The sequence below is a fragment of the Prochlorococcus marinus str. SB genome, assembly GCF_000760115.1.
Lineage (GTDB): Bacteria > Cyanobacteriota > Cyanobacteriia > PCC-6307 > Cyanobiaceae > Prochlorococcus_A > Prochlorococcus_A marinus_D.
The window spans coordinates 574,486-689,828 of the sequence record NZ_JNAS01000002.1 but is presented as its reverse complement, the minus strand read 5'-3'; the positions used below and the strand labels follow the sequence as shown (position 1 = coordinate 689,828).

Annotated in this window: 105 protein-coding genes and 1 tRNA gene (2 of these 106 only partly in view); 64 read left to right on the top strand and 42 right to left on the bottom strand. The window is 31.6% G+C overall.

What is annotated here, in order from left to right; genetic code table 11:
- On the top strand, positions 1 to 401 hold the end of the coding sequence (locus EV02_RS02700; RefSeq protein ID WP_025980084.1) for a glycosyltransferase family 4 protein. 733 nt of this gene lie to the left of the window's left edge; only the last 401 of its 1,134 coding nucleotides appear in the window; its start codon lies off the left edge, out of view; the stop codon is at positions 399 to 401.
- A 15-nt stretch (positions 402 to 416) separates the two neighbouring features.
- Here EV02_RS02700 and EV02_RS02705 read toward each other — a convergent pair whose 3' ends face one another.
- From EV02_RS02705 to EV02_RS02725, 5 genes are all read right to left on the bottom strand, one after another.
- A complete protein-coding gene (locus EV02_RS02705) occupies positions 417 to 665 on the bottom strand; it encodes a hypothetical protein (RefSeq protein WP_032519940.1) in 249 nt (82 codons plus the stop codon).
- A gap of 129 nt (positions 666 to 794) precedes the next feature.
- Complete coding sequence (gene gcvP / locus EV02_RS02710; protein ID WP_032519939.1) at positions 795 to 3,704, bottom strand: aminomethyl-transferring glycine dehydrogenase; 2,910 nt, start codon at positions 3,702 to 3,704, stop codon at positions 795 to 797.
- A 45-nt stretch (positions 3,705 to 3,749) separates the two neighbouring features.
- On the bottom strand, positions 3,750 to 4,139 hold the full coding sequence (gcvH, locus tag EV02_RS02715; RefSeq protein ID WP_032519938.1) for a glycine cleavage system protein GcvH: 390 nt from the start codon (positions 4,137 to 4,139) through the stop codon (positions 3,750 to 3,752).
- A gap of 2 nt (positions 4,140 to 4,141) precedes the next feature.
- On the bottom strand, positions 4,142 to 5,434 hold the full coding sequence (locus EV02_RS02720) for an aminotransferase class I/II-fold pyridoxal phosphate-dependent enzyme (RefSeq protein WP_032519937.1): 1,293 nt from the start codon (positions 5,432 to 5,434) through the stop codon (positions 4,142 to 4,144).
- An 18-nt stretch (positions 5,435 to 5,452) separates the two neighbouring features.
- A complete protein-coding gene (locus tag EV02_RS02725) occupies positions 5,453 to 6,151 on the bottom strand; it encodes a hypothetical protein (protein ID WP_032519935.1) in 699 nt (232 codons plus the stop codon).
- Between the two features lie 75 nt (positions 6,152 to 6,226).
- Here EV02_RS02725 and EV02_RS02730 point away from each other — a divergent pair, with 75 nt between their 5' ends.
- The 5 genes from EV02_RS02730 to EV02_RS02750 are packed head-to-tail and all read left to right on the top strand — an operon-like array spanning position 6,227 to position 11,686.
- Positions 6,227 to 7,165: an acyl-CoA desaturase gene (locus tag EV02_RS02730; protein ID WP_025974179.1), complete on the top strand. Its 939-nt coding sequence runs from the start codon at positions 6,227 to 6,229 to the stop codon at positions 7,163 to 7,165.
- A gap of 20 nt (positions 7,166 to 7,185) precedes the next feature.
- Complete coding sequence (gene rplI, locus EV02_RS02735) at positions 7,186 to 7,641, top strand: 50S ribosomal protein L9 (RefSeq protein WP_032519933.1); 456 nt, start codon at positions 7,186 to 7,188, stop codon at positions 7,639 to 7,641.
- Positions 7,642 to 7,699: 58 nt separating this feature from the next.
- Positions 7,700 to 9,082 (top strand): replicative DNA helicase, encoded by a 1,383-nt coding sequence (dnaB, locus tag EV02_RS02740; protein WP_032519932.1) that lies wholly within the window; start codon positions 7,700 to 7,702, stop codon positions 9,080 to 9,082.
- Between the two features lie 12 nt (positions 9,083 to 9,094).
- A complete protein-coding gene (mnmG, locus tag EV02_RS02745; protein ID WP_032519930.1) occupies positions 9,095 to 11,062 on the top strand; it encodes a tRNA uridine-5-carboxymethylaminomethyl(34) synthesis enzyme MnmG in 1,968 nt (655 codons plus the stop codon).
- A gap of 30 nt (positions 11,063 to 11,092) precedes the next feature.
- Positions 11,093 to 11,686, top strand: a complete 594-nt coding sequence (locus EV02_RS02750) for a chorismate lyase (protein ID WP_413677150.1) — start codon at positions 11,093 to 11,095, stop codon at positions 11,684 to 11,686.
- Here the strand turns inward: EV02_RS02750 and EV02_RS02755 are convergent.
- Together EV02_RS02755 and EV02_RS02760 are read right to left on the bottom strand one after the other, a co-directional pair.
- The gene (locus EV02_RS02755) at positions 11,666 to 12,229 is read right to left on the bottom strand and encodes a hypothetical protein (RefSeq protein ID WP_032519929.1); all 564 of its coding nucleotides are present in this window, start codon (positions 12,227 to 12,229) and stop codon (positions 11,666 to 11,668) included. The two genes, EV02_RS02750 and EV02_RS02755, sit on opposite strands and share 21 nt — an antisense overlap.
- Positions 12,230 to 12,312: 83 nt before the next feature.
- Positions 12,313 to 12,840, bottom strand: coding sequence for a SprT family zinc-dependent metalloprotease (locus EV02_RS02760; protein WP_032519927.1), 528 nt, complete (start codon positions 12,838 to 12,840; stop codon positions 12,313 to 12,315).
- Positions 12,841 to 12,925: 85 nt separating this feature from the next.
- Here EV02_RS02760 and EV02_RS02765 point away from each other — a divergent pair, with 85 nt between their 5' ends.
- The 3 genes from EV02_RS02765 (at position 12,926) to EV02_RS09550 (ending at position 14,953) form a co-directional block, all read left to right on the top strand.
- A complete protein-coding gene (locus EV02_RS02765; RefSeq protein ID WP_032518008.1) occupies positions 12,926 to 13,345 on the top strand; it encodes a hypothetical protein in 420 nt (139 codons plus the stop codon).
- A gap of 24 nt (positions 13,346 to 13,369) precedes the next feature.
- Positions 13,370 to 14,683 carry an RNA ligase family protein gene (locus tag EV02_RS02770; protein ID WP_032520492.1) on the top strand — a complete coding sequence of 438 codons (1,314 nt, stop codon included), beginning with the start codon at positions 13,370 to 13,372 and terminating at the stop codon, positions 14,681 to 14,683.
- 117 nt (positions 14,684 to 14,800) lie between these two features.
- Entirely contained in the window at positions 14,801 to 14,953 is a 153-nt protein-coding gene (locus tag EV02_RS09550; RefSeq protein WP_193742632.1) for a hypothetical protein, read from the top strand.
- Between the two features lie 4 nt (positions 14,954 to 14,957).
- Here EV02_RS09550 and EV02_RS02775 read toward each other — a convergent pair whose 3' ends face one another.
- The 4 genes from EV02_RS02775 to EV02_RS02790 all read right to left on the bottom strand — a co-directional run bounded on the left by EV02_RS02775 (position 14,958) and on the right by EV02_RS02790 (position 18,836).
- Positions 14,958 to 15,554: a TVP38/TMEM64 family protein gene (locus tag EV02_RS02775; protein ID WP_032519926.1), complete on the bottom strand. Its 597-nt coding sequence runs from the start codon at positions 15,552 to 15,554 to the stop codon at positions 14,958 to 14,960.
- 2 nt (positions 15,555 to 15,556) lie between these two features.
- Positions 15,557 to 18,310 (bottom strand): valine--tRNA ligase, encoded by a 2,754-nt coding sequence (locus EV02_RS02780; protein ID WP_032519924.1) that lies wholly within the window; start codon positions 18,308 to 18,310, stop codon positions 15,557 to 15,559.
- Between the two features lie 97 nt (positions 18,311 to 18,407).
- Positions 18,408 to 18,794: an AIR synthase gene (locus EV02_RS09220; RefSeq protein ID WP_072014635.1), complete on the bottom strand. Its 387-nt coding sequence runs from the start codon at positions 18,792 to 18,794 to the stop codon at positions 18,408 to 18,410.
- Positions 18,765 to 18,836, bottom strand: a tRNA-Val gene (locus EV02_RS02790). Before EV02_RS02790 ends, EV02_RS09220 begins: the two co-directional genes overlap by 30 nt.
- Before the next feature lie 98 nt (positions 18,837 to 18,934).
- On the opposite strand from EV02_RS02790, the gene mazG reads away from it, so the two are divergent.
- The 10 genes from mazG (at position 18,935) to EV02_RS02840 (ending at position 29,737) form a co-directional block, all read left to right on the top strand.
- Positions 18,935 to 19,780: a nucleoside triphosphate pyrophosphohydrolase gene (gene mazG / locus EV02_RS02795; protein ID WP_032519921.1), complete on the top strand. Its 846-nt coding sequence runs from the start codon at positions 18,935 to 18,937 to the stop codon at positions 19,778 to 19,780.
- Positions 19,781 to 19,787: 7 nt separating this feature from the next.
- Positions 19,788 to 20,639 carry a polyamine aminopropyltransferase gene (speE, locus tag EV02_RS02800; protein WP_032519920.1) on the top strand — a complete coding sequence of 284 codons (852 nt, stop codon included), beginning with the start codon at positions 19,788 to 19,790 and terminating at the stop codon, positions 20,637 to 20,639.
- A 1-nt stretch (position 20,640) separates the two neighbouring features.
- Positions 20,641 to 21,522 carry an agmatinase gene (gene speB, locus EV02_RS02805; protein WP_032519919.1) on the top strand — a complete coding sequence of 294 codons (882 nt, stop codon included), beginning with the start codon at positions 20,641 to 20,643 and terminating at the stop codon, positions 21,520 to 21,522.
- A gap of 50 nt (positions 21,523 to 21,572) precedes the next feature.
- Positions 21,573 to 22,685, top strand: coding sequence for a glycine cleavage system aminomethyltransferase GcvT (gene gcvT, locus EV02_RS02810; protein WP_032519917.1), 1,113 nt, complete (start codon positions 21,573 to 21,575; stop codon positions 22,683 to 22,685).
- Positions 22,686 to 22,740: 55 nt separating this feature from the next.
- A complete protein-coding gene (aspS, locus tag EV02_RS02815) occupies positions 22,741 to 24,537 on the top strand; it encodes an aspartate--tRNA ligase (RefSeq protein WP_032519915.1) in 1,797 nt (598 codons plus the stop codon).
- Between the two features lie 75 nt (positions 24,538 to 24,612).
- A complete protein-coding gene (locus tag EV02_RS02820; protein ID WP_032519914.1) occupies positions 24,613 to 26,223 on the top strand; it encodes a CTP synthase in 1,611 nt (536 codons plus the stop codon).
- A gap of 24 nt (positions 26,224 to 26,247) precedes the next feature.
- Complete coding sequence (locus EV02_RS02825) at positions 26,248 to 26,919, top strand: 7-carboxy-7-deazaguanine synthase QueE (RefSeq protein ID WP_032520491.1); 672 nt, start codon at positions 26,248 to 26,250, stop codon at positions 26,917 to 26,919.
- A 6-nt stretch (positions 26,920 to 26,925) separates the two neighbouring features.
- On the top strand, positions 26,926 to 27,600 hold the full coding sequence (gene queC / locus EV02_RS02830; protein WP_032519913.1) for a 7-cyano-7-deazaguanine synthase QueC: 675 nt from the start codon (positions 26,926 to 26,928) through the stop codon (positions 27,598 to 27,600).
- The gene (locus EV02_RS02835) at positions 27,597 to 28,913 is read left to right on the top strand and encodes an anthranilate synthase component I family protein (RefSeq protein ID WP_032519912.1); all 1,317 of its coding nucleotides are present in this window, start codon (positions 27,597 to 27,599) and stop codon (positions 28,911 to 28,913) included. Before queC ends, EV02_RS02835 begins: the two co-directional genes overlap by 4 nt.
- Positions 28,910 to 29,737 carry an aminotransferase class IV gene (locus tag EV02_RS02840; RefSeq protein ID WP_032519910.1) on the top strand — a complete coding sequence of 276 codons (828 nt, stop codon included), beginning with the start codon at positions 28,910 to 28,912 and terminating at the stop codon, positions 29,735 to 29,737. Before EV02_RS02835 ends, EV02_RS02840 begins: the two co-directional genes overlap by 4 nt.
- On the opposite strand, the gene cobA is transcribed toward EV02_RS02840, so the two are convergent.
- On the bottom strand, positions 29,710 to 30,513 hold the full coding sequence (cobA, locus tag EV02_RS02845) for a uroporphyrinogen-III C-methyltransferase (protein ID WP_032520489.1): 804 nt from the start codon (positions 30,511 to 30,513) through the stop codon (positions 29,710 to 29,712). The two genes, EV02_RS02840 and cobA, sit on opposite strands and share 28 nt — an antisense overlap.
- Before the next feature lie 57 nt (positions 30,514 to 30,570).
- Here cobA and EV02_RS02850 point away from each other — a divergent pair, with 57 nt between their 5' ends.
- From EV02_RS02850 to EV02_RS02865, 4 genes are all read left to right on the top strand, one after another.
- On the top strand, positions 30,571 to 31,839 hold the full coding sequence (locus EV02_RS02850) for an MFS transporter (RefSeq protein WP_032520488.1): 1,269 nt from the start codon (positions 30,571 to 30,573) through the stop codon (positions 31,837 to 31,839).
- On the top strand, positions 31,839 to 33,917 hold the full coding sequence (gene ppk1, locus EV02_RS02855; protein WP_032519909.1) for a polyphosphate kinase 1: 2,079 nt from the start codon (positions 31,839 to 31,841) through the stop codon (positions 33,915 to 33,917). Before EV02_RS02850 ends, ppk1 begins: the two co-directional genes overlap by 1 nt.
- A 209-nt stretch (positions 33,918 to 34,126) precedes the next feature.
- Entirely contained in the window at positions 34,127 to 35,146 is a 1,020-nt protein-coding gene (locus tag EV02_RS02860) for an RpoD/SigA family RNA polymerase sigma factor (RefSeq protein WP_011377332.1), read from the top strand.
- Between the two features lie 5 nt (positions 35,147 to 35,151).
- The gene (locus EV02_RS02865) at positions 35,152 to 35,793 is read left to right on the top strand and encodes a diacylglycerol/polyprenol kinase family protein (RefSeq protein ID WP_032519908.1); all 642 of its coding nucleotides are present in this window, start codon (positions 35,152 to 35,154) and stop codon (positions 35,791 to 35,793) included.
- On the opposite strand, the gene EV02_RS02870 is transcribed toward EV02_RS02865, so the two are convergent.
- The gene (locus EV02_RS02870; RefSeq protein ID WP_032519907.1) at positions 35,786 to 36,853 is read right to left on the bottom strand and encodes a 3-deoxy-7-phosphoheptulonate synthase; all 1,068 of its coding nucleotides are present in this window, start codon (positions 36,851 to 36,853) and stop codon (positions 35,786 to 35,788) included. The genes EV02_RS02865 and EV02_RS02870 overlap by 8 nt on opposite strands.
- A 97-nt stretch (positions 36,854 to 36,950) precedes the next feature.
- On the opposite strand from EV02_RS02870, the gene acnB reads away from it, so the two are divergent.
- Together acnB and EV02_RS02880 are read left to right on the top strand one after the other, a co-directional pair.
- Positions 36,951 to 39,524 (top strand): bifunctional aconitate hydratase 2/2-methylisocitrate dehydratase, encoded by a 2,574-nt coding sequence (acnB, locus tag EV02_RS02875; protein ID WP_080724854.1) that lies wholly within the window; start codon positions 36,951 to 36,953, stop codon positions 39,522 to 39,524.
- Positions 39,525 to 39,533: 9 nt separating this feature from the next.
- The gene (locus EV02_RS02880) at positions 39,534 to 40,889 is read left to right on the top strand and encodes a ClC family H(+)/Cl(-) exchange transporter (RefSeq protein ID WP_032519906.1); all 1,356 of its coding nucleotides are present in this window, start codon (positions 39,534 to 39,536) and stop codon (positions 40,887 to 40,889) included.
- A gap of 9 nt (positions 40,890 to 40,898) precedes the next feature.
- Here the strand turns inward: EV02_RS02880 and purU are convergent, their stop codons facing one another.
- Positions 40,899 to 41,753: a formyltetrahydrofolate deformylase gene (gene purU / locus EV02_RS02885; protein ID WP_032520486.1), complete on the bottom strand. Its 855-nt coding sequence runs from the start codon at positions 41,751 to 41,753 to the stop codon at positions 40,899 to 40,901.
- A 44-nt stretch (positions 41,754 to 41,797) separates the two neighbouring features.
- Here purU and EV02_RS02890 point away from each other — a divergent pair, with 44 nt between their 5' ends.
- Positions 41,798 to 42,880 (top strand): FAD-dependent oxidoreductase, encoded by a 1,083-nt coding sequence (locus tag EV02_RS02890; protein WP_032519905.1) that lies wholly within the window; start codon positions 41,798 to 41,800, stop codon positions 42,878 to 42,880.
- On the opposite strand, the gene dnaK is transcribed toward EV02_RS02890, so the two are convergent.
- On the bottom strand, positions 42,877 to 44,784 hold the full coding sequence (dnaK, locus tag EV02_RS02895; RefSeq protein WP_025921726.1) for a molecular chaperone DnaK: 1,908 nt from the start codon (positions 44,782 to 44,784) through the stop codon (positions 42,877 to 42,879). The genes EV02_RS02890 and dnaK overlap by 4 nt on opposite strands.
- A 117-nt stretch (positions 44,785 to 44,901) precedes the next feature.
- On the opposite strand from dnaK, the gene EV02_RS02900 reads away from it, so the two are divergent.
- Positions 44,902 to 45,762 carry a shikimate dehydrogenase gene (locus EV02_RS02900; RefSeq protein ID WP_032519904.1) on the top strand — a complete coding sequence of 287 codons (861 nt, stop codon included), beginning with the start codon at positions 44,902 to 44,904 and terminating at the stop codon, positions 45,760 to 45,762.
- A gap of 103 nt (positions 45,763 to 45,865) precedes the next feature.
- Positions 45,866 to 46,327 carry a 30S ribosomal protein S6 gene (gene rpsF, locus EV02_RS02905; RefSeq protein WP_032519903.1) on the top strand — a complete coding sequence of 154 codons (462 nt, stop codon included), beginning with the start codon at positions 45,866 to 45,868 and terminating at the stop codon, positions 46,325 to 46,327.
- A gap of 3 nt (positions 46,328 to 46,330) precedes the next feature.
- Here the strand turns inward: rpsF and EV02_RS02910 are convergent, their stop codons facing one another.
- Positions 46,331 to 47,545, bottom strand: coding sequence for an argininosuccinate synthase (locus tag EV02_RS02910; RefSeq protein ID WP_032519901.1), 1,215 nt, complete (start codon positions 47,543 to 47,545; stop codon positions 46,331 to 46,333).
- Positions 47,546 to 47,828: 283 nt separating this feature from the next.
- Between EV02_RS02910 and EV02_RS0108840 the strand changes: the two genes are divergently transcribed.
- The 3 genes from EV02_RS0108840 to EV02_RS0108835 are packed head-to-tail and all read left to right on the top strand — an operon-like array spanning position 47,829 to position 49,426.
- A complete protein-coding gene (locus EV02_RS0108840) occupies positions 47,829 to 48,110 on the top strand; it encodes a DUF3134 family protein (protein WP_032519900.1) in 282 nt (93 codons plus the stop codon).
- The gene (gene mraY / locus EV02_RS02915; protein WP_032519899.1) at positions 48,094 to 49,170 is read left to right on the top strand and encodes a phospho-N-acetylmuramoyl-pentapeptide-transferase; all 1,077 of its coding nucleotides are present in this window, start codon (positions 48,094 to 48,096) and stop codon (positions 49,168 to 49,170) included. Before EV02_RS0108840 ends, mraY begins: the two co-directional genes overlap by 17 nt.
- A 10-nt stretch (positions 49,171 to 49,180) precedes the next feature.
- A complete protein-coding gene (locus tag EV02_RS0108835) occupies positions 49,181 to 49,426 on the top strand; it encodes a hypothetical protein (RefSeq protein ID WP_025980726.1) in 246 nt (81 codons plus the stop codon).
- Here the strand turns inward: EV02_RS0108835 and EV02_RS02920 are convergent.
- The 3 genes from EV02_RS02920 to EV02_RS02930 all read right to left on the bottom strand — a co-directional run bounded on the left by EV02_RS02920 (position 49,360) and on the right by EV02_RS02930 (position 55,609).
- Positions 49,360 to 50,769 carry a glycosyltransferase gene (locus tag EV02_RS02920; RefSeq protein WP_032519897.1) on the bottom strand — a complete coding sequence of 470 codons (1,410 nt, stop codon included), beginning with the start codon at positions 50,767 to 50,769 and terminating at the stop codon, positions 49,360 to 49,362. The genes EV02_RS0108835 and EV02_RS02920 overlap by 67 nt on opposite strands.
- A gap of 202 nt (positions 50,770 to 50,971) precedes the next feature.
- The gene (uvrA, locus tag EV02_RS02925) at positions 50,972 to 53,875 is read right to left on the bottom strand and encodes an excinuclease ABC subunit UvrA (protein ID WP_032519896.1); all 2,904 of its coding nucleotides are present in this window, start codon (positions 53,873 to 53,875) and stop codon (positions 50,972 to 50,974) included.
- Positions 53,876 to 53,929: 54 nt separating this feature from the next.
- Positions 53,930 to 55,609 (bottom strand): AAA family ATPase, encoded by a 1,680-nt coding sequence (locus tag EV02_RS02930; RefSeq protein WP_032519895.1) that lies wholly within the window; start codon positions 55,607 to 55,609, stop codon positions 53,930 to 53,932.
- Between the two features lie 68 nt (positions 55,610 to 55,677).
- On the opposite strand from EV02_RS02930, the gene EV02_RS02935 reads away from it, so the two are divergent.
- From EV02_RS02935 to purF, 7 genes are all read left to right on the top strand, one after another.
- Entirely contained in the window at positions 55,678 to 57,534 is a 1,857-nt protein-coding gene (locus tag EV02_RS02935) for an ABC1 kinase family protein (protein ID WP_032519894.1), read from the top strand.
- Positions 57,535 to 58,107, top strand: a complete 573-nt coding sequence (locus tag EV02_RS02940) for an alpha/beta hydrolase (RefSeq protein WP_032519893.1) — start codon at positions 57,535 to 57,537, stop codon at positions 58,105 to 58,107. It begins immediately after the preceding gene.
- Between the two features lie 6 nt (positions 58,108 to 58,113).
- Complete coding sequence (gene thrC, locus EV02_RS02945) at positions 58,114 to 59,217, top strand: threonine synthase (RefSeq protein ID WP_032519892.1); 1,104 nt, start codon at positions 58,114 to 58,116, stop codon at positions 59,215 to 59,217.
- Positions 59,218 to 59,554: 337 nt separating this feature from the next.
- Positions 59,555 to 60,712, top strand: coding sequence for a DNA polymerase III subunit beta (gene dnaN / locus EV02_RS02950; protein WP_032519891.1), 1,158 nt, complete (start codon positions 59,555 to 59,557; stop codon positions 60,710 to 60,712).
- Position 60,713: 1 nt separating this feature from the next.
- Positions 60,714 to 61,421 (top strand): PRC-barrel domain-containing protein, encoded by a 708-nt coding sequence (locus EV02_RS02955; protein ID WP_032519890.1) that lies wholly within the window; start codon positions 60,714 to 60,716, stop codon positions 61,419 to 61,421.
- Between the two features lie 3 nt (positions 61,422 to 61,424).
- On the top strand, positions 61,425 to 63,764 hold the full coding sequence (gene purL, locus EV02_RS02960) for a phosphoribosylformylglycinamidine synthase subunit PurL (RefSeq protein WP_032519889.1): 2,340 nt from the start codon (positions 61,425 to 61,427) through the stop codon (positions 63,762 to 63,764).
- A gap of 49 nt (positions 63,765 to 63,813) precedes the next feature.
- A complete protein-coding gene (gene purF / locus EV02_RS02965; RefSeq protein ID WP_032519888.1) occupies positions 63,814 to 65,274 on the top strand; it encodes an amidophosphoribosyltransferase in 1,461 nt (486 codons plus the stop codon).
- Here purF and EV02_RS02970 read toward each other — a convergent pair.
- The 3 genes from EV02_RS02970 to queG all read right to left on the bottom strand — a co-directional run bounded on the left by EV02_RS02970 (position 65,271) and on the right by queG (position 69,606).
- Positions 65,271 to 67,712: a DNA gyrase/topoisomerase IV subunit A gene (locus EV02_RS02970; RefSeq protein ID WP_032519887.1), complete on the bottom strand. Its 2,442-nt coding sequence runs from the start codon at positions 67,710 to 67,712 to the stop codon at positions 65,271 to 65,273. The two genes, purF and EV02_RS02970, sit on opposite strands and share 4 nt — an antisense overlap.
- Before the next feature lie 83 nt (positions 67,713 to 67,795).
- Positions 67,796 to 68,653 (bottom strand): hypothetical protein, encoded by an 858-nt coding sequence (locus EV02_RS02975; protein ID WP_032519886.1) that lies wholly within the window; start codon positions 68,651 to 68,653, stop codon positions 67,796 to 67,798.
- A complete protein-coding gene (gene queG, locus EV02_RS02980) occupies positions 68,650 to 69,606 on the bottom strand; it encodes a tRNA epoxyqueuosine(34) reductase QueG (RefSeq protein WP_032519885.1) in 957 nt (318 codons plus the stop codon). Before queG ends, EV02_RS02975 begins: the two co-directional genes overlap by 4 nt.
- Before the next feature lie 144 nt (positions 69,607 to 69,750).
- Between queG and EV02_RS02985 the strand changes: the two genes are divergently transcribed.
- The 6 genes from EV02_RS02985 (at position 69,751) to EV02_RS03005 (ending at position 76,125) form a co-directional block, all read left to right on the top strand.
- The gene (locus EV02_RS02985) at positions 69,751 to 70,485 is read left to right on the top strand and encodes a DUF502 domain-containing protein (RefSeq protein ID WP_025879972.1); all 735 of its coding nucleotides are present in this window, start codon (positions 69,751 to 69,753) and stop codon (positions 70,483 to 70,485) included.
- 3 nt (positions 70,486 to 70,488) lie between these two features.
- Entirely contained in the window at positions 70,489 to 71,106 is a 618-nt protein-coding gene (gene nusB, locus EV02_RS02990) for a transcription antitermination factor NusB (protein ID WP_032520485.1), read from the top strand.
- A gap of 67 nt (positions 71,107 to 71,173) precedes the next feature.
- A complete protein-coding gene (ftsY, locus tag EV02_RS0108830; protein WP_032519882.1) occupies positions 71,174 to 72,472 on the top strand; it encodes a signal recognition particle-docking protein FtsY in 1,299 nt (432 codons plus the stop codon).
- A gap of 68 nt (positions 72,473 to 72,540) precedes the next feature.
- On the top strand, positions 72,541 to 73,884 hold the full coding sequence (locus EV02_RS02995) for a PP2C family protein-serine/threonine phosphatase (RefSeq protein WP_032519881.1): 1,344 nt from the start codon (positions 72,541 to 72,543) through the stop codon (positions 73,882 to 73,884).
- 61 nt (positions 73,885 to 73,945) lie between these two features.
- On the top strand, positions 73,946 to 75,325 hold the full coding sequence (gene argH, locus EV02_RS03000) for an argininosuccinate lyase (protein ID WP_032519880.1): 1,380 nt from the start codon (positions 73,946 to 73,948) through the stop codon (positions 75,323 to 75,325).
- A 113-nt stretch (positions 75,326 to 75,438) separates the two neighbouring features.
- On the top strand, positions 75,439 to 76,125 hold the full coding sequence (locus EV02_RS03005) for an RNA recognition motif domain-containing protein (RefSeq protein ID WP_032519878.1): 687 nt from the start codon (positions 75,439 to 75,441) through the stop codon (positions 76,123 to 76,125).
- Here EV02_RS03005 and dusA read toward each other — a convergent pair.
- On the bottom strand, positions 76,122 to 77,126 hold the full coding sequence (gene dusA / locus EV02_RS03010) for a tRNA dihydrouridine(20/20a) synthase DusA (protein ID WP_032519877.1): 1,005 nt from the start codon (positions 77,124 to 77,126) through the stop codon (positions 76,122 to 76,124). The two genes, EV02_RS03005 and dusA, sit on opposite strands and share 4 nt — an antisense overlap.
- A 22-nt stretch (positions 77,127 to 77,148) precedes the next feature.
- Between dusA and msrB the strand changes: the two genes are divergently transcribed.
- The 5 genes from msrB (at position 77,149) to rsgA (ending at position 80,725) form a co-directional block, all read left to right on the top strand.
- Positions 77,149 to 77,643: a peptide-methionine (R)-S-oxide reductase MsrB gene (msrB, locus tag EV02_RS03015; protein ID WP_032519875.1), complete on the top strand. Its 495-nt coding sequence runs from the start codon at positions 77,149 to 77,151 to the stop codon at positions 77,641 to 77,643.
- A 74-nt stretch (positions 77,644 to 77,717) separates the two neighbouring features.
- The gene (gene grpE, locus EV02_RS03020; protein WP_032519874.1) at positions 77,718 to 78,434 is read left to right on the top strand and encodes a nucleotide exchange factor GrpE; all 717 of its coding nucleotides are present in this window, start codon (positions 77,718 to 77,720) and stop codon (positions 78,432 to 78,434) included.
- 29 nt (positions 78,435 to 78,463) lie between these two features.
- On the top strand, positions 78,464 to 79,588 hold the full coding sequence (dnaJ, locus tag EV02_RS03025) for a molecular chaperone DnaJ (RefSeq protein WP_032519873.1): 1,125 nt from the start codon (positions 78,464 to 78,466) through the stop codon (positions 79,586 to 79,588).
- Positions 79,588 to 79,818, top strand: a complete 231-nt coding sequence (locus tag EV02_RS03030; RefSeq protein ID WP_032519871.1) for a sulfurtransferase TusA family protein — start codon at positions 79,588 to 79,590, stop codon at positions 79,816 to 79,818. The genes dnaJ and EV02_RS03030 overlap by 1 nt, the downstream gene beginning before the upstream one ends.
- Entirely contained in the window at positions 79,808 to 80,725 is a 918-nt protein-coding gene (gene rsgA / locus EV02_RS03035) for a ribosome small subunit-dependent GTPase A (protein WP_032519869.1), read from the top strand. The genes EV02_RS03030 and rsgA overlap by 11 nt, the downstream gene beginning before the upstream one ends.
- On the opposite strand, the gene EV02_RS03040 is transcribed toward rsgA, so the two are convergent.
- Genes EV02_RS03040 through murC form a run of 3 tightly spaced genes read right to left on the bottom strand, consistent with a single transcriptional unit; the run spans position 80,691 to position 83,378 of the window.
- Positions 80,691 to 81,041: a YbaB/EbfC family nucleoid-associated protein gene (locus EV02_RS03040; protein ID WP_032519868.1), complete on the bottom strand. Its 351-nt coding sequence runs from the start codon at positions 81,039 to 81,041 to the stop codon at positions 80,691 to 80,693. The genes rsgA and EV02_RS03040 overlap by 35 nt on opposite strands.
- Positions 81,042 to 81,058: 17 nt before the next feature.
- The gene (gene murB / locus EV02_RS03045; RefSeq protein WP_032519867.1) at positions 81,059 to 81,952 is read right to left on the bottom strand and encodes a UDP-N-acetylmuramate dehydrogenase; all 894 of its coding nucleotides are present in this window, start codon (positions 81,950 to 81,952) and stop codon (positions 81,059 to 81,061) included.
- Positions 81,953 to 81,968: 16 nt separating this feature from the next.
- Complete coding sequence (murC, locus tag EV02_RS03050) at positions 81,969 to 83,378, bottom strand: UDP-N-acetylmuramate--L-alanine ligase (protein WP_032519866.1); 1,410 nt, start codon at positions 83,376 to 83,378, stop codon at positions 81,969 to 81,971.
- A gap of 193 nt (positions 83,379 to 83,571) precedes the next feature.
- Between murC and gap the strand changes: the two genes are divergently transcribed.
- Positions 83,572 to 84,594 carry a type I glyceraldehyde-3-phosphate dehydrogenase gene (gap, locus tag EV02_RS03055; RefSeq protein WP_032519865.1) on the top strand — a complete coding sequence of 341 codons (1,023 nt, stop codon included), beginning with the start codon at positions 83,572 to 83,574 and terminating at the stop codon, positions 84,592 to 84,594.
- Here the strand turns inward: gap and thiL are convergent, their stop codons facing one another.
- Both thiL and EV02_RS03065 read right to left on the bottom strand, forming a co-directional pair.
- Positions 84,595 to 85,581 (bottom strand): thiamine-phosphate kinase, encoded by a 987-nt coding sequence (thiL, locus tag EV02_RS03060; RefSeq protein WP_032519864.1) that lies wholly within the window; start codon positions 85,579 to 85,581, stop codon positions 84,595 to 84,597.
- Entirely contained in the window at positions 85,574 to 86,665 is a 1,092-nt protein-coding gene (locus tag EV02_RS03065) for a peptidylprolyl isomerase (protein ID WP_032519863.1), read from the bottom strand. Before EV02_RS03065 ends, thiL begins: the two co-directional genes overlap by 8 nt.
- Positions 86,666 to 86,710: 45 nt before the next feature.
- On the opposite strand from EV02_RS03065, the gene efp reads away from it, so the two are divergent.
- A complete protein-coding gene (gene efp, locus EV02_RS03070) occupies positions 86,711 to 87,271 on the top strand; it encodes an elongation factor P (protein WP_025923778.1) in 561 nt (186 codons plus the stop codon).
- Positions 87,271 to 87,777, top strand: a complete 507-nt coding sequence (accB, locus tag EV02_RS03075; RefSeq protein ID WP_032519862.1) for an acetyl-CoA carboxylase biotin carboxyl carrier protein — start codon at positions 87,271 to 87,273, stop codon at positions 87,775 to 87,777. Before efp ends, accB begins: the two co-directional genes overlap by 1 nt.
- Here the strand turns inward: accB and pdxA are convergent.
- The 5 genes from pdxA to EV02_RS03105 form a co-directional block, all read right to left on the bottom strand.
- Positions 87,754 to 88,788: a 4-hydroxythreonine-4-phosphate dehydrogenase PdxA gene (gene pdxA, locus EV02_RS03080; RefSeq protein ID WP_032519861.1), complete on the bottom strand. Its 1,035-nt coding sequence runs from the start codon at positions 88,786 to 88,788 to the stop codon at positions 87,754 to 87,756. The two genes, accB and pdxA, sit on opposite strands and share 24 nt — an antisense overlap.
- A 21-nt stretch (positions 88,789 to 88,809) precedes the next feature.
- Positions 88,810 to 89,688 (bottom strand): oxidoreductase, encoded by an 879-nt coding sequence (locus EV02_RS03085; RefSeq protein WP_032519858.1) that lies wholly within the window; start codon positions 89,686 to 89,688, stop codon positions 88,810 to 88,812.
- 263 nt (positions 89,689 to 89,951) lie between these two features.
- The gene (locus tag EV02_RS03095; protein ID WP_032519857.1) at positions 89,952 to 90,353 is read right to left on the bottom strand and encodes an HNH endonuclease; all 402 of its coding nucleotides are present in this window, start codon (positions 90,351 to 90,353) and stop codon (positions 89,952 to 89,954) included.
- A gap of 165 nt (positions 90,354 to 90,518) precedes the next feature.
- On the bottom strand, positions 90,519 to 90,983 hold the full coding sequence (locus tag EV02_RS03100; protein ID WP_032519856.1) for a DUF6554 family protein: 465 nt from the start codon (positions 90,981 to 90,983) through the stop codon (positions 90,519 to 90,521).
- A gap of 56 nt (positions 90,984 to 91,039) precedes the next feature.
- Positions 91,040 to 91,552 (bottom strand): AbrB family transcriptional regulator, encoded by a 513-nt coding sequence (locus EV02_RS03105; protein ID WP_025923785.1) that lies wholly within the window; start codon positions 91,550 to 91,552, stop codon positions 91,040 to 91,042.
- 134 nt (positions 91,553 to 91,686) lie between these two features.
- Here EV02_RS03105 and EV02_RS03110 point away from each other — a divergent pair, with 134 nt between their 5' ends.
- A complete protein-coding gene (locus EV02_RS03110) occupies positions 91,687 to 91,884 on the top strand; it encodes a hypothetical protein (RefSeq protein ID WP_032519855.1) in 198 nt (65 codons plus the stop codon).
- Position 91,885: 1 nt separating this feature from the next.
- On the opposite strand, the gene EV02_RS03115 is transcribed toward EV02_RS03110, so the two are convergent.
- On the bottom strand, positions 91,886 to 93,022 hold the full coding sequence (locus tag EV02_RS03115; protein ID WP_032519854.1) for a pyridoxal-phosphate-dependent aminotransferase family protein: 1,137 nt from the start codon (positions 93,020 to 93,022) through the stop codon (positions 91,886 to 91,888).
- Between the two features lie 87 nt (positions 93,023 to 93,109).
- Here EV02_RS03115 and cbiD point away from each other — a divergent pair, with 87 nt between their 5' ends.
- The 6 genes from cbiD (at position 93,110) to mrdA (ending at position 99,395) form a co-directional block, all read left to right on the top strand.
- A complete protein-coding gene (gene cbiD, locus EV02_RS03120) occupies positions 93,110 to 94,222 on the top strand; it encodes a cobalt-precorrin-5B (C(1))-methyltransferase CbiD (RefSeq protein WP_032519853.1) in 1,113 nt (370 codons plus the stop codon).
- Positions 94,223 to 94,276: 54 nt separating this feature from the next.
- Positions 94,277 to 95,863: a glutamine-hydrolyzing GMP synthase gene (gene guaA, locus EV02_RS03125; RefSeq protein ID WP_032519852.1), complete on the top strand. Its 1,587-nt coding sequence runs from the start codon at positions 94,277 to 94,279 to the stop codon at positions 95,861 to 95,863.
- Between the two features lie 72 nt (positions 95,864 to 95,935).
- A complete protein-coding gene (locus EV02_RS03130; RefSeq protein ID WP_025923790.1) occupies positions 95,936 to 96,649 on the top strand; it encodes a PD-(D/E)XK nuclease family protein in 714 nt (237 codons plus the stop codon).
- Positions 96,650 to 96,729: 80 nt separating this feature from the next.
- Positions 96,730 to 97,338 carry a hypothetical protein gene (locus EV02_RS03135; RefSeq protein ID WP_032519851.1) on the top strand — a complete coding sequence of 203 codons (609 nt, stop codon included), beginning with the start codon at positions 96,730 to 96,732 and terminating at the stop codon, positions 97,336 to 97,338.
- Positions 97,339 to 97,449: 111 nt separating this feature from the next.
- Positions 97,450 to 97,593: a hypothetical protein gene (locus EV02_RS09545; protein WP_193742631.1), complete on the top strand. Its 144-nt coding sequence runs from the start codon at positions 97,450 to 97,452 to the stop codon at positions 97,591 to 97,593.
- Positions 97,594 to 97,607: 14 nt separating this feature from the next.
- Complete coding sequence (mrdA, locus tag EV02_RS03140; RefSeq protein WP_413677149.1) at positions 97,608 to 99,395, top strand: penicillin-binding protein 2; 1,788 nt, start codon at positions 97,608 to 97,610, stop codon at positions 99,393 to 99,395.
- Positions 99,396 to 99,419: 24 nt separating this feature from the next.
- Here the strand turns inward: mrdA and EV02_RS03145 are convergent, their stop codons facing one another.
- The 3 genes from EV02_RS03145 to EV02_RS09540 form a co-directional block, all read right to left on the bottom strand.
- A complete protein-coding gene (locus EV02_RS03145) occupies positions 99,420 to 99,944 on the bottom strand; it encodes an NAD(P)H-dependent oxidoreductase (RefSeq protein WP_025923793.1) in 525 nt (174 codons plus the stop codon).
- Between the two features lie 17 nt (positions 99,945 to 99,961).
- A complete protein-coding gene (locus tag EV02_RS03150) occupies positions 99,962 to 101,764 on the bottom strand; it encodes a diflavin flavoprotein (protein ID WP_032519850.1) in 1,803 nt (600 codons plus the stop codon).
- Positions 101,765 to 101,970: 206 nt separating this feature from the next.
- Positions 101,971 to 102,117, bottom strand: coding sequence for a hypothetical protein (locus EV02_RS09540; RefSeq protein WP_193742630.1), 147 nt, complete (start codon positions 102,115 to 102,117; stop codon positions 101,971 to 101,973).
- 377 nt (positions 102,118 to 102,494) lie between these two features.
- Between EV02_RS09540 and EV02_RS0108825 the strand changes: the two genes are divergently transcribed.
- Positions 102,495 to 102,938: a hypothetical protein gene (locus EV02_RS0108825; RefSeq protein WP_032520481.1), complete on the top strand. Its 444-nt coding sequence runs from the start codon at positions 102,495 to 102,497 to the stop codon at positions 102,936 to 102,938.
- A gap of 165 nt (positions 102,939 to 103,103) precedes the next feature.
- Here the strand turns inward: EV02_RS0108825 and EV02_RS03155 are convergent, their stop codons facing one another.
- Complete coding sequence (locus EV02_RS03155) at positions 103,104 to 104,879, bottom strand: diflavin flavoprotein (protein ID WP_032519849.1); 1,776 nt, start codon at positions 104,877 to 104,879, stop codon at positions 103,104 to 103,106.
- Between the two features lie 119 nt (positions 104,880 to 104,998).
- Between EV02_RS03155 and alaS the strand changes: the two genes are divergently transcribed.
- Positions 104,999 to 107,659 carry an alanine--tRNA ligase gene (gene alaS / locus EV02_RS03160; RefSeq protein WP_032519848.1) on the top strand — a complete coding sequence of 887 codons (2,661 nt, stop codon included), beginning with the start codon at positions 104,999 to 105,001 and terminating at the stop codon, positions 107,657 to 107,659.
- Here alaS and speA read toward each other — a convergent pair.
- Positions 107,644 to 109,590, bottom strand: a complete 1,947-nt coding sequence (speA, locus tag EV02_RS03165; protein ID WP_032519847.1) for a biosynthetic arginine decarboxylase — start codon at positions 109,588 to 109,590, stop codon at positions 107,644 to 107,646. The two genes, alaS and speA, sit on opposite strands and share 16 nt — an antisense overlap.
- 122 nt (positions 109,591 to 109,712) lie before the next feature.
- Here speA and ndk point away from each other — a divergent pair, with 122 nt between their 5' ends.
- Positions 109,713 to 110,171, top strand: a complete 459-nt coding sequence (gene ndk, locus EV02_RS03170) for a nucleoside-diphosphate kinase (protein ID WP_032519846.1) — start codon at positions 109,713 to 109,715, stop codon at positions 110,169 to 110,171.
- A gap of 3 nt (positions 110,172 to 110,174) precedes the next feature.
- Here the strand turns inward: ndk and thiO are convergent, their stop codons facing one another.
- On the bottom strand, positions 110,175 to 111,284 hold the full coding sequence (gene thiO / locus EV02_RS03175; protein ID WP_032519844.1) for a glycine oxidase ThiO: 1,110 nt from the start codon (positions 111,282 to 111,284) through the stop codon (positions 110,175 to 110,177).
- Positions 111,285 to 111,363: 79 nt separating this feature from the next.
- Between thiO and gatB the strand changes: the two genes are divergently transcribed.
- On the top strand, positions 111,364 to 112,836 hold the full coding sequence (gene gatB, locus EV02_RS03180; RefSeq protein ID WP_032520479.1) for an Asp-tRNA(Asn)/Glu-tRNA(Gln) amidotransferase subunit GatB: 1,473 nt from the start codon (positions 111,364 to 111,366) through the stop codon (positions 112,834 to 112,836).
- A 3-nt stretch (positions 112,837 to 112,839) separates the two neighbouring features.
- On the opposite strand, the gene coaE is transcribed toward gatB, so the two are convergent.
- The gene (gene coaE, locus EV02_RS03185; protein ID WP_032519843.1) at positions 112,840 to 113,457 is read right to left on the bottom strand and encodes a dephospho-CoA kinase; all 618 of its coding nucleotides are present in this window, start codon (positions 113,455 to 113,457) and stop codon (positions 112,840 to 112,842) included.
- 76 nt (positions 113,458 to 113,533) lie between these two features.
- Between coaE and argJ the strand changes: the two genes are divergently transcribed.
- Positions 113,534 to 114,775 carry a bifunctional glutamate N-acetyltransferase/amino-acid acetyltransferase ArgJ gene (argJ, locus tag EV02_RS03190; protein WP_032519841.1) on the top strand — a complete coding sequence of 414 codons (1,242 nt, stop codon included), beginning with the start codon at positions 113,534 to 113,536 and terminating at the stop codon, positions 114,773 to 114,775.
- Between the two features lie 84 nt (positions 114,776 to 114,859).
- Here argJ and EV02_RS03195 read toward each other — a convergent pair whose 3' ends face one another.
- Positions 114,860 to 115,343: the 3' portion of a YbhB/YbcL family Raf kinase inhibitor-like protein gene (locus EV02_RS03195; protein WP_052043490.1), read on the bottom strand. The gene runs 35 nt beyond the window's last position; 484 of the gene's 519 nt are visible here — the last part of the coding sequence; its start codon lies off the right edge, out of view; its stop codon occupies positions 114,860 to 114,862.

The window sequence follows — 115,343 nt, the reverse complement described above, 5'->3', positions numbered from 1 at the left end:
TCTTCGAAAATACCAAGACTAATTTCATAGGATATTTATCTGGTGATGAACTTGCTAGCGCCTATGCCTCTGGAGATATATTTTTATTTCCCTCTAGTACAGAAACACTTGGTTTAGTTCTACTCGAAGCAATGGCCGCAGGATGTCCAGTTATTGGAGCCAACAAGGGAGGGATTCCAGATATAATTAGCGATGGGATTAATGGTTGTTTATATGATCCAGATGAAAAAGATAATGGAGTACAAAGTTTGATTGAAGCAACAAAAAAAATTCTAGAAAACGAAGATAAAAGAGAAATTATGAGAAAAGAGGCGCGAAACGAAGCAGAAAAATGGGATTGGAATCAAGCAACATTACAACTGCAAAATTATTATTCAGATACGCTCAAAGAAATAGATTAAATTTGATCTAAATTATTATGCTACATGTGGGGGCGTAGGATTATTATATGAACTTAAAGGAAGTATTAGAGTAGCTATATTTTGATTCTTTTCAGGCCTTTTCTTCTTTGAGAATTTTTTACCAAAAGGTACTCTTATAACATTTGTTCCCTCAATGGAACAAATATTTGAGTTATCTCCAGAAAAATTATTTACAAAATTTGGTAAGTTGACGTTTTTAACTGGCAGTTGCATAACATTACCAGATTTAAAATCTTTGGTCATAGCTTCAAATACCCCAAAAAATTTGATGCTCGAATATTCTAAAAAAAAAATTTAAAAAACTTCTATAAGAAAATATTAAATTTTTATTCACATTGATAATAACTAAGTAAATACTGTGACGCTAGTCCTTTAAGCACATTTTTTTTCTTCTAAAGTCTCATCTTGATTTACATTGCAAGAACAAATTAAATTGCGATCCCCATATGCATTATTAATCCTAGAGACTGAAGACCAAAACTTAATAGTTGTAGGAGTTTTATAAGGGAAAGAAGCCTTTTCTTTTGAATAAGAATATTGCCAATTATCAGCAATTAACTCTTTCAGCGTATGGGGAGCATTGCTTATTACATTATTATTTTTTAATTCATGATTATTTTCTATTTCACTGATTTCTTCTCCAATCAATAGCATAGCCTCACAAAATCTATCTACTTCTGCCAAACTTTCACTTTCAGTAGGCTCTATCATTATGGTTTCTGGAACAGGCCAACTAATAGTTGGGGCATGAAAACTATAATCAATTAATCGTTTAGCTAAATCATTGACACTCAATCCAGTTTTGGATTTTAAATCTCTAAAATCTAAAATACATTCATGTGCGACAAAATTATTTTTTCCTTTATAGAGAATTTTGAATTTATGTTTTAAGGAATGCGCAATATAATTTGCAGATAAAATTGCGTGCGAAGTTGCTTTCCTTAACCCACCAAGACCTGCCATTTTAATATACATCCAACTTATTGGAAGAATACTTGCACTCCCATGCTTAGCAGAAGATACGAAATTAAAACTATTAGATAAATTATTATCCATTAAAGAATGAGTAGGAAGGTATGGGCTTAAAGTTTCTGATGCAGCAACTGGACCTACTCCTGGACCACCACCTCCATGTGGAATGCAGAATGTTTTATGTAAATTCAAATGACAAACATCAACGCCATAATTTCCAGGTTTGCATAATCCAACCTGAGCGTTCAAATTTGCTCCATCTAAATAGACAAATCCCCCCACAGAATGAATTAAATCACATATCTTTCTGATTTGTAATTCAAAAACTCCATGAGTAGAGGGATAAGTCAACATAAGAGCCCCTATTTGGTTATCAAATTTCTTGACCTTGATTGACAAATCTTGATAATCAATATTTCCTTCGTCATCACATTCGACAGTTAACACGTCAAAACCTGCCATAACTGCACTAGCAGGATTTGTTCCATGAGCACTTTTTGGAATTAAACATTTTTTTCTTAACAGTTCACCTTTTGATTCAAAATAAGAATTAATTGCCAATAAACCTGCAAACTCTCCTTGAGAGCCTGCATTTGGTTGAAAAGAAACTGATTTTAAACCAACAATCTCACTTATCCATTTTTCTAGGTCAGATATAATTTTTGAATAGCCTTTAGTTTGATCTGGTGGGGAAAAAGGATGCATGGAAGATAAATTAGCCCAAGAGACTGGATTTAACTCTGCTGCAGAATTTAACTTCATGGTACAGCTACCCAATGGCATCATCCCATCTACCAAAGAAAAATCTTTTTCTGCAAGTCGGAATATATATCTCATTAATTCAGTTTCACTTTGGTAATTTGTGAATATATCTTGCTGCATCCATGCACTGGATCTCAAAGCTAAACTTTCAAGATGAAATTCTTTATCAAATTTTATATGCTTTAAATCTTCTTCTTTTTCTATAAGGTTTGCTATGAAAGTCAAAATATCTTTTATTTCTTTTTCATTACTGAGCTCATCTAAAGAGATCCCAAAGCCAGTTGAATTTTCAATAGTTGATCCCAACGGCAAAATTCTTAAGTTATAGCCATTTTTTAAAGCTTCATTATGGATCCTCTGGGAGTGCTCAGAATAAACATCAACACTATCAAATCTAATCCCATCTGGAATATCAAAACCTAAAGCAGCTAAACTTGATTCTAAATTTATTCTCAACTCAACTAATCTCTTAGCAATTTGAGTTAATCCAGAGGGTCCATGATAAATAGCATAAAAAGAAGAAATTATGGCTAATAAAGATTGAGCAGTACAAATATTACTGGTGGCCTTTTCCCTTCTGATATGTTGCTCTCTTGTTTGCAATGCTAGTCTTAGAGACTTTTCTCCATTTTTAGAGAGAGTTTGCCCAACAATTCTTCCGGGTATCAGCCTTTTATATTTTTCGCTACAAGCAAAATATGCTGCATGGGGGCCACCAAAACCCATTGGTACACCAAATCTTTGCATACTACCCACTGCTACATCAACACCAAATTCAGAAATTGGTTTAATCAAAACTTGTGCTAGTGGATCAATACATGCCGTAACAATAATTTCTGATCTATGTGCTTTGGATATTAAGAATGTGGGATCATATAATTGTCCATTTTTACCAGGTAATTGCAACAACATTCCAAAAACATTATCATGGTTAGGAAGGTTGCTTTGAGTAAAGCGTTTTAATGATATTCCCAAAGGTTTTGCTCTGGTTTGTAGAACATTAAAAGTATGATCAAAAACATTTGACTCCACCAAGTACACTTTTGAAGATTTATTTTTTCTAGAGGAAAAACTCATAGCCATGGCTTCTGCTGCGGCAGTACCCTCATCCAACAAAGATGCATTAGCGACAGGGAATCCTGTTAGTTCACAAACAATAGTCTGAAAATTAAATAGAGCTTCTAATCTTCCTTGTGCAATTTCTGCTTGATATGGAGTATAAGACGTGTACCACCTTGGATTTTCAAGAACATGTCTTTGGATTACTTTAGGCATATGATTGTCATAATAACCAAGGCCTATAAGTGATCTCATTTTAGTATTTTTATTCGAAATCTCTTCCAATTCGTTTAAAGCTTCAATTTCTGAACAACCTTGGGGCAATATTTCTGAAGATTTATCTTTAAGTTGAATATCTTCAGGAACAACTTGATTTATAAATTGATCAATATTATTAAAACCAAGCTTGTTCAGCATAATTCTTTCATCATTATCTCCTAACCCAAGATGCCTATCTATAAACAAATCAGACCCAAATTTAGATGTCATATTAAAATATTTTTCTTTAAAATAGCTCTTTTTAAAAAGTTTGCCTTATTTTGGTACAACCTTTGATTGATATTCCTCAGAGGTCATCAAATCAGTAATTGATGCTTTTGATTCTGGTTTCAAAATGACTAACCAACCGTCTCCAATCGGATCATTCTGTAAAAGCTCAGGGTTCTCAATAACACTTTCATTTACAGATACTATTTCCCCTGAAAAAGGCAGATAGACTTCCTCAACTGCCTTAACTGATTCTATTGTTCCAAAAGTATCGCCTTTCTCTAAAGTCGCACCTTCATCAGCTAATTCAACAAAAACAATATCTCCTAATTGATCTATAGCGAATTCACTAACTCCAATTTTTAATAGTCCATTTTCTTCCAAGACATATTCATGAGTATCAGCATAGTTGAGGTTGTCTGGAAACTTGTAAGACATGATTAAGTAGATAAAGGAAGTAGAGAATCCTTTGAAATTAATTTTTCCTCTAATAGTTCAAATAATAATCGAATTAATGCAATTTTGATGTGAGCCATGTGAGAACCACCTTGAACAAAAATATTGTAAGGATCTCTTAGAGGGGCATCAGCAGAAAATTCACTTGTACTACCTTCAATAAAGGTACCTCCTGCCATTAATAATTTTGAATCATATCCATCCATTGAAGATGGAACAACATTCAGAAAAGAATCTACTGGTGAAGAATTTTGAAAAGATTGACAAATTTTTTGTACCAAAACAGGATTATTCAATCTTACTGACTGAATAAGATCAGATCTATAAGTTGCAGGCTCTGGTAAAACCTTAAATCCCAAATTTTTAAAGACTGCTGCAACCATATCAGCACCTTTTAATGATTCGTGAACAATTTGTGGTGCTAAAAACAAACCCTGCAAAATTAATCTTCCTAGTCCAAAATTTATTCCTGCAGAAGAACCAATGCCTGGTGAGGTTAATCTAGAACATGCCATCTCAACCAACTCTGTATCTCCTGCTACGTACCCACCAGTAGGAACTATTGTTCCTCCCAAATTTTTAATCAATGATCCAGCAATTATATTTGCCCCTTTAGAAATTGGTTCACTATCTTCAACAAGCTCCCCGTAACAGTTATCAACAAAACATATACAATTAGGATCAAGAGAATGAATAAGACTACAAATTTTCTCTATCTGATGATTCGTAAGAGACTTTCTCCAACTATATCCACAACTTTTTTGTATGAATACTAATTTGCATGAATTTTCTTTAAAAAAATGAACAATTTTTTCTTCAAAAGAATCAAAATTCTCGCAGATATTTACTTGCTTATATTTGATGTCAAAATCTTTAAGTGATCCTTTTCCTCCTCCCCTTATTCCTATGACTTCTTCTAACGTGTCATATGGTTGTCCTGTAAGAGATAACATTACATCTCCAGGTCGAAGAATTCCAAATAAGACAGAACTTATTGCATGGGTTCCACTTACAAATTGCATCCTCACAGCCGCCTTTTCAGCAAGAAAAAATCTTGCAAAAACCGCATCAATTTTTTCTCTAGATATATCATCATGACCACTACCTGAAGATTGATTGAAATGACTAGTAGAAACTTTTTCTTCCTTAAAAATTGTCAAAATATTTTCTAATTTCTGGAAAACCTGATTAGACCTTTCTTGGAAAACTTTACTTAAACTCTCTTCGACAGTAAGAACAGCGTTTTCAGCCAGTTTTAAGTTATTGTCAAGAGTCATTTATTATGAAAATTCATGTTATTTTTCAGAAGCTAAATTTCTTAATTCTGCTAGGAAAGCATTAGGTCCCCTACCCTGAAAATAAGAAAGTTTTTTTGAAGCTTCATATAAATCAAGAAGTTCTCCATCTAATTCTTCTGCCGTATAATCTCTAATTCCTGCAATTACCTCAGCAAAACGTTCTCTACGGGCAGATTTATTGACAGCATAGGCTTCCATTACCTGAATTTTACATGATCTCCAAGCCTTATTCTGACAAAAATGCACTGAAAGAGCATCACTTAAAGCAGAAGCTTCTTCATCTTCTATGTACCAGTCAAAAGATGAAGGTAGAGGTTTTAATCCTGAAAATATCTCAAATAACTCTCCGGCCGACAATGGATTACCAGAATCATTTTTTAGGGGTAATGCAGACTCCTCCAAAGATTTCCATAACTCTGGGTAATCACTTTCAAAACGATCCCTGATTTTTTCAATGCCTTGATCAAGAATCGTATTAACTTGAGCTAAAGCAAGAAAAACTTCAGGGCCCGGCGAAGATAACTTCCCATTCCTAAGATTAGAAATTTGCGAATTATGGACTTTACCTAAATCTAGAATTTCTGAAAGTAATGGCAATACTCTGTGAGACCAACCATTTCTTTCATGCCAGAGGTGTATCAAATGAGCCATAGCCCTTCGACCTCTAGATAATTTATCGCGATATCCGAGACTCACAGATAATTAAACTTATCAATAGTATAGTATGATAATATTACATATCGGTAATTTTGAAAATAGTATTTCAATATCATGAATTCAGTAATTTTCCAAGAAACAGCAAAATTAAAAAAACCTGTTCCAGCTGAAAAAGTTATAGAACTCTCAGAAAAATTACTGGAACCTTCCAGTCATTCAAAAAGATATCCTCCAAGACTACATAAAACGTGGGGAACAATAGTTTTTATGGTTGCAATACATATTCTTTCCCTTGTAGCTTTACAACCAAAATTTTGGAGCCTCCCTGCAGTCACTTCATTATTATTTTTTTATTGGGTAACTGCTTGTTTAGGAGTCACCCTTGGATATCACAGATTGTTATCACACAGATCGTTCATTGTACCAAGATGGTTAGAAAGATTTTTTGCTACCTGCGGAGCCATAAGTTGCCAACATGGGCCAATAGATTGGGTAGGTTTACATAGGCATCACCACTCTTTTTCAGATACTGAAGTAGATCATCACAATAGTAAAAAGGGGTTTTGGTGGAGTCATATGGGTTGGATGTTTAAAGACGTAGAAGCACTAAAAGCTGTTCCAAAACTAAGTGCAGATTTAATTAAGGATCCATACTATAGATTTTTAAATAAATATTTTTTATTCTTACAAATTCCTATTGGACTTACATTGTACGCAATAGGTCAAAAATTAGGAGTTGGAGGATGGGCTCTAGTCCTTTGGGGGATTCCATTGAGGCTTGTGGTTGTTTATCATGTAACTTGGCTAGTCAACTCCGCGACGCATTGTTGGGGTAAAGCACCATTTGAAAGTGGTGATTCATCTAAAAATAATGCATGGGTTGCTGCATTAACCTTTGGAGAAGGTTGGCATAATAACCATCATGCATTTCCCAATTCGGCAAAACAAGGATTATTTAAAGGTCAGATAGACATAACATGGGAACATATTAAGATTCTTGCGAAATTTGGTTTTGCAAAAAAAGTAAAGTTACCCTCTAGGTCTTATTATTAACTATATTGTTCAATATTTTCATGGCTAAAAGAATACAAGTCGCATTAACTGAATCAATCGCATCTCTAGGTAAAGAAGGAGATCTAGTTGATGTAGCACCAGGATACGCAAGAAATTTTCTAATACCCTATGGCAAGGCAACGAATGTAACACCAGCAGTCCTTAAACAAATCGAGAGGAAGAAAGAAAAAGAAAAAATCGCTGCTGATAAATTAAAGCAAGAAGCTTTAGATTTCCAAACTGCATTATCTACAATAGGAAGGTTCACTATCAAAAAACAGGTTGGAGAAGATGGTGTCCTTTTTGGAACGGTTACCAATGGTGATGTTGCCGAAGCGATAGAAGCGGCTACTAAAAAAGAAATTGATAGAAGAAACATTACCGTTCCTGATATTCATAATTTAGGTTCCTTTACTGCAAAAATAAAATTACATCCAGAAGTAAATGCAGAAGTAAATATTGAAGTAACAAGTTAATCAATTTGTTGCATTATTTTGAAAAGTAGCCAGAGTATATATCTAAGCAATTAAAGATATGGTTTCCGTACCTTTTCCAAATAATGGACAAAATAAAAATTTTAAAAAGGATTTTAATAGTGAAAATGCTGGATTAGTTCCTCCTCAAAACGTTCAAGCAGAGGAAGCTGTTCTTGGTGGCATACTTCTTGATCCAGACGCGATCGGAAGAATTGCAGACTTAATTAAACCTGAAGCTTTTTATATAAATGCCCATCAAGAGATTTATAGAACAGCATTAATGTTGCATACTCAGGGAAAACCAACTGATTTAACATCAATGAGTGCTTGGTTAGCAGATAATGGATCACTAGAAAAAATTGGAGGAAACAGCAAACTGGTAGAACTCGTTGAAAATGTTTCCTCTACAGCTTCCATAGAACAAGTTGCTAATTTAATTCACGACAAATTCATGAGAAGGCAACTTATTAGATCTGGAAATGAAGTGGTTCAACTAGGTTTTGATCAAACTCAAGATACTAATGAAGTTCTAGATAAAGCAGAGCAAAAAATATTTGAAATCAGTCAAGAAAAACCTTCAAAAGGTCTGACTCAAGCAGCTGAAATCCTTACAAGTACTTTCAATGAAATAGAGTCAAGATCATTAGGTACTTCAGTAGCTGGAATTCCAGTTAATTTCTACGATCTTGATGCGATGACTCAAGGTTTTCAAAGAAGTGATTTAATAATTGTTGCTGGAAGACCTTCAATGGGGAAAACTTCAATAGTTCTTAATCTGGCTAAAAATGTTGCACAATCTCAAGACTTACCTGTGTGTGTATTTAGCCTTGAAATGAGTAAAGAACAGTTGACATATAGACTACTTTCTATGGAAGTGGGAATCGAAAGTGGCAGGCTAAGAACAGGAAGATTACAGCAAGATGAATGGCCATTACTCGGAGAAGGTATCAATTCATTAGGTCAATTACCAATATTTATAGATGACAAGCCTAACTTAAGTGTTCTAGAGATGAGATCTCTGTGCAGAAGATTAATAGCTGAACAAAAAAAAGAACTTGGATTAATTGTGATTGATTATCTGCAATTAATGGAAGGATCAACCCCTGATAATAGAGTGCAAGAACTTTCACGAATAACAAGAGGTCTTAAAAGCATGGCCAGAGAATTAAAAGTACCAGTAGTAGCATTATCTCAGCTTAGTAGAGGGGTTGAGTCTAGAACGAATAAAAGACCAATGTTAAGCGATCTAAGAGAATCAGGATCTATTGAACAAGACGCAGATTTAGTATTAATGATATATAGAGATGAATACTATAATCCTGAGACTGAAGATAGAGGAATTACAGAAATCATTGTCACTAAACATAGAAATGGACCCGTAGGAACTGTTAAATTATTATTTGAACCTCAATTTACGAGATTTAGGAATTTAGCTAATTAAATCGCTCCTAAAATGCAAGATCATCACTCAACAAATGAATCTTTTGACGTCATCGTTATTGGAGGAGGACATGCAGGATGCGAAGCCGCTATAACAACAGCAAAATTAGGTTTTTCTACTGCCTTATTTACAATCAATCTAGATAGAATTGCCTGGCAACCGTGTAACCCTGCAGTTGGGGGACCAGCAAAAAGTCAGTTGGTTCATGAAGTTGATGCATTAGGTGGAATTATTGGTAAATTAGCGGATGAGACAGCTATTCAAAAAAGAATATTAAATGCAAGTAGAGGCCCAGCTGTATGGGCATTAAGAGCTCAAACAGATAAAAGAGAATACTCAAAAAGAATGATCGAAATACTACAAAATACAGACAATTTATCTTTAAAAGAAGCAATGATTACTGAACTGGATATTGCAAAAACTGAACAAATTGGATTGAACTCAAAAAAAATCTCAAAAAAAAGAATAAAGGGTGTAAAAACATTCTTTGGTAGTTATTATTCAGCAAGATCAGTTATCATCACAGCTGGTACGTTCTTAGAAGGAAGAATATGGATAGGAAATAAATCAATGTCAGCTGGTAGATCTGGCGAACAAGCAGCACAAGGTCTTACTCAGAATTTGCACGAAATTGGAATCAAAACAGAACGTTTAAAAACAGGTACTCCAGCAAGAGTTGATAAAAGAAGTATCATTTTTGATGAATTAGATATTCAACCAAGTACTGCAGCAGATAAATATTTTTCGTTTGACCCGGATATTAAAAATAATATGCCCCAAGTTAGTTGTCACATCACAAGAACAACTACCAAAACACATCAACTAATTAGAGACAATTTACATTTAACTCCAATTTACGGCGGTTTTATTGATAGTAAGGGGCCAAGATATTGTCCATCAATTGAAGATAAAATCGTCAAATTTGCTGATAAAGAATCACATCAAATTTTCTTAGAACCAGAGGGAATTAATACCCCTGAAATATATGTACAAGGATTTTCTACAGGTTTACCCGAAAATATTCAATTAGAACTTTTAAGGACCTTACCTGGATTAGTTGAATGTAAAATGCTGCGACCTGCATATGCTGTTGAGTATGACTATATACCTGCAACACAGCTCCAAACATCACTCGAAACGAAAGAAATTGAATATTTATTTAGCGCCGGACAAATTAATGGCACTACTGGTTATGAAGAAGCAGCAGCACAAGGATTAGTTGCAGGAGTCAATGCGACAAGAAAACTAAACAAAAAAGACCCAATAATCTTCACTAGAGAAAGCAGTTATATAGGAACAATGATCAATGATTTAATTACAAAAGATCTTAAAGAACCATATAGAGTTCTCACTAGTAGGAGTGAATATAGGTTAACTCTCAGAGGAGATAATGCAGATAGAAGATTAACGCCATTAGGCTATCAAATAGGGCTAATTAATGAGAAAAGATGGTCGACCTATCAAGAAAAAATGAACCTCCTCGAAGAAGAAAAATTTAGATTAAATAACACTCGTTTAAAAAATACCGATGAAATATCAAAAAAAATAGAATTAGAAACAGGATCAAAAATCAAAGGCTCAACAACTTTGAAAGAACTCTTAAAAAGACCAAACTTTCATTATTCAGATCTAATTAAGTATAATTTGAATGGAAAAAATCTAGGTTCTTCAATACAGCAAGGTGTTGAAATAGATATTAAATACGAGGGTTACCTTAAAAGACAAAAAAACAACATAGAACAAATAAATCGTCAAAGCTGTAAATCTCTGCCTCAAGAAATAAATTATGAAAAGATAGAGACATTATCTTTAGAAGCTAGAGAAAATTTGAATAAGATAAAGCCAAAAAATTTTGGTGATGCGTCAAAAATTCCCGGTGTAAGCAAAGCTGATTTAACTGCATTACTTGTTTGGCTAAAAATAAGAGAAATAAAAAAAGAAAAGGCAAATTTTTTTGTCGAAAAAAAGTTATCATCTTAAAAGGATTCCATCTGAGCACTGAATAATAAAATTCTTAAATCACCAAAAATTTTATGGGAAGAAAAAGCCTCCACTTTTTTAGTGAAAAATTCATTACCAAAAATATCTGGTCCATGGAAATTAATGCTGCTTGGGGATGGAAGTCCAACTAGACATTTACAGCTTTTAACTAATCAAGAGACGAAAATTAAATTAATTTCAATGCAAGCAGATCCTCTATTCATCGCAGAGGGCCCAAAAGAGTTAAATCAGTTAAATGGACCTTTAATTAGAAGACAAGTATGGATTAAAAACAATAATAAAAACCTAGCATGGGCTGAAAGTTGGTGGAATGCAGGACAAGTGAATGAAAATTTAAAAGCTAAAGAAGAACCAATTTGGAAGAATTTGACTCAAGACAGATCAGAGTTGTTTAGAGAAGTTGATCGAATATCACTTGTTAATTCAAATTGGTTAGAGGATCAATTTTGTTTTAAAGGTCCATTCTGGTCAAGAAATTATAGATTTTTTCGAGACAAAAAGCCCCTAACAATTATTAGAGAAGTATTCAATCCACATTTAGAAAGTTTATTAGGCTATTCAGGAATTAAAGAATTTACGAAACTATACTCTTCTTCTTCTTGATCTGGGAAGATTTCTTGATTTTGATTGAACTTGTTGGTTTGATTGATCTCTCGAAGTATTGATCTCTTTTTCTGAAGATCTTTGCCATCTTTCAACTTTTAAATCCATTTCATCTGGCCAATCTTCATCCTTACTCTCTTTCACGTAAGGTAATTTTTTTTGCTCAGTTGTCTGTAAATTTTTTGATTGCCTTAAAGATATTGCTTCTAAAGGTCTTTTTGAGTGCTGTTTAGCAGATTCATAAGAATTTGATTCTCTGGAAAATGTCTTAATATCCCTATTATCATCGTAAAAATTCTCATCATTCCAATCATCATTATCTTCATCAAAAAATAAATCCACTTTTTCAGATACCCATCTTCCTACTTTTTTAACACTCTTGCTAGTTATTCCTTGAAAATCTGAATTCTTTCTTTTTCCTGGCCTAGCCCCGGATACTCCATCAACAAATTGTCTTCCAGTTTCAAAAATTTTATCTACCTGTTTATCAACAATATTTTTATCAAAACTATTTCTTAGATTTCTAATTCTCCTTGAATCCATAAATTATTATGCTTTTTAAAATATAAATTACATTAAAAAAATAAATAATTCCAAATATAGAAACAAAAACACATCTTATATTTTTAATCAAACAAAATTAAACACTTTTTATTCCATGATCCATTAAAGAAATTTACACAACATTTTTTACAAGCAATATTCTTTATCCTTTTCCTGTAGAAAAATGTCTCACCACAATTTTGGCAAGTTCCTATGTATTTTAATTCTCTCCTTTCAATAGGAAATGAGTGCCTCACAGAAATTTGAAAATTTTTCTCTTTCTGATTAATTTCATTCATCTTTTCTAAGAAATTTGGACCATGTATCTCATTTTTTTTTAATATCCTATCTACCCATGCATGAATCATTTCATGACATAGAGTACTGTTTATTTCACTAGTAGATAATTTACTCAAAATAGGTTTAGATAAGATAATTTCAGAATCTACAAAACCATTAATTTGTTTTCTTTTATAAAAACCAGCAGTAGTTTTTAATCTATTGTCACTCCATCTAACTTTTACTAAAGGTTGATTATTAACCGCTAGAGAATTTTCAAAATATTGACTATTAAATTTATGAAATAAAGGTAAAAGAGGAATTACAGGCATTATGGATTAAAATTAGTATTATTTTGACAAAAAAAGCCATCAAAAACGATTTCTTTTCTTAAAGTAATAAAAAACTCAAATCAACATGGATGCAACACTAGTTAAAGATATCGGAATCAAAGCATTATTAGTTGGCGGAGCGGTACTAGTTTCTTTTTGGACTTTTAATGCAGTCAAATTAGTTATAAGCGCCAGAGGAATTAATCCATTAGTAAGAAAGTTTTTTGATCAAATAGCTGCAGGAAGAATTGATGCAGCGTATGGTTTGACTACAAAAACTTATAAAACTCATGTGAAGCGCCAAGACTTTCTTAAATTTTTAGCTAGTTTAAACCTCAATAAATACAGAAATTTAAAATCAGGAAGACCTAGAGTCCAAGAAGATCAAATCATAATAACTTTGAATTTAAAATCAGAAGATAAACAAGACGAGCTCCCATTAGACTTTACCTTCGCAAAAACTGAAAATGATTGGAAAATAGACAGAATAGCAAAAGTGAATTAATAGTTTCTTGTGAGGCAAAAACAATTGTTTAAAGAAGAGATAATACATCAATTAGAATTACACCCAAGTAGATTAGATAAAGAAAAAATCATCTCAGAAGCAATGGAACAAGGTCTAGATGATTTTTTCGAGGGAATCCGTATGGCACTTGATCCATTGGTAACTTTTGGTGTAAAAATTGTTCCTGAAAAAGAGAGTGAAAAAAGTCAAAATTTTTTTTGGAAAGATTTTAGGAAATTAGCAAATAAGCTTATTCAAAGAGAACTTACTGGTCACGCTGCTCGCGATGCAATTATTAAGGCTATGGAATCTGCCACAAAAGAAGAGTGGAATGGATTTTATAGACGAGTTTTAATTAAAGATCTTAGATGTGGTGTATCTGAAAAAACAATCAATAAGATAGCCAAGAAATTTCCCAAATATGCGATTCCTATTTTTTCTTGTCCCTTAGCCCATGACAGTGCAAATCATGAAAAAAAAATGATAGGAAAAAAGCAAATTGAAATCAAATTAGATGGTGTGCGCGTCTTAACTATTATTAGACAAAATAAAGTAGAAATGTTTTCTCGCAATGGGAAACAATTCCATAATTTTGGTCATATTATCTCGGAAATAGAAAACGTCTTAAAAGAGGATCCTCCACCTCATGACTTAGTCCTAGATGGTGAAGTAATGAGCGCTAACTTTCAGGATTTAATGAAACAAGTTCATAGAAAAGATGGCAAGCAAACAAAAGACGCAGTTCTACACCTATTTGACTTATGTCCCCTTGAAAACTTCCAAAACGGAAGATGGAACACTAGTCAAACAGCAAGAAGTTTATTAGTTAAAGAATGGGTTGCAAAACATTCTATGCTTCTAAGACATATAAAAACACTTGAATGGGAAAATGTAGATCTCGACACCATTGAGGGACAGAAAAGATTTGTAGAGCTTAATAAATCTGCAGTGGAAGGTGGATATGAAGGAGTAATGATTAAAGATCCTGATGCTATGTATGAATGTAAAAGAACACACAGTTGGTTAAAAGCAAAACCTTTCATTGAAGTCACTTTAAAGGTTGTATCGGTTGAGGAAGGTACAGGTCGCAATAAAGGTAGACTAGGAGCTATCATAGTTGAAGGAGAAGATGATGGGTATGATTACAGTCTTAGTTGTGGAAGCGGATTTAGTGATATCCAACGTGAAGAATATTGGACAAAACGGAATCAACTTATTGGTCAACTTGTAGAAATCAGAGCTGATGCTAAAACTAAATCCAAGGATGCAGTGGCTTTTAGTCTTAGGTTTCCTCGATTCAAATGCTTTAGAGGATTTAAAGCTGGAGAAAAAGTTTAAATTATAAAAAATAATATTCAACAAAGTAGTCAATGAAAAATATGGTTTTTAAGTAAATAAACTGAAAATCTTGACTATAAAATGTAAGAATAATTATCAGGACTTTTTGAGAGACTTATGACGAAGAAAACAGTTTTCAACTTCATAAAAACACCTTGTGGACAGGCAAAATATATCGAATTAGAAGCCAACAAAACTTTACTAGGTAAATTTAGACTTTTTTGGTTTATCTTAATTGCATCTATTAGAGATTGGAATATTAAAGAGTAAATTCTTAGGAGTTTTGAAAATATTCTCTGGAGTATTTAGCAGAGAAATATACAACTAAAAAAGTTGAAATAATTCCAACGATAGTGATATATAAATTATTTGGCGATTGCACATTTTTTAGCTCCTGAATACTTTTTGCCAAACTACCTATTGAGCAATAAAGAAAAGTTCCTGGAATTATTCCAAGAAGACCAAGAGCGAAATCTCTAAATTTAACATTATTCAAACCATAAAAATAATTAAGAATACTGAAGGGAAATATCGGCGATAATCTTGCTAAAAAAATTAATTTAAGTCCGCCTTTTTCTACTACTTTTTCCATAACACTTAATTTTGGATAACGGGTAAAAAAATTTTTTAGCTTTTTTGCAAAAAAACTTTTTGATACAAAAAAAGCAACTGATGCTCCTATTGAAGCAGAAATGAAAACGATAATTGAACCATAATATGAGCCATATAAAAACCCTGATAATAAAGATAGCCAAGAAGCTGGAAGTATTAATAAAACAATTAAAATATAAATACAAACAAATGAAAAGATCCCAATTCCAGTATTAAAAAAAAAAGACAGATTATAAATATTTTCAAGAAATATATTCATTCTCAATTCAAAAGTTCAAGTTTTTTAGTAATTCTCTCCATTTGTACCGAACCTTCGTTTAATTTAAATCTACATTCATCAACAATATCTTTTGGAGCCTTATCCACGAAATTTTTATTAGATAATCTCTTTTTTAAATTATCTAATTCAATAGTCACCTTTTTTAAATCCTTGTTTAACCTTTCCTTTAATGCATCTATATTTACAAAATCCTGAAAAGGTAAGTAAACCTCTAGATCACTAATTATCCCAGAAAAAGATTTAGCAAACTCTTTTTTATCAACAGCATTAGGTTTAAAAATAAATACTTCAGAAGATTTAGTTAAGGTTTGAATATCATCAACTAAAATTTTTAGAAAATCAATCAATTCATCATTATCTGAAATTAAGTAAACAGGAACTTTTTCTGATGGCTTGAGGCCTAATTCAGCTCGCAAATTTCTAATCAATCTAATAATTTCAAAGAGTTGCTGAAAAGAATTATCAAGCTTATTATCAACAAATTTATTTTCTTGGGTTGGCCATTTTTGAAGAGATAATAATTCTTTATCTGATTTAAGTTGAAGTACATGCCAAAGTTCTTCTGTAATGTGAGGCATAAAAGGATGAATCATCACCAAAATATCATTGAGCACTTTTATTAAAACCTTTTCAGATATTTGTTTATTATTAATCTCTTTATTATTAAACCTTTGTTTAGCAAATTCTACATACCAGTCACAAAAATCATTCCACGTAAATTCATATAGAAGTTTCGCAGATTCCCCCAATTTATATTCTTTCAACAAAGCAGCGACTTTTATATTTACCTGATTCAATTTCGATAAAATCCACTTATCACATAACTCTAAAGAAGTTTCATCACTCTCATTAAGCGAATTATTATTAGAAGTTTTATTGATTAACACAAATTTAGTTGCATTCCATAATTTATTCGCAAAATTTCTTGAAGCTTCAACAGTTGAAGATGTATCTTTTTTCCTATCAAAATCAAGCCGGATATCTTGTCCAGCGCCTGCAACTTCTCGAATTAAAGCAAATCTTAGAGCATCAGAACCATATTTATCAATTAATAGTATTGGATCAATACCATTACCTGAACTTTTACTCATTTTTTTATTGTTTTCATCTCGAACTAGACCATGAATATAAACATCCTTAAAAGGAATATTATTCGTAAAAGTATTGCCCATCATTGTCATTCTGGCCACCCAGAAGAAAATAATATCGAAACCAGTAACAAGAACGCTATTTGGATACCATTTTTTAAAATCTAGATCATTTGTATTTGGCCAACCAAGGGTTGAGAAAGGCCATAAACCACTTGAAAACCATGTATCCAAAACATCTTTATCACGCACCAATTTAATATTTAGTCCAAATTTTTTATTAGCTTCAATTAAGGCGTCCTCTTCATTTCTTGCAACGATATATGGAGTATTTTGTTCTATTGAGCCTTGAGATTCATCTAAAACATACCATGCTGGTATTTGGTGCCCCCACCACAATTGCCGACTGATACACCAGTCATTAATTTTCTCTAACCAATCCTTATAAACTTTCTCCCAACGTGGAGGAATAAACGATGGTTTTTTAGAATCAATTTCATTAAGACATCCTTTTGATATTTCATCCATTTTCAAAAACCATTGTGTTGACAATAAAGGTTCAATTGGAACCTTACCTCTATCAGAAAAAGGAACAGTATGTTTATAATCCTCTATCTTTGTCAAAAGGCCTAAGTTATCCAATTCTTTGATAATTTTCTTTCTAGCCTCATATCTATCTAAATTTTGAAAAATACCTGCATTAATATTTAAAGTTCCATCTTTATTCATTACATTAATCTGTTTTAAATTATGCCTTTTTCCTATTGCAAAATCATTTGGATCATGGGCTGGAGTAACCTTTACACAACCTGTACCAAAATCTTTATCAACATGTGAATCAGCGATAATAGGTATTTCTCTATCAACGAAAGGGACTTTTACTTTGACACCAATAAATTCTTTATATCTATCATCATCAGGATTAACTGCCACAGCAGTATCACCCAAAAGAGTTTCTGGTCTTGTTGTTGCAACTTCTAAGTACTTGTCTAACTGTTCACCACTTTTAGAAATTAAAGGGTATTTAAAATGCCATAAATGACCATTTACTTCTTGCATTTCAACTTCAAGATCACTTACGGCAGATTGAGATTCAGGACACCAATTAACCAAATATTCGCCTCTATAAATTAAATTCTTTTTATAGAGAATATTAAAAGCCTCAATAACTGCTTCATTTAATTTTTGATCAAGAGTAAATCTTTCTCTAGTCCAGTCAACTGAATATCCTATCCTTTTTAATTGAGAAACTATTCTTCCACCACTTTGTTCTTTCCAGTTCCATGCTCTTTTAAGAAATTCATCTCTTCCAATATCCTCGCTTGTTTTGCCTTCACTTTTTAATTGTTTTTCAAGAATAGTTTGAACAGCTATTGAAGCATGATCAGTACCTGGTAAGCACAAAACATTCTTACCTAAAAGTCTTTGAAAACGTACTACAACATCTATCAAAGCCGTATTAAATGCATGCCCCATATGTAAAGATCCAGTTACATTTGGTGGTGGAATAACAATACAAAAGGGCTCCCCATCATCCTCAGGGTTAGGACTAAACGCTTTTAGACTTTCCCATTTTTCTTGCCACTTTTTCTCTACTTCAAAAGGTGAATAATTCTCTAAAGATAATTGATCATTCATCTCTGTCATGTTCAAATTTTATTTCAATAAACTTTCTGTTTATTTTATCTTGAGAGCAGCCAATTAATGAAAATAATATTAGTTTGCAAAAAAAGACACATCCATTCTACAAAAGTTTGAAGCCAGAACCGCAGGAACAACGTTTTGCATTTTTTGGTGTTGAAATAAGAAATCCACCACCGCTCAAATCACCGTAATAATCTAATTTTAAATCTTTAAGTAAATTAAACTTTTTTTGATCCGCGTATAAAGTTACTCCTTCAGTTCTTGAAATAGGGGACCCATTACATGTACCTGGCCTTAATTTGATATGCATCCATCCTTCGGAACAATTTTTATCCTCTACCAAATCAATCGACATTTCTCCAGGAGAACCTCCAAAAGAAGCTTGCCTAGATAGTTCTGAAGCAGCGCTTTGACTGATTGAAAAATTGACGATCTCAGTCATTAGAAAAACAATAAATGGGCGATCCAGGGTTCGAACCAGGGACATCCTGCTTGTAAGGCAGGCGCTCTACCGCTGAGCTAATCGCCCTCATACTAAATCATTCTAATAGATGAAGTTGAAATATTTATACTAAGTATTTAAATATTTCATGATTGAGGCAAAATTAAATTAATAAAATATATCCTATGTCCTCAAACGATAGATATAACTTACAAAAAAATTCCAATTTAGAGACTTTAGAAAGCTTTAAAATTTTGATATCCAATATCAAATCATTAAAAGATAAAAATTGGGGATGCCCTTGGCAGAAAATACAGTCTCATAAATCATTGATCCCATTTTTACATGAAGAAAGTAATGAGTTTATAGATGCGGTATATGAAAAAAAGGCGGATAAAATATGTGAAGAGTTAGGAGATCTTTTATTACAAGTAATGCTTCATGCTGAAATCGGTTACGAAAAAAAAGAATTTGAACTAAATGATGTTATAAAAAATCTAAACAAAAAAATTATTAATAGACATCCATATATTTTTAAAAAAAAAGAGAAAGTATCTCTAGAAAAATCGCAAAAGATTTGGGAAAACATTAAAAATTCAGAAAAAGAAACACCTCATATGGAATCATCAATTAGTAAAAATTTAAATATGAAAATCAAAAATTTACCACCGATAGTTGGAACAGATAAAATCACAAATCTTGTTAAAGAATATGGTTTTAAATGGGAGAGTGCTGATCAGATTTTTAATAAGTTAGAAGAAGAAATTAATGAATTAAAGGAAGCAATTAAAAGTAATAATGATTCAGAAATAAAAAATGAATTTGGAGATATTTACTTTACCCTTCTGAATCTCTCGAACTTTTTAAAAATAAATCCTGAATCAGCTCTTCAAAAAACTAATAAAAAATTTTTAGACAGATTTTCAATCATTGAACATCATGCAGGCGATAATATTAAAAAACAAACTCCTAAAGACTTTCAACGGCTTTGGCAAATAGCCAAGCAAAAACTTAAAAGAAAAAATTCTTAAAAAGCAAATGACTAATATTTCAATATGGATAGATGAATATCATAAAGGCTCAAGATTCGGTCTAAATGGAGATGTTTTAATTAAACAAAAATCACAATATCAAGAAATTATTGTTATCGAAAATGAATACTATGGCAGAGCTTTAATGCTTGATGGTTGTTGGATGACATCACTAAAAGACGAGAAATATTATCATGAGTGTCTTGTACATCCAGCATTAAGTAGCATTGACGAAAAATCTAATGTACTAATTATTGGTGGAGGAGACGGCGGTACAGCGAGAGAATGCGTTAAGTATTCTCAAATATCAAAAATTGATCTAGTAGAAATTGATGAGGAGGTAATCAAAATATCTAAAAAATTTTTAAAAGAAATTGGAGGAGAAGCGTGGAATGACAAAAGATTAGAAATACATGTTGATGATGGTGTTAAATGGGTAAAAAAAACAAGAGATAATTTTTACGACGTTATTTTTATAGATTGTTCAGATCCCTCAGAATTTTCAAATTTATTATTTTCAGATTCTTTTTATAAAGAATGTAAAAGAATACTTACACCAAAGGGGATATTAGCAACGCAAAGCGAATCTCCTGAATCCTTCAAAAATATTCACATAAATATTTTGAAAACCCTAAAAAATATATTTAAAGTTTCTGAAACTATGTATTCCTTTGTGCCTATATATCCAAGCGGGATTTGGAGTTGGACATTCGCTTCTTCAGAAGATCTAAATTTATCAAAGCAAAATTTTGATGAAGTCCTAAAAATAGAAAAAGGATGTGAAATTTGGAATTTAAATTTTCAAAATGCAGCATTCAAAATGATGCCAAATAAAATTGTAAAAGAACTAGATTCATAAGATGACAAAAAATTTATTTGATAACGAAAATGCAATTTATATGGGAGCAAAAAGAAGTCCCGAGAATTGCTCAATTGGTATATTTGGAGTTAATTTTGACGGGACATGTTCGTTTAAATCAGGAGCAAGATTTGGTCCAGAAGCAATAAGACAAGTCAGTTCTTGTTTAGAAACATATTGTCCAAAAATAAAAAAAGACTTAGAGGATATTATGTATGTTGATTTTGGATCAATACTAATTGATAAAAATGACTCAAAGTCCGTTATTGAATCGGTTAAATCAGCAACAAATTATTTAATTAGTAAACGCCTTAGTCCTATTATGATTGGAGGAGAACACTCTATTACAAGAGGAGCTATTGAAGCATTAGTAAAAAAATATCCAGATTTGATATTGGTTCAACTTGATGCTCATGCAGATTTAAGAGAATCATATATAGGGAATGAACATAGTCATGCTTGTACTATGAAAAGATGCTTAGAAGTGCTACCTGAAAAAAAAATTTTGCAAGTAGGAATTAGAAGTGGGACTAAAGAAGAATTTGAAATTATGCATAACAACAACCAATTAGTTAACTTTTGTCCAGGCGGAAATGCATATGAGTTAAAACAAGCTCTTCTACCATACAAGAAGTCTCCAATCTACTTAACAATTGATTTAGATTGGTTTGATCCCAGTTTACTAGCAGGGACAGGCACTCCAGAACCGGGAGGATTTTTTTGGAATGATTTTGAAGAAATACTGAAAACTTTAAAAGACTTTAGAATTGTGGCTTCAGATATTGTGGAATTATCTCCAGAAATTGATAAAAGCGGAGTAAGTAGCATAGTTGCAGCCAAAGTACTTAGAAGCTTAATTTTGTCATTAGAAAATATGCAATAAAAAATTTCTAAACTACAGTGTAAAAATACTAAATACAAACTAAATATTTTATGGATTTGCTAAAAAGTCCTCTTTATTCAAAATATGCTGAATCCAATGCAAAATTAGTGGATTTTGCAGGTTGGGAAATGCCCATATCATTTTCAGGATTAATTAAAGAGCATAAATCAGTTAGATCTTCAGCAGGATTATTTGATATTTCTCACATGGGTGTGATTTCTATCAAGGGAATCAATCCAAAGGATTATATTCAAAAACTTTTTCCTACTAATTTATACTCCTTTTCTGAAGGACAGGGACTTTATACAGTAATGCTCAATGATAAAGGAGGAATAATAGATGACTTAATAATTTATGACCTTGGTATACAAGAAAATGACATATCAGAATTATTGTTAATAGTTAACGCAAGTAGATACAAAGAAGATTTTCAGTGGATAAAAAATAATTTAAATATGTCTGAAATTTCGATAACAAACTTTAAAAAAGACAAAGTACTTTTAGCACTACAGGGAAAAAACTCATTCAATTTATTTGAAGAATGGATTGAATCTTCGATCTCACATATCCCTAACTTTGGATGCGAATATAAAATTTTTGAACATATTTCGCCTAAAGAAAAAATTTTCTTTTCAAAGACAGGCTATACGGGGGAAAATGGTCTAGAAATACTTTTATCTAAAAAAGCAGCAATTAATTTATGGGATTTCTCAATTTCCAAAAATGTTGCACCTTGTGGTTTAGGAGCTAGAGATACTCTTAGACTTGAAGCAGGCATGCATCTTTATGGTCAAGACATAAATGAAGAGACTTCTCCATATGAAGCAGGGTTAGGCTGGCTAGTACATCTAGAAAATAATCACGAATTCTTTGGAAGAAGATTTCTTGAAGAGCAGTCAAAATTAGGTATTCAAAAAAAGTTAGTTGGACTCTCTATAGAAGGTAAAGCAATAGGAAGAAAAGGTTGCGCAGTTCTTAAAGGTGAAGAAAATATTGGGACTATCACAAGCGGCAGTTGGTCTCCAACTAAACAACAAGCTATAGCTTTTGCATACATCAATACTTCGCATGCCTTAATAAATAATGAAGTTCAAATATCAATAAGAGGCAAAAAATTCAAAGGGGTAATAACAAAGAGAGCGTTTTATAAAAAAAATTATTAACTAAATTTACCCTTAAAGAATTATTATAAGTTATTGATAAATAAATCATACTTAGATGAGAAACAAAATTTGCAAAGAACTCAATAATACAGATATTGGTAAATTAGTTAATTTATGCGGATGGGTAGATAGAAGAAGAGATCATGGTGGTGTAATTTTCATTGATTTAAGAGACCATAGTGGATTTCTACAAATAACAATTAACCCCGATGATGGTGCAGATCTATTTAAACAGGCAGAAACTCTTAAAAATGAAACAGTAATAATGGTCAGCGGAATTATTTACGAAAGGCCAAAAGATTCAATAAATAAAAATTTAAGTACTGGAGAGTTAGAGCTTAAAGTTAAAGATTTGCAAATTCTCAACCAAATTAAAAAAAACCTACCTTTTCCAGTATCTATACATGATTATGAAAATACAAAAGAGGAACTCAGATTAAAATATAGATACCTTGATTTAAGAAGAGGCAAATTACTAGAAAATTTAAAAACAAGACATAAAATTATTAAAGTTGCTAGAGAATTTCTTGATAATTTTGGATTTACAGAAGTAGAGACTCCATTACTTACAAAATCAACTCCAGAAGGCGCTCGCGATTTTCTTGTTCCTGCTCGTCTTTCTAATGGAGAATTTTTTGCTCTGCCTCAATCCCCACAACTATTTAAACAACTTTTAATGGTGGGAGGCTTAGATAAGTATTATCAAATCGCAAAATGTTTCCGTGATGAAGACTTAAGGGCAGATAGACAGCCAGAGTTTACGCAATTAGATATTGAAATGAGCTTTATTAGTGAAGAAGAAATAATCTCTTTTAATGAAAGTCTTATAAAAAAAATATGGAAAGAAGTATTAGATATTAATTTTGATAATGCTTTTCCAAGAATGTCATGGCAAGCAGCAATGGATAATTACGGCACTGATAGACCAGACACTAGATATCAAATGTTATTAAAAGATTTAGGAGAAGTATTAGGTGATATTGGCTTTAATATTTTCACCAAGGCAATTAAGTCTGGAGGTTCTATAAAATCCATAACAGTCAAAGGAGGTAATTTAAGTATTAGCAACGTAAGAATTAAACCCGGAGGTGATATCTTCCAAGTAGCTCAAGATGCAGGAGCTGGTGGCTTGGCCTTTATAAGGGTCAAAGGAGATGAGCTTGAGACTATTGGGGCAATTAAAAATAATCTAAATGAAGAGCATATAGCTGATATTTTAAGAATCACCGAAGCGCAAGATGGAGACTTAATCCTCCTGGGTGCTGGAGATAAACAAATTGTCAACCAGTCATTAGATAGAGTGAGACAATACATCGCAAAAGACTTAAATCTCATAGATAAAAGTAAATGGAATTTCTTATGGGTAACTGATTTCCCGATGTTTGAGAGAAATGAAGAGGAAAATAGATATGAAGCTTTACATCATCCTTTTTGTTCTCCAAAAAATATAGAATCTAAAGATTCTGAAAACTTACAAAAAGAAATCGAGGACTCTATAGCAAATGCTTATGACTTAGTTCTAAACGGCTTGGAATTAGGAGGTGGCTCTTTACGTATTCATGAAGCAAACTTGCAAAGAGAGGTTTTGAAAAAGGTAGGACTTACTGCTAAAGAGATTAATGAAAAATTTGGATTTTTAATAGAAGCCTTAGAAATGGGTGCTCCTCCTCATGGTGGAATAGCGTTTGGATTAGATCGTATTACGATGCTGATCATAGGTGCAGATTCAATCAGAGAAACAATAGCGTTTCCAAAAAATCAACAAGCAAAATGTCTTCTCACAAATGCGCCTTCAAATGTCTCAGAATCACAATTAAAAGAATTAGATATTGAAATAACAATTGATGAATAAGAATATATATGGATGTCCTAAAAGTTTTTTGTTTAAATAAAATATAAGGAGGCAGTGCTTAATTAAAAATATTTAATGTCAAAATTTGTTTTTGTCACCGGAGGAGTAGTTTCTAGCATTGGTAAAGGAATTGTAGCTGCAAGTTTAGGTAGATTATTAAAGTCTAGAGGATATAGTGTTTCAATATTAAAACTAGATCCATATCTAAATGTTGATCCAGGCACAATGAGCCCTTTTCAACATGGAGAAGTATTTGTAACTGAAGATGGGGCTGAAACCGATCTAGATTTAGGTCACTACGAAAGATTTACTGATACTGCAATGACTAGGTTAAATAGTGTAACGACGGGATCTATTTATCAAGCAGTTATTAATAAAGAAAGAAGAGGAAATTATAACGGTGGAACTGTGCAAGTAATACCTCACATAACGGGAGAAATTAGAGAAAGGATTCATAGAGTAGCCGCTAACAGCAATGCAGATATTATTATTACTGAAATTGGTGGAACAGTTGGTGATATTGAATCTCTACCTTTTTTAGAGGCAATAAGAGAATTCAAAAATGATGTCAATAGGAATGATGTTACATACATACACGTAACATTACTTCCTTACATCAAAACCTCTGGCGAAATAAAAACTAAACCAACACAACATTCAGTGAAAGAATTAAGATCAATTGGAATTCAGCCAGATTTACTTGTATGCCGAAGTGATAAATCTATCAATGAAGCTCTTAAAAAAAAGCTTAGTGGTTTTTGCGGTGTCAGTATCAACTCTGTAATTGAAGCTTTAGACGCAGACAGTATTTATTCTGTACCTCTTTCTCTAAAAAAAGAAGGATTATGCAAAGAAACCCTGAAGTATTTAGACCTTGAAGATAAAAAATGTGATTTGAAAAATTGGGAGCAACTAATACACAACCTAAGAAATCCTGGAGATCCAATAAAAGTTGCCCTTGTAGGCAAATATATTGAACTTGGAGATGCATATTTATCCGTTGTTGAAGCTTTAAGACATGCATGCATTGAACAAAAGGCTTTATTAGATTTACATTGGGTAAGTGCTGAAATGATAGAAAAAAATTCAGCAGAAACTTACTTAAATGATGTTGATGCAATTGTCGTACCAGGGGGATTTGGCAATAGAGGAGTCAATGGAAAAATTTCGGCTATAAAATTCGCAAGAGAAAATAAAATTCCCTTTTTAGGTTTGTGCCTTGGTATGCAATGTGCAGTTATAGAATGGGCCAGGAATGTAGCTAATCTTCCAGATGCATCTAGTTCAGAACTTGACCCAAACACTCCAAATCCAGTGATACACTTATTACCAGAACAGGAAGATGTAGTTGATTTAGGTGGGACAATGAGACTTGGAGTTTATCCATGTAGATTGACAAAAAATACAACTGGAAAAAACTTATATGATGAGGATGTCATTTATGAGAGACATCGACATAGATACGAATTTAATAATTACTACAAACAAAGTTTTTTAGATTCTGGATACAAAATTAGTGGTACATCACCAGATGGCAGATTAGTTGAGTTAATTGAGTTAGAAAATCATCCATACTTCTTAGCCTGTCAATATCATCCTGAGTTTTTATCACGACCTGGCAAACCTCATCCTTTATTTAAAGGATTAATAAAAGCCTCTCAAGATAAGTTAACTCAATCAAATTAATATTCTTTATTTTTTTGAATGAAAATGACAAATTTTTTACCCTTAGTCGAACAATTTCATTCATTACAAGGTGAAGGTTATCACGCTGGAAAAAGTGCTTTTTTTGTAAGATTAGCCGGATGTAAAGTTGGATGTTCATGGTGCGATACAAAGAATTCATGGGACGAGAAAAAACACCCTTTTATATCAATTGAAAAAATAATAGATCGCATAAAAATTGCCAGAAAAAAAGGAGCATCATTTTGCGTTATTACAGGTGGAGAACCTTTACAACATAACTTGGATAATTTTTGCAAAGCCATAAAAAAAATGACGATGGGAGAAGAACAAAAGCCAATGAAGATTCATATTGAGACAAGTGGAGTTAATTCGATATCAGGAAGCTATGACTGGATTACTTTATCTCCTAAAAGACACTCACCTCCAAAAAATTATTTTTTAAAAAACTGCAATGAAATCAAAATAATCATAAATGAAATAGAAGATATTGAATTTGCTATCCAAATAAAAAAAGAAACTTTAAAACAATATCAACTCTCTAAAAGCGAAAATGGCTTAAAAAAAGAAGATAAAATTTTTTATTTACAGCCAGCATGGAATAATGCTAATGGTTTTTCTCTTGCTATCGATTTCGTAAAAAATAACCCCGATTGGAAATTGAGCCTTCAAACTCACAAATACTTAAAAATTAATTGAAATCATATGACTCTTAAAAATAAATCGATAGTAGTTTTATTATCTGGAGGTTTAGATTCTTCTACAGTTACTGGTATCGCCAAAAAATCCGAAGCTAAAATTTTTGGCCTTTCATTTGACTACGGTCAACGTCATAAAAAAGAATTAAATTCTGCATCAATAATTGCAAAACACTTTGATATCGAAGAATTTAAAATCATTAAGCTTGACTTATCTTTATGGGGAGGCTCGTCATTAACTGATACTCAAAAGAATATTCCAATAGAAGGAGTACAAACTAATAAAATTCCTAATACTTATGTTCCTGGGAGAAATACTATATTTATTTCCGTTGCACTAAGTTATGCCGAAGCAATAGATGCTGATTTGATTGGATTAGGAGTTAATGCACTAGATTATTCTGGTTATCCAGATTGCAGACCTGACTACATCAAAAAATTTCAAGAATTAGCAGATTTAGCCAATAAAAGAGGAAGAGAAAATAATCCAATAAAACTTTGGACACCACTATTAGATTTAAATAAAGAGGAAATTATTCAATTAGCTTTTGCTAATCATGTCCCTTTAGATAAAACATGGAGTTGTTATTCGGGTAATTCAAAACCATGCGGTAAGTGTGATAGCTGCAGAATTAGAAATGCCGCTTATGAACAATGGCTTAAAAACAATAATAAAAAATGAAAATAAAAAAAATAATTCTAGAAAAATGGATAGATCCAGCACTGATTACACATGATCTAACAAAGAAATTCGGTGACAAAGGATTAGCTTGGCTAGACAGTGATGGCAAAGACAATGGAGAATGGTCAATAATAGGAATTAAACCTAAAAAAATAATCCAATCAAGAGATATCAATAACTTAGACAAAACTAATAATCCATTTAACAATTTAAAAAATATTGAAGAAGGATTTTGGATCGGATGGTTAAGTTATGAAGCTGGAGTTTATATAGAACCAAAAAACCCATGGCGAAAATCTAATATGGCAACTTTATGGATTGCATCATATGATCCAATCATTAAATGTAATCTAATAAAAAAAGAAATAATTATCGAAGGCACAAACTCATCTGAACTGATGAATTATAAAAACATAATCAACAATATAAAAAATATTGAAGAAGAAAATATTATTGAACCAAATTTAAATTTTGATTTTTCAAAAATAAATTTGGACGAAATGGCTGAAAAATTTCAGAAAAATATTTTAAAATTAAAAAAATTAATTTCCCTAGGGGATATATTTCAAGCAAACCTAACAACTAAATGTGAAATTGAATCTTCCAAAAACTATAATCCTCTAGATATTTATTTGAAAATAAGAAGGAAATTAAGAGCTCCCTTTGGAGGAATAATAATAAATAATGATAATTATAAAGAGGCTATTTTATCTACCTCACCAGAAAGATTTATAAAAATAGATAATAAAAATTTTGTAGAATCAAGACCTATCAAAGGAACTAGATCAAGAGATAAAGATTCAAATCAAGACGCACTTAATGCTATCGATTTAATAACAAACGAAAAAGATAGAGCCGAAAATATTATGATTGTTGACCTAATAAGAAATGATTTAAGTAAAGTTTGCGAAACAGGAAGCATTGTGGTGCCAGAAATATTAAAACTTGAAAGTTTCTTAAAAGTTCATCATCTAACTTCAGTAATCAGAGGCAAATTAAAAAAAGACAAGAACTGGATAGATTTACTTAAAGCTTGTTGGCCTGGAGGGTCTATAACTGGAGCACCTAAATTAAGATCATGCCAGAGACTTTTTGAATTAGAAGAATGCGAACGCGGACCATACTGTGGCTCAATTTTGAAACTTGACTGGAATGGAGAGTTTGACAGCAATATACTAATAAGATCATTTTTAATTAAAGACAAAAAAATCAATATATATGCAGGTTGCGGAATAGTAATTGACTCAAACCCTGAAGAGGAAACTGATGAACTAAAGTGGAAACTTTTACCGTTAATTGATTCACTAAAATGATTGAAACATTAGGCTGGCACAAGGATCAATGGTTGGATATTGATAGAATATTTATTGCTGCTAATAATAGAGGATTAAAATTTGCTGATGGTATATTCGAAACCATTTTGATAAAAGAAAACAAACCTATTCTTTTTGATGAACATCTGAAAAGATTAGAAAAAAGTAGCAAGATTTTAAATATTAATCTCAAAATTAATAAATCAACTTTGAGACAACTTATTCACGATGGAATTAAAAAGTTATCACTTAAAAATGATCAATTTGCTTCAGTAAGAATAAACTATAGTCGAGGAACTAATGAAGGTCGAAGACTTACAATTGATAGCACTTCAAAGACAAAAGATTTAGATAATTTATGGCTTGAGTTCTATAGAATCAAACCTAATTTTAATCCGATAAGCGTTTGCATTAGTCAAACGGAAAGAATAAATGAATTCAGTCTTATAAGTAAATGCAAAACCTTTTCATATAATCAGGCAATACAAGTTTTGACAGAAGCCAATGAAAAATCATTTGATGATTCTATCCTTTTGAATACGTCAGGTGAACTTTGTTGTGGAAGTACATTTAATTTTCTAATTAAAAGAAATAATCAATGGATAACTCCTAGAAAAGAAAGTGGCTGTTTAGAGGGGATTATGATTTCTAAAGCTTTAAAATTGAAAATTGTAAAAGAAGAATTAATTCCTCCAGAATTTCAAAATGATGACATAATAGTTGCAATTAATAGCTTATCTTGCAGACAAATTAATCAAGTTAATGATTTAAAGCTTAAATCTAAATTCGATCCAATTTATTTTTGGGATTTATTATATAGTTGAACTTTATTAATATCTGGTAAATAGACATCAGATACTTTAGTTATATTGTTATTAACCTTAAATTCAACAATTTTTCCAATAATAATAATTGATGGAGATAAAAATTCTTTATCTTTGATTTTATCTGGAAGATTATTTAATTTCTCTATCAAACATTTTTGATTTTTTAAAGTAGCTTCTTGAATCACAGCGCATTTAGTATTCTTATCTAAACCACCTAGAATTAATTCTTCCACAATATATTCAATATTTTTTATACCCATAAAAATTACTAAGCTATCTGATGATTTAGCTAAATCTCTCCAATTCACTGTCTTTTTTTCCTTATCTACACGCTCATGTCCAGTGACGAAAGTTACGGAACTAGCAGCATCTCTATGGGTTAGAGGAATACCAAAATATGTAGGGGCAGCTATCCCAGAAGTAATACCTGGAACAATTTCAACTGAAATTCCATTTTTTTCTAAAATCGATACCTCTTCGCCACCTCTAGAAAAAACGAATGGATCTCCCCCTTTAAGCCTTACAACATTTTTGCCTTCTTTTGCCAATTTCAAAATAAGAGCATTAGTTTCAGCCTGAGGTACAGAACACTTTCCAGCTCTTTTACCTACATGAAAAATTTCTGTATTTTTTCCTACCTCTTTTATTATTTCATCTGGGATTAAAGCATCATGAACTAATGCATCACAATTTTTTATTAGTCGTAAAGCTTTTAGAGTTAAAAGCTCAGGGTCACCGGGACCTGCTCCAACTAAATAAACAATGCCGGGCACAATAATCTCCATTAACAAGTATGGTAGTAAAAGTTAATCGCAATGAAGGTAAATATTGTGAAAGAAAGTTTATTAAAACCAAATAAAAAATTTACTCTGCTTAGTGCGTTTATCACTCTTCTAAATGATCGTTTAAGTGAAAGTATACTTTTACCCATATTACCCTCTTTTGTTTTACTTTTTGACTCTAAAGCAAGTACATATGGTTTATTATCATGCACTTACCAATTAGCTCAATTTACAGCTTCTCCTTTTATAGGACTTATGAGTGATAGATATGGAAGAAGACCTATCACTCTTTTTTGTATTACTGGTTCAGTAATAGGAATATCAATATTATCTTTTACGGTTCTTTTTAATTGGTCAAATTCAATAGCTTCAATCCCGCTATTTTTATTATTTTTAGCAAGACTTATTGATGGTTTAAGTGGGGGAACTGCAGCTACTGCAACAACAATTCTTGCAGATATTTCAAGCCCTGAAAAAAGAGCAAAAACATTTGGTCTTATTGGTGTGGCTTTTGGTTTAAGTTTCTTCTTAGGTAATATTTTTGTTGTTATTTTTGCAAAAAATACAAACAATAATTTTATTATTCCAGTTTTGATAGCCTCAATCATTCCAATAATAAATTTCCTCCTTGTATTTTTTTACTTACCAGAAACCAAACCTAATAGTAACTCAAAGAAATCAAAAAATATTTTAAAAAACCCTTTAAAGCAGCTATTTACAGTTTTCAAAGAAGAAAAGATTAAAAAATTATCATTAGCTTTTTTTATTTACTTTATTGCTTTTACTGGACTGACCAATATTCTTATATTTTTCCTTCAAGAATCATTAAACTGGACGACCAAAGCATCAAGTGGAACTCTTGTTGTAGTAGGAATAATTGCAATTATTGTTCAAGGAGGACTAATAGGGCCTCTGGTAAAGCAACTTGGCGAAATGCGATTAACCCTTATCGGATCAGGCTTCATTCTTGTGGCATGTACTCTTTTAATAACTGCTCCAAAAGAAAATGCGACACTTAATATTTATTCAGCTGTTTCATTTTTAGCCGTTGGGGCAGGGTTAATTACGCCCACCTTAAGAGCACTTATATCAAAGAAATTAGACGTTGATAAACAAGGATCAATTTTAAGTAACCTTCAGGGTCTACAGAGTCTCGGAGGAGTTTTAGGAATTGCAATGGCCGGAAGGGTTTATGATAGTTTTGGTCCTAAATCACCTTTTATAGCAGGTTCCGTTATCTTACTTTTCATGATATACCTTATTGCAGAGGGTAAAAATAATAATTCTTTTAAAAATCAAAAATCAAATGTTTTTTAATGAAAAACCAGGCTGATGTTTTTATTAATAGAGAATTAAGTTGGATCGAATTTAATAAAAGAGTACTCCTAACTGGCATGGAAAAGGAGTACAAAATCCTAGATAAAGTGAAATTTTGTTCAATTTTTAGTAATAATCTTGATGAGTTTTTTATGGTAAGGGTAGCTTCATTAAAGGCTCAAGTTGAAGCAGAAATTACTAAAAAAAGTATTGACGGACTTACCCCTAAAGAGCAATTAAAAAAAATCAATAATGAAATAAAAAAGTTAACTATTCTCCAAGAAAACTATGTAAATAATCAATTAAAAAATGAATTAAAAGAAAAAGGTATAATTTTAAAAAAATATAAGGACCTTAGTGAAAATCAAAGAAATTGGTGTAATAACTTCTTTACAACATCTATTTTTCCTTTATTAACTCCATTAGTTGTTGATCCAGCACATCCATTTCCTTTTATAAGTAATTTAAGTCTAAATTTAGCAGCTTTAATTAAAGATAAGGAGGATTCTAAAAATCAGTTTGTCAGAGTAAAAATACCAACAAAAAAATTACCCCGATTTATACGAATTCCCAATGAAATTAGTCAACTTAGTGATGAAAGTTCTCACAATTTCATAAGTGTTGAAGATTTAATTGGGAATAATATAAATACTTTATTTAATGGAATGGATTGTATAAATTACTCTTTTTTTAGAGTGACAAGAGATGCAGATTTAGAATTAAAAGAACTTGAAGCTGATGATTTACTTTTAGCTGTTGAAAAAAGTTTGCAAAAAAGAAGATTAGGTGGAGACGTAGTTAGATTAGAAGTGGAGTCAGATATGCCAGAAAATATTCTGAAGTTACTTATTGAAAGTATCTCAATACAGAAAGAATATATATACTTTTGCAAAAGTTTAATAGGCCTAGACGATTTAAATCAGCTTACAAAAATTGATAGAGATGATTTAAAAGAAAATCTACTAATTGGAAAAACTCACCCAGAATTAAAACATTTAGATTTGCCTGCAAACAAAAACTCTAATTCTATTTTCAAGATACTTAGAAAAAAAAATATTCTGCTTCATCATCCCTATGACTTATTTAAAACTTCAGTTGAGGAATTTATAAACAGAGCAGCTGATGATCCACTTGTAATGGCTATAAAAATTACTTTATATCGAGTTTCCCAAGATTCGCCTATCATTGCAGCTTTAATGAGAGCTGCAGAGAATGGGAAAGAAGTAATGACTCTTGTTGAACTAAAAGCAAGATTTGATGAAGACAATAATATTCAATGGGCAAAACAACTTGAACAAGCTGGAATTCATGTTGTATATGGAATCATCGGATTTAAAACACATACAAAAATTGCCCTAATAGTAAGAAAAGAGAAAGGACGATTAAGGAATTATTTCCATATTGGAACAGGAAATTATAACTCTAATACTTCAAAGTTTTATACAGATTTAGGATTACTTTCAACGGATCCTGATATTGCATCTGATTTACTTGAGTTATTTAACTACTTATCTGGTTTTTCTAAACAAAAAAGTTTTCAAAAGTTATTAGTTTCTCCCTCATCGATGAGAGAAAAATTTATATTTCTTATAAAGAGAGAAATTAAAAATGCAGAGGAAGGCAAAAAAGCCGAAATAATCGCAAAAATGAATTCTTTAGTGGACCCAGAAATAATTAAACTGCTTTATTTAGCATCAGACTCAGGTGTAAAAATTAGCCTCATCATAAGAGGTATTTGTTGCCTATATCCCCAAAGAAAAAATTTAAGTGAAAATATAAAAGTTATAAGCATTATTGGTCATTTTCTTGAACACTCAAGAATTTTTTGGTTTTGTAATAATGGGGATAATGAGGTTTTTATAGGGAGTGCAGATTGGATGAGAAGAAATCTTGATAGAAGAATAGAAGCTGTTACTCCAATAGAGGATTATGAATTGAAATCTAAAATATACACGCTTTTGCAAACGTACATTAAAGATAATTACTTTTCTTGGATAATGAAAGATGATGGTTCATATTCAAAATATGAATTAGATTCATCGCATAATCGTTCGCAAATTGACCTCATAGAAAAATAAAATTTAATATTGATTTTTACAACATTTAAAAAAATACTTAATATTTTAAATTTTTTTTATTTTTTATAAAATCAAATCATATCAATGGATTTCAAGAAATAAGCTTTAAAAAAAAATTTTTTGTCTTTAAAATTTCAACGTAAAAGTAGTTTTTATTTCAATTTCAGTGCTAGCTTTTTAAAAAATCCATTATTTAGGAGGCCAGGGTGATGGGGATCCCTCTGGAATCTGCGAAAAGCTCTTCAGATAATAATTTTGATGAGCCAAGATTACCAAACACTGCGGGCAAGTCTCGCAAATCGAAATCCAGTCTTACGGCAAAACAAAGCCAAAAAAAATCTGGCAGGCTCGCTTCAGATTCTATTGGCTATTACTTAAGTAGCATTGGAAGAGTACCTCTTTTGACTCCAGCAGAGGAAATAGAGTTAGCTCATCATGTTCAGAACATGAAAAAGTTGCTACAAATACCTGAAACTGATAGAACCCAACGAAATCTTTATCAAATTAAGATTGGCAAAAGAGCAAGAGATAGAATGATGGCAGCTAATCTAAGGCTCGTTGTCTCGGTTGCAAAAAAATACCAAAACCAAGGGCTTGAATTATTAGATCTTGTTCAGGAGGGGGCTATTGGCCTCGAAAGAGCTGTAGATAAATTTGATCCTGCTATGGGATATAAATTCTCAACTTATGCTTACTGGTGGATTAGACAAGGAATGACGAGAGCAATTGATAACAGTGCTAGAACCATCCGTTTGCCTATTCACATAAGTGAAAAACTGTCCAAAATGAGAAGAGTCTCTAGAGAATTATCACATAAATTTGGCAGACAACCTACAAGATTGGAAATGGCAACTGAGATGGGAATTGATCAAAAAGATTTAGAAGATTTAATTTCTCAAAGTGCTCCTTGCGCCTCCCTAGATGCACATGCAAGAGGAGAAGAAGACAGAAGTACTCTTGGTGAACTCATACCTGATCCAAACTGTGAAGAGCCTATGGAGGGTATGGATAGAACTATTCAAAAAGAGCATTTAGGAACTTGGCTTTCTCAATTAAATGAAAGAGAGCAAAAAATCATGAAGCTCAGATTTGGGTTAGATGGTGAAGAACCATTAACACTCGCAGAAATAGGAAGACAAATTAACGTTTCGCGAGAAAGAGTAAGGCAACTAGAAGCTAAAGCAATATTAAAGCTTCGAGTAATGACAACTCATCAAAAAGCAGCTTAACCAAATTGATAAAATTTGTTGTAATTTTATTATATTTATTTTCAATTTTTTTAATATCAATAGTTTTTAAAAAATATAATGAAGATAGTAGAGAAATCGTCAGAAAAATAGTACATATTGGAATAGGACCTTTAATACCAATTGCTCAATTTTTAAAAATTAATCAAAACTCTGCTCTAATTTTTACAGGAATTGTTTCATTAATGGTTTTCATTAATTACAACTATAAATTATTTCCAACAATTGAGGATGTTGAAAGAAAAAGTTATGGGACATTATTTTATTGTCTAAGTTTATTTATTTTGATTTATCTTTTCTGGGATAAAGATCCATATGCACTGATTAGTGGATTTTTCATAATGACTTTTGGTGATGGATTAGCTGGATTAATAGGAAAAAGCTTTAACTCAAAGAGTTGGATTTTTTTTAAACAAAAAAAATCTTTATATGGAACCATAACAATGTTCTTAACAAGTTTGATAGTAGTTTGCTCAATAGGATACTCTCAACAAAATAGTGTAAGTTTAAATTATTTTACGATAGCTTTTATTGCGACTTTGCTCGAACAATTTAGTGTTCTAGGAATAGATAATTTCATTGTTCCAATCTCTTCAGCATTATTTTTTAATTTTTTAATAACTAGCTAAGTGAATCGTATAAAATAGCGATTAATTCTTTTGTTGTTTCTATATCTATACATGCATCTGTAATGCTTCTGCCAAACTGGAGATCTTCTTTTTTTAAAAGTTTTTGATTTCCCTCCTTCAAATGACTTTCAAGCATAACTCCTAAAATATTTTTTTCACCATTACTAATTTGAGAAGCTACATTTTTTAGCACTTCCGACTGTTTTCGGAAATCTTTATTGGAATTTCCATGACTACAATCAATCATCACTTTATGGGGAAGATTATACTGCCTCAATTCTGCTGAAATTCTTTGTACATTATCACTTTCAAAATTTGGGCCTTTTGAACCGCCCCTTAAAACTATATGTCCATCTGGATTTCCTGTAGTATTAACTATAGAAGCCATTCCATTTTCATTTACACCTAAGAAGTGATGGGATTTTGACGCTGACTGCATTGCATTAATTGCAGTAGTAAAAGAACCATCCGTTCCATTTTTAAAGCCTATAGGCATTGATAATCCTGATGCCATTTCTCTATGAGTTTGACTTTCTGTAGTACGCGCACCTATGGCTGTCCAACTTATTAAATCTGCAATATATTGAGGAACAATTGGATCTAGTAATTCTGTAGCAGAAGGTATGCCACGAGTTGCTAAATATGAAAGCAAACTTCTTGCCCTTCTTAAACCAGTATTAATATCATAAGAATCATCTAGATGAGGATCATTTATCAATCCCTTCCAACCAATAGTTGTTCTTGGCTTTTCAAAATATACTCTCATAATTATTTCTAATTTATCTTTATACATTTCTCGGAATTTTTGAATATATTTTGAATATTCCTTTGCCGCCTCAAGATCATGAATTGAACATGGACCCACAATGACTAAAAGCTTCTGATCATTATGATGCAAAATATTTTGTATCGATCTTCTTGTTTTAGATACTGTATTAGCAGAGTCGTGATCTAAAGGTATATCATTATGTAATCTGCTTGGAGGTATTAATGGACGTGTTTCAAGAACATGTAAATCTGATGTCTTTTCTAAAGCTGAATTATTTGATGATGTCGTCATTGATTAATTAAGAAGTTTGAATATTTAAAAAAGCATTTATGAATACTCTCCTTTTCAATATTAAAAATAACAATAGATTAGGCATTAAACCTTACTAATGAAGAATTTGGAAACATTGCTAAAAGATTATGCAGATCATGCAGCTGAAAGAGCTGCCAAAGGTATACCTCCTTTACCTTTAAATGCTGAACAAACAAACTGTATTACAAAATTATTAGAACAAGATAGTACTTATGATTCATCTTATTTACTTGATTTACTAATAAATAGAGTACCCCCAGGAGTTGATGAGGCTGCTTACGTAAAAGCAAGCTGGCTTACGGCTATTGTTAATTCCGAAAAATATTGCAAATCAATTAATCCCGAAAAAGCGATTGAAATACTAGGAACAATGATAGGCGGATATAATGTAAATTCTTTGGTTGAAATACTTAAAGGAGAAAATAGTTTACTCGCAAAAAAAGCGGCAGAAGTTTTAAAAAATATTATTCTTGTTTACGACTCGGCTAATGAAATTTATGAATTATCTCAAAATAATATTTATGCAAAAGAAGTTGTAAATAGTTGGGCAAATGCAGAATGGTTCATAAATAAAAAAGTTCTAGAGAAAGAGATTACTTGTTTAGTATTTAAAGTTGACGGTGAGACAAACACAGACGACTTATCTCCCGCTGTACATGCAACAACACGCCCGGATATTCCAATGCATGCATTAGCTATGTTGGAATTTAAAAAACCTGATGGACTAAAGATTCTTGATAATTTAAAAAAACAAAATTTACCAATAGCTTATGTTGGAGATGTTGTTGGAACAGGAAGTTCTAGAAAATCTGCTATTAACTCACTCATTTGGCATATAGGAGAAGATATCGCTTTTGTTCCCAACAAAAAAACAGGTGGAATAATAATTGGCAGCAAAATAGCCCCAATTTTTTTTAATACTGCACAAGATTCAGGAGCTTTACCTATAGAAGCTGACGTATCTCAAATGAAAACAGGAGATGTTATTAAAATATATCCCTATAAAGGCATTATTAAAAAAATTGAAAAAGATTCAAATACTGAAGAATTAATAAGCAAATTCGAGTTGTATCCATCAACTCTTACTGATGAAATTCAAGCTGGCGGAAGAATTAATCTTATGATTGGAAGATCTCTTACGGACAAAATTAGAAACAAATTAGATTATCAACCAAGTGAAATTTTTACTAGACCACAAAATCCAACCGAAAGTAGTACCGGCTTTACTCAAGCACAAAAAATAGTAGGTAAAGCATGCGGTTTAGATGGAGTTAGGCCAGGAATGACCTGTGAGCCAATTATGACCACAGTTGGTAGTCAAGATACTACTGGGCCAATGACTAGAGATGAATTAAAAGAACTAGCTTGTTTAGGATTTACTGCAGATTTAGTGATGCAAAGTTTTTGTCATACAGCTGCATATCCTAAACCAGTAGATCTACTTACCCATAAAGAATTACCTGATTTTATATCTCAAAGAGGTGGAGTAGCTCTTAAGCCTGGAGACGGCATCATTCATAGCTGGCTTAACAGAATGCTTTTACCTGATACTGTTGGCACAGGTGGAGATAGTCATACAAGATTTCCTCTTGGCATTTCATTTCCTGGAGGCTCAGGCATTGTTGCATTTGCCGCTGCAATAGGATCAATGCCATTAAATATGCCGGAATCTGTGCTGGTTAAATTTAAAGGAGAATTATTACCAGGAATTACTCTTAGAGATTTAGTAAATGCAATCCCTCTCTTCGCAATTAAAAAAGGACTATTAACTGTTGAGAAAGAAAATAAGAAAAATATATTCAACGGGAAAATTATGGAAATTGAGGGATTACCAAACCTAAAACTTGAACAAGCTTTTGAACTTACAGATGCCACTGCAGAACGCTCATGCGCTGGTAGCACAATACTTTTATCCCAAGAAACTGTTCAAGAATATTTAAAAAGCAATATTTGCCTGCTAGAAAAAATGATCGAGAGCAATTATGAAGATTCAAAATCGATTTCAAGAAGAATAAATGATATGAAAAATTGGTTAAAAAAACCATCATTAATTCAACCAGATTCAAACGCTCAGTATGAAGACATCATTGAAATTGATTTAGCAAAAGTAACACAACCTATAGTTGCTTGCCCTAATGATCCAGATAATGTAAAAGAAATCACTGATGTTGCAAATACAAATATTGACGAGGTTTTTATAGGTTCTTGCATGACAAATATTGGTCATTACAGGGCAGCTGCAAAAGTTCTTGAAGGAGTACAAAATTTAAAAGCTAAATTATGGATTTGTCCACCCACAAAGATGGATGAAGAAACCCTAAAAGCTGAAGGCTACTATGAAATATTTGAAGATTGTGGTGCAAGATTAGAGTTGCCTGGCTGTTCTTTATGTATGGGAAATCAAGCTAGAGTTGATGAAGGTTCTGTAGTATTTTCTACCAGTACAAGAAATTTTGACAATAGACTTGGCAAGAATGCGCAAGTATTTTTAGGGAGTGCAGAATTGGCAGCAGTTTGTGCACTGCTTGGAAAAATACCTGAAATAGAAGAATATCAGGATATTACTAAAAATAAAATTAATCCATATTCAGATGAACTTTATCGCTATCTTCAATTTGATGAAATACACGATTTCAGCTTGACAAAGTAATCATGGACCATGCCAAACTTTATAAAAGATAATATTCAAAAAACAAGTAATTCTTCTCGTAGCATCAAAAAATTATTAAAACAAAAGTCACTAGTCGTTGCATTTTCGCTCTTATTAACAGGTCTAGGGGCTTCAATTACAAGCATATCTTTTAAAACTGGAATCTATTTTATTAATAATTGGAGATTAGCATTATTAGACCAATTCCCATCTATTGCGGTCTTACCTATTTTTGGAGCTCTCGGAGGAGCTATTGCAGGATATTTAATCAAAAATATAGCACCTGCCGCAAAAGGTTCAGGTGTGAGTCAAATCATGGGTTTCTTAAGACATAAAAAAGTTCCAATGAATTTAAAAGTAGGATTAGTAAAGCTCATATCAGGAATTATTGCGATTGGCAGTGGATTCCCTTTGGGTCCGGAAGGTCCATCAGTTCAAATGGGAGGGTCCGTAGCTTGGCAAATGGCCAAGTGGCTCAAAGCTCCTACAGCTTTCAGAAGAGTAATAGTAGCAGCAGGTGGTGGTGCTGGAATAGCCGCAGTATTTAGCGCTCCATTAGGAGGGTTTATCTATGCAATAGAGGAGTTATTAAACTCTGCTAGACCAGTTATTTTATTACTAGTAGTAATTACAACTTTTATTGCAGATTCATCTGCTGATATTATTCAAGCCTTGGGTTTAGATCCTAAAGCAGGAGGCTTTGATTTTAACCTCGGATTTTTGATTCAAAAAGAATATGACCCTTCAGTTTTTTTCTTACCTATAGATTTTATTTACTTAGTTTTACTAGGAATAATTATTGGGATATTTGCAGAATTGTACAGCAGATATGTTTTGTTAATGCAAAATCTTGGTAAAAAGTGGTATAAAAATAAATTTGTTTTAAAAATGAGTATTTGTGGACTTATTTTAGGAAGTATCTACTCTTTTTTACCCAGTACATTTCATAATTTAGATGAATTACAGAAAATAATAGCTGAACAAAATACAAGTATTGGAATTGCTTTATTAGCAGTTTTAGTACTATTTATCACGACAGGTTTAGCAGCAGCATCTGGAGCCCCTGGAGGATTATTCTATCCAATGCTTACTTTAGGAGGGTCAATCGGACTAATAATGGGGAGCTGGGTGGAAATTGCTACAGGACATGCACCAAGTACATACATTTTTGCGGGAATGGGAGCTTTCGTAGCAGGATGTTCGCGAACACCAATTACTGCAATGTTTTTAGCTTTCGCTTTAACAAAAAATTTATTAATAATGAAACCTGTGTTAATCAGCTGCATTGCCAGTTTCTTGATAGCAAGAGCTTTTAATGAAGAATCAATTTATGAAAGGCAAATACAAATAGAATTAGAAGACTAAAAACTATCTTCAATCAAAAACAGCAGTTTTGCTGTTATATACAAATACTTGATGATTCAGATGTAATCTAACTGCTCTTGCTAAAGCTATTCTTTCAATATCTCTTCCTTTTCTAATCAAATCGTCAACTTCATCCCTATGACTTACATTAACTGTGCATTGCTCAATTATCGGGCCTTCATCAAGATCTTCAGTAACATAGTGAGCTGTAGCACCGATTAATTTAACACCTCTCTTCCAAGCTCGATGATATGGTTGCCCGCCCTTAAATGCAGGTAAAAAAGAATGATGAATATTTATTATTGAAGAAAACTTTTTTAAAAAAGAGTCACTCAAAATTTGCATATATTTAGCTAATACAACGAGATCAATTTCATATTCTTTTAGTAAATGTAAAAATTGATCTTCAACAATAGATTTATCAGTTTTAAAAGTATCAACATGAACAAATTTTGCATTAAAGTCATTTGCAATATTTTCAAGATCAGAATGATTTGAAATAATTAACGGGACTTTCATTTTGAGTTCTCCATTTCTTACTCGCCAAAGTAAATCAATCAAACAATGATTTTGTTTACTTACGAAAATAGCAACATTTGGAATTTCATCTGAATAATTTACGTTAAATTTTCCATTGACTTCACCTGCAATTTTTTCAAATTCTTTATAAATTTCATCTCTGTTAAAAAAAGCATTTTTACTATTCCATTCAATTCGACTAAGAAACAAACCGGCATCTTGATCTGTATGATGATCAGAATGTTTTATGTTTCCACCGTAATTTGAAATCCAACTTGTAAGTAAACTCACAAGGCCAGGACGATCGGGGCAAACAATTTTGAATATAATTGAAGGATGTTCCAAAAAATCTTTAACTATTAAGTCAAGCAAGTATATCTAATATATCAATGAAAAGCTTAAAAGAAAATTTTCAAAAAGCACACATAGTTATTATTGGATCAGGGATTATTGGAAAATTTAACGCCTTAGAATTATCAGAATTAGGTTTCAAGGTAACGATAATAGATCCAATTCAACTCCAAAATAGTAGTTACGCAGCCTTAGGCTTACTAATGGGTAATATGTATCAAAAAAGGAGAGGTAGAAGTTGGGATCTCAGGAAGCAAAGCATTGAATTATGGCCGCAATGGATTTCATTCCTGCAAAAATATAATAGTGAATTAAATATCAACAAACCATTAATACAACTAACTACTAATGAAGAAAAGTTTAAAAAATTAGAGAAATTTATTTATGAAAATAATGATCAAAACTTACGAATTTTAGAAAGAGACTCAATATTTATCAAAAATATAAATAAAGCCTTCCAAACAAAAAATATAAAAGGAATGATTTCCTTCAAAGATGGAAGAATAAATCCTTTTTCTTTACTTCAAACATTAGATAAATATCTAAAACATAAAAAAATTAATTTTTCAGAAGGAGAAATAATAAAAATCAGGAAATCAAACAATCAATGGATTTCTACAACAAGAAGTAATGAAAACCTCAAATCTGATATGGTTATTTTGTGTAATTCACTAAAATCAATTGATTTAATAGATGGCATATCTCACAACATCACATTAAAACCTGTCTTGGGTCAAGCTATGGAAATTGATATAAATGATGCAGAAGTTGATTTACTATCGCTGCCAAAACAATTCAATATAAATGGTAAAAATATAATTCCAAAATCAAAAAAAAAGTTAATTATTGGATCAACCGACGAATATAGTACTAAGCCAGAAGAAAATACTTTTGAAAAACTTACAAATTTTCTCGATAAAAAACCAAATTGGCTGATGAAAGGGAAGATTTCTAAAAAATGGTATGGGATAAGGTCAAGACCAGATGGTGAGCCTTCACCAATAATGAAAAATCTTGAAGATGGACTAATAATATGTACAGGTTTTTATAAAAATGGGATTTTACTTGCTCCAGCTTGTTCTAAATGGGTTGCTAATGAAATTAAAAATTATTTTTCTTAATCTTTCGTTTCAGTAAAATCTGCATCAATTACATCATCTCCACCTTTTTCGTTTGAATCACTCTGATCGGGACCCCCCGCCGCCCCGGGTGATGGTGGCTGATTGCCAGGTTGCTGATAAACAGATGAACCAACTGCATATAGTTCTTGCTGAAGTTCTTCAAGAAGTTTTTTCATTGATTCATAGTCTTCTTTTGAAGTTGCCTCTTTAAGAGCATTACTTTTTTCTTCAACTTTGGACTTGGCTGCAGCATCGATTTTATCCCCTAACTCACCAAGTTGCTTTTCTGTCTGATATACGAGTGTTTCAGCTTGATTTTTTAAATCGATTTTTTCTCTTTTTTCTTTATCTGCAGATGCATTTGATTCAGCATCCTTTACCATTTTTTCAACTTCATTATCAGATAGAGTTGAAGCACCAGTAATAGAAATACTTTGCTCTTTACCGCTTCCTTTATCTTTAGCAGTAACACTAAGAATACCATTTGCATCAATATCAAATGTAACTTCAATTTGCGGAACGCCTCTTGGTGCTGAAGGTATACCATCCAATCTAAAAGTTCCTAGGCTTTTGTTATCAGAGGCCATTTCTCTTTCACCCTGTAAAACATGTATTTCAACATTTGTTTGACCATCTACGGCAGTTGAATATGTTTCAGATTTCTTCGTGGGTACTGTAGTATTTCGATTTATCATTTTTGTCATTACTCCCCCTAAAGTCTCTACACCTAAAGAGAGTGGAGTAACGTCGAGCAGCAATATATCTTTAACTTCTCCTGCTAAAACTCCTCCCTGAATTGCGGCTCCAACAGCTACTACTTCATCAGGATTAACAGTTTGATTTGGTTCTTTACCAATTATTTTTTTAACTAAATCTAAAACAGCAGGTATTCTAGATGAGCCTCCAACCATAACAACTTCATCAATTTCACTAGTAGAAATTTTTGCATCACTTATAGCTCTTTCAACTGGGGTCTTACATCTGTCAATTAAAGAAGCTGCTAATTCCTCGAACTTTGCTCTAGTAAGGTTCAAATCCAAATGTTTTGGTCCTTCCGGCGTCGCTGTAATAAAAGGTAAATTTATTTCACTTTGCGTAGCATTTGAGAGCTCTATTTTTGCTTTTTCTGCAGCTTCAGTCAATCTTTGCAAAGCTTGCTTATCTTGTCTGAGATCAATTCCCTCATTAGATTTAAAAGTATTGGCTAAGTGATCTACAATGCATCTATCAAAATCATCACCACCTAAATGTGTATCTCCAGATGTAGATAGAACTTCAGTTACTCCATCACCAGCTTCAATAACTGAGACGTCAAATGTACCGCCCCCTAAATCAAAAACAAGAATTTTTTCATTTTCTTTATCCAAACCATATGCTAAAGCGGCAGCAGTTGGCTCATTAACGATTCTGAGAACTTCTAGACCTGCAATCTTGCCAGCATCTTTAGTAGCCTGTCTTTGCGAATCATTAAAATAAGCTGGAACTGTAATTACAGCCTGTGTAACTTTATCACCAAGATATTTACCAGCATCATCTGCTAGCTTTCTTAAAACTTGAGAACTCACCTCTTCAGGAGAAAACTGTTTATCCAAAATAGGACATTTTAATTTGACACTAGAGCCAGATTTTTCAACAGAGTAACTAACTTCTTTAGACTCTTCATTAACTTCATCAACTCTTCTACCAACAAAACGTTTTGCAGAATAAAAAGTATTTTCAGGGTTCATTACAGCTTGTCTTTTTGCTATTTGTCCAACAAGCTGATCTTGATTTTTTGTATATGCAACAACTGATGGAGTAGTTCTGAAACCCTCAGCATTTGCTATTACAGTAGGCTTACCACCTTCCATTACAGCGACACAACTATTAGTTGTTCCTAAATCAATTCCTACTACCTTACCCATGGGTAACTTCTTAATATTTGTTATTCTCCATAATCGGTCATTGACGTCATTATTGTTACTCAAAGACGGGGTGTGGTTCCCGAACAGACTATTACTTTTAGGGTTAAAATTCTAAACATGATTTCAAGTAAGACATCTTTCATCGCATTAATTGGCAATCCAGTAAGCCATTCTTTGTCTCCAATTATGCAAAATGCTGCCCTCCAATATTTAGGCTTAGATTTAATTTATATTGCTGTACCCTGTAAAGATAAAGATCTAGAATTAGTTCTTAATTCTTTTAAAAAGATTAATTGCAAAGGTTTAAACATTACAATTCCACACAAAGAAAAAGTATTTAACCTTTGTAGTGAAATCTCCCCTATAGCTAACAAACTTAAAGCAATTAATACCCTGAAATTAAATTCTGAAAAAAAATGGAGCGCAACTAATACTGATGTAGAGGGATTTATTTATCCATTAAAAAATTTAAACTTAGCAAAGAAAAAAGGAATAGTTCTTGGCTCCGGGGGTGCAGCAAGATCTGTTATTCAAGGTTTAATAAATTTAAATCTTTCAACAATTTCAGTAATATCACGTAACAAATCATCATTAGATGAATTAATAAAAAACTTTGATAATCAAATTCAACTGCAGGGTTTATTGAATAGTGATGATCAAGCTCAAATTTTAATTCGTGAAGCAGATTTGATTGTAAATACAACGCCAGCAGGGATGAAAACAACTAAATATGAAAATAATGTGATTCCATATGGCGAAGCATTTTGGAGATCTCTTAACTCACAAACAATTGTTTACGATTTAATATACAACCCTGCTCCAACTACTTTATTAAAATTTAGCGCCAATAAAGGATGCATGACTATAGATGGTTTGGAAATGCTTGTTGCCCAAGGAATAAAATCATTATCATTTTGGACAGATGGTTTAGAAGTACCTTTTCATGTGATGAATGACGCATTAAAAAAATATCTTTAAAAAATGATCTTACTTGTCGAGAAATTGCCTATCGTAATGTATCGTAAGTAATGAACAGACGCTCATCACATCAATTTATGAGCCAAAGACCTTGTCTGAAATTATGAACGATCAACAATCTTATTACGAAACCATGTATATCCTCCGCCCAGACATTGCGGAAGATGAAGTAACTAATCACATTGATAAATACAACAAGCTTTTAGAAGAATTTGGCGGAACTATTCTTGATAGTCAAATGAGAGGCAAGAGAAGATTAGCCTATCAAATAGCAAAACATAGAGAAGGTATTTACGTACAACTAAGTCATCAAGGTGATGGTCAACATATCTTCAAAATTGAAAAAGCAATGAGACTAAGTGAAGATATTATTAGATACATGACTGTCAAACAAGAGGGCCCTTTACCAACGCCAAGGCCTTCGAACAAGAATACATCTAATTCAGAGAATAAAGATAATTCAGATGTGAAAGTTGAATCTCAAGAAAAACAACCAGTAGCAACTGCAGATACTTCAACTTCTAGCAAGGAAGATACTGAAACTAAAGAAAATGCTGAATCTTAAATGTTAATCTTTTGTTTTCGAATTTAACTCAGCCCATATTTTATTAGACATACCCCACATATAAATGAAACCCTCTGCTAAAGAATGATTAAAAACATCATCTTTGCTATAAGTTGCCAAATCTTCCCTGTAAAGTGAATTTTGTTCCGACATTCTCCCAATAACTATTGCGTTCCCCTTATAAAGTCTAATCTTTACTCTTCCATTAACTGATGTTTGAGTCGATGATATAAATGCATCTAAACTTTCTTTAAGAGGTCCAAACCAAAAACCTTGATAGACTAATTGACCCCATTTTTTTTCTACTATTCCTTTAAAATCAACAACATCGGGGTTTAATGTTATGCTCTCTAATTCTTTGTGAGCTTTGATTAAAAGTGAGAGACCGGGTGTTTCGTAAATCTCTCTACTTTTAATTCCTACTACTCGATCTTCAATCATATCTATTCTTCCAAAACCGTGGATACCTGCAAGATCATTAGCTTTTTGAATAATCTCTACTGGAGTTAAAAATTCATCATTAATTCCTACTGGAAACCCATTTTTAAAAACAATTTCTATATCATGATGGGAATCAGGTGAATTATCAATTGATGATGTCATCGAAAATATATCCTCAGGTGCTTCTTGCATGGGGTTTTCTAATATACCTGCTTCAATACTCCTACCAAGTAAGTTAACGTCTATTGAATATGGCGATTTTTTTGATACTGGTGCAGGTATACCAAATTTTTCTCCATAAACTATTGCCTCCTCTCTACTCATATTCCACTCCCTTGCAGGAGTAATAATTTTTAAATCTGGACCTAAAGCATTAATCGCTAAATCAAACCGAACTTGATCATTCCCTTTACCAGTACATCCATGAGCTACTGCATCAGCATTAATCTCTCTAGCAATATTCACGAGATTTTCAGCAATTAAAGGCCTAGCAAGGGCTGTTGATAAGGGATATTTATCTAGATATAATGCGTTTGCTCTAATGGCTGGAAAGGCATATCTCTCAACAAAACTATTAACTAAATTGCCAACGATTGATTTAGATGCACCAGAATTTAAAGCTTTTTGCCTAATAAACTCTAAATCCTCGCCTTGTCCAAGATCTGCTACAAAAGTAACAACTTCTGAAATTCCATATTCATTCTTTAAATATGGAATACACACACTCGTATCTACCCCACCAGAATACGCTAGTACAACTTTTTTTATCTGCTGCATCTAAATTTGCTCCATAAATTAAAATTTTTGAGGTAGTTAAGAATTTGAAAATTAATTAAATAATAATATTATTGTAACTAAAAGAGCTGGACCAAAAACCAGTAATAAGAGAAGAAAGTTATTAATTATTAAAACATTGGGGTATAAGTATCCAATAAGCTTAAATAATCCAGACAGCAATAATGAAATTAGCCATATAAAAAAGTATTTTAAATTTGCTTTATCAAAAAAGTTTTTCGTATGCATCATTATGTATTATCTTATATATAGAGCATAGACTTTAATGGATTCAAATAAATTAAAACTTAGATTGGATGACATTTCTGAAGTCAATCCAGCTTTAACTTGCTATCACAGAGATGATCCAGCTCCTGTGTTGCCATTAAGAGAGGAACCTGACCTTCTATCTTGGCTGGAAAATTCTGGCAGACTTATTGCAGAAAAAGATGGAGATTCACAAGAGATTAGTACAATAGAAGAAGAAGAACTTTCAGCGCTTATGGGAGAAAAAGAAGATTATAAAACTGAAGAAGATCCTTCATTAGAAGATGATTGGGAAGATTAAAAAGTTTAACTTTAAATCTTTATTTATATTAAATACTTTTGCTTTAATAGTTACCTCCTATTTTTTTAATAATTTTATTTTTACAGGGGTTTACCTGCTTTTTTTCTTTATTTCTATTTTTACAACGAAAAATGGTCTAAAGATTATCAAAAAATTTAATTTACTTCAAAATATTAGGAATGAAGGCCCTGCTAGTCACTTTAAAAAAAGTGATACTCCAACAATGGGTGGGGTTTTTATGATAATCCCTTTTTTAATTTTACTTCTGATAATAACTATAAATTTAGGTTCTCTAAAATTATTTCTTTTATTCCTTACTATTTTTGGTTTCTTTATAACAGGATTTTTAGATGATTATTTAAGCATTAAAAGAAAAGAGAACACAGGTTTAAAAACAAATCAGAAATTCATCTTACAAAGTGTCATCTCAATAATTTTTATATTGTTAGCCTATGAAAAAAATTTAATCAGTCCATTAATAACAGTTTCTGACTCCTGGGGAATGAATATGAATATTTTCATTTTGCCAGTTTCCTTTTTGGTACTAGTGGGCATAAGTAATTCAGTAAATTTGACTGATGGACTAGATGGATTAGCAGCTGGATGCAGTGGGATAGTCTTTTATGGATTAGGGACAGAAATATTACTGAAAGAACAGCGAGAACTCTTTGTTTTTAGCATCTTATGTTATTCAATGTGCGGCATATGCTTAGGATTTTTAAAGTATAATAGGTATCCTGCAAAAATATTTATGGGCGACACAGGATCTCTAAGTATTGGAGCAATTCTGGGTTCTATAGCGTTATTAACCAATAGTATTTTTACCTTATCTATTTTCTCAGGAATATTTATTATTGAATCGTTATCAGTAATAATTCAAGTAGGGTTTTTTAAGATTACAAAAAAATTATTTCATAAAGGTAAACGCATATTTTTAATGGCTCCACTACACCACCACTTTGAGATTAAAGGAATGAAAGAACAAAAAATAGTTGAAAATTTTTGGAAAATCAACATTTTACTCGTAATTTTAGGTATAGTTTTAAAAATTAATCTTTAAAAAATTTGTTATGAATTTTTTTACATGGAAAGATAATGGATTAACAAGTGACTGCTCTAGTCTTGATGCAATGGCATCAAGATTTGAAGAAACTGCTAACTTAATGAAAAAACTTTCTAAGAAGGGCTTTAAACTAAAGAAAACTCAAAATAATCAACTAATTCTTCACCCTGATCCTGAGGTTTTTGATCAATGGGGTTTTATAAGTGAAGAAGTCCCTTTTAAACAACTTTGTTTAATTTCAGATGAAGAATAACTATTTGAATTTGAAAATTCTTCAGTCAGTACTGATAAATAATTGCGTACATGAGTGTTCCAACTAAAGTGCCTGTTAACACCCTCAATTCCATTTCTGCTCCATAATTTCCACTGATTATTATTTGATATTCCTTTTTCAAGAATAACTTTCAACTCATTTATATCAGTAACATCTACTAGAAGACCATTTTCACATTTTGAACGAATTTCTTTTGGCCCTCCATCATTTGTTGATATTATTGGCAATCCACATGAAGAAGCTTCAAGAAGAGTTAAACCAAAAGGCTCTGTTAAAGCTGGATTTACAAAAACACCACCTCTGCTAGCAGCCCACCTATATAAAGCAGGAATCTGACTTGGAAGATGTTTTTTTGGATAAGCTACCTTTCCATACAAATTATATTTATCAATTGTTTCAAAAATATTATTGAAAACATCTTTTTGTTGAGGGTCAAGTTTTGAAGTATTCTCTCTACAACCTAAAATCAGAATTAAATTAGTTTTTCTTTTTAATTTTTCAGATCTTCCATATGCTTCAATCAAAGATGGAATATTTTTTCTTCGTACAGCTCTAGAAATAGTTAAAAATGGAGGTTTAGTAGAATCCTTTAAAAAAGGTTTCATCATGTTATCAATTTCGGCTGTCTCGCTTGTGGAGTGAATATGGTGAAATTTATTATGATCAACACCAGGAGGAATAACTTTAGCCTTGTGAGGTGAAAAAGAAGAATATTGGGAATATTGATACACTGATTCTTGTTTAGTGCTTGTAACGACAATATCTGCAGACTTCAATGCTTTTTCTTCTGCCTCAATTCTTTTACTCATAGAATAAAGCTTTTCTATTTGATTATTTTTTAAACCAGTATCAAGCAATTTCCTTTTTTTCTCTCTTCCTAAAGAATGACCAGTAAAAATAAGAGGAACGTTTAAGGATTTACTTAGTTTAGCTCCTACATATCCAGCATCTGCATAATGTGCATGAATGAAATTAGGCTTTTCGTTTTTTTTATAGTAAGAAATTAGTCTTTCAGTTAAATGATCTAAATAAGGCCAAAGCAATTCCTTTCTTAAATATTTATTAGGTCCAAATTTGAATCTTAAAATTCTCACTCCAGGTTCAACAAATTCTTCTTCTTGAGAATATTCATCGTCTACTTTAAGATCGTTTATTAAACGAGTAACTAAATCTACTTGATCAACTTCTGAAATATTAGCCAAGCTTTTAATTAATTCTAAAACGTATTGTGTTTGCCCTCCTGTATCTGCATCCCTGCCTAACTCAAGATTTTTAGAACGTATAAGACCATGTAAATGTAAATGTAAAAATTTCAACCTCATTCAGTAAAACCTCCGATCAACGGCCTTTAATACAAATAAGCTGAATTTTTCTAAGGAAATATTAAGAAAGCATTATGATTTAAAATTTTTTTAATATAAAAGTTTTCAAAAAAGCAGTTACAGAGTGACTTTATGCCCCTTTAAAAAAGAATTTCGTATTGCTGAAATAACTAAAATAAAAAGAAATACAACAAGGATTTTCTTATTTCAGAACCTTTTTAAGATATTTTGCTGTATAACTTATAGGATTTTTAGCTACATCCTCGGGAATACCTTCTGCAATGATTTCTCCTCCTTTATCCCCTCCATCAGGTCCTAGATCGATAATCCAATCTGAACATCTAATAACATCTAAATTATGTTCAATAACAATCACTGAATTACCTTTATCTACCAAACGTTGTATTACATCCATTAATTTATGAACATCATAAAAACTTAAACCTGTAGTTGGTTCATCAATCAAATATAAAGTTTTTCCAGTAGCCCTTTTTGACAATTCCGTGGCTAACTTAACTCTTTGAGCCTCTCCACCAGATAATGTAGGAGCTGGCTGGCCTAACTTGACATATCCTAAGCCAACATCAACCAATGTAGATAATCTATCAGCAGCTTGAGGTATAGCAGAAAAAGTTTCTGCAGCTTGTTCAACAGTCATCTCTAAAACATCAGATATATTGAAACCTTTATATTTCACCTGAAGAGTTTCCCTATTAAAACGAGCTCCTTTACATACTTCACATTGAACATACACATCAGGTAGAAAATTCATTTCAATTACATTGACTCCCTGACCTTTACAAGCTTCGCATCTTCCTCCTTTCACATTAAAGCTAAATTGACCAGCCTGATAACCTCTTGCTTTTGCTTCAACTGTGGCAGTAAATATCTGCCTTATAGGATCAAAAGCACCAGTATATGTAGCAGGATTTGATCTTGGAGTTCTTCCTATTGGAGATTGATCAATAACGATAACTTTATCAATTGCCTTTATACCCTTTAACTCTTTTACACCTTGAGGAAAAGGGACTTTTAATCCTAGAGAATGACATAATGCAGGATGAAGTAATTCATTTATCAAAGTGCTCTTTCCACTTCCACTCACACCAGTTACAGAAACTAATCTTCCTAAAGGAAATTCAACAGAAATATTTTTTAAATTATTTTTAGAACAATTATTTAAAATTAAACTTTTTTTTACAGATGATCTACGTTCTTTTGGAGTAGGAATCGATTTCCTACCACTAAGATAAGCTCCAGTTAATGACTTTTCTGAATTTAAAACATCTTGATAAGATCCTTTAGCAATAATTTCCCCACCATAAACACCTGCCCCTGGACCAATATCTACTAAATAATCTGCGGATTTCATAGTATCTTCATCATGTTCAACGACAACCAAAGTATTTCCCAAGTCTCTTAAGCTTTTTAATGTTTCTAATAATCTGTCATTGTCTCTCTGATGCAAACCAATACTTGGTTCATCTAATACATATAAAACGCCAGTAAGACCTGCACCTATTTGTGTAGCCAATCTAATACGCTGAGCCTCACCACCAGACAAAGTCATAGCCGGTCTATCTAAAGTCAAATAATCTAAACCTACATTAATTAGAAACTTCAAACGTAAACGAATCTCTTTTAAAACCAATTCACCTATCTGCTTTTGTTTTTCTGATAAAGATATATTTTCTTTCTTTATCTTACCTAAGCCCATGATGCGCTCTACGTGATTTAGGGTTTCAGAAACGCTTATAGAAGTTAAATCAGTAATGTTGTATGGACCAAGTTTAACTGCCAAAGCCTCAGGTCTTAATCTTTTTCCAGAACATGTCTTACAGGGAACTAATTCTAGATACTTTTCTAATTTTTGTTTAACTGATTCTCCATTGGCTTCATTCAATTGCCTTTCTAATATGGGCAATATCCCCTCAAAAGGTCTTTCAAAACCACTAGAAGTTTTAAAACGACTATCAGCTTGAATTAATATTGGTTTATCTGATCCCAAAAGTAGAACTTTTTTTTGCAAGTCACTTAAATCTTTCCAAGGAGTTTTTAGTTCAAAACCATAAGCTTGCCCTACAGAATAAAGTAAAGAAAAATAATAAGTATTATCTTTTTCACTCCAAGGAGCTATTGCAGCATAAACAGGTAATGTTTTATCAGGTATAACTCTATCCGCAGTAAATTTTTTTAAATAACCTAACCCATGACAATCTGGACAGGCCCCATATGGGCTATTAAAAGAAAATAATCTAGGAGAAAGTTCTTCAACAATAGATCCATGTACAGGACATGCATAATTTTCTGAGTAAAGTTTTTCTCTTTCTAAGTTAGAAGGTAAGTTTTCTCCTTTTTTTGGAACAACTTCTACTATCGCTAAGCCATCTCCTCTTTTGAGACAAGTTTGTAGAGAATCATTTAATCTTTCTTGTATACCTTCTCTTGCAATTAATCTATCGACAACTACCTCAATATTATGAATTTGATTTTTATCTAATTCAATACTATCAGCAAGTTCTCTTACCTCTCCATTGATTCTTACCCTAGCAAATCCTTCAGCCGCTAGTCCGCTTATTAATTTTGTATGTGTTCCTTTCTTACCTCTTACAACAGGAGCCAACAATTGGTACCTTGTTCCTTCTGGTAAAAGAAGAATTTGATCCACCATTTCATCAATTGTTTGAGGCGCAATTGGAATCCCACAATGGTGGCAATGAGGCTCACCAGCACGGCCAAACAATAATCTTAAATAATCTTGTATTTCCGTTACTGTTCCAACTGTTGATCGAGGATTATGACTTGTAGATTTTTGATCAATTGAAATAGCAGGTGATAAACCTTCAATATTGTCAACATCTGGTTTATCTACTTGACCCAAAAATTGCCTTGCGTATGCAGAAAGACTCTCAACATATCTTCTTTGACCTTCAGCAAAAATAGTATCAAAGGCTAGAGAACTTTTTCCACTTCCACTTACACCTGTAAAAACTATAAATTTATTCCTAGGTAGAGAAAGATCAATATTTTTTAAATTATGCTGACGAGCTCCCCTAATATTAATTGAGTTATCTTCTCCAAAACTACTATCGGCTTTATTAACCATGTTTAAATCTACTCTATGATTTAAAAAGAATATTATAGTGGAATTTTTTCTGTTTTACGCAGCTGTGCGATCAAGCAGTTTAGAAGCATATTCGTCTACTTCACATGAACCTCCACCTATAAGTTCTATTAGTTCATTTTTTCTTTGATTTTTTGTAGTTAGTTTTGCGATTGAAGTATAAGTTATCCCATTAATTACGTTTTTATTAACTTTGAAATGAGCTAATCCCCAAGCAGCGAGTAATGGCTGATGTGTAATACACAAGACTTGTTGGTTTTTAGAAATTTCTTTTATAAGCTCCACCAAAGAAAATAGAGATTTGCCACTTAAACCACTATCAATTTCATCTAAAAAGAAAGTATTTGGTTTTTTAGAAATACTAGATTTAAGAGCTAACAAGAATCTTGACATTTCTCCGCCAGAAATAACATTTGATAATGGAGCAAGCTTCTGATCAGGATTAGCCGAAAACAAAAAATTTATATCATCAATTCCATCGCCAGAAGGCTTGCACTCAGAAAATTGAATTGAAAAATTTGCATTTTCTAAACCTAGATTGCTTAAAATTGACATTACTGAATTTTGTAATTGTTTAGCAATTTTTTTTCTTTCAGTAGATTGAATAACAAATAAAGAATTTAGATTACTTTGTAAATTCTCAATTTGAGCTTTAATCATGGAAATCTCATTACCTTGATCATTTTGTTGAAAATACGTTTTTAATTGATCGCGCTTTTCAATTAATTGAGTTAGATCCAATGAAAAAGTTCTCTCTAAGTTTTTTAAAAAGAATAATCTTTTTTGTATTACCGGAAGATTAGATTCATAATTTTCTATTTCTTGCAAATATGATTTTAGATCAAAAAGTAAATCTTCAACATCAGCATGAATATTTAATAACTTCTCTCTAAAGTTTTGAATTTTTAAATCGAAATGAGCTGTTTTATTTAAAATCTTTAATGATTGATTTATAAAAGAAGTTACTGAGGGTGCATCATGACTGAAATTATTTAAATTTTCTAATGATGATTTAATTGAATTATTAATTTCAAGATTATTTACAAGTTTATTTTCTAAAAACTCTAGTTCTAAAATTTCTTCACTTGAATTCAAATCAGCTTCTTCTAAACTCTTCAACATGTGTTTAATTGCCAAGTTTTTTTCTTCTTGATTCCTAGAAAATTCTATTTTTTCATTCAATAATCTTGTTAACTTTTCACTTTCTTTCCATATATTTTTAATCCTTTCGCTAGTAGCTCTAAATTCTTGAGAACATAAGTCATCAATAATTAGTCTTCTCCTATCACAAGAATCAAAGATAAATGTATCAAATTGACCTGCAAAATCTATTAGAAATCCTCCAAGTTTTTCTAATAATTGTCTGTTAATTGGTAAATCATTAAGGCTATATTTGGATAAGATTTTATTATTTTTTTTATAAGATTTTCTTTTAATTTGTAGTTCTGAAGAAGTTATTTCAAAACCATTACTAATTAACCAATTATTAATTTGAAAAGAAGAAGAAAATTTTGCCTCGATAACGCAAAAATCTTTTCCTGCACGTATTAAATGTTTTAGAGGTATTCTAGTTCCACCAAATAGAGCATTTAGGGAATCCAAAATTAATGATTTTCCTGAACCTGAATCCCCAGTTATGATATTCAAACCTTTTTCGAAATTAATTTCTATAATCTTTATTAAGGCGAAATTTTCTATTTTTAGTTGTATTAACATGATAATTCTTCCATATAGAAAAATTAACTTCTTTTTTAAAAAAATAAAGGTTTTAAATATATAAAGTTATGAAAGAAGATTTTACTGATTTTATTGAGGTCTCTGGACTCTTAAATTATGATCCAGATACAATTTCTAAAATATACAAAAAAAATCCTAAAAGACTTTTAAAAAGACTTTGGCAAACACTCCTACCTATTTTTGCTTACATCTTTTCCGTTGGATGGGATAAATTAACTGGAAGACTTAAAAATGAACAGCAAGCAAGATTTAGAGCAAGAGAATTAACAAATTTGTTAGTAGAACTTGGACCTGCATTTGTTAAAGCAGGCCAAGCTTTATCAACAAGACCAGACATAATTCCGGGTATTCTTCTAGAAGAATTATCTGAATTGCAAGATCAGCTCCCTGGTTTTGATGGTGATAAAGCTATGGAATTAATAGAAGAAGATTTAGGAAAAAAAATAAATGAGCTTTTTTTAGAAATTGATAAAGAGCCAATTTCTGCTGCTTCTTTAGGTCAAGTGCATAAAGCTAAATTAAAAAATGAAGAGATCGTTGCAATAAAAGTACAACGACCAGGTTTAAGAGAACAAATAACCTTAGACCTTTACATTGTAAGGAATATTGCTTATTGGCTAAAAAACAATATCGGACTGATTAGAAGTGATCTAGTTGCTTTGATTGATGAATTAGGCAAGAGAGTTTTTGAAGAAATGGACTATCTAAATGAAGCTGCAAATGCAGAAAAATTTAGAGATATGCATAAACATAACAACATGATTGCCGTACCAAAAATTTATAAAGAAATAACTTCAAGAAGAGTTTTAGCAATGGAATGGATAGACGGTACAAAATTAACAAATTTAGAGGACGTAAAAAAATTAGGAATTAATCCTGATGACATGATTGATATAGGGGTGCAATGTAGTTTAGAACAGCTTTTAGAACATGGTTTTTTTCATGCTGACCCGCATCCAGGTAATTTATTAGCCTTAGAAGATGGAAGATTATGTTATTTAGATTTTGGAATGATGAGCGAGGTTTCGAGAGAATCTAGGTCAGGATTAATTCAGGCAGTAGTTCACTTAGTAAATAAAAACTTCGATAAATTGTCTCAAGATTTCGTAAAATTAGGATTTTTATCAGAAGAAGTTAATCTTGAACCCATTGTTCCTGCATTTCAAGATGTTTTTATTAACGCCGTTGAACAAGGAGTTTCAAAAATGGATTTTAAGAGCGTTACTGACGATATGTCTGGTGTTATGTATAAATTCCCTTTCAGACTACCCCCATATTATGCTCTTATAATTAGATCATTACTTACATTAGAAGGAATAGCTTTAAGCGTAGATCCAAACTTCAAAATATTAGGCGCAGCTTATCCCTATTTTGCAAGAAGATTAATGGAAGACCCTGATCCACAATTGAGGGAAAGCCTTAAAGAAATGCTTTTTGACAATAAAAAATTTAAGTGGGATCGTTTAGAAGATCTTCTTTCTAACGCTGCAAAGCAAACAAACCTCGATTTAGAAAAACTTTTAGACGAAGTTATAAATCTTCTCTTTTCTTCAAATGGAGGATTTCTTAGAAATGAGATAGTTGAAGGTTTAACAAATCAGATAGATTTACTTAGTCTAAAAATATTGAAAAGTTTAAATAATTATCTTCCACAATCAATTAAATTAAATACTACTAACGAAAATAATAACTTGAGTGACCTTATTATGTATGTTGAGCCATTTAGAAACTTTTTAGAGATTTTACAAAAAGTACCGGGGTATTCAATTGACATTTTTCTAAAAAGAGTGCCAAGACTTATTACTGAGCCCTATACAAAAGAAATGGGTATTAAAATTGCAAAAAAAGTAACTGAAAAAGGAGTAGTAAGACTTGTTAAGATTGCCGCTGGAGCAAATATATAAATGAGATTTAGTAAATTTTTAAAATTTAAAATATTTTTTATTTTAGTAATTTCTCCATTTTTTTTTAATGTTCCAAAAGCTTATACTGCTGAAGAAATAAAAATCACTTATAGCATATTTTCTAGAACGATTAAAGTAAATTCTTTAAAAAATTTTGCTAAAGAAGGTAAATCTACAAGACAATTAAAAAGAATTTTGAAAGCAACTGGATCTCCCGATAAAGAAATTAGAAAAGTTTTAAACAAAGATTTTGAAGTTCCTATTACCATTGCAAGCAAACTAGTATATTCTGAAATAGGAAATGTTTTTTTAACAAGACTTTCATCTATTATCCACCCACCCAGAGCAACTGATGAAAGAACAGGTATGCTGGCCCTTAGAGCAAGCGTAATTCAAGGAATTAATATAGGAAATGGAAAAATAAATCTAGTAAATTTTTTTGAAGGATATCCAACTAAAACTGTAATTTTAGATGTCAGCGCTTTGAGCAAAGTTATGAATAAAGTAGAATCGATTTCAGAATTATTAACCTTTTTCACCAATTCCCCTCTAGAAAAAATCAAAACAAATTAAACAACCATGGTGTTATTCAATAAAATAAAAAATAAACTGCGTATTAATTACAGAAAAAAAAGATGGCCAGGTCTAATAGAAGCTTATAAACAATATCTTCCAGTTACAAAGAAAACTCCTATTATTTCCCTAAATGAAGGAAATACACCACTAATTCTAAGCGAGTCAATTAGCAACTTAATTGGAAATGGAACAAAAGTTTTTTTAAAATATGATGGCCTTAATCCAACAGGGTCTTTTAAAGATCGTGGAATGACGATGGCTATTAGCAAAGCAAAAGAAGAAGGCCGTGAGGCAGTAATTTGTGCAAGTACTGGAAATACCTCTGCTGCTGCTGCTGCATATGCTTCTAGAGGAGGATTAAAACCTTATGTTTTAATCCCAGAAGGATTTGTTGCACAAGGAAAGCTTGCGCAAGCATTAATGTATGGCGCTGAAATAATATCTATTAATGGAAACTTTGATAAGGCTCTTGAAATTGTTAGAGATCTATCCTCAGAACATCCTGTAGAACTTGTTAATTCTGTTAATCCATATCGAATACAAGGACAAAAGACGGCAGCTTTTGAAATAGTTGATGACTTAGGTTATGGTCCAGATTGGCTTTGTATTCCAATGGGTAATGCAGGAAACATAACTGCTTATTGGATGGGATTTAAAGAGTATTCAAAAATAAAAAAGAATTTGAAATTACCTATAATGATGGGTTTTCAGTCCGAAGGCTCTGCTCCATTAGTTAAAAATATAATAATTAAGGATCCAGAAACAATTGCAACTGCAATAAGAATTGGAAATCCTGTAAATAGAGAAAAAGCAAAAAAAGTAAGGAAAGAGAGTAAAGGAGACTTTCAATCAGTTACAGATGAAGAAATAATCAATGCTTATAAAATTCTTGCCAAAGAGGGAGTATTTTGTGAACCTGCCAGTGCAGCATCAGTTGCTGGACTGATTAAAAATAAAAATAGAATTCAGAAAGAATCGACTATTGTTTGTGTTCTGACTGGAAATGGATTGAAAGATCCTGATTGTGCTATAAAAAACAACGAAGCTATTTTTAGAAAAAATATTGAACCTTCATTAAAAAATATTACTAAAATTTTAGGATATTAAAATCCAAAAAAAATAGTGTCTGTGGAAATCAATTAAAAACAAACCTCATCTGTTGAAAAAATACATAACAAGAAATTCTATTTGTTGAAAAAATTTAAAATTTTGAAAAAAAGTAAAAAATATTCAACAAATAAAAAATTTTTTACACATATCTTTTTCTTCCTAAACTAAATAGACAAGCTGTTTATTTGAAAATTTCCACAGTTCCCACAAAAACTACTACTACTAATTTTCTTATTTTTAATTTATTTTTATATTAGAAAAGAGTAAAAATTAAATTTATTGAATTTAATTTACGAAAAAAGTATATTGTATTTGTAAAAAGTTCCAAATTCTGATGGAAATTATTTGTAATCAAAATGAATTAAATAATGCTATACAACTAGTAAGCAAGGCAGTTGCTTCAAGACCAACGCATCCAATTCTTGCAAACATACTTTTAACAGCTGATGAAGGAACTAATAAAATTAGTGTCACAGGATTTGACTTAAATTTAGGAATTCAAACTTCTTTTGATGGAACTGTCAAAAATAGTGGAGCTATTACTATACCTTCAAAACTTTTATCCGAAATAGTAAACAAATTACCAAATGAAACACCTGTTTCTCTAGAACTAGACGGGAATTCAGATAATATCCTAATAAAAAGTGATAGAGGTTCATTTAATTTAAAAGGGATCCCCTCTGATGAATATCCTAATTTGCCATTTGTTGAAAGCGGTACTTCTTTGAATATTGATCCTAGTTCTTTTTTAAAGGCTTTAAAATCTACCATTTTTGCCAGTAGTAATGATGATTCAAAGCAACTACTCACGGGTGTCAATTTTACTTTCAAACCAAATTACTTAGAGTCTGCTTCTACAGATGGTCATAGATTGGCTGTTGCCTTAATTAGTAATGAAGAAAATATTGAAAATAAAGAAAACTTATCTTCAAATGTTGATGATTTATCGGTAACTATCCCAACTAGATCATTGAGAGAAATTGAAAAACTAGTATCTTTGAGAAGCTCAGAAAAATCAATTAAGCTTTTCTACGACAAAGGTCAAGTAGTATTTATATCTTCTAATCAAATAATTACTACAAGAACTTTAGAAGGTACTTATCCTAATTATTCACAATTAATTCCTGATTCTTTTTCTAAAATTCTAAATTTTAATACAAAAAAATTAATTGATTCATTAGAAAGAATTGCTGTTTTAGCTGATCAGCAAAGTAGTGTTGTAAAGATTAAATTATATGATACAGATTTAGCTTCAATCAGTGCAGATGCTCAAGATATTGGAAATGCAAATGAATCAATACCTGTTTCTTATTCTGGAGAAAATTTTGATATTGCATTTAACGTAAGATATTTGTTAGAAGGTTTAAAAGTTATTACTTCTGAAAATGTACTTTTAAAGTGTAATATTGCAACTACTCCAGCGGTTTTTGTGCCAGAAGATAATCTTAATTCTTTTACTTATTTAGTTATGCCTGTGCAGGTTCGTTCTTAATTTGAAATTACCTAAAGAAATTTTATTAAGTGAATTATTAAATTATAGTGTTAAGGGTAATATGGTCCTTAATTATGGAAATGGTGAAAATGTTTGGATGCATCCTCCAGTTCACCGGATTTTAGGGTGGTCTTCTCGTCCTTCAAATTTTGATTTAAAAAGAAATGTTTGGCGATTAAATCAAATTACTCAAATAATAGATAATGAAATTTATGTCAAAGGCGATCCAGCTATTTCGGATTTAGCAACTTTAAATAGGTTTCCAACTTTAATAGAAGCTAATCTTATAAATATAAATGGATCAAAAATAGGAGTTATTGCAGATTTTTTATTTGAAATGAAAACGGGAAAAATTAAATATTACTCAGTTTCTAGATCTAATCCTAAGATTCCAGGTTCTAGTAGATGGAAATTAACTATTGATAATATCAATGACCAACAACCGGGATTAGTATTCTGTAAAAGTAATTCTTTAGATGATTTACCTTTAATAAAATCAAGTATTAAAAATGAATTTATGCAAAAAGGGAAAAAAATTTTTGATAGATTTGATGATATGAAAAATATCGCTTCTAATAGACTAGAGGAATGGCTTGAAGAAGATGAAGATATTAGCCAAAACTTAGATTTTAAACAAAAAAGTTTTTATAATAATAATAGATCCTCTATACCGTCTAGTGAAAAAAATGAAGATGACCCTTGGATATAAATAATGATAAATCAAGAAAATAATGATCTATATGATCTTAATGAAGCACTAAAAGTTGAAAATTTAACACTTAAAGATTACGAAGAAATTTGCAAAAGATTAGAGAGAAAACCTAACAGAACGGAATTAGGCATGTTTGGCGTTATGTGGTCCGAACATTGTTGTTATAGAAATTCAAAACCTTTACTATCTAAGTTTCCCACTAAAGGTAAAAATGTTTTAGTTGGACCCGGAGAAAATGCTGGCGTTATTGATGTTGGAAATAATCAAAAACTTGTTTTTAAAATAGAAAGTCACAATCATCCCTCTGCTATTGAACCTTTTCAAGGCGCAGCAACAGGAGTAGGAGGAATTTTAAGAGATATATTTACCATGGGCGCAAGGCCAATTGCAGTTTTGAATTCATTGAGATTCGGTAACCTTGATAAATCATCAAATGTTGATTTACTACGAGGAGTTGTATCTGGTATTTCACATTATGGGAATTGTGTAGGCGTGCCGACTATTGGAGGTGAAATTGACTTCGATGATAGTTACTCTGGAAATCCTCTAGTGAATGTTATGGCTTTAGGTCTTTTAGAGACTGAGGAAATCGTTTGTTCTGGCGCTCAAAATGTAGGATCACCAGTTTTATATGTTGGTAATACAACTGGCAGAGATGGTGTTGGTGGTGCTAGTTTTGCTAGTTCAGAATTAACAACAACTTCATTGGATGATAGACCTGCTGTTCAGGTAGGTGATCCATTTGTTGAGAAAAGTCTTATTGAAGCTTGTTTGGATGCTTTCAAGACAGGGGATGTAATTGCAGCTCAAGATATGGGTGCTGCAGGTTTAACATGCAGTAGCGCAGAAATGGCCGCAAATGGAAATTTAGGGATATCTATCGATTTAGATTTGGTCCCTTCTAGAGAAGATGATATGTCCTCATACCAGTATTTATTATCTGAATCGCAAGAAAGAATGTTGTTTGTCGTTAAAGAAGAAAAAATTAATGATCTTATTGAAAAATTTAATAAATGGGGATTATATGCCAGTGTTATTGGTGAAGTGATAGGAACTAATGAAGTAATTATTTCTCATAAAGGTAAAATTGTGGCCCAAATACCTACTTCTGCCTTATCTGATGATACTCCTGTCAATTTTCACAATGTGATTAATAAACCACCAGATGATCTTTTAAATAAATGGGAATGGAAAGAAAATGATTTACCAGAAATTCATGAGCAAAAAATATTTTCATTGAAGGAAAATAAGAATTTTTCTTTTTCAGAAATCATTTTAAAACTACTCTCTAATCCATCAATAGCTTCTAAACGATGGATTTATAAACAATATGATTCTCAAGTTCAGGCAAATACAGTTTTTAAACCTGGAAAGTCAGATGCAGCCGTAGTAAGACTAAGGGAACAAAATAATAAAAATAAAAGTAAAGTATTTTCTGGTGTCGCTGCTTCAGTTGATTGCAATAGTAGATGGGTTGCGCTTGATCCTTTTAGAGGATCTATCGCTGCCGTTGCAGAGTCCGCTAGAAATGTTAGTTGTGTTGGTGCTGAACCAGTAGCAATCACAAATAATTTAAATTTTTCTTCCCCTGAGAATGAAATTGGATATTGGCAACTTTCATCTTCATGTAATGGAATTACTGAAGCTTGTAAAGCTTTAGAAACTCCTGTTACAGGAGGAAATGTATCTTTATATAATGAATCAAAAAATAAAGATAATCTTATTACTCCTATCAATCCTACACCTGTTATTGGAATGGTTGGAAAGATAGATAATGTCGAAAAAGCTATAAGTAGTGAATGGAAAAATATTGAAGATGAAATCTGGTTAATTGGTTCTTCCAAATCAGAAATAAAAATTGCAGCTAGTTCTTATTTGGAATATTTTCATGGGGAAATTACAGGTCGGCCTCCAAAAATAGATTTGTTGGATGAAAAGTTTTGCCAGAGTTTTTTAAGAAATGCGATTTTAAATAGTCTTGTAGTTTCTTCGCACGATATCAGCGACGGAGGTTTAGCTATAGCCTTAGCAGAGTCTTGCATTTTGTCCTCAAGGGGTGCAACTATAGAATTAGGAAATGATGTCAATAGATTTGATAATTTATTGTTTGCCGAAGGGGGGTCAAGAATTATTTTTTCAATTAGTAAAATGAAACAAAATGAATGGTTTAATTTTTTAAAACAAAATCAAATAAATTTCCCACCAAGTGTTTATGTAGAAAAAATAGGATATGTATCTAGTGACACGCTGAAGATAAAAATCAACGAAAAAAATATTTGCAATATTAGGGTTGAGGAATTAACCGAAAAATTTAATAATAGTATTTCAGATTACTTTTAAATATGAAAAACATTTCTCAACTACTTATCATTTTAAGATATTAAGAGTTATGTGCGGAATAGTTGGAATTGTTTCTTCAAATGATGTAAATCAACAAATTTACGATAGTCTTTTGCTTTTGCAGCATAGAGGTCAAGATTCAACAGGTATAGCAACAATGGAAAATACTGTTTTTCATATACATAAGGTTAAAGGTCAGGTTAATACTGCTTATAGAACTAGGGATATGAGGAATTTAATTGGCAAAATTGGATTGGGTCATGTTAGGTATGCAACAAAGGGATCAGCAGAAAGTATAGAAGAAGCACAGCCTTTTTATGTTAATGCTCCTTATGGAATTGTTTTGATACATAATGGAAATTTGACTAATACCAGAGATTTAGAAAAACAGTTATTTAATGTCGACAAGCGGCATACAAATTCTTCAAGTGATACTGAAATGTTGTTAAATGTATTTGCGACAGAATTACAAGAACAAATTCATAATCAAGAATTAGAACCTGATATTATTTTTAATGCGGTCAAATCTTTACATAAAAGAATTCAGGGGTCATATGCTTCAATTGCGTTAATTTCAGGACATGGTTTATTAGCATTTAGAGATCCTTTTGGTATTAGGCCTTTAGTCATAGGGAAAAGACTTTCATTAACTACAAAAAAAGAAGAATGGATGGTTGCAAGCGAATCTTTAGTACTTGAGAATAATGATTATGAAGTAGTGAGAGATGTAGATCCTGGAGAAGCTGTTTTTATAAATCTTGATGGAGAGTTTTTCTCTAAACAATGTTCTGAAAATCCAATGTTATTTCCCTGTGCTTTTGAATATGTTTACTTAGCTAGGCCAGATTCAATTATGAATGGAATTTCAGTTTATAAAGCTCGGTTAAAGATGGGAGATTATCTAGCAGAAACAATAAAAGAAACAATCAATTCTGGAGATATTGATGTAGTTATGCCTATTCCTGATTCTTCACGACCCGCGGCAATGCAAGTTGCAAGACAGTTAGGGATAGAATATAGGGAAGGTTTTTTTAAAAATAGATATGTTGGTAGAACATTCATAATGCCTGGTCAGCAGAAACGTAAGAAATCTGTAAGGCAAAAATTAAATGCCATGAGTGCAGAGTTTAAAAATAAAAATGTATTAATTGTTGATGACTCGATAGTAAGAGGTACTACTTCAAAAGAAATTGTCCAGATGGCTAAAGATGCAGGAGCAAATAAAGTTTTTTTTACATCAGCAGCTCCTCCCGTTCGTTATCCCCATGTTTATGGAATTAATATGCCCAATAGAGATGAATTAATAGCTCACAATAGAACAACAAGTGAAATCGCCGATAAACTTGAAATTGATAACCTTGTTTATCAAAGTGTTGAAAGTTTGCGTAAATCTATAATTGGTGATTCTCATATTAAAGGTTTAGAGATGAGTTGTTTTACTGGTGATTATGTAACTGGAACAGTAAGTCAAGAATACTTAAATTGGGTTGAAAATGAATATAAATCTTAGTCGAGAAAGTTTTCAAGTCGGAAACAATTTTCAAGGTATTCATCATTATCTAATTTTAAAAAATCAATTAAAAAGTTTGATTTATGGGATTTGAAATTTAATTTATTTAGGTCTAATCTTGCAGATTTATTTTTATTAGTTTCGATATCTAGGAAATGGTTACTTGCCATAATTTTGAGGAAGTAATCGTTTTTAAGTTGGGTTTTTTCATTTAAATATCCCAAACTGTATTCATGTGAGCAGTAAATTTCATTACTATTTATGCAAAAGATTTTTCCTTGTTTAGATATTAAAAAAATATTTTCTCCATCATTAAATGGACAACAAGAAACGATTTTTTCAGATGGTAAAAGTTTTGCAATGATTAAACCTTGGGATTGTTTAGAAGTTGGTGTTAAAAATTTATTTGATAAATTAAATTTAAAAATTCTTCCTATCGAGGTTAATATTACTAAATCTTTCCTTTCATTAGAAATAAAAGAATCAATTGTTTTTAAATTATTTTTTAATTTTGTAATAGTGAAAGATCTATTGCTTTTAATCATATCTTCATCAAATAAAACTTTTTTAAATCTACCATCTGAATTTAATATGCATAAATAATTTAAAATGTCTTTTTTAATTGAGTGAAAATTTATTATTTCACTAGGATGAATATTTCCAAGAATTTTATTATCTAATTTATATTCTTTATTAAAATTTGATTCCCAATCAATATTTAATACTTTTCCCGTATTTGTTATTCCAATTAATTTTATATTTTTTTCAATATTACATATAAATTTTTGAATATTTTTATTATCTATAATTTTATTTACAACTTCAAATGATTTCTTGTAATTACCAAAAATCATCCTTTTTAAATAAAGTCTATTGTCTATGTATAATTTTGTTTTTTTATTTATAAAGTCTTCTAATATCTGATTATTAAGCGTTTCTAATTCTTCATTTTGATTTATATTTTTAATTATTCTTGTTTTACGTTTAACATTGTATTTTTTCTTTAATATTAATAATTCTTCTATAAGCAATTCAAGTAATAATTCTCTTTCGTTCAACAATTTTTGAAAATAATTCTTTTTTTCTTCTAAATTTTTTATATCGTTATCAATTTGATTTTTTTCTAGATTTGTTAATTTTTTTAGTGGCATATCCAAAACTGAATTTGCCTGTTTTTCACTTAAGAAAAAATTTTCTACTAATTTTGATCTAGCTTGCACAGAATTTTCTGATTCTTCTATAATCGCGATAACTTTTTTTATGTTTTTTGTAGCTTTAGATAAACCTTCTGATATTTCTAGTTTATCAAGAGTGTTTTTTAGAAAATAAAAAGTTCTTTTTCTAATTGTTTCTTCTCTAAATTCAAGAAAATAGTTGAGATATTTTTTCAGATTTAGTTGTACAGGTTTGCCTTTAATTAAGGCTAAGAATATTGCTCCAAAGTTTGTTTGGAGAGTTGTTTTTTTATATAAATTAGAAATAACAAGTTCAGTATTAGAATCTTTTTTTAGTTCTATTACAATTCTCATTCCATCTCTGTCGCTCTCATCTCTAATATCAGAAATCCCAATAATTTTGCCCGAATTAACAAGTTCTGCGAGTTTTTCAATCCAACCTGCTTTATTAATTTGGTAAGGAAGTTCAGTAATGATTATTGCATTCTTTTTATGTTTCCCTTTGCCTAAATTTACCTCTTCAGTATTTACAACTCCTCTTATAGTTATTGATCCTTTTCCAGTTTGATAAAGTTCTTCTATCGCATGACTATAAATTAATTCTCCGCCTGTAGGAAAATCAGGTCCTTTGATAATGTTAGAAAGTTTTTTATCACTAATATCTTTATTTTTAACTAAGGCAACTAAACCATCTACAATTTCGCCAAGGTTATGAGGCGGAATATTTGTTGCCATCCCAACAGCAATACCTGATGAGCCGTTCAACAATAAAAATGGAAGTTGAGCTGGAAGAACATCTGGTTCTTTTTGAGAACCGTCAAAGTTATTTGAAAAGGTTACTGTTTCTGATGCAATTTCTTCAAGAAATCCTTTATGAGCTATTGGAGCTAATCTGGTCTCTGTATACCTCATTGCTGCCGGCGGATCATTATCCACAGATCCAAAATTCCCATGCCCGTCAAGAGTAGGATATTTAGTTGAGAAATTTTGTACAAGCTTTACTAATGCATCGTAAACTGCTTGATCTCCATGAGGATGGTATTTTCCAAGTACATCTCCAACAACTCTTGCACACTTCCTGAATGGTTTATCAGGAGTTAAACCTAATTCATACATCGCGAATATGATTCTTCTTTGTACAGGCTTAAGACCATCTCTTGCATCAGGCAACGCACGTCCAACTATGACGCTCATTGCATACTCCAAATAAGAACGTTGCATTTCTTCTTGAAGCGAGATGGAAGTGAAGTTTTTCTTATCCATTAGAGCGCATACTTGAATAATTATTAATTAACTAAATTAAGACTAATAGGTAAAATAATATTTACCAGTATTGAACATTAAGATCATTCAATTATTTTGGATTTTGCCAGTATTACATCTTTTTTTAGTTGTTCATTTTGTAAAAGAATTTCTGTAGAGGCTTGTAATTTTTCTCCCCATAACTGTTCTTTTCTATAATCATAATTAACATATTTGGGATCTTTAGCCAAAGCTTTTTTTGCTAGCTTAATTGCCAATTTATTATCTTGGATATTTATACATGAGGCTAGGCCTAGTAATGGTTCAGCATTCTCCTCGATTGAGATTGCACTTTCAAAAAGTTTGCTTGCGAGATTCACTTTGTTTTTTTCGAAATAAGCTAAACCTTGATTGTTTATTGCTTGCCAGAAATCAGGCTTTATTTTTATAGACTTATCAAACAATTTGATAGCTCCCAAATAATTTTTTTCCATTAATAAAATATTTCCTAATTGAAAAATAGCTTTGTGATTATTTGGTTCAATGTTTATTCCTTTTTCCAAAGCATTCTTTGCTTTTGTCTGTTGAGAAATTTTTAAGTAAACATTACTTTTAGCAAAATATATTTCACTAATATTTGAATTGATCAGTTCTGCTTTATGTAGAGAACTTAATGCGTTTTTGTATTCTTTGTTAGCTATTTGTGCTTCAGCCAAAATCAACCATAGTTTTTCATCTTTTGCATTTATTTTTACTGCTAATTTGGCTAAGTTAAGACTGTCTTCATATTGACCAAAATAAAGTAGTTGATATGCATTTTTGCCTATATATAAACTTTGCTTTTGTAAATTTTTTTTTGTTGGGAAATAATAATAGGGAACTATTGCTCGAACTATTTCTATTTGAAAAAAATAAAAACAGATCAAGGAGATCCAGATTGTTTTTTTAAAAAACGACTTCATATCTTAATTTTTTTATTCTTCATATTTGCTTGTATATTTCTTTTCCACATCCATGGTTTAATTCTTTTTAAAGTAGTTCCTTTAAGATTTTCTTGCCACGTTTTATCGTCCCAATTGAGGGACTCAATATTAAGATTTTTAATCCATTCTTTTGGTTGGGTTTCATGATTATTGTTGTGTGGCACTGATTTATTCCATGGACAAACATCTTGACAAATATCGCATCCTGCAACCCATCCACCTAAATTTTTTTCTATTTTCTTTGGAATAGTTTTATCTCTGCTTTCTATTGTGTGATATGCAATGCAAAGATCTGATTGTATTACAAATGGTTCTACGATTGCTTTTGTAGGACAATGTTCAATACAAATATCACATTTTCCACAAAGTGACTCATGAGGTTTATCTGGCATTAAATCTTTTGTGAGAATCATAAAACCCAAAGTAAACCAAGAACCATTTTTTTTGCTGATTAAATTACTATTTTTACCTATCCAACCAATCCCTGCTTCCTCTGCCCATGCTTTTTCGAGAAGCGGAGAGGTATCAACACATATTTTCCATTTGCAATCAGGAATTTTTAGGTCGATCCATTGACCAATATTCTTTAATTTTTTGTGAATTACTTTATGATAGTCTTCACCTTGACTAAATTTAGCTACCTTGAGGAAATTGTTGTTGCTGTTTTGTGAATTAATGTAAGTAAATCCAACGCTTAAAACACTTTTTGCATCTTCAAAAAGTGAGCCTATATTTTTTCTTTTTTCTGCTTCCATCCATTTCATTTCAGCATGATAGTTATTTGATAACCATCTTTCTAATGCATTGGTTCTTAATTTTACGCGCGAACTTCCTGGCACTGAAGCTATTCCGGCAACTGTAAAACCTTCAAAAATAGCTCTTTCTTTTAATTTTTTACTTATTTCTTTTTTGTCTTGAATCGTATCAATCATTTCTTTTTCTTTATAGCATTTCTTTTAAAAGTTCTTTTTGCAAAATAAACTTATAAATAAAATAGATATATTTAAGAAAAATATATCTTAAATTAGTAAAAACAGTTAAATTATTAGTAAAGTTAATATAGTTAAAACGTTATTTTGGTTGAATCTAATCAAAATCAAGATTCTAATCTAGGATCTAGGCTTCAACAAGATCTCAAAAATGATCTTATTGCTGGGCTTTTAGTTGTAATACCCTTAGCAACGACAATCTGGCTCTCATCGCTAGTTAGTAAATTTGTTTTAACGTTAGTTACTTCAGTCCCAAAGCAACTAAATCCTTTTATTAATTTAAATCCTTTATTACAAGATTTAATTAACCTCACCTTAGGTTTAACTGTTCCTTTATTAGCTATTTTGCTTATAGGCTTAATGGCAAGAAATTTTGTAGGAAGATGGTTGTTAGAATTCGGAGAGGGTACTTTATCAAAAATTCCTGTAGCGGGAGCGGTTTATAAAACTCTTAAACAGTTGCTAGAAACTTTCTTAAGCAATAAATCTAATAGATTTAGACGAGTTGTTTTAGTTGAATATCCGCGTGAGGGACTATATAGTGTAGGCTTTGTAACTGGAGATGTAGGACCTTCTCTTCAGCCAGAATTGGAAGAAAAGTTACTTAGTGTTTTTATCCCTACAGCACCAAACCCAACTACTGGCTGGTATACACTCGTTCCTGAGTCTTCTGTTAAGGATTTGAATATTTCTGTTGAAGATGCTTTTAGAACAATAATTTCTGCTGGGATAGTTAATCCAGATGAGAAAAATAACACCACAAATCCAACATTTTCAAAATTGTTTTCTCAATTACGAGCTTCCACTAATACTTCTTCTTAATTGATGCATAATAGATCCCTTTCTAGAGAATTATCTTTAATTTCTCTTGGCCTTATAAAAGATAAAGGTGATTTTAAATTAAATAAATTTCAAATAGAAGAAATTTTTGAATCTGCTTTGGATTCTCTAATTAGCCATTGCAGAGAGGAATTAGATAATTGCGAGTCAGAGTTAGAAAATGCTTCACAAACAATATTAGATAGTGAATTGCAAGAGGGTGTTGATTCCTCGTATTCAAATGTTCGAGATGAGTTAAAAAAATCGCTTACAAAGATTGAAACCGTAATGAATACCCTCTCTGTCACTCTAGACTTTCCAAAATTAATAGTATCTAGTGGTCAAATAGATATTAGAGAGGATGTAAATCAAAGGATTTGTAATATAGTAAATAATCTTAAAAGTATTGACTCAGATATCGATCAAGTAATGGATGGTTGGAGATTAAAAAGATTACCAAGAATTGATAGGGATATTTTGCGTCTAGCTTACGTGGATATCAATTTTTTGAACACACCTGTCGCTGTTGCTTGTGATGAGGCTGTAAACTTAGCTAATAAATATAGTGATTTGCAAGGAAGAAAATTTATTAATGGAGTTTTAAGGAGATTACAAACAATTTAATTGTCATAATTATTTGATATAAATAAATAGTATTTAGAAAAATTTTAATTACGAACTATAGATAATAATGACTAATACTGATTCTGATAATTCTCGTGAATGGGCTGCACAAGCTTATGCACTTTTAAAAAAGCGACAGGAAGAGCAAAAGCAAGAATTAGAGAAGCAGGAAGAGCAAAAGCAAGAATTAGAGAAGCAGGAAGAGCAAAAGCAAGAATTAGAGAAGCAGGAAGAGCAAAAGCAAGAATTAGAGAAGCAGGAAGAGCAAAAGCAAGAATTAGAGAAGCAGGAAGAGCAAAAGCAAGAATCAATTGAAATTCCTAATAAAGAAAATATTGCTGAAACAGAATTAGGAGAATTTGATGATAATTTTACCTGGTCGGCAATGGTATTAGCTGCTCAAGGAAAAAAAATAAATCAAATATCGATTGATGAAATTGATTGGTTAACTAAATTACGGAGAGGATTAGAAGAAACCCGAAAAGGATTTGTTACCGAATTATTGGATAAATTAGGAGATGATCCTCTTACTCCTGAATCTCTTGATGATTTAGAGACTCTATTAATAAGAGCTGATGTAGGGATTGATTCAACCGATAAAGTTATAAGTTCTCTTAGAACAAAATTAAACGAGGAAGTCGTGGGTGGAGAAGCAGGAATAAAATTTTTGAAGAAGGAATTAAAATTAATTATCGATAAACCAATAAAAAATTCGGGTTCTGATCTTTTAGTTCCCCAAAAGGGTAAATTAAATGTCTGGTTATTAGTGGGAGTAAATGGTGTTGGCAAAACTACTACATTAGGCAAATTGGCATATTTGTCATCAAAAAGTAATTATAAAACTTTGATTGCTGCTGCTGATACTTTTAGAGCGGCTGCAGTAGAGCAACTTAAAGTTTGGGGAGATAGAAGTAATGTTGACGTTATATCTAATCAATCAAAAAATGCTGATCCAGCTGCTGTAGTTTTTGATGCAATTAATTCTGCAAAAAAAAGGAATGTTGATTTATTACTTGTTGATACAGCGGGTAGATTGCAAACAAAAAATAATTTGATGGATGAATTAGCAAAAATAAAAAAAATTATTGATAAAAAGGTCCCAGATGCACTTGTTGAATCATTATTAGTTTTAGATGCAAGTCAGGGGCAAAATGGCTTAAAACAAGCAAAAAGTTTCGCTAAATCGGCAGATTTAAGTGGAGCAATTATTACTAAATTAGATGGCACTTCTAGGGGAGGTGTTTCTTTAGCCGTATCTGAAGAAGTAAATTTGCCAATAAGGTTTATTGGAGCTGGAGAAGGTATAAAAGATTTGAGACCATTTAATAGTTATGAATTTGTAGAGGCTATGCTTGCAGATAAATAAAAATTTAATTAATTTTTTTTAAAAACTTAAATTTAATGTTAAAACATACTTAATCTATTGAATTTGTTTTGGATAATAATCAAAAAGAAAAAATATTTTCGAATAAAGTTGTCCAAAATTTTTTAGAAAATGATCCTAAATTCACGCTAAAAAATAAATATAAATTTGCTGAAATTGCATCTTCTCTAGCATATTATTTAAAATCATTTTCTAACATAAATAAATTACTGGATTATGTTTGTTTAATTTTTAAACATATTTTTTCTGAGAATATAATTTTAATTATCCCTTTAAATTACGAGGGGGAGATATGGAATGAAAATATAAAAATTTCTGTTAACTATGAATATTCAACAATTCAAGAAGCGATTAATAGTTTTTTGGATCAATTTCATTTTTCAAAAAATTTTAAAATAAAAGAAATTGTAACTTTTGAAAATGCTTTAAAAAATAAATTTAAAGAATATAAAATTGAAGCAAAAAAAATAATATCTAGAGGCAAATGTAGAGGATTTATTTATATTTTTAGCGAAGATATTTCTAGAAAGTCGATTACTGAAGATAGTAATTTTAATTTTATTGAAAATTGTCTAGCTGTTGGATTAGAAAATTACTACCTAATTAAAACAAAGAAAAAGCATGAGAATGTAGATAGAGAAATTTCCACTGGTGCTGAAATTCAATCTCAATTACTCCCGGATTATTGTCCAATTATCCATGGTATAGACATGGCTGCACATTGTAGACCAGCTTTTCAGCTAGGTGGAGATTACTATGATTTTATGTGCTTAAAGACTAATATTTCTGAAAAAAGGAAAGAAAAATCAAGATGGGCCTTTGTAATAGGTGATGTCATGGGTAAAGGGATTCCAGCTGGTCTTTTAATGACTATGTTAAGAGGCATGCTTCGTGCAGAGGTTCTTACAGGTCTTCCTCCAGATAGAATTTTGCATGATTTGAATCAACTAGCAATAAATGATTTAGATCAATCGCATAGATTTGTGACATTATTTTACTCAGATTATGATCCTAGAACTAGAAAATTGAGATTCGCTAATGCAGCTCATAATCCTCCTTTGCTTTGGAAAAGTTCAGATCAGAAAATTATTAGACTAGATGCAAAAGGATTTGTACTTGGACTACAAAAAGATGCTGAATATCATTGTGGTGAAATCAAGCTTAATCAAAATGATCTAGTACTTTATTACACAGATGGAGTAATTGATACTTCTAATTCTTTAGGACAAAGATTTGATGAGGAAAGATTAATTAAAACTCTTACAAAATTGTGTAAGCAATCTTATACATCCCAAGAGATATTAAATAAAATATTTAAAAAGCTAGACGATTTTACAGGTCAAAATAGACATCTTGAAGATGATGCTTCAATGGTTATTTTTCAATTGAAATAGATATTTTTGTCACTTATATAAAAAAATGCTTTAGTAGAGATACTTAACATTACTAATTGACATGGCAAAAGTTTGGAGTAAAAGGTTTGATAATGCACTTGACCCTTTTATTGAAAAGTTTAATGCCTCAATTGGTTTTGATAGAAAGCTCATTTTAGAAGATTTAGATTGCTCGATTGCTCATGCAACAATGCTTGGCAAAACTAAAGTTTTATCTTCTTCTGAAGCTTTGCAAATTATTAATGGATTAGAATCAATAAAAGTGGAGTATTTGGAGGGTAAATTTAGTCCTGGCCCACCTTCTGAAGATATTCACTATTGTATAGAAGAAAAGCTTATAAGTTTAATTGGTGAAACCGGAAAAAAATTACATACAGGTAGAAGTAGAAATGATCAAGTGGGCACAGATATACGATTGTGGCTAAGAAAAGAGATTGATAATATTGCAATTTTAATAATTGATTTACAAAAATCCTTCTTAAATCTTGCGAAATCCAATATTTATACCTTAATTCCTGGATATACCCACATGCAAAGAGCTCAACCTTTATCTTTGGCCCATCATTTATTGGCTTATATAGAAATGCTCCAAAGAGACCGTGAAAGGTATAAAGAAGTACGCTCCAGAGTTAATATTTCTCCGTTAGGAGCTGCAGCTTTAGCTGGAACAAAAATAAAAATAGATAGGCAATTTACAGCTGCAGAATTGGGTTTTGAAAAGATTTATAAAAACAGTATTGATGCAGTTAGTGATAGAGATTTTTGTATAGAGTTTGTTTCTGCCTCTTCTTTGTTGATGTCCCATTTAAGTAAAATTTCAGAGGAGATAATTTTATGGGTAACTGATGAATTTTCTTTTGCAAAATTAACAGATAAATGTGCCACAGGAAGCAGCTTAATGCCGCAGAAAAAAAATCCTGACGTTCCAGAATTGATAAGAGGTAAGACAGGAAGAGTGTATGGGCATCTCCAGGCGTTATTAACAATGGTCAAAGGGGTACCACTTTCATACAATAAAGATTTTCAAGAGGATAAAGAGCCAATATTTGATACTGCAGAAACAATATCTTCTTGTATTAAAGCGATGACTATTTTAATTAATGAGGGTATTGAATTTAATGAAAAAAATCTATCTGATTCTGTAGAAAACGACTTTTCTAATGCTACTGATTTAGCAGATTATTTAGTTGGTAAAGATGTTCCTTTTAGGACTGCCTATCAAGTTGTTGGTCAAATCGTTAAATATTGCCTGGAGAGAAAAGTGTTATTTAAAAATCTCAAAATTGATGAGTTTAAAAATTTTCATCCTGAATTTGATGAGGATGTTTTTGTGGACCTTAAACCTCTGAATGTCGTTAAATCAAGAAATAGCGAAGGTGGTACAGGTTTTGATCAGGTAGAAAAAGAGGTAAATAATTGGCAAAAAAGATTGTTACTTTGAATCTCAATTATTTTTCTACAACAAGGGTATGCTTTGAAGTAGAATAGTAAAGCAACGTTATGAGACTACTCAGTGTAGTTTTTTTATAAGGTAAATTTTTTGTTGAGTTTAAAGTGAGTATTTTTGTTGGCAATTTGCCGTTCCGCGCAGAGCGTGAAGATGTTATACAGTTGTTTGCCCCTTTTGGTGAGGTTTTAAATTGTTCTCTTCCCTTGGAGCGGGATACTGGAAGGAAAAGAGGATTCGCTTTTATTGAAATGGCAGATGAAGCGATTGAGTCAAAAGCTATTGATGGTTGGCAAGGCACGGAACTTATGGGTAGGCCATTAAGAATTAATAAAGCTGAGCCAAGAAGTTCTGGTGGATCTCGTAGAGGAGGAAGAGGTGGCTACGGAGGCGGCAATAACGGCGGCTACAATGGCGGTAATAACGGTGGCGGTTACGGAGGTGGCGGTAATAACGGTGGTGGCTACGGTGGCGGTTACGGAGGTGGCGGCTATGGCGGCGGTAATAACGGTGGCGGTTACGGAGGTGGCGGTAATAACGGTGGTGGCTACGGTGGCGGTTACGGAGGTGGCGGTAATAACGGTGGTGGCTACGGTGGCGGTTACGGAGGTGGCGGCTATGGCGGTGGTAATTCTAGATCTAATATCTCTAACCCTAATAAAGCTTCTGGAGCAGAAGGTTGGGAAGACAGAAGTTATGGAAATTCTTCTGAAAACTCTGAATATGAAAATGGTAGGAGCAGGAGAAAAAGGGGATTGTCCAATGAGAGCAATGCTTCAAATGAGACAAATTAGTAACCCATTTCTTTAAGCGACGTTGTTAAATTAAATAAATAATCAATAGTTAATTCTTTTTTAATAGATTTATTTGAAATTTGATTTCTCCAAATTTTAGCTTTTGGTATACCTTCCACTAAATTTATAAGATGTTTACAAATATCCCAAGATTTTCCTCCATTACTTAAATGCGCTTCTATGTATGGAATTAAGGAGAATATAATATTTGAAGCTGATTTGGGTTTTGTATTAATTCCATAAATTTTTTGATCAATTTCAGACCACCTTAAGGGATGTTTATAAATTGACCGTCCAATCATGACACCATCAAAATCATTTAAGGCTTTTAATGATTCATCGATATTTGTTAAACCCCCATTGATTTCAATTAATAATTGGGGATTTGAATTTTTTAATCTTTTTACTACATCATAATTAAGTGGAGGTATGGACCTGTTTTGTTTTGGATTTAGACCTTTTAATATTGCTTTTCTTGCATGAACTGTAAATCTGTCTGCACCAGCATTTGCGATAATTCTTACGAATTTATTCAAGTAAACGAAACTATCATCATTATCCACACCGATTCTGTGTTTGATAGTAACCGGTAAGTTGCAATTATTTTTTAAGGACTCTATACATTTTGCAACTTTTTCAGGATCTTTCATAAGTGAAGCGCCAAAATTTCCAGAGCAGACCCTTGGACTTGGACAGCCAACATTAAAGTTTATTTCGTCATAACCCCAATCCTCTGCCATTTGGGCTGCCTCTTTAAGGATTTTAGGATCGTCCCCACCAAACTGAATTGATATAGGGTGTTCTTCACCATTAAAGTCTAAAAAATTTTCTTTTTTATTCGTATAAACTAAACTCTGGGCCACAATCATTTCCGTATACAATAGGGCTTCAGAACTTATTTTTCTCATTATCATTCTGAAATGCTTATCAGTACAATCCATCATTGGAGCAATACTTAATTTACGAATATTTTTAATAGAATTAAATTGAATGGATTTCATTACTTTTGTGTGATTTAAATATATGAATCAATTTCTATCAAGAAGAATTTTTATTCTAATTCCTACTATGTCAATCTTAAAAAAAATCTTTAAGCCAATGCAAGTATTAGCATCTTCACTTGCTTCTAAAGAAGAGTGGAACTTATCAAAAGACGAATGGAAAGCTAGGCTTAGTCCAGAATCTTATTATATTTTGAGGGAGGAAGGGACTGAAAGAGCTTTTAGCAGCAAATTAAATAATGAGAAGGGGAAAGGGATTTTTCACTGTGCAGGATGCGATTTGCCGCTTTTTTCCTCAGATAAAAAATTTGATAGTGGTACAGGATGGCCAAGTTTTTGGGATTCAATTCAAGGATCAATAGAAACAAAAGTTGATTTTAAGTTAATTGTTCCTAGAACCGAATATCATTGTTCTAGATGTGGAGGCCATCAGGGACATGTCTTCAATGATGGGCCACTTCCTACTGGCAAAAGATACTGCAACAACGGATTAGCATTAAGGTTCGTTCCTGACTAAATATTTGTGCGGCCTTCCGCAACTTGTGTTGTGCATCACTTTATTGGACAATAGTTTTATTAAATTTTAGAAAAATGATTGAAAAATCAGACAATATTGACAATAAAGAGAATGATGATTCTAATCTCGATAATGCTCCTGAAGATACATCATCTACCCAAACCTTAACAACCGAAAATGATGAATTATCTTCTCAAGAAAAAGAAGAAATAAATACTGAAGAATTAAAAAATACTATTTCAAATAATGATGCCAGATTAGAACAATTAGAAAAAGAGCATGAAACATTAAAAAATCAATATGTAAGGATTTCAGCAGATTTTGATAATTTCAGAAAAAGGCAGTCTAGGGATCAGGACGATTTAAAAATCCAACTTGTTTCCAAGACTATAACTGCCATACTTCCTATTGTTGACAATTTTGAGAGAGCAAGACAACAACTTAAACCAGAAAATGAGGAAGCTCAAGCTCTTCATAGAAGTTATCAAGGATTGTATAAACAACTAGTAGAAGTTTTAAAACAACAGGGAGTGTCACCCATGAGAGTTGTTGGTCAGCAATTTGATCCAAACTTGCATGAAGCTGTATTAAGAGAACCTAGTGAAGAGTTTGAAGAGGATTATATTATTGAAGAATTGCAGCGAGGATATCATCTAGAAGGTAAGGTGTTGAGACATGCATTGGTTAAGGTATCTATGGGACCTGGTAAACAAAATTCACAACAGGAAGTAGAAAAGGATACAGTTGAAGGGGATGTTAATTCAGAGGCAAATACTTCTGAAGATGTATAAATTCCAAATTCTTATTTGAGCATTATCTAATGGCTGATTTTTACCAAATACTTGGAGTTTCAAGAGATGCTGATGCGGATACCTTAAAAAGGGCTTATAGAAAATTAGCAAGACAATATCATCCTGATGTTAATAAAGAACCTGGTGCGGAAGATAAATTTAAAGAAATTGGTAAGGCTTACGAAGCATTAGCTGATCCTGAAACTAGAGCAAGATATGACCAATTTGGCGAAGCTGGTCTTGGAGGCGCAGCTGGAATGCCTGATATGGGAGATATGGGTGGCTTTGCAGATTTATTTGAAACTTTTTTTAATGGCTTTGGGGGGCAAAATCCACAAGGAGGAAGAACACAAAGAAGAGGTCCTCAGCAAGGAGATGATCTAAGGTATGACCTTAATGTTGACTTTAAAGATGCAATTTTTGGCCAACAAAGAGAAATTAAAATTCCTCATTTGGAGACATGTGAAGTCTGTAGGGGAACAGGTGCAAAACCAGGAACCGGCCCCAAAACTTGTTCAACATGTGGTGGAAGTGGACAAGTTAGAAGAGCTACAAGAACACCTTTTGGTAATTTCACACAAGTAGCTGAATGTCCTTCATGTAATGGGGCTGGCCAGATAATTGCAGATCCATGTGTAACTTGCGGCGGTAATGGCGTAAAGCAAGTCAGAAAAAAATTAAGAATTAATATTCCTGCAGGAGTTGATACTGGCACTAAATTAAGAGTTTCCGGCGAGGGAAATGTTGGTTTGAAAGGGGGTCCACCTGGAGATCTTTATGTTTTTATAAAGGTTAAGAATGATTCAAAACTTAAAAGAGATGGTGTAACTATTTACTCAGAAATAGCAGTGAGTTATTTACAGGCTATTTTAGGCGACACTGTAAAAATCACTACAGTTGATGGAGATGTTGATTTAAAAATTCCAAGTGGTATTCAGCCAAATACAACTCTTTCACTTGAGAATAAAGGGGTACCTAGACTTGGAAATCCGGTTGCGAGAGGAAATCATGAAGTCTTAGTAAAAGTAAAATTACCAACTCGTATAACCGACGCAGAACGAGAGCTTTTAGAGGGTTTAGCTTCTCAATATTCAGATAAAAATATTAATTCCAGTAGTGGACTGTTTAGTAAATTATTTGGTAAAGAATCTTAATGACTGCCTTAAAGCATTTGGATCTTAAATCTGTTCCATGTCCTTTAAATGTTGTCAAAATTAAATTGGCTTTGGAGAAGTTATCTAAAAATGAACAACTTATTGTTGAACTAGATAAAGGTGAACCAGAAGAAATGGTATTAAACAATTTAAAAGAGATGGGATGTTTGTTTAAACAAATCAAAGAAAATGAAAAATTTATAAAAATAAAAATATTGAATGAAAACTAATATTAAATATTTAGGTTTAGTTACGAAAAAATTTAATGATTTTTTTTTAGTTGATTTAAAAAATCAAGGAAACTCTGGAAATAGCCAGAAATTTTTATGTAAGGTTAAGAAGTCTATAAATTTCAAGGATCAATTAATTTATGTTGGAGACGAAGTAGCGATTGAAAAAATTGATTTTAAAAGTAAACGCGCAATAATAACAAGTCTAAAAAAAAGAAAAAATCTTTTAGTTAGACCCTCAGTTGCAAATATTTCTAACATATATGTTACTTTTTCCGTTCAAGAACCAGAGTTAAATTTATCTCAAGTTAATAGGTTTTTGATATCAGCAGAATCAATGGGAGTTGAAGTCTCATTAGTTTTGACAAAGTGTGATTTAATTTCTGATAAAAGAAGATCATATCTAATTGATAAATTTGAGAAATGGGGTTATCGAGTAATAACTTTAAATTTACAGAAATCTGATTCCTTTAAAAATTTATTAGCTGAGGTAAAGAAAAAAGATTGTTCAATTTTTATGGGTCCATCTGGAGTTGGCAAAACTACCTTGCTAAATATGATTATTCCAGGGCTTCAAAATAGTACTTCTCCAGTTTCCAATAAAATTAAGAGAGGAAAAAACACTACTCGAAATGTTGAGTTATTTTCTATTTCGAATCAAAGTTACATTGTGGATACTCCTGGTTTTAACATGCAACCTCTAGAGGTTGATATTAAGTTGTTACCAAATTTTTATTCAGAAATATATAAACAGGTAATCGAAGAAGGAATTAAGTGTAAATTTCGTAATTGCTTACATTTAAACGATGAGGGATGTAATTTAAATAAATCCTTCGAAAGATATTCTTTTTATAAAGAAATGATTGAGTCTTCTAAGAGTCACTATTATCAAAACCAGGAAGATTGAGATTTAATCCACCAGTCAAATCATTCATCCTTTCTTTCATAGTTGTAGTTGATAATTCATGAGCTTTTTGAATAGCTTGTAGAATGCTTTGCTCTATTTGTTCTTTATTTGCATTTAAAATATTTTCTTGTACTTCTACCTTTAAAGGAAGTTGGTTTCCACTAATCCAAACTTTTATCATCTCATCATCACTTGTGCCTTCAATCTCCATATTTTCAAGTTCATCTTGTAATTTTTGAGCATCTTGCTGAATTTGTTTAGCTTTTTTAAAAGCTTCTGTAAGTTGTCCAAAGTTAGGAAGTCCAAAACCCGCCATTTTGTAAAAACGTTTCTTTAGATAGGATAGTCAAAACCAATCATTCTTACTTCCGGTTGCAAATAAATCCCTTTGTTTTGTAGTACTTTTTGTTGAATTACTGTTATTAATTCATAAATATCTTTTGAACTTGCTGAAGAAGTGTTAATAATAAAATTTGAATGCATTGTAGAAATTTCGGCATCGCCAATTTTAAATCCCTTTAAACCCATATCATCAATTAATTTTGCTGCATAATTATTTTCAGGATTTTTAAAAACACTACCAAAGCTTGGTTGATGATATGGTTGTGTTTCGGTTTTTAATTTAAGGTTATTTTTGGTTGTTTGAATTAATTTTTCTAGATTTCCATTAGGTTCAAAATGTAATCTTGCACTAATAATTGTTAAATCGTTTCTTTGAAAAGAGCTAAATCTATACTCAAAATTGATATCTTTTTTTTCAATTTCAATTTTTTCAAGAGTTTTATTATTAATAACTTTTACGGAAATAAGATTTTTTGCTAGCGATAAATTACCTGTGCCAGCATTCATATAAATTGCTCCTCCTAATGTTCCTGGAATTCCCACAGCCCATTCCCCTCCTTGTAATCGATTTTTAGCAAGAGAATTAGATAATGTTGGGAGCATTACACCTGCTTCCGCTTCAATAATTCCTGAATATGGATCTATCTTTAGTGATTTCAATTTTTTTGTACAAACAACTAAGCCTTTTATGAAAATATTATTTATTAAAAGGTTTGAACCTGCGCCAATTATTTGACATCTTTGGTTTTTTAAATTAGCCCATTTTATTAGATATGAAAGTTCTTCAACGCTTCTTGGCTCAGCAAAATATTCAGCTACTCCTCCCACTTTTATAGTTGTGTAACTACTTAAATTACGGTTTTCAGAAAAATTTTTTTTATTCATAATTTAGTTATTTATTTTAATTATTTTTTTCATTTAAAATTGACCAGAAATTATGACAATCACCAGCTCCCATATTCAAAATTAAATCCCCTTTTCGAGTTAATTCGTAAAAATTCTTTGTAACTTCATAATAATTATTTATGTAACTAACATTTTTATTTTTTTTATAAATCAGATCCGTAATAATTTTCGAAGTAATGTTATCTTCGTTTCCTTCTCCTGCTCCATAAATACTTGTTACATAAATAACATCTGCTTTTGATAATTCTTCAGCGAATTCTTTATTAAATTGCTTTACTCGAGAATATCTATGAGGTTGAAATAAAGCAATTAATCTATTTTTTTGAAATTCATTCTTATTTTTTTGCTTAATGAATAATCTTCCTAATTTAATCGTCTCTTTTATTTCTTTTGGGTGATGTGCATAATCATCATATAAGCTTCTTTCATCTATTTGGCCTCTAAATTCAAATCTTTTTTTTGGCAGTTTCAAATATTTTAAATTTTTCTTAATTTCTATAAAATCTACTCCTATCATTCTGGAAGCTGCTATTGCTGCTGTGATATTGGATAGATTGTGTAGTCCTGGAATTGGAATATTTAAATTACTGATAAAATTTTCATTTTCATAATATTTCCCAATTGTATACTTTGAATTAATTTCAGTTGGGATTATTGCATATGCTACGTTTTTAGCCGTAGAGTTTGACCACTTAAAATTAGAATAAAAATTTTTTCTTGAGGTTTTACAATCAAAATTAAGTAATAATTTTTTAGAGTTTTTAGCGAAACTTTTAAAAGAAGATATGACTTCAGTTAAATTAGAAAAGTGATCGCAATGATCAAAATCAATATTATTGATTATTCCAATATCACATTTATATTTGTCAATAGTCCCATCAGATTCATCAACTTCAGCTACTAAGTATTTTGTATTTTCTAAATGACAATTAGAGTTGTAAATAGGAATTATTCCTCCAGTTATTGAAGAAGAATTACTTGTACATAACTCAAGTATCGTAGAAAGAAATGTACTAGTTGATGTTTTTCCGTGGCTGCCTGCTATCGCCAATGCAGTATAAGTGTGCATTAGCATTGCAAGTATCTCTGAACGATGTTTTATTGATAAATTTTTTTCTTTGCAATACGATAATTCTTCATTTTCTGGCTTGATCGCGGAGCTTACAACAAAATTAATCAATCTGTTGGTAAATTTTGAAGTAACAAATTCAATATTTTGTCGAACTTGAGAAGTAAAGATTACTGCACCTAGTTTCTCCAATTTATTAGTTTCATCGTTTTTAACTAAATCAGATCCTGAAACTGAACAACCTTTTTTAAGTAAACCCATTGCTAATGCTGACATCCCAATACCTCCGATCCCAATAAAATGAAAATGACTTTTCAAAAGTAATTTTTTATCCAATGTTTATCTTTTACTTAAATCAAAATAACTTCTAGGTAAAATTTTGCTATTTTTTCTTAAAAAAAAATGTTTTTTTTTCTTGAATTAATACAAAACTAGACTTATTTGCTTAATAAATCAAAAAAACCTTACGTTATTGCACAAAATTCAGTATGATCAGCAACTTAGGTTAATCATTTAGAAATTATTAGTTATGACTTTGCGTGTTGCAATTAACGGCTTTGGCAGAATTGGTCGAAACTTTATGCGTTGTTGGCTTAGTAGAGGAGCTTACACCAATATTGAAGTAGTCGGAATTAACGTTACATCAGATCCTAAGACTAATGCTCATTTATTAAAATATGACTCAGTCCTTGGTCAGCTTGATGGTGTTGATATTCAATATACTGATGATACTTTTGTAATTAATAACAAAACAATTAAATGTTTCTCAGACAGAAACCCACTGAATCTCCCCTGGAAAGACTGGGGTGTAGATTTGGTTATTGAATCTACTGGAGTATTTAATACAGACGTAGGTGCAAGTAAGCACTTAGAGGTAGGAGCAAAAAAAGTTATCTTAACTGCTCCTGGTAAAGGCGATGGCGTTGGTACTTTTGTAGTTGGAGTGAATGCTGATACATATAAACACAAAGATTACGATATTTTGAGTAATGCTAGTTGCACAACTAACTGTTTAGCTCCAGTAGTCAAAGTTTTAGATCAAACTTTTGGGATTAATAAAGGTTTGATGACTACAATTCATAGTTATACAGGTGATCAAAGAATTTTAGATAATAGTCATAGAGATCTAAGAAGGGCTAGAGCTGCAGCTACAAACATCGTTCCTACTTCTACAGGAGCCGCAAAAGCAGTTGCTCTTGTATACCCAGAAATGAAAGGCAAATTAACTGGAATTGCAATGAGAGTACCAACTCCTAACGTTTCAGCAGTAGATTTTGTTTTTGAATCTTCTAAATCTGTCACGGCTGAAGAAGTCAATAATGCTCTCAAGGAAGCATCTCTAAGTACAATGAAAGGCATTATTAAGTATGGAGATGAACCATTAGTCTCAAGCGATTATGCAGGTACCAATGAATCATCAATTGTAGATAGTGATCTTACTATGTGTATCGGTGATAACCTTGTAAAGGTGCTTGCATGGTATGACAATGAGTGGGGTTATAGTCAGAGAGTTGTAGATTTAGCAGAGATTGTTGCTAAAAATTGGGAGTAATTAAAAGTGTTTGAAAGGCGTGTTATTAAATAATTTGTTTTTTTTATTATCTTTAAATTCTATTGATGGTTCACCATCAGTAAAAAAACCAATCTCGTTAATATCTTTATCAAGTTTAGATAAATTTTCTGCCCATTCTTTGGGCAATGAGAAAACTAATTCATAATCTTCTCCTCCAAAAAAATAGTATTCGTCCCATTTATCTCCTTTAGGCCAATCCTTATCTTTAGGTATTTTTTCATAGTTTATGATCGCTTTGCAGTTGCTAGCTATTGTTAAATCTTTTAAGGCTTGAAATAGGCCATCACTGCTATCAGTACATCCTATTCTCCTTATATTTTTATTCGAGCGAGTTTTGAGGAGATTATTTAGAAAATTTGGGTAAACTTTAGGGCGACAAAAATGTTCAATAGACTTAAGGATTAATCTTTCATTAAGAGAAAATTCATTATCGAAATTAATTTTATTTTGTATCAAAAATCCCAGTTTGCTAAGACCGTGAATTCCTGTAGTAAAAATTATATCTCCTGGTTTACATGCGTTTCTTCTTAATTCAAGCTCGCCTTGAATTCCAAAGGCCGTAATTGAAATTATTTTTTCATTCCCCTTTGAGCAATCTCCCCCTAGAATCAATCCGCCATATTCTTTTAATGCTTTATTTATTCCTTTGTATACTTCTTCAACCCAAATCCACTCAGTTCTAACAGGTAGAACTAGGCTTATTGTAATACCAATAGTTTTCTTGCTTCCACTAGATAATAAGTCAGAGATGTTGCTTACAACTGCTTTCCACCCAAGGTCTTGAGGACAAATACTAATATCATTGAAATGGACATTTTCCACTAAAGAATCAGTATTAACAAGTAAATTTTCATTTTTAGTTTTGATTAAAGCGCAATCATCTGAAGCTTGATTTTTAGGCATAAATTTTCCAAGCCTATTTATTAATTCTTTTTCCCCTATATCTTCTAATATTTCTTTATGCATTTAATTTGAGGTTTTCAATCCCTTCTAAAACATCAATTGAAATTATTGTGTCATCTTTAGTAAGGTCTTCTAATATATCAAATCCATCTACAACGTAACCAAAGGCAGCATTCCTCCCGTCAATTAAATTGCGACCCGCTGGATTTAATTCTGCTTCATATAAAAAGAAGAAAAACTGCGATGACCCATCATCAACTGCGGCATTAGAATGGGACCATCCTAGAGTTCCAAGTGTTGCAAAAGGTAATGTTGGAGTCTCTGTATAAAGACCTAAATCTTCAAAAGTTTGATTGTAAAAAGTATCTTGTTCATCAGGAATTCTTATTTCTAAGGGAACGTGACGTTCTGAGTTTGTTTTAGGATCTATGTAACCAATATCATCACCAATTGGATCACCTGTTTGCAGTACAAAAAATTCTTCTGCTCTGTTAATCGGTAAATCTTTGTAGAAGTTTTTTGAGGATAAATCTATAAATGCTCCTGCTGTAAGTGGGGCGTTAAATCCATCCACAATTGCTTGCATATCTCCTTTGGAGGTTTTTATATTAACTTTTGCTCTGCCCAGTAATCTCGGTAAATTATCAAATTCCTGGGGAATAGAGTATGGAAATTCTTTTGGTAGAAAATATTCTTCTAATCCACCTATTTTATCTAAAGCATTTCTTCGAGTCGCTATAAAAGAGTATTTATCCTTAGATTTAGAGTAATCTTGAAGGTTATCAAAATTTTCTTTGAGTTCTAAAAATGTTTTGTCAGCAATCTTCTTTTTATCTTTTGGCAATTCTTGAATAATTTTACTTTGGTATTTTTTTAGCAAAGATTGACATTTTGTAACAGTTTTCGTAAGAGCGGGCCATCTTCCTCCTCTTACAAGGTCACTAGTTTCTTCCAATTTGTGTTGAATTTCTTGTAACTCAACTTGCTTGATAGGGAGTGCGTTTCTGAGGATTGCATTAGGGTCTTTTACTGCATTTCCAGTAGGTAAATCAGCTAATACTTGAATAGGTTTTAAAAGAAAAACCTGTAAAATTACAATAGATAGAATTAAGAAAAGTTTGTTCTGATTTGATAAGAATTTTTGCATAGCACTCTTGCAGGTTTATGATCCTTGGGGGATGTAAATACAGGAATGATTTCCAGTAACGATTTTCGCACAGGTACTACCATCGAATTGGATGGACAAGTTTGGCGTGTTGTAGAATTTCTACATGTCAAGCCTGGTAAGGGTTCTGCTTTCGTACGAACAAAATTAAAATCAGTTCAAAGCGGCAACGTTGTTGAAAAAACTTTTCGAGCCGGAGAATCAGTACAGCAGGCTATCCTTGAGAAGTCTAACCTGCAGCATACTTATGTGGAGTCTGGAGATTATGTTTTTATGGACATGACAAGTTTTGAAGAGACAAGACTCACCTCTGAACAAATCGGTAAAGGCGCAAAGTATTTGAAAGAGGGAATGGAGGTTAATGTAATTTTCCATAATGGTAAAGTTTTAGAAGTAGAACTTCCAATATCTATAACTTTGAAAGTTACAGAGACTGATCCAGGAGTTAAAGGTGATACTGCTAGTGGGGGCACGAAACCAGCTATTCTAGAAACAGGTGCTCAAGTTATGGTTCCTTTATTTATTTCTGTGGGAGAAATGATTAAAGTTGATACTCGAAATGACACTTATCTTGGACGTGAAAATTAATGGCTATGAAATTAGATCATGATGATTTAGATCGCTTAATTGAGAAAATCTCTACAAGTGATATACAAGAGTTCTCGCTAGAGGGAGAAGATTTTAAACTCGAAATAAAAAGGAATGTATTTGATCAGAATCAAGTTACTAATAATTTAGTTTCTAATACTTCATTTGATAATCAGACAATTGCTAATCAAAAAAATATTAATGATAACATCCCTGTTGTTAATGAGCCTGAAGAACCTCAGGTGGCACCCCCAGGACGTTCTGACCTAACTGAAATTACTTCTCCTATGGTTGGTACATTTTATAGGGCTGCAGCGCCTGGCGAGGAGCCATTTGTAGAAGTAGGAAATAACGTTAAGGTCGGTCAAACTATTTGTATTTTGGAAGCAATGAAGTTAATGAATGAAATTGAATCTGAATTTAACGCTGAAATTGTAGAGATTCTCGTTGAAAATGGAACTCCAGTTGAATTTGGTCAAGTTTTAATGCGTGTTAAGCAGTCTTGAATTGTTAGTCATCTCTACCGCAGCCTTAATAGCCTCAATCATGCTTTGAGATTGAGCAATTCCTTTGCCAGCAATATCAAATCCCGTTCCATGATCTGGAGATGTTCTTATAAAAGGTAAACCGATTGTGGTATTTACGGAGTAATTAAGAGCTATAACTTTCATTGGTATTAAACCTTGATCATGATACATAGCAAGAATGCCATCATGTTTTTCAGCATCTTTGTCATTCCATGCTTTTACCGAAGAATTCCAGCAACTATCTGGTGATAAAGGGCCAAATAATCTAATATCTTTATTCTTCTCATTCCACATAGTTAATGCATCATTCAGCCAATCCTTTTCTTCATGACCTAAAAGACCTTCTTCGCCGGCATGAGGGTTTAATCCTGCGACTTTTAAAGTAGGTTTATCAGTATAGGTATTACAAAAATTTTTGAAAAGATCCAATTTAGAGTGGATTAATTCTGTAGTTAATTTCCTGGGAACCTCAGAAAGGGATATGTGGGTTGTAGCTAGTAAAGTATTAAATCTCCAACCCGTAATTGGTGATTTTGCTGTAAATAACATTCCAACGTTTTTTACTCCACATGCTTTTGCTAATACTTCAGTTTGACCAGAGAAGTAATGACCTGCTAGAGACCAAGATTTCTTGCAAATTGGTCCTGTTACAAGTGCTGAATTAGGATATTGTTTTACAATTTCTATTGCTTTCGTTAAATATTGGAAACTTGAATCACCGTAACTTGATTTAGAATCATTATCTAATGAAGAAATTTCGAGATCATGTATCTTTAAATTTCTTGGATTTGCAAGGTTTTCTAATCCTAATGATTTAAGATATTCGTATGTATTTTGTAGATTTTTTTTTGATCCGACTAATATAAAATCAATATTTTTTGGTATCTGATTAGAATAAAGTGCTTTTAAAATTATTTCAGGTCCAATACCTGACTCATCTCCAACGCTTAATACAACCTTCAATATTTTATCTGTTTTTTGAAAATTCATAAAAATTTTTAATTTATTTTTTTAACTGTTCAGATAGCAATTTTTTAAGCCTAATTTATAGTTTTTATAAATTAGTTTATATCCGAGTGTTTCGCATAAAAGTTTGTTTGAAACTCTTCTATTTTCCATCCAAAAAGATTGAGCAATAGGCGATAATGCATCTTTTGCGTCCTCAAATAATATTGGCTTTGGCATTGTTAAACCGAGTAAATCGTAGCAATATTGAATAACTTCTATTTGAGAACAGGGTTCATCATCTGCAATATTTATGATTTGGTGAAACTTTAAACTATCTTTATTTTGTAATAAAAAAATAATCGCATGTGTAATATCAGCAACATGAACTCTTGAAAAAACTTGAGCTTTTTTTAAGATAACTCGAATTTTTTGATTTTTGATTGCTTCAAAGGTGGATCTTCCTGGTCCATAGATACCAGGTAATCTAAAAATTTGCACGGGCAAACTAGATTCAATCCATTTTTTTTCGCAATTTAATCTGTTATGACTTCTTTTTTGAAAAGGATTAGGCTGATCTATTTCAGAAACCCAACCACCTTCAGTGTTTCCATATACTCCTGTGGTAGATAAATATCCAACCCATTCAAGGGGCAAATCTTGTAGTTTACTTTTAAGGCTCTCTAGTACAGGATCATTACCATTTTTGTCAGGAGGTATGCAACTAAGAATATGCGTGACTCCATTAAAAATTTCTTCATTAGGAACCATACCGTTTTCACTGTTGAAAATAAAACTATATGGATCTTTGCTTGCAGATCTTGAGCTTGTTAAAACAGTGCAACCTAATTTTCTAATAGTTTTTGCAAAAAAACTACCGCTGAAACCACATCCCAAGATTAAAAATTTTTTTTTATTTCCGAGTAAACTTGCAGGTTTCTTCATGTTGGGTTAAGGTAGTACATATGTATTAATTGATAATGAAGACAGCTTTTGAACCCGAATTAAAATCAAAAACTTTCTGTATTAGCAAAAGTGCCCCCCTTCTTGTAGAGAAAGAAGTAAGTTTAGTTAATTTTAAATTCTACCAAAAGTTATTTGTCTTTCTTATTTCAATTTCGACAATTTTAATATTCCCAGAATCGCCAAAAGAACTTGAAAGTATATGTGAGACTTATAACTCTAGAAAAATATGTAATGTTTGGTAATCAAGCCGCTTTATATTCTGAATCATCTTTTATGTAATCTTTATTTTTTACCTTAAAATTTGGATTGGCCCATTGTAGTAATCTAATAGCTAATCTTAAATCCCCTTCTAACCAAGCTCTTATAGCCATTGCTCTTCGGGGATCATAAAATTTTTGCCTTCTATACCAATACAAAGCATTTTCATCTGATTTATCTCCATTACATGAGAGACATGCAGGCACACAGTTTTCTGTTGTACTTAATCCTCCTTGGCTTTGTGGTATTACATGGTCAATAGATTCAGATGGTTTTCCGCAATATATACAACTTTTTCCAGTAAACTTATGAATAGATTTTCGCCATTGTCTCAATCTGAACTTAGGACATAAGTCCTCTAAAAACACCGCATCATTAATATGCATTCAGAATATTTAGTTAAATAAATCATGGCTTGAATATATTAAAAGTCAATAATTACTTACCCTTTTTAGTATAAATTTGCTAGTAAAAATTTGTTTTAGTGTGTTTAGATACAAAATAGTATTTAGTAAATTTCGAAAAAAATTATTATCTTTCTAAAAACTGAATTAATAACTATATCTATCAAGTGTTTCATCAGTAAATTCTTCAGAAATTTCTTTATTAGTTTCTTCTAATTCTTTTTCTAATTTTATTCTTTTGTTTTCTCTATCTTGTGCTTCTTTTTCTTTTCTTTTTTCTTCTTTTTCTAAATCTCGGATTAATTTTCTATTTGGATGAAGATTATCCAAATATTCAACGCAATAACTATATTTTTCTCTTTCTCTTATAACTGTTTCAGTAATTTGCGCTGCTGCATTTTTGGGAGAAACTTTGAATAATCCTCCCTTTTGTTTTTTTATATATGTGTAAGCTGCTTCCCAACTACTTTCATGGTCATTTCCGCCATCTCTCATAGTACAAAAAATTTCCGCTCCAAATGCACTTGCATTTACTCTTGGCGTAGTAAGGGTCATAGGAGCGAAAATACCCAACGCTAATGGTATTAGTTTTTGCTTCTTTAATATTTGCATTAAGATTTTACTTTCTATTTAAAAATATCTTTTATTAAGAATATGTCTATAGAAATTTAAGATTTAATCACTCCAAATATATTCAAGCATTTGACAACTAAAGGAAGGATTAGAAGCACAGTAATCAACCTAACTGCGTGTAGGGTAGCCACTGCAGCTCCTACCCCATACTCTGACCCTACAAGACTCATACCGCTAATACCTCCTGGCGCCGCACCAAGAATTGTTGTAATCACATCGATTTTAAGTAATCTGCTTGTCCATAATCCAATTGCTAATCCTGTAATAACTAAAGTAAAAGTTATTAAAATAGCAGGCCTCCATAAGGTTTGAAGATCCATTAATGAGTCTTTGGTTAATGATGTACCAATAACTGTTCCAATGCCGATTTCTAAAATTGTTCTTGTGCCTATTGGCCACTCTGCAATATCGACTTTGCCACTGATGCTAAGTATGCTTGCGCCTATCAAGGCACCTGCAAGAGGAGCTGCAGGGATGCCTGTTTTTAGAGCTAAAGCTCCAAAAATGCCGCCAGCAAGAAGGTAGTATATGAGATTTATGTTTGGCATAAAACTTTAGTGATGTTTGGACATAATATTAGGAAAAAAATTATCTGCTTAAGTTTATATTCAAATAATATTTTTGATTTCCTCTCGTAATGTCCCCTTTTGTTGGCATAATATTATTTAAAGCGTGTATTTTTATGTCTTCACAAATTTCATACAAAGATAATAAAAACCGTATTAGGAAAAAATTATCTTTTATTGAGGGTGGCCATCAGCTAGAAAAATTAGAGTTTGCCCTCGCAATTGCTCAAACCAATGGTGATGAAAAAAAATCAATTGTTCTTAGAAAAAAGATTGTTGAATTAGGCGGAAATGTTGAAGAGCCAGGTACTTAAATTAATTTTCTTCAAGATATCTAGAAGCCACAACTAATGCTTCACCAGCTTGTTGGGCTGAAATTTTACCGAGCATGAGAAGTGTATTACTCATAGCAGAAACTACCGTAATAATATCTCTATCGTTTACATAACCTAAATGTCCAACTCTGAATATTTTCCCCTTCAGATTATCTTGACCACCTGCAAGTAAAATATCAAAATTATTCTTTATTGTTTTTCTAAATTCTTCAGCATCAATCCCTTCAGTTTTTATCGCAGTAATTGACGGACTTAAATATTTTTCATCAGCAAATAATTTTAGATTTAAAGCTTTTACTGCATTGCTCATCGCTAATTTGTGTTTATTGTGTCTTTGGAAAATATTATCTAAACCTTCTTCTCTCATCATCTTTAAAGCTTCATCTAAAGCGAAAACTAAATTAACTGCTGGGGTATATGGATTACTGTTAGTTAAAAGACTTTTTCTGTAGGATTTTAAATTTAAATAAAATTTTGGTAAATTAGATTTTTCTGCAGCTTCCCATGCTTTTTGGCTCATTGCTATAAAGCTAAGCCCTGGAGGTATCATATATCCCTTTTGTGATCCTGAAGCAACGATATCTAATTCCCATTCATCTACTGGTACATTGCAAGCTCCAAGACTTGTAACGCAGTCAACAATTGATAAAGCTGTGTTGTGGGCACGAATATATGAACTAATGGTTTCCAAATCATTAATTACACCTGTTGATGTTTCAGAATGAGTCAAAATAACTGCCTTTATTTCTTTTTGGTTATCTGCCTCTAATACCTTTTTGAATTCTTCTGGATTAAGTGGCGTGCCCCATTCGGAAACAATTTTTATTACTTCAAGACCAAATTCTTTTGCAACTTTTACCCATCTTTCGCCAAATTTTCCATTTTCTCCACAAATTACTTTATCTCCTTTACTTAAGGTATTTATTATTCCAGCCTCCATTGCGGCAGTCCCACTACCAGTGATTGTTAGAACATCATTTTGAGTTTGATGAAGCCACTGTAAATTTTTAGTTGTGCTCTCTACGAGATCTTGAAATTCTTTACTACGATGGCCTATTGGATGCTTACTTAATGCTTGTAAAACTTTTTCTGGAACTGGTGTGGGTCCAGGAATCATCAATGATAATTTTTGTTGTATGGCCACTTTTTATTAAATAGGTCATTCTTAGATTAGTTCTCATTATATATTTTTCAATTACTTGATTTGAAAAAAGGATTTTCTTTACCTTTGTGGGTTGCTGGAGCTGCTAGGTCAGCATTAAATAAACTAGTAGGGTTACCATTTAAGAATTATGAACTAATAAAAATTCCTAATGAAAAAAAAGAAATAAAAATTGAAATTCATTCTGTTGGTTTACTTAAAGATGACTCACATGCATTAGGAATTACCTTTGCAAAGTCAGGCTTAGATCTTGACATTACACAAAACTTAGAGATATGGACAATAGCCTCTTTAGAAAAAATTTCTTTTAGTAATCCTGCTCAAAAAATTCCAATAAATATTATTGCAGGATCTGGTGTAGGCATAAAAGAAGATACATCAGAGATATGCATTTCTAATTTTGCCAAAGAAGTTTTATTTGAAAATTTGTTAGATAGTATACCTGCCGGCTTTAATTTGAATTTAGAAATTATTTTCCCAAATGGGTTGTTTTTAGCAGAAAGAACTAGTAATAAGTCATTTGGTATTGTTGATGGATTATCTATTATTGGTACTTCTGCTGAGACTTATTCGAGTGCTTCACCTGATCAATTAGAAGAGGCTAAAAATAATCTAGCAAAGTTAATTCAAAATGATTTTGAAGGGGAAGTGATATTTGTTATTGGTGAAAATGGGTTAAATTTGGCTAAAAGTTATAATGTTAATTTGCCAATTATCAAAATTGGAAATTGGATAGGACCATTATTAGTTGATGCTGCAATAAAAAAAGTTAAAACTGTAATTCTTTTTGGTTATCACGGGAAATTAATTAAATTAGCAGGCGGTATTTTTCATACGCATAATCATTTGGCTGATGCAAGAATTGAGATTCTTATTTATTTAGCTGTTCAAGAAAAGCTACCACCTGAAATAATAGTTGAATTATCTCAGTTAGATAATCTTGAGAATGCATTACAAATTCTTGAGAGATTTAATAAATCTTTAGCTGATAAATTATTCAAGAATTTATCAAATACCATCGAAAAGCGTTCTTTTAGTTATGTAAATAGGTATGTAAAAACCGATATGGAAATCGCATCAATCATTTTTGATAGAAAAAGGAAAATTAGGTGGGCTGGAATTAACGGCAATAATTATATTTCTTATTTTCAATGAGATTAATTTGAAATTCATTATGCTTTTGTAAATAAATTGAGTTAACTTTTATACATGAGTCAAATAACTTTAAAAAAAGAACGAGATCCTTCAATATTAATTTTGGATTTCGGATCTCAATATTCTGAATTGATTGCAAGAAGAATTAGAGAAACTAATGTTTTTTCTCTTGTAGTTAGTAATTACATTTCAATTGAGGAAATTAAAAATATTAACCCTAAAGGGATTATTTTGAGTGGAGGCCCGAATTCTGTATATGAACAAAATGCACCTAAGTGTGATGAAAAAATTTTTAATTTAGGAATTCCTATTCTTGGCATATGCTATGGAATGCAATTAATGGTCAAAGAACTGGGCGGATCTGTTATTTCAGCAACCAAAAGAGCTGAATATGGCAGAACACCAATAACTATTGATCAAGAATCTGATCTCCTTTCTGATGTAGAAGATAAATCTATTATGTGGATGAGTCATGGCGATTCTATTAATTGTTTGCCTGATGGATTTAATAAAATTGCTCATACCGAGAACACACTCCATGCAGCAATTTCAAATGATTTTAAGAAATTATTTGGCGTACAATTTCATCCTGAAGTTATTCATTCAGAGTTTGGGATGACGGTAATTAAAAATTTTGTTTATAAAATTTCTTGTTGTGCGGCTGATTGGACAACGGAAACATATATAGAGGAAACTATTCCCAGAATAAGAGAGCAAGTTGGCAATAAAAAAGTTTTGCTTGCCTTATCTGGAGGAGTTGATTCCTCAACTCTTGCTTTTCTTCTCAATAAAGCTATTGGAAATCAGCTTACATGCATGTTTATAGACCAAGGTTTCATGAGAAAAGGTGAACCAGAATTTTTAATGAATTTTTTTGATAAGAAATTTCACATAAAAGTTGAATATATTAATGCAAGGGAAAGGTTTATTGCCAAATTAAAAGGTATTACTGATCCAGAACAAAAAAGAAAAATTATAGGTGAAGAATTTATCAGAGTATTCGAGGAAGAAAGCAATAGATTGGGGCCTTTTCAGTATTTAGCCCAAGGCACTCTTTATCCAGATGTTATTGAAAGTGCTGGTACTAATATTGATCCTAAGACTGGTGAAAGAATAGCTGTAAAAATAAAGAGTCATCATAATGTTGGTGGCTTGCCAAAAGATTTACAATTTAAATTGGTTGAGCCATTAAGAAAACTTTTTAAGGATGAAGTCCGAAAAGTGGGAGCTGCTTTAGGTTTGCCGGATGAAATTATTAAAAGACATCCATTCCCAGGCCCTGGATTAGCTATAAGAATTTTGGGAGAGGTAAATAATGAAAAACTTGATTGTTTAAGAGATGCAGACTGGATAGTAAGAGATGAAATTAAAAAAGCAGGTCTTTACAATGATATTTGGCAAGCTTTTGCTGTATTACTACCTGTTAAAACTGTTGGAGTTATGGGAGATAAAAGGACTTATTCCTGGCCAATAGTTTTACGTTGTGTATCAAGTGAGGATGGTATGACAGCCGATTGGTCAAAAATTCCTTTTCAGATATTGGAGAGGATTGCAAATAGAATCGTAAATGAAGTAAGTGCAGTTAATAGAGTTGTTTATGATATTACAAGCAAACCTCCTGGAACTATTGAGTGGGAGTAAATTATAAATTTTCTAAAAATTTAAGACTTTTATTTTATTTAAGAAATATTTTTAAATGGAGTGTTAACTGTAATGAGCGAGATTATTAAATTAAGTCGATCTACTGTTGAGAAATATCTTAGTTGTCCAAGATGTTGTGTACTTGACAAAAAATATCAAATAAAACCTCCATCATTACCTTTTACTTTAAATATAGCTGTAGATAATTTATGTAAAAATGAATTTGATTATTACAGAAAAATTCAGGAGCCTCATCCTTTATTTATTGAACATGGTATTGATGCTGTTCCTTTCAAACACAAAGATTTAGAACGTTGGAGAAGTAATTTTCAAGGGATAAGATATCTGTCAATAGAACACAACTATGATTTTGGTGGTGCTGTCGATGATATTTGGCAGAAAAAAAATGGTGATCTTATTATTGTTGATGTGAAAGCAACTTCTAGAAATAATTTTGATTGGTCTGAGACTTTTAATAAATACGAATATGCAAAAGCCTATAAGAGACAATTAGAAATGTATCAGTGGTTATTTAAAAAAAATGGTTTTCAAGTGGCTAATGAAGCTTATCTTTTATATTTCAATGGAAAGAAAAATGAAGAGTTATTTAATAACCAATTAAATTTTGACGTACATCTAATTAAATTAGATTGCTCTACTTCATGGGTAGAGAATAAGATAATTGATACGGTTAATTTATTACGTTCGGATAATTTCCCCAAACCTTCATTAAAGTGTGAATACTGTAATTATTTAAAGAAGCGTTGGCAGTTATCAATAACTTAATATTCATAGGATAATTTTTCATATTTCTGGAAAAATAGTGAATAAAAGATAATCTTTAATTAGATTAATAATTTAGACTTTTGATAAATTCGAAAAATTCTGAAAGAAAGATAACTAATCATCTGCAACAAGATGTAGTCAAAGTATCTGGCAAAACAATTTTTATTAATCCTTTTTTATATTGGAGAAGATTTGACGAAAACACTAATAGATGGCTTAGAGAACCTGGTCAAATGTCAGATGATCAAATTGCACCAAACAGGAATCGTTTTTATCCAGAAATAGATTGGGCTGATTTGAGTCATGAGCAGAAGCTCATAAAAGATGCAACTGTTGAGATGTTTTTAAAAACTCTTGAATTGATAAGTACATTTCATCCTTATCTTAGTTCTGGACAATTATTAGAAGTGGAGAGGAAGATGGCGATTACAAAAAAAACTCCTTTCGAAAAATGGGTAACAAAATCTTTCGCCAAAAAAACGAGATTATTAGAAAATGAAAAAAGAAAATTTCAAAGAGAAAGATTTTTTAATAGCTGGAGAGAATGGTTCAGTCTTACAAATACTCAACAAGCAATTTTGCCGTTAATTGTCACGATATTTATTTCTTCGTTTGTTGGGTGGTCTTTAGGGATATCAAAGAATAGTTGTAATCCTTATTTTGAACAAAATATAAATAAATTAAATTAATTTGTTTTTGATATTTTTTAAGTATCTAAGTAAAAATAATTTTGAAAAAAATAAATTTCTTAATTAAGATGATATCAATTGAAATCATTGCTTAAAATAAGGAAAAATTTTATGAGTGAAAATTTGAATTCAAATTATATTGAAAAGGATGATTTTAATTTGAAAACGGAAGATAGTAATTATGAAGATTTAATCCAAAAACTTAAAGAAATAAAATCAACTATTGCTTTATTGGAAAAAACAATATTTAAATAAATTTTATATTTTTGATAAAAACAAGTCCCAATAAAAACCTTTTTTCATTAAAAAGACAACCTCTAGTTTTACTTATTTTTTCTTCTGTTTCCTTTTTATTAATACTATTTAGGTTAATTTTTTTACAACTTTTAAATTATGAATCTTTTAAGAAGATGTCTGATGAGAATAGGATCAGACTTATTGCTTCACAGCCAATTCGCGGCAGAATAATTGATAAAAATGGTTATGTTTTAGCAGATAGTAGAGTTAAATATTCTTTAATAATAAAGCCTCAATCTGTTAATAAAAGCAATTGGGAACAACATAAATCAAGTATCTCTAACTTGTTAAATATTGATAGTAATGTAATTCAAAAAAAATACTCTGATGGTCTTAAAAATCAGAAACTTTCAGTAATTATTCTTGAGGATTTAAATGTAGATCAATTAATAAAATTTCAGGAGAATGAAGATAATTTAATTAGTTTTGAAATAGCTACCAAATTAATTAGAAATTATCCTTATAAAACCCTTGCTGCCCATGTAATTGGTTATACTCAGCCAGTTACTGAATTAGAATATAAATTTTTATCTAAGAAGGGTTATAAATTAAATGACTTAATCGGTAGGACGGGAATTGAATATGTTTACGAAGATTTTATAAGAGGTGAATGGGGCGGAGAAATGGTTGAAGTAAATTCATTAGGAAAATTTCAAAGATCATTGGGTATAAGACCTTCAGTACAAGGTAATGATATTCAACTAACAATCGATCTTAATCTGCAGTTAGTTGCTGAGGAGGTTCTTAAAGATAAAAAAGCTGGAGCCATAATAGTAATGGATCCAAGAGATGGTGCAATAAGAGCCATGGCAAGTAAACCTACATTCGATTTAAATTTTTTCTCAAAGGATTTTAAACCTGAGAAAGAATATAATACACTTTTTAATTCTCCTGAAAAACCTTTATTTAATAGAGCATTAAATGCCTACGATCCAGGAAGCGTTTGGAAAATTGTAACGGCTTTAGCTGGCTTGGAAAGTGGAAAATTTCCTAGAGAAACAATGTTAGATACGAAACCATGTATCACTTATGGAAGCCAATGTTTCAGGGAACATAATGATTTAGGTTTTGGAGTAATAGGTTATGAAGATGCTTTAAGAGTTTCGAGTAATACATTTTTTTATCAAGTCGGATATGGTGCAGGAGTTGATGAAATTCATAAGGTTTCTAGAAAACTTGGTTTTAATTCTTTATCTGGAATTGAAATTTCTGAACAAGAAAATAAAGGATTAGTAGCAAGTAGTGAGTGGGCTAAAAAAGGCAGAGGATGGGGGCAACCAGGAAGAACTCCATGGGTCCCAGAAGATATTGCGAGTATGTCTATTGGACAATTTGTTGTTCAAGTTACCCCTATTCAAATAGCTAGAGCTTATGCTGCTATTGCAAATGGAGGTTATTTAGTTACTCCACATTTGACTAAAAAAGATGAAGAAAGTCTTTTAGATAAAAAACGTATTCCAATTGACATTGATCCACAAAATATTCAATTGATAAAAAGTGGTCTTCGGAAAGTAGTAGAGTCTGGCACAGGAGTATCAATTAATTATGGAGTTTCAAATTTACCTCCAGTGTCAGGTAAAACAGGAACTGCTGAAGACGGTGAAGGTGGCTCAGATCATGCTTGGTTCGTTTGCTTTACACCCTCTGAAAATAGCGAATTACTTGTAGTTGCTTTTGCACAGAATACTCCTGGTGGTGGATCTGTTCACGCCCTGCCAATGGCAAGAGAAATTTTAAAAGTTTGGAATGAGAAAAAATGAGATTAATTTTTAGCTATTAAAAGTTTATGTTTTTAATTTTTTCATTTGTAAAAGTCTTTGAATAATATCTTCAATAGTTTTTGTATCTATAGGTTTACTATATGACGACAAAAGTTGTCTTCCTAATACTTGACTTCCTAAATGCACTAATTGAATTCGTAATGAGGTCAGTAGTTCTAACCCTATCCCACCAGAAAATGTTGCAATTGCAATAGGTTGACCATTAAATAAATTCCTAAAGTCATCTCCCGAAATAGATAGCCATGCTATGAAGTTGGAGAGAATGGGAGGTATAGATCCATTATACTCAGGCGCACAAATCACCCACCTTTCAATCTCGAAAAGCTTTTTTTTTAATTCTTCTATTTCATTTGGAATATTTTCTTTGCTGTGAATTCTTGGATTAAATAATGGAATATCAAGAGTAGTAAGATCTAAAATTTCAGAACTTATGTTCAGTTCATTACTTTTTTCAAGAAATTTTTCAGAAAGTTCTAGATTTTTACCACAACTAGCCGTAATGATTATTAGATCTTTTGTTTCAGTCATAAATTAGATAAATAAATTTAATAGTTAGCACCTGTTTTGCGGTGATGAACTGCCGTTAGACTATCGGATTTTAGTATATTACCGTGTAGTACTTCGGCGTAGATTACCCAATGATCTCCACATTCCATTCTCTCTTTTACAGCAGCATCCAACCATGCAAGCGATTCAGGAATGATTATCTGTTCATTAGGAGTTAATTCAATATTTATTCCTTCAAATCTATCTTCTCCAGGTGCAAAGGGCTTTGTGAATCTTTTCAAAGGTTCTTTAAAATCTTTTTCACTAAGAATATTTAATGCAAAAGAATCTCCTATTTGCAGAAGAGACTCTACCGATCTATCTTTTGCTACTGCAATACTTAACCCGGGTGGAGAAAAACTTGCTTGACTAACCCAAGATGCAAGCATAGCTCCTTTAATATTATTTTCATCTTTGCCTTTAGAGGCTGTTAGGACACAAAGTGAGCCAATTACTCTTCCAAGAGCTTGTAGTTTTGGATCCGTTTTGCTTGTAATCATTCCAGTATCTGATTTTCTGGGTTTTTTCTTTGCTTTTTTTATAATTTTTCTACCAAAGTGAGTTCCTATTTCTTCTAACTCTTTAATCTTTGGTTTATTTGGACTAAATTTAATCCTTATAGGTTCAAAACCAAACTTAAAACCACCGTCTTTTAATTTTGTTTCAAGTAAATCTATAGCTTCGCCGCTCCAGCCAAAACTGCCAAAAATTCCCACTGGCTTATCTCTATTACCCTCTGCTAACAATGTTCCTAGCGCACTAACTATTGGAGTTGGGGCGTGACCACCCAATGTGGGTGAGCCTATTAAATATCCATCAGCATTTTGGATAGATTTTACAAGTACATCATTAGGTGTAAATTCGCAATTAATACTTTCAACTTCTACAGATGTTCTATTTATCCCTTTAGCTAATGCATCACCAATTGAGGCTGTATTTCCATATGCACTTGCATATATCAGAGCGATCTTAGGATTATTTCTTGAGAGATTCTCTCCCCATCTAATATAGTCATTTAAAAAGCTTTTTAAGCTATATTCGATCGCGGGACCATGTAATGGTGCAATAGTTTTAATGTCATAATCTGATATTTTTTCAGTTATTGATACTACTTGATTAGACATTGGTGCCATCAAGCAATCATAAAAATGTTTCCTATCAATTTCTGTACTAACTCGATTTGTTTCAGACCAATATTTAGATGCGATGTGTGCAGAAAAAATTTTTTCACTCAGAAGTATTTCTTGATTACGTTCATAAATTATGAGGCCACCAGGCCAACGTGCTGTTGGAATAGGAATTAACTCTAGTGAAAAGTTGTCTAATTCTAAATTAAGTTCTTTTTTAATTATGTTTATTTCAGGTAATTGAATTTCAATAAAGTTATCTACGGTAGGATTTCTTTGATTCCAAAGTTCGCTAATAAGTTTATAACCTGGATTAGAGCAAGTAATAGTTGTGTTTTTAAATTGGGTACTTATATTTTTTATAGTTTCAATGATTTGGGGATTAATATGACCAGAAATGAAGTTTATTTTATCTAATTTAAATTGATCGCAAAACCTAGAAATTAATTTATTAAATGAATTTAAATATTTTTTCTCAGGTGGATGAATAATAAAAAGTTCCTCATGACTTCTTATGAAAAAAGTATTAAAGGAGGTTCCTTTTTCAAGGTTAAATTCAAGTTCAAATCTTTCTTTATTTTGGTCTAAGAATCTAACACAAGAAAAATTTTCAGTAATTTCAAATTCTGATAAGTTTTGATTTTCTTCAACTAAGGCTAAATTAATATCTGACATTTTTAAGACTTATTTTCTAGTAATATTTTCCGACTTATTAGTCGTGGTAAGGTGTCATATAGACTTTCAACGGATTTTCAACTATCGACCAGAACGTTTTGTTCTTGTGAAACCGTTATTTATCAGAAGATTATACCTATAACAGCACCATTAATGAGTTATTAAATGTAGGGTTTCCAACTCGAACGCGATTTCTTGTTGATAATCTAAGCAAATTGATGATTTTTATAAATTTTTCTGTAATCATCATGTAATCTTTCTTTTGCTAATCTTCTATTTTGCATTGCGTCTCTATTCAACTCCATTTCATGGAAGTGTTGATTGAGAATAGTGAAAGGAGTAATTAGTTTCATAAGACCTCCTATATCTACACTTAAATTGTCCTTCTTTTTACTTGAAATTCATAGGGCATTTCTACCCGAGTATTAGTGCTTTGTGGTTGTCACGACTATCATTTTCTATTCAGTTTGAGCAGAAATAATTCATGAGTCAAAGGCACTTCATTGACTTTGTGGACAGCCAAGTGCAAACGACTTGAAGAGGGCAAAAAAATGCCTTCTTATTTTTTTAATTCACTTTATGGATCTGTAGCGTGGAAAGGGAGAGTGGAATGTTGCCTAACTGTCACATGTGACAGTTGATAAAGAATAATATTTTAACTTTAAATTTTAAACAAATAATTTATATTTTATTTGTGTGGGTGAGTTGTGAAAATAATCTAATTTTAAAAATGAAAATTCTTATAGCAACTCTTATATTGGGTTCCACTCTGCCAGTCAATGCTTATGAGAGCTTTGGAGATCGCAGTAATCGAGAAGCATATGAGTCACGAAAAGGATACGCATATGAAAACAAGTGCTTCCGTTATGAATATAGAGAAGAGTATATACCAGGCAATTCAATGTTTCCTGGTTATGTTAAATCTTATCGTGAGAAAGTTTCTATCCCATGCAACAGTAAGCGCAACGCTTTCAACCATTATCATCATAAGAATGAACCCCAAACTTCATATGTGAAATATAAAGCTGCTCCAAAATGTATTGGAAGCACAACTCTAGGAGGGTTGATTGGTGGTGGAATTGCAGCATCTCTATCAAAAAGTGATGCATATGGTTGGAGTATTCCTTTAGGTGCAGTTTTAGGTGCAGGTATTGGAAATGCCGAATGTAAATAATTAAGGATTTTATTTAATATGGGAGGTAAATTTTCAACTATAAATAAAAAAGATTTAGTTATAATTTAAACTTAAAAAGTTTCCAACTAAATTAAAAAAATATACACTTGCTATTTGAGTTTAGTGATGCCAGTGGTTTGTAAATAATCTAAATATAATGATTGGTCAATAGTGATTAGCAACTTTTCTGTGATGAACTGCTGTCTTGCATGATAAGTCAGAAACATTACCATTTTCAACTATTCCGTAAATTATCCAATGGTCTGGAGTCTCTAATCTGGAACTAACTTTACAATCTAAAAAGGCAAGGGAATCTGAGAGCACTGGTCCTCCTTCTGCGATGTTGCTAATTACATCTACATCTGCAAACCTATCAGCTCCAGGGGAAAATCTTTTTAAAAAATGTCTGAACATTTTTTGATAGTTATCTTCTCTTAGAATATTCACAACAAAACCTTTCCCAACTTGCATATATGATTCAATAGCTCTATCTTTTGCTACTGCCACTGTAATACCTGGCGGAGAAAAGCTTGCTTGACTAACCCAACTTGCGACCATTGCACTTTGTCTAAATGTAGAACCTTCGCCTTGGCTCGCTGTAACTACATATAATCCACCACTTAATCTCCCTAACGCTTTATCTAAATTTGAATCAAGGCTCTTCATAGAGGCAATATTCTTCTTTTTATTGATTAATTGACCCAAGTCAGTTCCTGCTTCTTCGAATTGTTGATAAACAATGGGATCTGGAATATTTTTAACTCTTAAGGGAGAGAAAGCTTCTTTCTGACCAAGTTCTCTTAATTTATTTGCTAAGGAATCTATAGGTTCATCATTTCCACCAAATGCATCATAAACTGCAGTAAATTGTTTTGGTTTTAGTGCTGCAAATAAAGTACCGAGAGATTCTTTTAATTCATTATCTGAGTCTACCGGCCATGTGGGAATGACTACTGCTTTTGATTCGGAAATTAAACTTGTTAATTCTTGTGGGTCAGAAGATCTTAAATCAATTGACTGAACCTGAGCATCTGCTTTGCTTATTCCATGAGATATCGCTTGACTTAGTCGATCACAATAACCATAGTCGCTTATGTAGCATACTGAAACAAAATCTTTGCCTTTGCTTTTATTACTACTCCATTCAAGATATTTTCCTTTCCAAAAATTGACCTGATTATGGAGCAAAGGCCCATGACCAACAGCTATTGTTTTTAATTCAGGTAGCTTATCTATTCTTTTAATTGCCTGCATAACGCTTCTAGCGTTTGGGCCCATAAGGCAATCGTAATAAAAACGGAAATCATCGTATATTTCTTTTTGATCTGTGTCAAAAAATTCGTCAGAACAATAATGGAGTCCAAATGCATCACATGTATAGAGAACATTTGTGCTGTGATCATATGAAAATATAGTATCTGGCCAGTGTAAATTTGGTGCACTTATAAATTCAATATTATGTTCTAATCCACTATTATGATTAGTTCCTAGATTTAAAAACTCTCCACTCTTAACCTCTAGACGTTTGAAGGGAATATGTATTTGGTCTTCAATAAATTTAAGTGCTAATTTTGATCCAACTACTGTGATATTTTTGTTTAATTCTAAAAGATTTCCTATTAAACCAGAATGATCAGGTTCTGTATGGCTAGTAATTAGATAATCAACTTCTTGCGGATTTACTTTTTTCAGTAATTCTTCAAACCATAGTTCTTCGAACTTTGCGTGACTAGTATCAATAATTGCTAGTTTCTCTCCTTTAATAATAAAACTATTGTAAGTAGTTCCATTTCTTAAACCAAATTCAATATCAAATCTACTGCGATCCCAATCCAAAGATCTTATGGCACAAGAATCATCAGCAAAGTTTTCAGATTGAACCGTCAGCCTGTTATTAGTTTGAGCCAATTTAGAATTATTTGTCTGGGCAGAGGCTATCATAGAATAATTAGCTTTATAAATTAACTTTAGTTATATAGAATATAAATTCGCGTGATTATTTTTGCGAAATAACCGAAATTACGCTTTTCTTTAATTTTTAATCTTCTTATTCTGGATAAATGACATCTCAACTAATTAAAAAAATAGTTACTGGAGATGAGATAAGAGATGCTTTTTTAAAATTTTACAGTGAAAAATTACATAAAATCATTCCAAGTGCATCTTTGATTCCGGATGACCCTACGGTTATGCTCACAATTGCTGGAATGCTACCTTTTAAACCAGTTTTTTTAGGTTTAAAAGAAAGACCATCAAAAAGGGCTACATCTAGCCAAAAGTGCATCAGAACAAATGATATAGAAAACGTTGGAGTTACAGCAAGACACCACACTTTTTTTGAAATGCTTGGTAATTTTTCTTTTGGAGATTATTTTAAACGAGAGGCTATTCAATGGGCTTGGGAATTAGTTACTAATATTTATCAACTTTCTGTTGAAAATATAATTGTGAGTGTTTTTCACGAAGACGAAGAGTCTGCAAAAATTTGGAGAGATGAAATTGGTATTCATCCAGATAGGATAGTTAAATTAGGTGAGGAAGATAATTTTTGGTCATCTGGCAAAACAGGTCCATGTGGACCTTGTTCAGAACTTTATTATGATTTTCATCCTGAAAAGGGTTTGCACAATATTGATTTAGAAGATGGAGATCGTTTTATTGAATTTTATAATCTTGTTTTTATGCAATATAATCGTGATCCTAATGGAAAATTGACAGATTTAAAATTTAAAAATATTGATACAGGTATGGGTCTTGAAAGGATGGCTCAAATACTACAAAAAAAGCAAAATAATTATGAGACAGATTTAATTTTTCCTATTATTCAAAAAATTTGTGAGATTGCAAATATTGATTATTTTTCTTCAGATGATAAAAACAAAATTTCTTTAAAAATCATTGGTGATCATACAAGAGCTGTTATTCATCTAATTTCTGATGGAGTAGCAGCAAGTAATCTCGGCAGGGGATATATATTAAGAAGGCTTATTAGAAGAATGGTCAGACATGGGAGATTATTAGGTATAAAAAATGAATTTTTACCTCATATTGCTTCTGTCGGGATCAATTTAATGCAAAATAATTATCCTGATTTAAAAAATAATAATGATTTAATTTTGAATGAGATAAAAATTGAAGAAATAAGATTTAGGGAAACTCTTGAAAGAGGAGAGAAATTGCTAGATGAGATAATTTCTTCAGGGCAGAAATTAATTTCTGGTTTTAAAGCTTTTGAGCTTTATGATACTTATGGATTTCCTCTAGAACTTACTGTAGAAATTGCAGAAGAAAATAGTATTAGTGTAGATGTAAAGGGTTTTGAAGAAGAGATGAATGCACAAAAAGAGAGAGCTAAAGCTGCTTCAAGTAATATTGATTTGACATTAGAGGGATCATTAGAGCGAGAAATAGATCTTTTTAACAAAACTGTTTTTAATGGTTATATTTCACTCCTTTCGGAAGCCGAAATAAAGGGTATATTCCTGGATTCAACATTAGTTAAGCAAGCAAGTGAAGGTCAGAAAGTTTTAATTGTTCTTGATCAGACAACTTTTTATGGAGAATCTGGCGGGCAAGTTGGTGATATTGGAACGATATTTTCAAAAGATGTAGAGGTCTTGGTTGATAATGTTATGAGAAAGAAAAATGTTTTTTTACATTATGGAACGATCAAAAAAGGAATATTAACTATTGGACAAAAAGTTAAGACTAATGTTAGCTCCTCTAATAGAGCTAAGGCTGCTGCAAATCATACAGCTACTCATTTATTACAATCTGCACTTAAATCAGTTGTGAATGAAAGCGTTGGACAAAAAGGTTCATTAGTAGCCTTTAATAAATTACGATTTGACTTTAATTCCTCTAATCCTATTTCTAAAGATCAAATTTCTAAGATTGAGACTTTAGTTAACTCTTGGATTATAGAAAATCATGCCCTAGAAATAAAAAACATGTCTAAGAGTGAGGCTCTTGAAAAGGGCGCAGTCGCCATGTTTGGAGAAAAATATGATGATGAAGTGCGAGTTGTTAATGTACCAGGAGTTTCAATGGAACTTTGTGGTGGCACACATGTTAAAACTACATCCGAATTAGGTTCTTTCAAAATAATTAGTGAGGAAGGAATCTCAGCTGGAGTCAGAAGAATTGAAGCATTATCAGGCCAATCAGCATTAGACTATTTCAGTGATAGAAATGCTTTAGTAAATAAACTCAGTGATTTGTTAAAAGCAAATCCTAATCAACTTTTTGAAAGAGTTAGTAATTTGCAAGCAGAACTTATGAATAAGAATAAAGAGATACAAAAAATGAAAGATGAAATTGCATATTTTAAATACTCTTCTATAAAATCATCCGCAGAAATAGTAAATTCTTTTTCAATTTTAGTTAATCAGATTGATGGCTTAGATGGGAATTCTTTGCAATCTGCAGCACTTAATTTAACTTCTAATTTGGGAAATAAAGCAATAGTGATTCTTGGGGGAATACCAAATCCAGAAAATAGAAAGTTGTTATTTGTAGTTTCTTTAGGTGATGATGTAGTAAAAATAGGATTGCATGCAGGTAAATTAATTAATGAGATTGCAAGAATTTGTTCGGGAGGTGGAGGAGGAAAGCCTAACTTTGCTCAAGCAGGTGCTAAAGATATTGATAAGTTAACTGATGCTCTAGATTATGCTAAAAATTATTTGCAAAAAATAATAGATAGTCATTCTGATAAATAACTACTTTTTCTGAGACTAATTTCGATTTGATCCATTAATTTCCTTGCTTCTTCAATAGTTAATTTTTTTTGATCAATTGCTGATTCAGTATTGATTCTTATAGATTCAACCAAAGAAGCTGAACTGTAATCTAATAATTGCAAAATTTCAGATTTACTGTCCTCTTTAATAATATTTTTGACCTTATATGAATCATCTTGATTTATGTCTATATGAACAATGTTTGTACTGCCAAATAAATTGTGCAAGTTTCCTAATGCTTCTTGATAAGCTCCAGTCATAAAAATTCCAATTAGATAATCTTTACCTTCCTCTGGCTTATGTAAATTTAGTAATGATTTAATTTTTCCATCATCAATAAAATTATTTAGTTTCCCATCTGAATCACAAGTTAAATCTGCAAAGTTGCCCTTGCAGAACGGCTCCTCTAAGTGCCTATGTATTGGCATTATTGGAAAAATCTGATTTATTGCCCAGCTATCGGGAATAGATTTAAAGATAGATAAATTTGCATAATAAGTTGATGCAAGAGTTTCTGTAATTTCAGATAAATCAGGGTGATTGATTTCATCATTATTCAGGTTATTAGAAATTTCTTTCGCGCAAGCCCAAGTAAGTTCTTCAGCATAAGCTCTTTCTGCCAAACTTAAAAATCCTAATCTAAAAGCGACTAAGCAATCTTCTTTAAACTTTTTTGCATCATTCCATAGTTCAATTATTTGAGATAAATTTATTTTTTTATTTTTAAGTTTTTTTAATTCATAGAAAGTTTCAAGTAAATTTGAAATTATTAATTGTTGATTTTTTTTATCAAAAATTTGTAGTTTGGAACTGACATGGCTTGTTCCTAAGACATTAAAAATTAAAACTGAACAATGACTAATTATTGCTCTTCCACTTTCTGAGATTATGGTTGGATGCTTGATATTATTTAATTCACATGAATCTTTAATAGTTGCAATTACATCGTTAGCATAATTTTGAAGAGAATAGTTAGTAGAGGTGTTTGAGGAGGTTTTAGTTCCATCAAAATCTATCCCTAATCCTCCACCAACGTCGATATATTGCATTGGGGCTCCTAGTTTGCATAGTTCAACATATATTTGACTCGCTTCTTGTAATGCGTCTTTGATAACAGCAATATCACTTATTTGACTGCCTATATGAAAATGGAGCAATTTCATTTCGTTGATAAGATTCGCTTCTTTTAGTTCTTTTATTGTCAACATAATTTCTGGGATTGATAATCCAAATTTGGAATTATCCCCAATAGATTTACCCCACCTACCACTACTTTTACTTGATAACTTTGCTCTAATTCCTATCAATGGAGTCGCGTTAAGTTCATGAACTGCTTGAATAATTCTTTTTACCTCATCTCGTTGTTCAATAACTATTATTGGATTTTTGCCGAGTTTTCTGGCCAAAGTAGCAATCTGAATATATTTTTTATCTTTATATCCGTTGCATATTAATAATGAATTTTGGTTTTCAAGAAGTGCAAGGCCAATTAATAGTTCTGATTTACTTCCTACTTCTAAACCAAAGTTCCATTGACTACCAAACTCTATTATCTTTTCTAGGACATTTTTCTGTTGATTACATTTGACAGGAAAAACGCCTTGATAAATGTTGGTATATTTATAGGTTTTTATTGCTTTTAAAAAAGAATCATGTAATGCATTTATGCGATCTTTCAAGATATCATTAAATCTTATGATTAATGGAGGATTTATTTCTCTACTCTTAAGTTCTTTGACAAGCTTAAAAAGATCAATCTTATTTTCAGATTTTATATCTTTAGTGACTGATATATTTCCTTTGGAATTTATAGAAAAATATTTATCTCCCCATTTATCTATGTTATAGGTCGAAATACTATCTTCAATAGTCCAAATATTCTTTAATTTTTTCGGCTCAAAATTGGTCAATTTATGTCTTAGTGATTAAAAAATGTTTTTGAAAATAACTCAAAACAATATCTTTTATTTTAATGATTACTTGCCAAGTTACCACCCAAAAGTTGAATATACATAGAGTGATTATTAACTAAATGACCAAAGAGAGAACCTTTATTGCAATTAAACCAGATGGAGTTCAAAGAGGATATGTTTCTGAGATTATTGGCAGATTTGAAAAAAAAGGATTTAAATTGGTTGGTTTAAAGCAATTAATTCCTTCAAAAGAACTTGCTCAAAATCATTATGGAGTACATAGAGAAAGACCCTTTTTTGGTGATTTAGTAGACTTTATTTCAAGTGGCCCTGTTGTAGCAATGGTGTGGGAAGGCGAAGGAGTTATTTTGAGTGCCAGAAAACTAATAGGAGCAACAAAACCTCTGGAAGCAGAGCCTGGAACAATTAGAGGTGATTTAGCTATTGATATTGGGAGAAATATTATTCATGGTTCTGACGGTGAAGATACAGCAAAATTTGAAATTGATCTGTGGTTTAACGAAGAGGAATTATGTGATTGGGAAACTTCTGATTCGAAATGGCGATCTGAAAATTAAAATTTAAATCGCAAATCTATTTAAACTAAATTTTTCTAAGAAGCTTTTTTCTATTTCTTTGAGATTTTTATTTTGAACTATTTTCAAAAGAAGATCACTTGTTATTGCAGAAAATAAAACTCCATTTCTGTAATGTCCTGTAGCTATAAAAAGATTTTCAATTTTTGATTTTCCAATTATTGGTTTTAGATCTGGTGTGCAAGGTCTAAATCCCCACCAATGTTCCATTTGTGGCCAATTAATAGCTTCTGGCAATAAGGAGCGAATGCCTTCTTGCAGTTGTTTTATTCCATTAGGAGTATTACCTTGATTAAATTTTGAATCTTTTTCAACTGTCGCTCCAACTATAATGAGTCCATCATCACGTGGAACTAGATAAGTTTTTGGACCAAAAATAACCCTTTTCAAAAAATTTGTTGGACCTTGTATTGATAGCATTTGTCCCTTGACAGGAAAGACTGGAATCTTATTAAAAATTTTTTTACTCCAAGCACCGCTGCATATAATTGCTTTTTCGCAGTTAATTTTTTTTATTTCCCCAGTGGCACATAAAACTTTTGCACCTGTAATTTTGTTTTTTTCGAATATCAAATCTTCTACTTCTGATCCCTCTTGAAATTCGACTCCATGCAAGGAGCATGCTCTCTCAAGAGCGCGCATCAGTCTTCTTCGGTTATCTATTTGACCATCTTGTTCAAAAAGTAAACCATGTTTCCAAGTAGAATTTATTCCATTGATTTCTGTTTGAAGATCTTTGTGATTTAAATATTTTCCATATTCATAAGTGGGAAACTCTTCAAGATCTTCTTTGTTTTTAAAAGGGACTACTATGCCACATTTTTTTAAACCGCATTTAATATTACTATCTTGTTCAATACTTTTTATCCACTTTGGAATTAGATTTTGACTTTCTTGGCCAAATTTTAGTAATTCATCTTCGAGCCCTTCGGCATGAGTAGCTAACATTCCTGCAGCAACAAATCCAGCTGACTCATTTCTGTTTTTGCTTAAAACAAAAACTTTGAAGTTATTTTTAGAAAATTCATAAGCAATAGATAAACCTAAAAGTCCACCGCCAATGATTAATATTGAATTTTTGGGTTCTTGTGCCATTAAAAAATTAATATTTTTATTTGTGTTTTGGTCCTCTTTTCCTTTATATCCAATAATATTAATAAAGAGACTTTTGATAATGAAAAATTTGGAATCTTGGGAAGCTGTGATTGGTTTGGAAACTCATGTACAGCTTAATACGAAAAGTAAAATATTCACATCTGCGTCAACAGCTTTTGGTGATGCACCTAATACGCATATAGATCCTGTAGTTTGTGGGTTGCCAGGAACCCTCCCAGTTTTGAATGAGACTGTTCTTGAGTATGCTGTAAAAACTTCGTTAGCATTGAATTTAAACGTTGCAGAACATTGTAAATTTGATAGAAAACAATATTTTTATCCTGATCTGCCTAAAAATTATCAAATTTCACAATTTGATGAGCCACTAGCTGAAAATGGCTGGTTAGAGGTTGAAATAATTGAAAAGGACAAAAAACCTTATATCAAAAAAATTGGTATAGAAAGGCTACATATGGAAGAAGACGCCGGAAAACTAGTCCATTCAGGAAGTGATAGATTAGCAGGCTCTAAGTATTCTTTAGTTGATTACAATCGTGCCGGAATAGCACTTTGTGAGATTGTAAGTAAACCAGATATTAGATCAGGTAAAGAGGCATCTGAATATGCTTCAGAGATTAGAAGAACAGTTAGATATTTAGGAGTATCAGACGGAAATATGCAAGAGGGTTCATTACGTTGCGATGTCAATATTTCAGTTAGAAAAGGACCAAATTCTCCTTTTGGTACCAAAGTGGAAATAAAAAATATGAATTCATTTTCTGCAATTCAAAAGGCTTGTGATTATGAAATAGCTAGACAAATAGAAGTTTATGAAAATGGAGGAAAAATTTTCCAAGAAACAAGGTTATGGGATGAAGCTAAGCAATTAACGAAAAGTATGAGATTAAAAGAAGGTAGCAGTGACTATAGATATTTTCCTGATCCTGACTTAGGTCCAATTGAAATAACAAAAGCCCAACAAGAAATATGGTTTAAAGAACTACCAGAATTACCTTCAAAGAAAAGAAATAAATATGTAAGTCAATTTGGGTTGTCTGCATATGATGCAAGGGTAATTTCTGATGAAATAAGCATGGCAAACTTTTTTGAAGAAACAGTAGCAAATGGTGCCGAGCCCAAACTAGCTTCAAATTGGGTAACAAGTGATATTGTGGGCTATTTAAAATCAAATAAACTCAGTTTTAGTGAATTAAAGCTTAGTCCTGAAAATCTTGCTGAAATGATTAGTATGATTTCAAAAAATATAATTAGTGGAAAAATTGCAAAAGAAATTTTACCTGAACTTATTCAAGAAAACACTTCTCCGAAAAAATTAGTTGAAGAAAAAGGGTTGGCAATGATATCTGATTCTTCAAGTATTTTACCAATAATTGATGAACTTATAAATGAACATCAAAATGAAGTTCAAGCATTTAAAAATGGTAAAACGAAGTTACTTGGTTTTTTTGTTGGTCAACTTATGAAAAGAACAAAAGGTAAAGCTGACCCTAAACTTGCAAATAAACTTTTTATGGAAAAATTAAATAGTTAAAGCTTAAAGAAGCTCTTTTATCGTATTGATCCATTTATTTTTATCATCCGAATTATCTAAAATAATATCTGAAAATTTTCTTTTTTCTTCAAAACTTAATTGAAAATTTATCAATTCATATGCTTCTTTTTCGCTAATTTTATCTCTTGTGATAAGTCTAGTTTTTTGTAGTTCTTTTGGACATTTAACTAACCATATTTCAGAGCAAATATCTTCAAATTTTGCTTCAAACAATAATGGAATAACTAATACTATAGTTTGATTATTCCTGTATTGACTGCACTCTTCTATCATTCTTTCTTTAATTAAGGGGTGAAGTAGTTTTTCAATCCATTCTTTGCTTGCTGAATGCTTAAAAATAATGTTCCTTAAAAGTTTTCTGTTTATTTCCTTTTCTGAATTGCTCTTATTATCAATAATTTTATTTCCAAAATAATCTAAAATTTTTTTATATCCATATGTGTTTGGTTTGATTAATTCTCTTGAAAAATGATCTGCATCTAATATTGGTATGTTTTTATGTTTTCTAATGTAATTAGTTATTGTTGTCTTCCCACTTGCTATACCTCCTGTTAAACCAATCCTTCTTTGGTTGTTTGTTGATTTTTGAAGAATATCCATATAATTAATAATAATCTAATTACTTAGTTTCTTTAGTATTAAAGAGTAGTTAGTATGAATTAAAATACCAAAAAGTTTGAGCCAGTTAGATTCCAATTGGTCGTTTGTTGATGACAGTAAGGTAAAACCACCTAAGGGGTTCCTTTTTGCTGGGATATCTGCTGGTTTAAAAGCTTCTAATAAAAAAGATTTAGCACTAATACTCGCTCCAGAAGGAAGTGTTTTTAGTGGGATGTTTACCCAATCAATAGTTCGCGCTTCTTGTGTGGATATTTGTGAGGAAAGGATTAAAACAACTTCAGGTTTTGTAAGAGCAATACTAATTAATTCTGGTCAAGCAAATGCATGTACAGGAAATCTTGGCATTCAACATTTTCAAATTGCTACAGGAAAGATTGCGGAACTTTTAGGAATAAAAGAAGAAGAAGTTTTGATGTGCTCAACTGGTGTAATTGGTGTTCCAATAAAAATAAATGATTTAGTAAAAAATTTACCGAATTTAGTTAGTGATTTAAAGGGTAATAATTTTCAAAATGCAGCAGAAGCAATTTTAACTACTGATTTGACTTTGAAAAAAGTGTCAATAGAGACGATTATTCAAGGTAGAAAAATAAAAATAGCAGGATTTGCAAAAGGTTCAGGAATGATTTACCCCAACATGGCTACAATGCTTGCTTTTCTAACCTGTGATGCTGGTATTCAAAAAGAAGAATGGGACAAAATGATTACTATTGCGGTTAAAAAATCTTTTAATGCAATATCAGTTGATGGAGAGACAAGCACAAATGATTCTTTTGTTGGAATAAATGCAGGAGAGAAAATTGAAAAAAGGTTTTTTCCAATTATCCAACAAGGGATTGATATTGTATGTCAGAACTTGGCAAAAAATATTGCAAGGGACGGAGAGGGAGCAAATTGTTTATTAGAAGTTTTGATTCAAGGAGCAAAAAATACAGATGATGCAATTATGCTTGCCAAATCTATTTGTAATTCTGCCTTGGTAAAAACTGCGATACATGGTTGTGATCCGAATTGGGGACGAATCATTTCTGCTGCAGGTAATTCTGGAGTTAAATTTAATTTAAATGACGTTGACTTGTATATAGGAAACGCTCAGATTTTGGAAAACGGCAAGTTAAATAAATATGATCCACAAAAAGTTAAAGACTATATTAAGTCCAGAATGAAAGGTAGATATCTAGAAGATGATATTGTAAAAATTATGATTAATCTAAATTCTGGCGAATCGAAAGGCACAGCTTGGGGGTGCGATCTTTCTAAAAAATATGTTGAAATAAACTCGGAATATACTACTTAATCCCAAATCCGTTGCTGCACAGTCTTTTTCAGCGATTGTATTTTTGGTTATACCACTTTTATACCACTAAATTGATGACTTCAATTATTTGAATTTACCAGAAATCATAAATGAACTTATAATTTCATTTTCATATAATTTTTCAAATTTTTTCTGAGTCAATGCTTTTAAACTTTTCTCTAATTTCGTATTTAAAGAATAAGCCTTAATATTATATTGATGCTCATTTTTTGGTGGACATGGACCAACATATTTTTTACTCCTATCACTATTTTTACCCGCAATACCTATCCCTACTTTTCCATCTTTAACTTCATCTAAATATTTTGTATCTGGAGGAATATCAGACAATATCCAGTGAACCCATGTTTTTCCTGCTACTTTTTTGGCGTCTGGATCATCAATTATTAAGGCAATTGATTGTGCATCTTTTGAGACCTTAGAGAAATTTATTGGTATTGAAATATTTTTACCACCGTTGTATTTACATCCATATTTTTTTGGTATTTTTTCTCCATTTTTAAATGCTGGCGAATTTATTTCAATCGCAAATGTATCTATTGGCAAT

Bases quoted from the DNA above. Each gene is read 5' to 3' on its own strand.
- mazG (WP_032519921.1), top strand. From the start codon at position 18,935: ATGTCCTCAAACGATAGATATAACTTACAAAAAAATTCCAATTTAGAG.
- pdxA (WP_032519861.1), bottom strand. From the start codon at position 88,788: ATGAATTTTCAAAAAACAGATAAAATATTGAAGGTTGTATTAAGCGTT.
- aspS (WP_032519915.1), top strand. From the start codon at position 22,741: ATGAGAAACAAAATTTGCAAAGAACTCAATAATACAGATATTGGTAAA.
- guaA (WP_032519852.1), top strand. From the start codon at position 94,277: ATGAGTCAAATAACTTTAAAAAAAGAACGAGATCCTTCAATATTAATT.
- queG (WP_032519885.1), bottom strand. From the start codon at position 69,606: ATGATTGATACGATTCAAGACAAAAAAGAAATAAGTAAAAAATTAAAA.
- EV02_RS02935 (WP_032519894.1), top strand. From the start codon at position 55,678: ATGAAAGAAGATTTTACTGATTTTATTGAGGTCTCTGGACTCTTAAAT.
- EV02_RS09540 (WP_193742630.1), bottom strand. From the start codon at position 102,117: ATGAAACTAATTACTCCTTTCACTATTCTCAATCAACACTTCCATGAA.
- nusB (WP_032520485.1), top strand. From the start codon at position 70,489: ATGCATAATAGATCCCTTTCTAGAGAATTATCTTTAATTTCTCTTGGC.
- thiO (WP_032519844.1), bottom strand. From the start codon at position 111,284: ATGGCACAAGAACCCAAAAATTCAATATTAATCATTGGCGGTGGACTT.
- dnaJ (WP_032519873.1), top strand. From the start codon at position 78,464: ATGGCTGATTTTTACCAAATACTTGGAGTTTCAAGAGATGCTGATGCG.
- rplI (WP_032519933.1), top strand. From the start codon at position 7,186: ATGGCTAAAAGAATACAAGTCGCATTAACTGAATCAATCGCATCTCTA.
- EV02_RS02975 (WP_032519886.1), bottom strand. From the start codon at position 68,653: ATGAAGTCGTTTTTTAAAAAAACAATCTGGATCTCCTTGATCTGTTTT.
- dusA (WP_032519877.1), bottom strand. From the start codon at position 77,126: ATGAAATCCATTCAATTTAATTCTATTAAAAATATTCGTAAATTAAGT.
- rsgA (WP_032519869.1), top strand. From the start codon at position 79,808: ATGAAAACTAATATTAAATATTTAGGTTTAGTTACGAAAAAATTTAAT.
- EV02_RS0108835 (WP_025980726.1), top strand. From the start codon at position 49,181: ATGAATTTTTTTACATGGAAAGATAATGGATTAACAAGTGACTGCTCT.
- EV02_RS02840 (WP_032519910.1), top strand. From the start codon at position 28,910: ATGATTGAAACATTAGGCTGGCACAAGGATCAATGGTTGGATATTGAT.
- EV02_RS03130 (WP_025923790.1), top strand. From the start codon at position 95,936: ATGAGCGAGATTATTAAATTAAGTCGATCTACTGTTGAGAAATATCTT.
- EV02_RS02900 (WP_032519904.1), top strand. From the start codon at position 44,902: ATGATTTCAAGTAAGACATCTTTCATCGCATTAATTGGCAATCCAGTA.
- grpE (WP_032519874.1), top strand. From the start codon at position 77,718: ATGATTGAAAAATCAGACAATATTGACAATAAAGAGAATGATGATTCT.
- purF (WP_032519888.1), top strand. From the start codon at position 63,814: ATGTGCGGAATAGTTGGAATTGTTTCTTCAAATGATGTAAATCAACAA.
- acnB (WP_080724854.1), top strand. From the start codon at position 36,951: ATGAAGAATTTGGAAACATTGCTAAAAGATTATGCAGATCATGCAGCT.
- EV02_RS03065 (WP_032519863.1), bottom strand. From the start codon at position 86,665: ATGCAAAAATTCTTATCAAATCAGAACAAACTTTTCTTAATTCTATCT.
- thrC (WP_032519892.1), top strand. From the start codon at position 58,114: ATGGTGTTATTCAATAAAATAAAAAATAAACTGCGTATTAATTACAGA.
- EV02_RS02860 (WP_011377332.1), top strand. From the start codon at position 34,127: ATGGGGATCCCTCTGGAATCTGCGAAAAGCTCTTCAGATAATAATTTT.
- EV02_RS02705 (WP_032519940.1), bottom strand. From the start codon at position 665: ATGACCAAAGATTTTAAATCTGGTAATGTTATGCAACTGCCAGTTAAA.
- gcvT (WP_032519917.1), top strand. From the start codon at position 21,573: ATGGATTTGCTAAAAAGTCCTCTTTATTCAAAATATGCTGAATCCAAT.
- EV02_RS02780 (WP_032519924.1), bottom strand. From the start codon at position 18,310: ATGACAGAGATGAATGATCAATTATCTTTAGAGAATTATTCACCTTTT.
- EV02_RS02940 (WP_032519893.1), top strand. From the start codon at position 57,535: ATGAGATTTAGTAAATTTTTAAAATTTAAAATATTTTTTATTTTAGTA.
- EV02_RS02835 (WP_032519912.1), top strand. From the start codon at position 27,597: ATGAAAATAAAAAAAATAATTCTAGAAAAATGGATAGATCCAGCACTG.
- EV02_RS02760 (WP_032519927.1), bottom strand. From the start codon at position 12,840: ATGCCTGTAATTCCTCTTTTACCTTTATTTCATAAATTTAATAGTCAA.
- EV02_RS03100 (WP_032519856.1), bottom strand. From the start codon at position 90,983: ATGCAAATATTAAAGAAGCAAAAACTAATACCATTAGCGTTGGGTATT.
- EV02_RS0108840 (WP_032519900.1), top strand. From the start codon at position 47,829: ATGGATTCAAATAAATTAAAACTTAGATTGGATGACATTTCTGAAGTC.
- EV02_RS03110 (WP_032519855.1), top strand. From the start codon at position 91,687: ATGTCTTCACAAATTTCATACAAAGATAATAAAAACCGTATTAGGAAA.
- ppk1 (WP_032519909.1), top strand. From the start codon at position 31,839: ATGAAAAACCAGGCTGATGTTTTTATTAATAGAGAATTAAGTTGGATC.
- EV02_RS02930 (WP_032519895.1), bottom strand. From the start codon at position 55,609: ATGTTAATACAACTAAAAATAGAAAATTTCGCCTTAATAAAGATTATA.
- mraY (WP_032519899.1), top strand. From the start codon at position 48,094: ATGATTGGGAAGATTAAAAAGTTTAACTTTAAATCTTTATTTATATTA.
- mnmG (WP_032519930.1), top strand. From the start codon at position 9,095: ATGCAAGATCATCACTCAACAAATGAATCTTTTGACGTCATCGTTATT.
- EV02_RS02820 (WP_032519914.1), top strand. From the start codon at position 24,613: ATGTCAAAATTTGTTTTTGTCACCGGAGGAGTAGTTTCTAGCATTGGT.
- EV02_RS03030 (WP_032519871.1), top strand. From the start codon at position 79,588: ATGACTGCCTTAAAGCATTTGGATCTTAAATCTGTTCCATGTCCTTTA.
- EV02_RS03150 (WP_032519850.1), bottom strand. From the start codon at position 101,764: ATGTCAGATATTAATTTAGCCTTAGTTGAAGAAAATCAAAACTTATCA.
- argH (WP_032519880.1), top strand. From the start codon at position 73,946: ATGGCAAAAGTTTGGAGTAAAAGGTTTGATAATGCACTTGACCCTTTT.
- EV02_RS02755 (WP_032519929.1), bottom strand. From the start codon at position 12,229: ATGGATTCAAGGAGAATTAGAAATCTAAGAAATAGTTTTGATAAAAAT.
- EV02_RS02720 (WP_032519937.1), bottom strand. From the start codon at position 5,434: ATGACTCTTGACAATAACTTAAAACTGGCTGAAAACGCTGTTCTTACT.
- EV02_RS09220 (WP_072014635.1), bottom strand. From the start codon at position 18,794: ATGTCCCTGGTTCGAACCCTGGATCGCCCATTTATTGTTTTTCTAATG.
- msrB (WP_032519875.1), top strand. From the start codon at position 77,149: ATGAATCAATTTCTATCAAGAAGAATTTTTATTCTAATTCCTACTATG.
- queC (WP_032519913.1), top strand. From the start codon at position 26,926: ATGACTCTTAAAAATAAATCGATAGTAGTTTTATTATCTGGAGGTTTA.
- rpsF (WP_032519903.1), top strand. From the start codon at position 45,866: ATGAACGATCAACAATCTTATTACGAAACCATGTATATCCTCCGCCCA.
- gap (WP_032519865.1), top strand. From the start codon at position 83,572: ATGACTTTGCGTGTTGCAATTAACGGCTTTGGCAGAATTGGTCGAAAC.
- dnaK (WP_025921726.1), bottom strand. From the start codon at position 44,784: ATGGGTAAGGTAGTAGGAATTGATTTAGGAACAACTAATAGTTGTGTC.
- uvrA (WP_032519896.1), bottom strand. From the start codon at position 53,875: ATGGTTAATAAAGCCGATAGTAGTTTTGGAGAAGATAACTCAATTAAT.
- dnaN (WP_032519891.1), top strand. From the start codon at position 59,555: ATGGAAATTATTTGTAATCAAAATGAATTAAATAATGCTATACAACTA.
- EV02_RS02970 (WP_032519887.1), bottom strand. From the start codon at position 67,712: ATGGATAAGAAAAACTTCACTTCCATCTCGCTTCAAGAAGAAATGCAA.
- alaS (WP_032519848.1), top strand. From the start codon at position 104,999: ATGACATCTCAACTAATTAAAAAAATAGTTACTGGAGATGAGATAAGA.
- ndk (WP_032519846.1), top strand. From the start codon at position 109,713: ATGACCAAAGAGAGAACCTTTATTGCAATTAAACCAGATGGAGTTCAA.
- EV02_RS03105 (WP_025923785.1), bottom strand. From the start codon at position 91,552: ATGCCAAACATAAATCTCATATACTACCTTCTTGCTGGCGGCATTTTT.
- EV02_RS02920 (WP_032519897.1), bottom strand. From the start codon at position 50,769: ATGAGGTTGAAATTTTTACATTTACATTTACATGGTCTTATACGTTCT.
- murB (WP_032519867.1), bottom strand. From the start codon at position 81,952: ATGAATAAAAAAAATTTTTCTGAAAACCGTAATTTAAGTAGTTACACA.
- accB (WP_032519862.1), top strand. From the start codon at position 87,271: ATGGCTATGAAATTAGATCATGATGATTTAGATCGCTTAATTGAGAAA.
- EV02_RS02775 (WP_032519926.1), bottom strand. From the start codon at position 15,554: ATGAATATATTTCTTGAAAATATTTATAATCTGTCTTTTTTTTTTAAT.
- thiL (WP_032519864.1), bottom strand. From the start codon at position 85,581: ATGCATAAAGAAATATTAGAAGATATAGGGGAAAAAGAATTAATAAAT.
- EV02_RS09550 (WP_193742632.1), top strand. From the start codon at position 14,801: ATGACGAAGAAAACAGTTTTCAACTTCATAAAAACACCTTGTGGACAG.
- coaE (WP_032519843.1), bottom strand. From the start codon at position 113,457: ATGGATATTCTTCAAAAATCAACAAACAACCAAAGAAGGATTGGTTTA.
- EV02_RS02910 (WP_032519901.1), bottom strand. From the start codon at position 47,545: ATGCAGCAGATAAAAAAAGTTGTACTAGCGTATTCTGGTGGGGTAGAT.
- speE (WP_032519920.1), top strand. From the start codon at position 19,788: ATGACTAATATTTCAATATGGATAGATGAATATCATAAAGGCTCAAGA.
- EV02_RS03095 (WP_032519857.1), bottom strand. From the start codon at position 90,353: ATGCATATTAATGATGCGGTGTTTTTAGAGGACTTATGTCCTAAGTTC.
- gcvH (WP_032519938.1), bottom strand. From the start codon at position 4,139: ATGTCTTACAAGTTTCCAGACAACCTCAACTATGCTGATACTCATGAA.
- EV02_RS03085 (WP_032519858.1), bottom strand. From the start codon at position 89,688: ATGAAGAAACCTGCAAGTTTACTCGGAAATAAAAAAAAATTTTTAATC.
- EV02_RS03155 (WP_032519849.1), bottom strand. From the start codon at position 104,879: ATGATAGCCTCTGCCCAGACAAATAATTCTAAATTGGCTCAAACTAAT.
- EV02_RS02890 (WP_032519905.1), top strand. From the start codon at position 41,798: ATGAAAAGCTTAAAAGAAAATTTTCAAAAAGCACACATAGTTATTATT.
- EV02_RS09545 (WP_193742631.1), top strand. From the start codon at position 97,450: ATGAGTGAAAATTTGAATTCAAATTATATTGAAAAGGATGATTTTAAT.
- EV02_RS02870 (WP_032519907.1), bottom strand. From the start codon at position 36,853: ATGACGACATCATCAAATAATTCAGCTTTAGAAAAGACATCAGATTTA.
- dnaB (WP_032519932.1), top strand. From the start codon at position 7,700: ATGGTTTCCGTACCTTTTCCAAATAATGGACAAAATAAAAATTTTAAA.
- EV02_RS03115 (WP_032519854.1), bottom strand. From the start codon at position 93,022: ATGATTCCTGGACCCACACCAGTTCCAGAAAAAGTTTTACAAGCATTA.
- EV02_RS02825 (WP_032520491.1), top strand. From the start codon at position 26,248: ATGACAAATTTTTTACCCTTAGTCGAACAATTTCATTCATTACAAGGT.
- EV02_RS03040 (WP_032519868.1), bottom strand. From the start codon at position 81,041: ATGGCGGGTTTTGGACTTCCTAACTTTGGACAACTTACAGAAGCTTTT.
- gcvP (WP_032519939.1), bottom strand. From the start codon at position 3,704: ATGACATCTAAATTTGGGTCTGATTTGTTTATAGATAGGCATCTTGGG.
- purL (WP_032519889.1), top strand. From the start codon at position 61,425: ATGATAAATCAAGAAAATAATGATCTATATGATCTTAATGAAGCACTA.
- speB (WP_032519919.1), top strand. From the start codon at position 20,641: ATGACAAAAAATTTATTTGATAACGAAAATGCAATTTATATGGGAGCA.
- EV02_RS02730 (WP_025974179.1), top strand. From the start codon at position 6,227: ATGAATTCAGTAATTTTCCAAGAAACAGCAAAATTAAAAAAACCTGTT.
- EV02_RS02765 (WP_032518008.1), top strand. From the start codon at position 12,926: ATGGATGCAACACTAGTTAAAGATATCGGAATCAAAGCATTATTAGTT.
- EV02_RS02880 (WP_032519906.1), top strand. From the start codon at position 39,534: ATGCCAAACTTTATAAAAGATAATATTCAAAAAACAAGTAATTCTTCT.
- EV02_RS0108825 (WP_032520481.1), top strand. From the start codon at position 102,495: ATGAAAATTCTTATAGCAACTCTTATATTGGGTTCCACTCTGCCAGTC.
- efp (WP_025923778.1), top strand. From the start codon at position 86,711: ATGATTTCCAGTAACGATTTTCGCACAGGTACTACCATCGAATTGGAT.
- EV02_RS03145 (WP_025923793.1), bottom strand. From the start codon at position 99,944: ATGACTGAAACAAAAGATCTAATAATCATTACGGCTAGTTGTGGTAAA.
- gatB (WP_032520479.1), top strand. From the start codon at position 111,364: ATGAAAAATTTGGAATCTTGGGAAGCTGTGATTGGTTTGGAAACTCAT.
- ftsY (WP_032519882.1), top strand. From the start codon at position 71,174: ATGACTAATACTGATTCTGATAATTCTCGTGAATGGGCTGCACAAGCT.